Annotated in this window: 87 protein-coding genes and 1 pseudogene; 44 read left to right on the top strand and 44 right to left on the bottom strand. The window is 69.4% G+C overall.

The window, feature by feature from the left end:
• The 5 genes and pseudogenes from Q0Q47_RS15170 to Q0Q47_RS15150 all read left to right on the top strand — a co-directional run.
• Positions 1–4256 (top strand): Ig-like domain-containing protein (locus Q0Q47_RS15170; protein WP_293861373.1); only part of this gene is annotated, 4256 nt, incomplete at its 5' end.
• Between the two features lie 70 nt (positions 4257–4326).
• Positions 4327–5328, top strand: a complete 1002-nt coding sequence (locus Q0Q47_RS15165) for a glycosyltransferase family A protein (RefSeq protein ID WP_293861370.1) — start codon at positions 4327–4329, stop codon at positions 5326–5328.
• A gap of 119 nt (positions 5329–5447) precedes the next feature.
• A pseudogene (locus Q0Q47_RS15160) lies at positions 5448–5816 on the top strand (cysteine peptidase family C39 domain-containing protein); the annotation flags it as partial.
• A 273-nt stretch (positions 5817–6089) separates the two neighbouring features.
• Positions 6090–8261 (top strand): type I secretion system permease/ATPase, encoded by a 2172-nt coding sequence (locus Q0Q47_RS15155; protein WP_293861382.1) that lies wholly within the window; start codon positions 6090–6092, stop codon positions 8259–8261.
• Positions 8251–9669, top strand: coding sequence for an HlyD family type I secretion periplasmic adaptor subunit (locus tag Q0Q47_RS15150; protein WP_293861367.1), 1419 nt, complete (start codon positions 8251–8253; stop codon positions 9667–9669). Before Q0Q47_RS15155 ends, Q0Q47_RS15150 begins: the two co-directional genes overlap by 11 nt.
• 44 nt (positions 9670–9713) lie before the next feature.
• Here Q0Q47_RS15150 and Q0Q47_RS15145 read toward each other — a convergent pair whose 3' ends face one another.
• The 4 genes from Q0Q47_RS15145 to Q0Q47_RS15130 form a co-directional block, all read right to left on the bottom strand.
• Positions 9714–12065: a tetratricopeptide repeat protein gene (locus Q0Q47_RS15145; protein WP_293861364.1), complete on the bottom strand. Its 2352-nt coding sequence runs from the start codon at positions 12063–12065 to the stop codon at positions 9714–9716.
• A gap of 104 nt (positions 12066–12169) precedes the next feature.
• Positions 12170–13450: a winged helix-turn-helix domain-containing protein gene (locus Q0Q47_RS15140; RefSeq protein WP_293861361.1), complete on the bottom strand. Its 1281-nt coding sequence runs from the start codon at positions 13448–13450 to the stop codon at positions 12170–12172.
• Positions 13451–13577: 127 nt separating this feature from the next.
• Positions 13578–14966, bottom strand: a complete 1389-nt coding sequence (locus tag Q0Q47_RS15135) for an RtcB family protein (RefSeq protein ID WP_293861358.1) — start codon at positions 14964–14966, stop codon at positions 13578–13580.
• A gap of 545 nt (positions 14967–15511) precedes the next feature.
• Positions 15512–17068, bottom strand: a complete 1557-nt coding sequence (locus Q0Q47_RS15130) for an RNA-binding protein (protein ID WP_293861355.1) — start codon at positions 17066–17068, stop codon at positions 15512–15514.
• A 207-nt stretch (positions 17069–17275) separates the two neighbouring features.
• On the opposite strand from Q0Q47_RS15130, the gene rtcR reads away from it, so the two are divergent.
• The 3 genes from rtcR to Q0Q47_RS15115 all read left to right on the top strand — a co-directional run bounded on the left by rtcR (position 17276) and on the right by Q0Q47_RS15115 (position 20420).
• Positions 17276–18874 (top strand): RNA repair transcriptional activator RtcR, encoded by a 1599-nt coding sequence (rtcR, locus tag Q0Q47_RS15125; protein ID WP_293861352.1) that lies wholly within the window; start codon positions 17276–17278, stop codon positions 18872–18874.
• A gap of 93 nt (positions 18875–18967) precedes the next feature.
• Positions 18968–19249: a hypothetical protein gene (locus tag Q0Q47_RS15120; RefSeq protein ID WP_293861348.1), complete on the top strand. Its 282-nt coding sequence runs from the start codon at positions 18968–18970 to the stop codon at positions 19247–19249.
• 325 nt (positions 19250–19574) lie between these two features.
• Positions 19575–20420, top strand: a complete 846-nt coding sequence (locus Q0Q47_RS15115; protein WP_293861345.1) for a hypothetical protein — start codon at positions 19575–19577, stop codon at positions 20418–20420.
• Between the two features lie 34 nt (positions 20421–20454).
• On the opposite strand, the gene Q0Q47_RS15110 is transcribed toward Q0Q47_RS15115, so the two are convergent.
• From Q0Q47_RS15110 to Q0Q47_RS15085, 6 genes are all read right to left on the bottom strand, one after another.
• Positions 20455–21147, bottom strand: a complete 693-nt coding sequence (locus Q0Q47_RS15110; protein WP_293861342.1) for a response regulator transcription factor — start codon at positions 21145–21147, stop codon at positions 20455–20457.
• The gene (locus Q0Q47_RS15105) at positions 21144–23864 is read right to left on the bottom strand and encodes a sensor histidine kinase KdpD (protein ID WP_293861340.1); all 2721 of its coding nucleotides are present in this window, start codon (positions 23862–23864) and stop codon (positions 21144–21146) included. The genes Q0Q47_RS15110 and Q0Q47_RS15105 overlap by 4 nt, the downstream gene beginning before the upstream one ends.
• Before the next feature lie 5 nt (positions 23865–23869).
• On the bottom strand, positions 23870–24478 hold the full coding sequence (locus tag Q0Q47_RS15100) for a K(+)-transporting ATPase subunit C (protein WP_293861337.1): 609 nt from the start codon (positions 24476–24478) through the stop codon (positions 23870–23872).
• A 10-nt stretch (positions 24479–24488) separates the two neighbouring features.
• Positions 24489–26600, bottom strand: a complete 2112-nt coding sequence (kdpB, locus tag Q0Q47_RS15095) for a potassium-transporting ATPase subunit KdpB (RefSeq protein WP_293861334.1) — start codon at positions 26598–26600, stop codon at positions 24489–24491.
• Between the two features lie 75 nt (positions 26601–26675).
• Positions 26676–28391, bottom strand: a complete 1716-nt coding sequence (gene kdpA, locus Q0Q47_RS15090) for a potassium-transporting ATPase subunit KdpA (protein ID WP_293861331.1) — start codon at positions 28389–28391, stop codon at positions 26676–26678.
• 10 nt (positions 28392–28401) lie between these two features.
• Complete coding sequence (locus Q0Q47_RS15085) at positions 28402–28491, bottom strand: K(+)-transporting ATPase subunit F (RefSeq protein ID WP_293861328.1); 90 nt, start codon at positions 28489–28491, stop codon at positions 28402–28404.
• Positions 28492–28775: 284 nt separating this feature from the next.
• Between Q0Q47_RS15085 and Q0Q47_RS15080 the strand changes: the two genes are divergently transcribed.
• On the top strand, positions 28776–32510 hold the full coding sequence (locus Q0Q47_RS15080) for a hydantoinase B/oxoprolinase family protein (RefSeq protein ID WP_293861325.1): 3735 nt from the start codon (positions 28776–28778) through the stop codon (positions 32508–32510).
• An 8-nt stretch (positions 32511–32518) separates the two neighbouring features.
• On the opposite strand, the gene Q0Q47_RS15075 is transcribed toward Q0Q47_RS15080, so the two are convergent.
• Positions 32519–34429, bottom strand: coding sequence for a potassium transporter Kup (locus Q0Q47_RS15075; RefSeq protein ID WP_293861322.1), 1911 nt, complete (start codon positions 34427–34429; stop codon positions 32519–32521).
• 188 nt (positions 34430–34617) lie between these two features.
• Between Q0Q47_RS15075 and Q0Q47_RS15070 the strand changes: the two genes are divergently transcribed.
• Both Q0Q47_RS15070 and Q0Q47_RS15065 read left to right on the top strand, forming a co-directional pair.
• On the top strand, positions 34618–35103 hold the full coding sequence (locus Q0Q47_RS15070) for a GFA family protein (RefSeq protein ID WP_293861319.1): 486 nt from the start codon (positions 34618–34620) through the stop codon (positions 35101–35103).
• Positions 35104–35177: 74 nt separating this feature from the next.
• A complete protein-coding gene (locus Q0Q47_RS15065) occupies positions 35178–35705 on the top strand; it encodes a DUF1772 domain-containing protein (protein WP_293861316.1) in 528 nt (175 codons plus the stop codon).
• Here the strand turns inward: Q0Q47_RS15065 and Q0Q47_RS15060 are convergent.
• Together Q0Q47_RS15060 and Q0Q47_RS15055 are read right to left on the bottom strand one after the other, a co-directional pair.
• Entirely contained in the window at positions 35641–36567 is a 927-nt protein-coding gene (locus tag Q0Q47_RS15060; protein WP_293861313.1) for a lipid kinase, read from the bottom strand. The two genes, Q0Q47_RS15065 and Q0Q47_RS15060, sit on opposite strands and share 65 nt — an antisense overlap.
• 78 nt (positions 36568–36645) lie before the next feature.
• A complete protein-coding gene (locus tag Q0Q47_RS15055) occupies positions 36646–38871 on the bottom strand; it encodes a CHASE2 domain-containing protein (protein WP_293861310.1) in 2226 nt (741 codons plus the stop codon).
• 433 nt (positions 38872–39304) lie between these two features.
• On the opposite strand from Q0Q47_RS15055, the gene Q0Q47_RS15050 reads away from it, so the two are divergent.
• The gene (locus Q0Q47_RS15050; protein ID WP_293861307.1) at positions 39305–40036 is read left to right on the top strand and encodes a response regulator transcription factor; all 732 of its coding nucleotides are present in this window, start codon (positions 39305–39307) and stop codon (positions 40034–40036) included.
• A 361-nt stretch (positions 40037–40397) separates the two neighbouring features.
• On the opposite strand, the gene Q0Q47_RS15045 is transcribed toward Q0Q47_RS15050, so the two are convergent.
• The 8 genes from Q0Q47_RS15045 to Q0Q47_RS15010 form a co-directional block, all read right to left on the bottom strand.
• Positions 40398–43139 (bottom strand): M10 family metallopeptidase C-terminal domain-containing protein, encoded by a 2742-nt coding sequence (locus Q0Q47_RS15045; RefSeq protein ID WP_293861304.1) that lies wholly within the window; start codon positions 43137–43139, stop codon positions 40398–40400.
• Between the two features lie 125 nt (positions 43140–43264).
• Positions 43265–43825, bottom strand: coding sequence for a histidine phosphatase family protein (locus Q0Q47_RS15040; RefSeq protein WP_293861301.1), 561 nt, complete (start codon positions 43823–43825; stop codon positions 43265–43267).
• Positions 43826–43906: 81 nt separating this feature from the next.
• On the bottom strand, positions 43907–44353 hold the full coding sequence (locus Q0Q47_RS15035; protein ID WP_293861298.1) for a hypothetical protein: 447 nt from the start codon (positions 44351–44353) through the stop codon (positions 43907–43909).
• On the bottom strand, positions 44350–45066 hold the full coding sequence (locus Q0Q47_RS15030; RefSeq protein WP_293861295.1) for a hypothetical protein: 717 nt from the start codon (positions 45064–45066) through the stop codon (positions 44350–44352). The genes Q0Q47_RS15035 and Q0Q47_RS15030 overlap by 4 nt, the downstream gene beginning before the upstream one ends.
• A 333-nt stretch (positions 45067–45399) precedes the next feature.
• The gene (locus Q0Q47_RS15025) at positions 45400–45612 is read right to left on the bottom strand and encodes a hypothetical protein (protein WP_293861292.1); all 213 of its coding nucleotides are present in this window, start codon (positions 45610–45612) and stop codon (positions 45400–45402) included.
• Positions 45613–45738: 126 nt separating this feature from the next.
• Positions 45739–47040, bottom strand: a complete 1302-nt coding sequence (locus tag Q0Q47_RS15020) for a DUF3618 domain-containing protein (protein WP_293861289.1) — start codon at positions 47038–47040, stop codon at positions 45739–45741.
• On the bottom strand, positions 47037–47432 hold the full coding sequence (locus Q0Q47_RS15015) for a phage holin family protein (protein WP_293861286.1): 396 nt from the start codon (positions 47430–47432) through the stop codon (positions 47037–47039). Before Q0Q47_RS15015 ends, Q0Q47_RS15020 begins: the two co-directional genes overlap by 4 nt.
• Positions 47422–48357 (bottom strand): hypothetical protein, encoded by a 936-nt coding sequence (locus Q0Q47_RS15010; RefSeq protein ID WP_293861283.1) that lies wholly within the window; start codon positions 48355–48357, stop codon positions 47422–47424. The genes Q0Q47_RS15015 and Q0Q47_RS15010 overlap by 11 nt, the downstream gene beginning before the upstream one ends.
• 192 nt (positions 48358–48549) lie before the next feature.
• On the opposite strand from Q0Q47_RS15010, the gene Q0Q47_RS15005 reads away from it, so the two are divergent.
• Together Q0Q47_RS15005 and preA are read left to right on the top strand one after the other, a co-directional pair.
• A complete protein-coding gene (locus tag Q0Q47_RS15005; protein ID WP_293861280.1) occupies positions 48550–49896 on the top strand; it encodes an NAD(P)-dependent oxidoreductase in 1347 nt (448 codons plus the stop codon).
• 11 nt (positions 49897–49907) lie between these two features.
• A complete protein-coding gene (preA, locus tag Q0Q47_RS15000) occupies positions 49908–51221 on the top strand; it encodes an NAD-dependent dihydropyrimidine dehydrogenase subunit PreA (RefSeq protein WP_293861277.1) in 1314 nt (437 codons plus the stop codon).
• Between the two features lie 145 nt (positions 51222–51366).
• Here the strand turns inward: preA and rutR are convergent, their stop codons facing one another.
• Positions 51367–52020: an HTH-type transcriptional regulator RutR gene (gene rutR, locus Q0Q47_RS14995; protein WP_293861275.1), complete on the bottom strand. Its 654-nt coding sequence runs from the start codon at positions 52018–52020 to the stop codon at positions 51367–51369.
• 183 nt (positions 52021–52203) lie between these two features.
• Here rutR and Q0Q47_RS14990 point away from each other — a divergent pair, with 183 nt between their 5' ends.
• The 6 genes from Q0Q47_RS14990 (at position 52204) to Q0Q47_RS14965 (ending at position 58894) form a co-directional block, all read left to right on the top strand.
• Positions 52204–52992, top strand: a complete 789-nt coding sequence (locus Q0Q47_RS14990; protein ID WP_293861379.1) for an ABC transporter ATP-binding protein — start codon at positions 52204–52206, stop codon at positions 52990–52992.
• Positions 52982–53896 (top strand): ABC transporter permease, encoded by a 915-nt coding sequence (locus Q0Q47_RS14985; protein WP_293861272.1) that lies wholly within the window; start codon positions 52982–52984, stop codon positions 53894–53896. The genes Q0Q47_RS14990 and Q0Q47_RS14985 overlap by 11 nt, the downstream gene beginning before the upstream one ends.
• Positions 53897–53979: 83 nt before the next feature.
• Entirely contained in the window at positions 53980–54900 is a 921-nt protein-coding gene (locus Q0Q47_RS14980; protein WP_293861376.1) for an ABC transporter permease, read from the top strand.
• A gap of 35 nt (positions 54901–54935) precedes the next feature.
• Positions 54936–55922, top strand: a complete 987-nt coding sequence (locus Q0Q47_RS14975) for an ABC transporter substrate-binding protein (RefSeq protein WP_293861269.1) — start codon at positions 54936–54938, stop codon at positions 55920–55922.
• A 270-nt stretch (positions 55923–56192) separates the two neighbouring features.
• Complete coding sequence (hydA, locus tag Q0Q47_RS14970; protein WP_293861266.1) at positions 56193–57647, top strand: dihydropyrimidinase; 1455 nt, start codon at positions 56193–56195, stop codon at positions 57645–57647.
• The gene (locus tag Q0Q47_RS14965) at positions 57644–58894 is read left to right on the top strand and encodes a Zn-dependent hydrolase (protein WP_293861264.1); all 1251 of its coding nucleotides are present in this window, start codon (positions 57644–57646) and stop codon (positions 58892–58894) included. The genes hydA and Q0Q47_RS14965 overlap by 4 nt, the downstream gene beginning before the upstream one ends.
• Positions 58895–59023: 129 nt before the next feature.
• On the opposite strand, the gene minE is transcribed toward Q0Q47_RS14965, so the two are convergent.
• From minE to minC, 3 genes are all read right to left on the bottom strand, one after another.
• Positions 59024–59296, bottom strand: coding sequence for a cell division topological specificity factor MinE (gene minE / locus Q0Q47_RS14960; protein WP_293861261.1), 273 nt, complete (start codon positions 59294–59296; stop codon positions 59024–59026).
• Entirely contained in the window at positions 59293–60108 is an 816-nt protein-coding gene (gene minD / locus Q0Q47_RS14955; protein ID WP_293861258.1) for a septum site-determining protein MinD, read from the bottom strand. Before minD ends, minE begins: the two co-directional genes overlap by 4 nt.
• A gap of 122 nt (positions 60109–60230) precedes the next feature.
• Positions 60231–60950: a septum site-determining protein MinC gene (gene minC / locus Q0Q47_RS14950; protein WP_293861255.1), complete on the bottom strand. Its 720-nt coding sequence runs from the start codon at positions 60948–60950 to the stop codon at positions 60231–60233.
• Positions 60951–61302: 352 nt separating this feature from the next.
• Between minC and kynU the strand changes: the two genes are divergently transcribed.
• The 4 genes from kynU (at position 61303) to Q0Q47_RS14930 (ending at position 67310) form a co-directional block, all read left to right on the top strand.
• On the top strand, positions 61303–62538 hold the full coding sequence (kynU, locus tag Q0Q47_RS14945; RefSeq protein WP_293861252.1) for a kynureninase: 1236 nt from the start codon (positions 61303–61305) through the stop codon (positions 62536–62538).
• A gap of 658 nt (positions 62539–63196) precedes the next feature.
• Positions 63197–64183: a hypothetical protein gene (locus Q0Q47_RS14940; RefSeq protein WP_293861249.1), complete on the top strand. Its 987-nt coding sequence runs from the start codon at positions 63197–63199 to the stop codon at positions 64181–64183.
• A 12-nt stretch (positions 64184–64195) separates the two neighbouring features.
• On the top strand, positions 64196–65125 hold the full coding sequence (locus Q0Q47_RS14935) for a DMT family transporter (RefSeq protein ID WP_293861246.1): 930 nt from the start codon (positions 64196–64198) through the stop codon (positions 65123–65125).
• Between the two features lie 283 nt (positions 65126–65408).
• Positions 65409–67310 carry an EAL domain-containing protein gene (locus tag Q0Q47_RS14930; RefSeq protein WP_293861243.1) on the top strand — a complete coding sequence of 634 codons (1902 nt, stop codon included), beginning with the start codon at positions 65409–65411 and terminating at the stop codon, positions 67308–67310.
• Between the two features lie 10 nt (positions 67311–67320).
• Here the strand turns inward: Q0Q47_RS14930 and Q0Q47_RS14925 are convergent, their stop codons facing one another.
• Positions 67321–68466 (bottom strand): citrate/2-methylcitrate synthase, encoded by a 1146-nt coding sequence (locus Q0Q47_RS14925; RefSeq protein ID WP_293861240.1) that lies wholly within the window; start codon positions 68464–68466, stop codon positions 67321–67323.
• A 96-nt stretch (positions 68467–68562) separates the two neighbouring features.
• Between Q0Q47_RS14925 and Q0Q47_RS14920 the strand changes: the two genes are divergently transcribed.
• The 4 genes from Q0Q47_RS14920 (at position 68563) to Q0Q47_RS14905 (ending at position 74094) form a co-directional block, all read left to right on the top strand.
• A complete protein-coding gene (locus tag Q0Q47_RS14920; RefSeq protein WP_293861237.1) occupies positions 68563–69603 on the top strand; it encodes a DUF2332 family protein in 1041 nt (346 codons plus the stop codon).
• A gap of 67 nt (positions 69604–69670) precedes the next feature.
• The gene (locus Q0Q47_RS14915) at positions 69671–71956 is read left to right on the top strand and encodes a sensor histidine kinase (RefSeq protein ID WP_293861235.1); all 2286 of its coding nucleotides are present in this window, start codon (positions 69671–69673) and stop codon (positions 71954–71956) included.
• A 22-nt stretch (positions 71957–71978) separates the two neighbouring features.
• Positions 71979–73571 (top strand): ABC transporter substrate-binding protein, encoded by a 1593-nt coding sequence (locus Q0Q47_RS14910; RefSeq protein ID WP_293861232.1) that lies wholly within the window; start codon positions 71979–71981, stop codon positions 73569–73571.
• Between the two features lie 64 nt (positions 73572–73635).
• Positions 73636–74094, top strand: a complete 459-nt coding sequence (locus Q0Q47_RS14905) for a DUF2147 domain-containing protein (protein WP_293861229.1) — start codon at positions 73636–73638, stop codon at positions 74092–74094.
• 10 nt (positions 74095–74104) lie between these two features.
• Here the strand turns inward: Q0Q47_RS14905 and Q0Q47_RS14900 are convergent, their stop codons facing one another.
• Positions 74105–74914: a MipA/OmpV family protein gene (locus Q0Q47_RS14900; protein WP_293861226.1), complete on the bottom strand. Its 810-nt coding sequence runs from the start codon at positions 74912–74914 to the stop codon at positions 74105–74107.
• A 296-nt stretch (positions 74915–75210) separates the two neighbouring features.
• Here Q0Q47_RS14900 and Q0Q47_RS14895 point away from each other — a divergent pair, with 296 nt between their 5' ends.
• From Q0Q47_RS14895 to Q0Q47_RS14850, 10 genes are read left to right on the top strand one after another with little or no spacing between them, the layout of a single operon-like run.
• Positions 75211–75921 (top strand): MtnX-like HAD-IB family phosphatase, encoded by a 711-nt coding sequence (locus Q0Q47_RS14895; RefSeq protein ID WP_293861223.1) that lies wholly within the window; start codon positions 75211–75213, stop codon positions 75919–75921.
• Positions 75914–77317, top strand: coding sequence for an aminotransferase class III-fold pyridoxal phosphate-dependent enzyme (locus tag Q0Q47_RS14890; RefSeq protein WP_293861221.1), 1404 nt, complete (start codon positions 75914–75916; stop codon positions 77315–77317). Before Q0Q47_RS14895 ends, Q0Q47_RS14890 begins: the two co-directional genes overlap by 8 nt.
• 8 nt (positions 77318–77325) lie before the next feature.
• On the top strand, positions 77326–78231 hold the full coding sequence (locus Q0Q47_RS14885) for an arginase (protein ID WP_293861219.1): 906 nt from the start codon (positions 77326–77328) through the stop codon (positions 78229–78231).
• Positions 78228–78578 (top strand): hypothetical protein, encoded by a 351-nt coding sequence (locus Q0Q47_RS14880; RefSeq protein ID WP_293861217.1) that lies wholly within the window; start codon positions 78228–78230, stop codon positions 78576–78578. The genes Q0Q47_RS14885 and Q0Q47_RS14880 overlap by 4 nt, the downstream gene beginning before the upstream one ends.
• Before the next feature lie 14 nt (positions 78579–78592).
• The gene (locus tag Q0Q47_RS14875) at positions 78593–79447 is read left to right on the top strand and encodes an alpha/beta fold hydrolase (RefSeq protein ID WP_293861214.1); all 855 of its coding nucleotides are present in this window, start codon (positions 78593–78595) and stop codon (positions 79445–79447) included.
• The gene (locus Q0Q47_RS14870) at positions 79447–80595 is read left to right on the top strand and encodes a GNAT family N-acetyltransferase (RefSeq protein ID WP_293861211.1); all 1149 of its coding nucleotides are present in this window, start codon (positions 79447–79449) and stop codon (positions 80593–80595) included. Before Q0Q47_RS14875 ends, Q0Q47_RS14870 begins: the two co-directional genes overlap by 1 nt.
• The gene (locus tag Q0Q47_RS14865; protein ID WP_293861209.1) at positions 80592–80990 is read left to right on the top strand and encodes an EamA family transporter; all 399 of its coding nucleotides are present in this window, start codon (positions 80592–80594) and stop codon (positions 80988–80990) included. The genes Q0Q47_RS14870 and Q0Q47_RS14865 overlap by 4 nt, the downstream gene beginning before the upstream one ends.
• Positions 80991–80992: 2 nt before the next feature.
• Positions 80993–82714, top strand: a complete 1722-nt coding sequence (locus Q0Q47_RS14860) for an ATP-binding protein (protein ID WP_293861206.1) — start codon at positions 80993–80995, stop codon at positions 82712–82714.
• 9 nt (positions 82715–82723) lie between these two features.
• The gene (locus Q0Q47_RS14855) at positions 82724–84115 is read left to right on the top strand and encodes a sigma-54 dependent transcriptional regulator (protein WP_293861203.1); all 1392 of its coding nucleotides are present in this window, start codon (positions 82724–82726) and stop codon (positions 84113–84115) included.
• On the top strand, positions 84112–85326 hold the full coding sequence (locus tag Q0Q47_RS14850; RefSeq protein ID WP_293861200.1) for a cyclopropane-fatty-acyl-phospholipid synthase family protein: 1215 nt from the start codon (positions 84112–84114) through the stop codon (positions 85324–85326). Before Q0Q47_RS14855 ends, Q0Q47_RS14850 begins: the two co-directional genes overlap by 4 nt.
• On the opposite strand, the gene Q0Q47_RS14845 is transcribed toward Q0Q47_RS14850, so the two are convergent.
• The 3 genes from Q0Q47_RS14845 to Q0Q47_RS14835 form a co-directional block, all read right to left on the bottom strand.
• Positions 85299–86192 (bottom strand): fatty acid desaturase, encoded by an 894-nt coding sequence (locus tag Q0Q47_RS14845; protein ID WP_293861197.1) that lies wholly within the window; start codon positions 86190–86192, stop codon positions 85299–85301. The two genes, Q0Q47_RS14850 and Q0Q47_RS14845, sit on opposite strands and share 28 nt — an antisense overlap.
• A 90-nt stretch (positions 86193–86282) precedes the next feature.
• Positions 86283–87182, bottom strand: coding sequence for a response regulator (locus tag Q0Q47_RS14840; RefSeq protein ID WP_293861194.1), 900 nt, complete (start codon positions 87180–87182; stop codon positions 86283–86285).
• Positions 87182–88954, bottom strand: coding sequence for an ATP-binding protein (locus tag Q0Q47_RS14835; protein ID WP_293861191.1), 1773 nt, complete (start codon positions 88952–88954; stop codon positions 87182–87184). The genes Q0Q47_RS14840 and Q0Q47_RS14835 overlap by 1 nt, the downstream gene beginning before the upstream one ends.
• A gap of 136 nt (positions 88955–89090) precedes the next feature.
• Between Q0Q47_RS14835 and Q0Q47_RS14830 the strand changes: the two genes are divergently transcribed.
• Positions 89091–89645, top strand: a complete 555-nt coding sequence (locus Q0Q47_RS14830; protein WP_293861188.1) for a DNA-3-methyladenine glycosylase — start codon at positions 89091–89093, stop codon at positions 89643–89645.
• Positions 89646–89855: 210 nt separating this feature from the next.
• Here the strand turns inward: Q0Q47_RS14830 and tgt are convergent, their stop codons facing one another.
• The 5 genes from tgt to coaD all read right to left on the bottom strand — a co-directional run bounded on the left by tgt (position 89856) and on the right by coaD (position 94179).
• On the bottom strand, positions 89856–91007 hold the full coding sequence (tgt, locus tag Q0Q47_RS14825; RefSeq protein WP_293861185.1) for a tRNA guanosine(34) transglycosylase Tgt: 1152 nt from the start codon (positions 91005–91007) through the stop codon (positions 89856–89858).
• The gene (gene queA, locus Q0Q47_RS14820) at positions 91004–92113 is read right to left on the bottom strand and encodes a tRNA preQ1(34) S-adenosylmethionine ribosyltransferase-isomerase QueA (RefSeq protein WP_293861182.1); all 1110 of its coding nucleotides are present in this window, start codon (positions 92111–92113) and stop codon (positions 91004–91006) included. The genes tgt and queA overlap by 4 nt, the downstream gene beginning before the upstream one ends.
• Positions 92114–92558: 445 nt before the next feature.
• Positions 92559–93032 (bottom strand): peptidylprolyl isomerase, encoded by a 474-nt coding sequence (locus tag Q0Q47_RS14815; protein WP_293861179.1) that lies wholly within the window; start codon positions 93030–93032, stop codon positions 92559–92561.
• A gap of 35 nt (positions 93033–93067) precedes the next feature.
• On the bottom strand, positions 93068–93625 hold the full coding sequence (locus Q0Q47_RS14810) for a peptidylprolyl isomerase (RefSeq protein ID WP_293861176.1): 558 nt from the start codon (positions 93623–93625) through the stop codon (positions 93068–93070).
• A 41-nt stretch (positions 93626–93666) separates the two neighbouring features.
• The gene (gene coaD / locus Q0Q47_RS14805) at positions 93667–94179 is read right to left on the bottom strand and encodes a pantetheine-phosphate adenylyltransferase (protein WP_293861173.1); all 513 of its coding nucleotides are present in this window, start codon (positions 94177–94179) and stop codon (positions 93667–93669) included.
• A gap of 97 nt (positions 94180–94276) precedes the next feature.
• Between coaD and Q0Q47_RS14800 the strand changes: the two genes are divergently transcribed.
• Positions 94277–96061: a potassium/proton antiporter gene (locus Q0Q47_RS14800; RefSeq protein WP_293861170.1), complete on the top strand. Its 1785-nt coding sequence runs from the start codon at positions 94277–94279 to the stop codon at positions 96059–96061.
• Positions 96062–96354: 293 nt separating this feature from the next.
• Here the strand turns inward: Q0Q47_RS14800 and gyrA are convergent, their stop codons facing one another.
• Both gyrA and Q0Q47_RS14790 read right to left on the bottom strand, forming a co-directional pair.
• Positions 96355–99111, bottom strand: a complete 2757-nt coding sequence (gene gyrA, locus Q0Q47_RS14795) for a DNA gyrase subunit A (protein WP_293861167.1) — start codon at positions 99109–99111, stop codon at positions 96355–96357.
• Positions 99112–99250: 139 nt separating this feature from the next.
• Positions 99251–99646, bottom strand: coding sequence for a DUF2306 domain-containing protein (locus Q0Q47_RS14790; protein ID WP_293861164.1), 396 nt, complete (start codon positions 99644–99646; stop codon positions 99251–99253).
• Positions 99647–99768: 122 nt separating this feature from the next.
• Between Q0Q47_RS14790 and Q0Q47_RS14785 the strand changes: the two genes are divergently transcribed.
• Positions 99769–100395: a MarC family protein gene (locus Q0Q47_RS14785; protein ID WP_293861162.1), complete on the top strand. Its 627-nt coding sequence runs from the start codon at positions 99769–99771 to the stop codon at positions 100393–100395.
• Positions 100396–100405: 10 nt separating this feature from the next.
• Here Q0Q47_RS14785 and Q0Q47_RS14780 read toward each other — a convergent pair whose 3' ends face one another.
• The 3 genes from Q0Q47_RS14780 to ssb form a co-directional block, all read right to left on the bottom strand.
• The gene (locus tag Q0Q47_RS14780; RefSeq protein WP_293861160.1) at positions 100406–101545 is read right to left on the bottom strand and encodes a M20 family metallopeptidase; all 1140 of its coding nucleotides are present in this window, start codon (positions 101543–101545) and stop codon (positions 100406–100408) included.
• 53 nt (positions 101546–101598) lie between these two features.
• Positions 101599–102405, bottom strand: coding sequence for a DUF2189 domain-containing protein (locus Q0Q47_RS14775; protein ID WP_293861157.1), 807 nt, complete (start codon positions 102403–102405; stop codon positions 101599–101601).
• Positions 102406–103061: 656 nt separating this feature from the next.
• Entirely contained in the window at positions 103062–103595 is a 534-nt protein-coding gene (gene ssb / locus Q0Q47_RS14770; RefSeq protein WP_293861154.1) for a single-stranded DNA-binding protein, read from the bottom strand.
• Between the two features lie 264 nt (positions 103596–103859).
• Between ssb and uvrA the strand changes: the two genes are divergently transcribed.
• The 3 genes from uvrA to trmFO all read left to right on the top strand — a co-directional run bounded on the left by uvrA (position 103860) and on the right by trmFO (position 108948).
• Positions 103860–106790: an excinuclease ABC subunit UvrA gene (gene uvrA / locus Q0Q47_RS14765; protein ID WP_293861152.1), complete on the top strand. Its 2931-nt coding sequence runs from the start codon at positions 103860–103862 to the stop codon at positions 106788–106790.
• 361 nt (positions 106791–107151) lie between these two features.
• Positions 107152–107310: a DUF1127 domain-containing protein gene (locus Q0Q47_RS14760; protein ID WP_293861150.1), complete on the top strand. Its 159-nt coding sequence runs from the start codon at positions 107152–107154 to the stop codon at positions 107308–107310.
• Between the two features lie 225 nt (positions 107311–107535).
• Positions 107536–108948, top strand: coding sequence for a methylenetetrahydrofolate--tRNA-(uracil(54)-C(5))-methyltransferase (FADH(2)-oxidizing) TrmFO (gene trmFO / locus Q0Q47_RS14755; RefSeq protein WP_293861148.1), 1413 nt, complete (start codon positions 107536–107538; stop codon positions 108946–108948).
• Positions 108949–108975: 27 nt separating this feature from the next.
• Here the strand turns inward: trmFO and Q0Q47_RS14750 are convergent, their stop codons facing one another.
• The 4 genes from Q0Q47_RS14750 to secD form a co-directional block, all read right to left on the bottom strand.
• The gene (locus Q0Q47_RS14750; protein ID WP_293861145.1) at positions 108976–109863 is read right to left on the bottom strand and encodes a phytoene/squalene synthase family protein; all 888 of its coding nucleotides are present in this window, start codon (positions 109861–109863) and stop codon (positions 108976–108978) included.
• A gap of 18 nt (positions 109864–109881) precedes the next feature.
• Positions 109882–110268, bottom strand: a complete 387-nt coding sequence (locus Q0Q47_RS14745; RefSeq protein WP_293861142.1) for an MTH938/NDUFAF3 family protein — start codon at positions 110266–110268, stop codon at positions 109882–109884.
• Positions 110265–111260 carry a protein translocase subunit SecF gene (gene secF, locus Q0Q47_RS14740; protein ID WP_293861139.1) on the bottom strand — a complete coding sequence of 332 codons (996 nt, stop codon included), beginning with the start codon at positions 111258–111260 and terminating at the stop codon, positions 110265–110267. Before secF ends, Q0Q47_RS14745 begins: the two co-directional genes overlap by 4 nt.
• 13 nt (positions 111261–111273) lie before the next feature.
• On the bottom strand, positions 111274–112348 hold a 1075-nt coding region (gene secD, locus Q0Q47_RS14735; RefSeq protein WP_293861136.1), incomplete at its 5' end, for a protein translocase subunit SecD.

Below are 112348 nucleotides of genomic sequence, written 5' to 3'. Positions count from 1 at the left end.
CCCAGTCGGGCCTCGTGGACGGTGCCTACCAGTTCCGCGCCAAGGTCACCGACACGGCCGGCAACACGACAACCTCCAACGTCGTGAGCGTCACGGTCGACACGGCGGCTCCGGCGGCCGGCACGCTCTCGCTGACGGGCTTCAGCGACAGCGGCACGTCGTCCACCGACTTCATCTCGACGGACAACGCGTTCAACCTCAGCCTCGGCGGAGCCGAGAGCGGCGCCGGCATCACCTACCAGCGCTCGACCGACGGCGGCACCACGTGGCTCACCACCTCGGCGGCGCAGAGCACGCTCGTCGACGGCAACTACAGCTACCGTGCCCTGGTGACCGACACGGCCGGCAACACGGCAACCTCCAACGAGATCGCCGTGAAGGTCGACAACGCCGGCGCGACCGTCAGCAGCGTCGCCATCGCCAGCGCCACCGGCATTCAGAACGGCCGGCTCAACCAGGGCGATGTGGTCAGCGTGGCCGTGACCTTCAACGAGGCCGTGGTCGTGACCGGTACCCCCGTGTTGGCCCTGAACGTCGGCGGCACGTCGGTCAACGCCAGCTACGCGTCGGGCAGCGGCACGAGCCAGCTGGTGTTCAACTACACCATCCTGGCCGGCCAGACCGACGCCAACGGCATCAGCCTCGGAGCCAACGCCTTGTCCCTCGGGACGGGCACGATCCGGGATCTCGCCGGAAACAACGCGACGCTGGCCACGGCGGCGGTCACGGACAACGCAAACTACGTCGTCGACACGACCCCCGCGACCGTCAGCAGCGTGGCCATCGCCAGCGCGACCGGCATCCAGAACAGCACGCTGAACGCGGGTGACGTCGTCACCGTCAGGGCGACCTTCAGCGAGGCGGTCTCCGTGACCGGCTCCCCGCTGCTGGCCCTCAACATCAACGGCACGACCGTCAACGCGACCTACGCCTCGGGCAGCGGCTCGACCCAGCTCCTCTTCAACTACACGATCCAGGCCGGCCAGAACGACGCCACCGGCATCAGCATCGGCGCCAATGCCATCGCCCTGAACTCCGGGACGATCACGGATCTCGCCGGCAACACGGCCACCATCACGTCGACCGCCGTCACCGACAACGCGAGCTACCTGGTCGACACGACGGCCCCCGCCGTCACCGCCGTCGCCATCACCGGCGCCAGCGGCAGCCAGAACACCACGCTCAACGCCGGCGACGTGGTCACCGTCCGCGCCACCTTCGGCGAAGCCGTCACGGTGACCGGCACCCCCCAGCTCGCCCTGAACATCGGCGGCACCACCGTCCTGGCGAACTACACATCGGGCACTGGAACGACCCAGCTGAACTTCACCTACACGATCCAGGCGGGCCAGACCGACGCCAACGGCATCAGCATCGATGCCAATGCGCTGAGCCTCAACTCCGGGACGATCACGGACGCGGCTGGCAACGCGGCGACGCTCACCTCGAGCACCGTCGCTGACAACGTCACCTACAGGGTGGATACCACCGCGCCGACCGTCTCGGGCGTCGCCATCACCAGCGCGACGGGCCTGCAGAGCAGCACCCTGAACGCCGGTGACGTGGTGACCGTCCGCGCCACGTTTAGCGAGGCGGTGACCGTGACCGGCACGCCGCAGCTCGCGCTCAACATAGGCGGCACCACGGTCCTGGCGAACTACACATCGGGCACTGGAACGACCCAGCTGAACTTCACCTACACGATCCTGGCGGGCCAGACCGACGCCAACGGCATCAGCATCGATGCCAATGCGCTGACCCTGAACGCCGGCACCATCACGGACGCCGCCGGCAACGCGGCGACGCTCACGACGGTGGCGGTGGCAGACAATGCCGGCTACCTCGTCGACACCACGGCTCCGGCCGCGGGCACGCTGTCGCTGAGCAACTTCAGCGACTCCGGATCCTCCTCCACGGACTTCATCTCCACTGATACCGCCTTCGACCTGAGCGTCTCGGGCGCGGAAGCCGGCGCGACCGTCGTGTACCAGCGGTCCACCGACGGAACGACCTGGACCACGACCACCGCCGCGCAGAGCGGGCTCACCGACAACACCTACCAGTACCGGACGCAGGTCACGGACGCCGCCGGCAACACCGCGAATTCGGCTATCCTCAGCGTCACCGTGGACAACACGGCGCCGACGGCCAGTGGCGCCGGAAACCTCGCCATCGTCAGCGCGACGGGCATCCAGAACAGCACTCTGAACGCGGGCGACGTCGTGAGTGTCAGGGCCACGTTCAGCGAAGCCGTGCTGGTCACGGGTACGCCCCAGCTGGCCTTGAACATCGGCGGCACGACGGTGCAGGCCAGCTACGCGTCCGGCAGCGGCAGCACCCAGCTGGTGTTCACCTACACCATCCTGGCCGGCCAGACCGACACCGACGGCATCAGCATCGGATCGAACGCACTGTCGCTGAACGGCGGCACGATCAGGGACGCCGCAGGCAACAACGCAACCCTGACCACGACCTCGGTCGGCGCGAACGCCGGCTACCTGGTCGACACGACGGCTCCCACGCTGCCGGGCAACACGACGCTCTCCTACAACTCCAACAGCGATGCTTTGAGTTGGACGGCGGCGACGGGCGCGACGTCGTACGCCTGGTCAGCAAGTGGGACGACGTCCGGCGGAACCGCCGCAACGGCATCGGGTACGGTGACCACGAACTCAGCCGATCTGACCACACAGCTCAACGCCCAAAGCCTCAATGGTCGGGCCGTTACGATCACCGTGACCGCGCTCGACAACGCCGGCAACAGCGCGTCCTATACGTCCCTCAGCACGACTGCCCCGGTCGGCGTCTCCGGCTCCCCGACGAACCTCGGCCTCGGGAACCCCGCCGACGGTGCCCTGGTGACCCTCACGGTCGCGTCGCTGCCCGCAGGCTGGACGCTCGACGGCTGGACCCGCCAGGCGGACGGAACGTGGTCGATCACCACGGCCGATCCGGGCTCCCTCACCTACACCACGCCGGTCGACTATGTCGGCGCCGAGGTGATCGAGATCGCCATGAACTGGACCGACGCCAATGGCGTCCCGGTCACGCGCATCGTGCTCGACAACGCCGAGGCCTTCGCCCCGGGCAACCCGATCTTCGCCTGGGCGGGTGACGACAACCTCACCGGCAGCGCCGGGGCGGACACCTTCGTGATGGCCGATCCGATCGGCAACAACGTGGTCTACGCCTTCGACGTGGCGCGGGACCGGCTGGACCTGTTGGCCTTCACCGGCTTCACCAGCTTCGCCGATGTCGTCGCGAACCTCGCGGAAACGGCTGCCGGCGACGCCCTGCTGACGCTGGCGGACGGGCAGACGGTGACGTTCCAGGGGGTCAGTGCCGCGGCCCTCACGGCGGCGAATTTCGTGTTCGACGAGACGCCGGTCACGCAGAACGCCGGCACCATCGCGGTGGGCAGCGGCGCCATGCTTCCGCTGGCGGGCGAGTTGCACAACACCGGCACCGTCGCCCTGGACGCGGCCGGCCGCGAGACGCTGCTGCAGATCCTGCAGCGCGGCCTCACGCTCACCGGCGGCGGCGAGGTGGTGCTGTCCGACGACGCCGGCAACGTCATCGCCGGCACCGCACCGGGCGTGACGCTGACCAACGTCGACAACGTCATCTCCGGCGCCGGTCAGATCGGCCAGGGCCAACTCGCGCTCGTCAACCACGGCACGATCGTGGCCGACGGCACCCAGGCGCTGGTCATCGACACCGGGGCCAACGCGGTCGTCAACACCGGGACCATCGAGGCCACCGGCACCGGCGGCCTCACCATCGCCAGCAACCTCGTCAACGACGGGATGCTGCGGGCCAACGGTGGCGACATCACCGTGGCCGGCCAGTCCTCGGGCACGGGCGTGGCGGTGGTCACCGGCGCCGCGACCCTCGACCTCGAGCAGGCCTCCTCGCTCACGGTCGATCTCGGCCAGGGCGACGGCATCCTGGAGATCGACGACAGCCAGGACTTCACCGGCCAGATCGCAGCATTCGGCAGCGGCGACCAGCTGCGGCTCACCGACATCGCCTTCGGCAGCCAGACGTCTCTGGCCTTCACCGCCGATGCGAGCGGTGCCGGCGGCACCCTGACGGTGACCGACGGCACGCATGTCGCCAGCCTGGCCCTCCTCGGCCAGTACGCCGCGGCCGGCTTCTCGCTCGGAACGGACCAGGAGGGCGGCGCCATCGTCACCTATGCCTCGCAGGGCACGGCGACGAGCGACCCGCTGACCCTCACCAAGCCCGTGGCCTGAGGCGGATGAGAGATGATGCGAGGCTCCCCGCCGGAGCCTCGCATGCAACGGCCAGCATGGGGGCCATCCCGTGGATCGCGCGTCAGCCACGCCCCTCGTCAGCGTGCTCGTCCCCGCGTTCAACGCCGCGCCGTTCCTGGCGGAGGCGATCGGCTCCCTGCTCGCCCAGACACTGACCGACTTCGAACTGATCGTCGTCAATGACGGGTCCACCGACGAGACCGGCGCGATCGCCAGGTCCTTCGCCGACCCCCGCATCCGTGTCCATGACCTGCCCGTGAACATGGGAGAGGCCCAGGCCGCCAATCTCGGGCTCGCGCTCGCGAGGGGCCGCTATCTCGCGCGCCTCGACGCCGACGACATCGCACTGCCCCACCGGCTCGCCATGCAGGTCGCCGAACTGGACCGCCGGCCGGACATCGAGGTGCTGGGCTCCAACATGCTGGTGTTTCCCAAGCCCCGCTCCACCACGACGGTCCCGGGGACGGACGCGGCGATCAAGGCCACCTTCATGCTGGCGGCCGGAAACCTGATGAACCCCACCACCTGCCTGCGCATGGACTTCGTCCGGCGGCACGGGCTGCGCTACGACCCCATGCTGCGCAAGGGCGTCGACCTGGCGTTCTGGATCGCGTGCATGCGCAAAGGTGCCCGCTTCGCCAATCTGGCCGAGCCGCTCGTGCGCTACCGGATCCACGGCGGCAACCTCAGCAGGCAGGCGGGTTCGGTCAACGGGATCGTCCAGGACCTCGCGATCGCGTTCTTCCCCGACCTTCCGTCGAGCCGGGCCCGGCGCCTGGCGGACCTCTTCGTCCCGCGCCGCCTCGGCTGGACCGACGCCATCGCGACGGTCGAGGCCGCGGCCCTCGCGAAAGACCATGACCGGAGCGTCTTCGGAGAGGATCGCCCCCTTCTGCTGCGCTGGATCGAGCAGCGCGCCAACGGGCTGCGCAACGCCGTTCCGGCAGCACCCTCGCCCGCCGGCGGGAACACCCGGCGCGGCACGAGCTTGGCCGCGTCGCAGCGCGACACGACATCGTCCGAGAATGGGACAGATCAAGCCCCACAGTGAGGAAATCCAAGCACTTTAAGGTTGATTGTACGCTAAAGGTGTAGCTTCATCGGTGCGATGTTAATAGTGAGGTAACTCAAGGCGCCAAGCCCGCCGACCTCGAACCCAGACCGCCCCTGATGACCACCGACGCGACCACCGATTGGGCTAAGGACTCGGGGCTCTTCGCCCTGGCCCTCGTGCTTCGCGTCCGCGGCGTGCGGCTCGAGCCGGCCGAGCTCCTGCGCCGGGCCGGCGGGGACGTGCCCGACGTGGCCATGATGACCCGCCTCGCCCGCGACGTCGGCCTCGCCGCGGCGGTCATCGACGTGGGCTGGGACGATCTCGCCCGCCTCCCCCTCCCCGCCATCGCGATTCTCGCCGACCGCCGCTTCCTGATCCTCGCGGCGGCCGACATCCACGGAGGCCGCGTCGCCGGCGTCGGACCGGACGGCGGCTGCCAGCTCGATCGCGACGCCTTCGAGGCGGATTGGACGGGCCAGGTCATCGTGGTGGGCCAGGCCCAGCGCGCGAGCGAGTTGCCCGCGGCCATCCCTAAGCAGGACGCGCAGGAGCCCCAAGCGCAGGAGCCCCACACGCGGGACACCCAGGCGCATGCCGCCCGCCCGACCGCCGGCACGCCTGACACCGCGCCGGACGCACGCAGCCACGGCACCGCCGTCTCCCGCCGGCTCGGCGCCATCCGGGATCGGCTCGCCGACACCTGGGCCGACCTCAAGGCCCGCTTCTGGGAGGATGCCGAGGCGGAAGCCGCGCAGGCCATGGCGCAGGCGGCCGTCCCGGGCGAGGACGGCCCGCAGCGTCCCGCCGGCCCTTCGCCGGACGACCTCGGCCTCGTCGCCCTGGTGATGCTGCTGCGCTATCACGGCGTCGGCGCCAGCCCCGAACAGATCCGGCACGGCCTGGGCAGCCCCACGGTCACCATCACCGACATGGTGCGCAGCGCCAAGCAGCTCGGCCTGAAGGCGCAGGCCAAGCCCTCCAGCTTCGAGCGCCTCGCCCAGACGCCGCTTCCCGGCATCGTCGCCTGCCGCGACGGGCGCTTCGCCATCCTGGGCAAGGCCGATGCGGACCGGGTGCTGCTGCAGTGGCCGGGCAATCCGGCGCCGGAGGTGATGGAGCGCGACGCCTTCGAGGCGCTCTGGGACGGCCAGATCGTGCTGATGGCCCGGCGCGCGTCGCTGCTCGACCTCGGGCGTCGCTTCGACATCACCTGGTTCCTGGGCGCGGTCCACAAATACCGCCGCCTGCTCGTCGAGGTCCTGGCGGCCTCCTTCTTCCTGCAGCTTTTCGCGCTCATCTCGCCCCTGTTCTTCCAGGTCGTCATCGACAAGGTTCTCGTGCATCGCAGCCTCAGCACGCTCGACGTGCTGATCATCGGGCTCGTCGCGATCTCCGTGTTCGAGACGGTGCTGGGCGTGCTGCGCACCTATGTCTTCGCCCACACGACGAACCGCATCGACGTCGAGCTCGGCGCGCGGCTGTTCCGGCACCTGATGGCGCTGCCCATCGCCTACTTCCAGGCCAGGCGCGTGGGCGACTCGGTGGCCCGCGTCCGCGAGCTGGAGAACATCCGCCAGTTCCTGACGGGCTCCGCCCTGACGCTGGTGATCGACCTGCTCTTCACCTTCGTGTTCCTGGGGGTGATGGCCTACTACTCGCCGTTCCTCACCGGCGTGGTGGTCGCCTCCTTCCCGCTCTACGTGGCCATCTCGGCCGGTGCGACGCCGCTGTTCCGCCAACGGCTCGACGAGAAGTTCCGGCGTGGCTCGGAGAACCAGGCCTTCCTGGTGGAGAGCGTCACCGGCGTCGAGACGCTGAAGGCCATGGCGGTCGAGCCGCAGATGCAGCGCCGCTGGGAGGAGCAGCTGGCGGGCTATGTCGCCGCGAGCTTCCGCGTCATCAGCCTCAACAACACGGCGAGCCAGGCGGTCCAGCTCATCAACAAGCTCGTCGTCGCCGCCGTGCTCTATTTCGGCGCCAAGCTCGTCATCGACGGCGACCTCACGGTGGGCGAGCTCGTGGCCTTCAACATGCTGTCGGGCCGCGTCAGCGCCCCCGTGCTGAGGCTGGCCCAGATGTGGCAGGACTTCCACCAGGCGCGCCTGTCGGTCGATCGCCTGGGCGACATCCTCAACACCCAGCCCGAGCCCAGCACCAGCCCCACGCGCTCGCCCCTGCCCGCCATCCGCGGCAAGGTGGATTTCGAGCACGTCACGTTCCGCTACCGCGCCGACGCGCCCGCGGTGCTCAACGACGTCAGCTTCAGCGTCGAGCCCGGCCAGGTCATCGGCATCGTCGGCTCCTCCGGCTCCGGCAAGAGCACGCTCACCAAGCTCGTGCAGCGCCTCTACATCCCCGAGAGCGGCCGCGTGCTCGTCGACGGCGTGGACCTCTCCATGGTCGACGTGTCCTGGCTGCGCCGGCAGGTCGGCGTGGTGCTGCAGGAGAACGTCCTGTTCAGCCGCTCGGTGCGCGAGAACATCGCGCTCGCCGACCCCACCATGTCCATGGAGCGCGTCATCGCGGCGGCCAAGCTCGCCGGCGCCCACGATTTCATCCTGGAGCTGCCGGAGGGCTACGACACGGTGGTGGGCGAGCGCGGCGGGTCGCTCTCGGGCGGCCAGCGCCAGCGCATCGCCATCGCCCGGGCGCTCGTCATGAACCCGCGCATCCTGATCTTCGACGAGGCCACCTCGGCGCTCGACTACGAGAGCGAGCGCGCGGTGCAGCAGAACATGAAGAGCATCGCGTCCGGCCGCACCGTGTTCATCATCGCCCATCGCCTGTCGACCGTGCGCACGGCCGACCGCATCATCACCATCGAGAAGGGCCGGATCGTCGAGGACGGGACGCACGACGACCTGATCCGCGGCAACGGCCGCTACGCCAAGCTCCACATGCTGCAGGCGGGGATCCAGGATGTCCGCTAGCGCCCGCAAGGTCATTCGCTTTCCCAAGGCCTCCGCGCCGAGGACGGACTACGAGCTCGCCTTCCTCCCGGCGGCGCTCGAGATCACGGAGACGCCGCCCTCGCCCGTGGGCCGCGCCGTGGCCGGCACGATCATGGCGGTCTTCGCGCTCTCCGTGCTGTGGGCGATCCTGGGCACCGTCGACATCGTCGCGACGGCGACGGGGCGCATCGTGCCGAGCGGCCGCACCAAGGTCATCCAGCCCTTCGAGACCGGCGTCGTGCGGGCCATCCACGTCCGCAACGGCCAGCGTGTCGCCGCCGGCGACGTGCTGATCGAGCTCGACCCCACCATGACGGAAGCCGACGAGGCGCACCTGCGCAGCGACCTCGTGTCCGCGAGGCTCGACGCCGCGCGCCTGCGCGCCGCCATCGACGGGGCCGAGGCCCTCGAGATCCCCTCCGACGCGACGCCGACGCAGATCGCCATGCACCGCCACTACCTGCTCACGCAGAAGGCCGAGCTGCGCGGCAAGCTGGCCGAGATCGACCGGCAGGTGGCCCAGAAGCAGGCGGAGCGCGGCAGCGTGCAGGCCTCCGTCGACAAGCTCAACGCCGTGATCCCGGTCGCGGAGGAGCGGCTCGGGCTGCGCAAGCAACTCCTCGGCAAGGAGCTCACCTCCAGGCTCACCTATCTCAGCGAGTACCAGGAGATGGTGGGCATGCGGCAGGACCTGGTCGTGCAGCAGAACCGCCTGCGCGAGACCGAGGCCGCCATGGCGACGCTCCAGGAGACCCGCTCCCGGGTCGAGTCCGAGGTTCGCCGCGCCTGGCTCGACGACCTGGTCAAGGCCGAGCAGAAGGTCGCGAGCCTCACCCAGGACGTGATCAAGGCCGACCGCCGGACGCAGCTCCAGGTCCTGACCGCCCCGGTCGACGGCGTGGTCCAGCAGCTCGACGTGCACACCATCGGCGGCGTGGTGACCCCCGCCCAGCCGCTCGCCATCGTCGTGCCCGCCGACAGCCGGCTGGAGATCGAGGCGATGGTCTCCAACCAGGACATCGGCTTCGTGCGCGCCGGACAGCCGGCGGAGATCAAGGTCGACACCTTCTCCTTCACCCGCTACGGCCTGCTCCACGGCACCGTGCTCGACGTGTCACCGGACGCCGTCACGGCGGACCGGCCGCAGGGGCGCGACCAGGACAAGTCGACGGCGGGCGCCGGCGCCTCCCGGCAGAAGGACCAGGGCTTGAACTACGCCGCCCGCGTCTCGCTGGACCGCACGCAGATGCAGGTGGAGAACGGACTCGTGAACCTCGGCCCGGGCATGTCGGTGACGGTGGAGATCAAGACAGGCTCCCGCCGCATCATCTCCTACCTGCTGTCCCCGCTGGTCCGCTACAAGCAGGAATCCCTGCGCGAGCGGTGAGCGGTCGTGGCCGCCTGCCGGGGCAGGACGGCCGTGGGAGCCCCTCAATCCCGCAAGCTGGGGATCTCGCGCAGCCACGGCGCGAGGAGACGCCGCTGCAGGTCGGGTTCGGCCGCGTGCTCGTCCTGTCCGACATGGCCGCCCGGCAGCCGGAGCGCCGGTCCCGGGAAGGGACGGGCCCGGGGGCTGGCGAACCATCGGTCGTGCACGAGCGCCCTGTCGGCGATGCGCGGCCAGATCTCCTCGCCCAGGAACAGCTGGTCGATGTTGCTGGTCAGCACCCTCGGCGCATAGGCGCGAAACAGGGTCTGCATGTCCGGCAGCAGGCCGGCAATGCCGCCCCACATGCCGGCGAGGATGAGGTCGGTGTGGGTCCACCAGTCCCGCATCACGTGGAAGGGCAAGTCCGAGGCCAGCCATTCGGCCACCGCGGCCGCCTCGCGCACGTTGATCACGGAGTCGCAGTCGCGGACCATGAACCGCCCGACGGTCGGATCGCTCGCCACGAGGAAGCGCCAGACGAGCTTCGTCCCGTTCGGGACGTCGGCCGGCATGAGCACCCACTCCACGCCGAGCCCGGTGGTCGCCTCGACGAAGTCCCGGGGCACGCTGCCGTCGTGGTACACGCGGGCGCGCCAGCCCGGATAGATGTCGGGCAGGAGCAGCGCGTTGCGCAGCAGACCCCGCAGATAGCGCTGGCCGCTGCCCCACAGGCTGAACGCGATCACGGCCGGCTTGCCGGCGATGTCCGGGACCCGCGCCGGAAGGGGCTTGCGCCCCACCTTCGCGTCCTTGAGGACCAGCGACCGCGTCCCGTGGACACGCGCCTTGTCGAGGTCGCCCAGCAGCCAGCAGGCATGCGAAAGCCCGTCGTGGATCTCCTCGGCGTCCGGCTGCACGGCGAGTGCCCGCTCGTAGTCCTCGCACGCGCCGCGGACGTCCCGCAGCCTGTGCCGCACCACGGCGCGGTTCTTCAGAGCGCCGACGTCGGCCGGATCGAGCGCCACCACCCTGTCTATGGCACGCAGCGCGTTCTGCATGTCGCCGATGCCGTAGAGGTAGAAGCAATACTGCATCAGCAGGTCCTTGGGCTCCCGCCCGCGGACCGCATTGAGCCGCGCCACGATCCGGTCGAGCGCGGCCTCCCGCTCGCCCCGCGTCCACAGCGCGTGGAGCGCCTTGTCCCAGCTCGCGGGAACGAACTCCCGCAGCGCCGGCCCCGCAGCCTCGACGCTCTCCGCCGGGGCGGCCGGCGCCCCCAGTCGCTCCCGCTCGAGGGCCACCGCCTGCGGATCCTGGAAACCGGCGCCGATGGCCGAGCCCTCGGGCAAGGGCCGGGAGACGATCCCCGGTGTCGCGTAGAACCGGTCGTGGACGCAGACGTCGCCCCGCACGAGCGGCCAGATCCGCTCGGCGAGGAACCGCTGGTCGTGGCCGTATTTGTTGGTCGGCCGGCCGCCGAAATAGGCCGCGAGCTCCGCCCGCAGATCGATCGAGGGGGTCGCGTGCCCGCCCCACATCCCGGCGAGGATCGGGTCGTTGTGCAGCAGATGATCCCGGATCACGTGAAAGGCGGCGCCGCTGCCGAGCCATTCCGCGACGACGGCCGCATCGACGGCATCCAGGCGCGAATCCACGTCGCGGCACAGGAAGCGGTTCACGCCGGGGTCGTTCAGGACGAGGAACCGCCAGAAGTAGGGCGGCACGGCCGGATCCTCGACCACGGCCACGTCGGCGCCCTCGGCTCTCAGCGCGGCCGTCGTCTCCGGCGCGAGATCGGCCGGCACGTGGAAGCGGCAGCGCCAACCCGGCAGGACTGTGCGGGCCAGCCGTGCATTCACGACCGCCCCGTCGAGATAGACGGGGTCGCTGCCCCACAGGGAGAAGCTGATGACGTCCGCGCCTCCCCCATGCCGCGCGACCGTTCGCGGCGGGCGCGCGCCGCGCAGCTCCGCGTCCCGCGCCGTCAGCACCAGCTGGCCATAGTGGCGGGCGAGATCCATCTCGCCTTCGGCGTGGTGGGCGATCTTCAGCACGTTGAAGAGGTCGAGATCGGGACCGGCTTCCTGCAGGCGCGCGTTGGTGAGCGCGATCGCCTCGCGGTGGCGCCCGAGATTGCACAGGAGCTTGATCCGGAGCGTCGCGTTGTAGGCCACCCGGCAGCCTTCCGACAGCAGGGCCTCCGTCAGCGCGAGGGACTCGGACCAGCGCCGGGCCTGGAAGAATGCGTCGGCGAGGACGAACCGGGCCTCCGGATCGCCGTTTCGCACCTGGCGCCCGGCCTCGAGCAGGGCGATGGCCTCGTCGGCACGGCCCTGGCGCAGCAAGACGGTGGCGGCCGCGACACCGCCGGCGTCATCCTCGCCGCCCTTCGCCCGCCCCGCACCATCGACCATGCCGCCCCTCACGCCTCCTCGACGCCGAACCCGCCGCCGCACCGCCCGGCCGCGCGAGGAGACCACAATTTTCCTGATGCAAGGTGACCGGCCGGCCGTCGCCCTCAGCCGAGCCGCCGCCGCAGCGGGTCGGCGAGGTCGCCCTTGGCGTGCACCTCGACGTCGCCGAGGCCCAGCCAGGTGGAGAGCAGAGCGAGTTCCTCGGCCAGGGCGGTCGTCACCTCGGCCTCGTCCGCGCCCGGCTCCAGATGGGCGGACGCCACCACGAGCCGGCCACGCTGGCGGTCCGCCTTGAGGTCGAGCCGGGCGACGAGGCGGTCGCGCAGCAGGAACGGCAGCACGTAGTAGCCGTGCACCCGCTTGTGGGCGGGCGTGTAGATCTCGATGCGATAGCGCAGGCCGAAAAGCCGCTCAACCCGGTCGCGCTCCCACACGACGGGGTCGAACGGCGACAGCAGCGCCTGGCCCTCCGGCCGAGGCCGCACCGCACCCGCGTGCAGGAAGGCGGGCTGCTTCCAGCCCTTCACCGCCACCGGGCGCAGGGTGCCCTCCTCGACGAGTTCGGCGATATGGGGAGCCGCGTCGGCCGGTCCGAGCCGGAAGTAGTCGCGCAGGTCCTTCACGGTGCCGATGCCCAGCGCCCGCGCCGCGACGCGCAGCAGGCCACGCCGCGCCTCGGCCGGATCGGGCGTGGGCGTGTCGACCACGGCCCGCGGCAGGACGCGTTCGGGCAGGTCGTAGACCCGGTCGAACCCGTCGCGGCGCGTGGCCGTGGTCAGGAGACCGGCCCAGAACAGCCATTCGAGCGCGCGCTTGGCATCGCTCCATCCCCACCAGCTTCCGGTGCCGCGCGCCTCGTGCCCGAAGTCGCGGGCGCTCAGCGCGCCGCGCCGGCGCACCTCCTCCAGCACGGTGTCGATGTAGGCGGCGCGCTCCCGGCCGAAGCGCGCGAGCCCGGTATAGGTCCCCTGCCCCGCCCGGGCGCGCTCCATCCGCCAGCGCAACAGGGGCTGGTGCTCCACCCGGATCAGCGAGGCCTCGTGGCCCCAGTACTCGAAGAGCTTGCGCCGCCGCCCGCCATAGGCCGCCGTGTCGAGCAGCGTGCGGTCGTAGGCGCCGAGCCGCGAGAAGGCAGGCATGTAGTGCGCCCGGGCCAGGACATTGACGGAATCGATCTGAAGCAATCCGAGCCGCTGCGTCAGGCGCAGGAAGTCGGGAGCCTCCGCCGCGCCGCGCCGCGGCCGGGCGAGCCCCTGCGCCGCCAGCGCGATCCTGCGCGCCTGCAGCGGCGTCAAAGTCTGCGTGGCCGCGAAGACGGGACCCGGTGCATCGGTTCCGTCGGCATCGGTAGCGCTGGCATCGGTGTCGGACAGGGCGGCCCCCATGGCTGGACCTACGGATTCGCACCCGAGCCTAGCGGAAACCACGGCCCGGACCCCACCCGATTTCGACGCGAAGGCAGGAGCGCGGGACACCCGTGTGGGGTGCCCGCGCTCCGTCCTGCGATCGGCCTCAGGTCCGCTGCCGCTTGCGCCGCCAGGGCGCGTTCGCCTGCCAGTCGCCCGCCATGATCGAGCCGTAGGGAACGACCTCGTCGACGACGTCGGCCAGGCCGAAGCGCTCGATCTGGGCCCGCACCGCGGCGGCGTTCTTGTAGGCGCTCGGCAACTCGGAGATGTCGGCGACGCCGCAGTAGAAGCGCGCATCGATCCCCGCCGTCTCCTGCGCGAAGATCTCCGCGTCCGGACGCCCGGCGTTCTGCCGCCGGTGCTGGCCGCGGGAGAAGTTGCGACCGGCCCCGTGGGGCGAGAACCCCAACGCGTGCGGCGCATCGCGACCGCGCACGATGAGCACCGGCTCCGCCATGTTGAGCGGGATCAGCGTCAGGTCCGTCGCGTCGGGCGCGAAACCGGCGAAGGCGGGCGTGGCTCCCTTGCCATGGTAGAAGAGCCCATCCGACTTGCGGAAGACGAAGTTGTGCTCGTTCCAGAACCGGTCCGACACCTTCGCGCCGACCCGCTCCGCAGCCATGTCGTGAAGCACGAAATGGCTCGCTTTCGTCCATGACCGGATCGCCTGCAGCGCCGCGAAGTAGCTTTCGCCGTCCGCACTGTCGGCCGGGATCCAGGCGTTCTGCGCCAGCGTCTCCGGCGAGAGGTCCCGCCGGGTCCGCTCGGCCAGCCGCATCCCCTTGTCGAAGAGCCGGGCCCCGGGCCCGCGCGACCCGTGATGGGTCACGAGCGCGGTTTCCCCCGTCGAGCGCAGCGTGCCGACGAAGGCGAAGTGGTTGCCGTCGCCCTGCGTACCGAAATGCTCGATCGCGCCGCTGACGCCGTCGGCCAGCAGCGGATGGGCCGCAAACGCCGCCAGCACGTCGTCCGGCGGACGGATCTGCTGTCCGCGCGGCCGGCCGCCGGGCCCGAAATGCGTCACCGCCTGGACCGCGTCGAGCAGCGCCCCGGGAGCCGCACCGGGCAGCACCGAGATCGCCATCGAGCAACAGATGTCGGCCGAGTGCATGCCGGGATGAATGGCGTCCGAGGCCACGACACCGCCCACCGGCACGGTGCCGGGCGGCCCCGCCGGACACGCATCCGGCAGAATGGCGCCCGCGCGCACGACCGGGGTGCGCATCAGCTCCGCCATGCTGGCCTTCACGGCCTCGACATTGGCCTGCTCGTCGGCGTTCTCCGCCGCGATGTTGACGTGGAAGGGCAATTCGCCGGGCGCCCGCAACGGACTGGCCGCGGAGGGGGCGAACGCCAGCGCCGCAGCCATCGCCTCCTCCTGGGTGCCGCCGGCGTCGAGAACGCCGTTGGCGGCCGCCAGCGCCTGCGCGAACCAGCGGCCCTGGCGCAGCCCCGCATCGATCAGATCCTGACCGCTCATGACCCTGGTCATGACACATCCTTTCCGGACCATGCGTCCATTGCAATGGCCAGCCTCCGAGGGCCGGCAAGGTCGAAGTCCCCGGCGACGAGGGGCGGCGTGACAAGACTGAGCTACGGCCGGCGGTGACGCCGGCGGAGGGATGCGAGCCCTCGACCTCCCGGCCTTGCGGCCGGGCGCTCTACCATGGAGTCACGCCTGCATTCGCCGGGCACCGGCGTGGCGACGAAGGGGAACGAAACCGGGACCGCCCGACCATGCCAGAGAGCGTCGGCACAGCGGGGAGTCGAACCCCGCGACGGCCCCGAGTGGAGCCTGTAGTTCCGTCCGGCATTCGCCACGCCGGCTGCTCGTGTCCAGCTTCGGCCGGACGGGTCATGGCGACGAGGAACGGCGAAACGTCCCGCTCTACCGCTGAGCTACGGGCCCCATGGGGCGGGCCCGACGGGATTCGAACCCGCGACCTGGAGGGTGACAGCCTGTAGTTCCGCCTGCATTCGCCATGGCCGGTCCGGCCCGCCGACCGGCCCCGGCGGCGAACCGCCGGGGCCATCCTTTCAAAGGTCCACCGCCTCGATGGACCGCACGAACTGTCCGGGGCCTTCCCCGGCCACGAAGCTCCCGATCACGTCGAACACCCGGTCGGAGAAGCCCCCGACATTGAGGATGTCCGCACGGTCGGGCGCCTGCGTCGTGCCGTAGGGCTGGATGTCGATCGCCACCAGCTTCGCGCCCGGGTTGAGGGCCTTCAGCCGCTGGAAGTTCGCCATCACCGCCGTCGCGCCGGGGGACCGGCCCGCCGCGTCCACCCAGGACTGGTTGTCCGAGATGAACACCACGAGGTCGACCCTGGCGCGTTCGGACACCAGCCGCGCCAGCGGCGCCGAGCAGTTCGTCCCGCCACCGCCGATCGCCGCGAGCTTGCCCGCGTTGGTCAGCACGCTGTCGCGCGGGTTGAGCCGCACGTCGACCACGTCGTTCTCGAACGGTAGCACCCGCGCCTTCGGGTTCCGCCGGACGATCGCCGCGGTCACCAGCGCCGCCACGTCGATGCACCGCACCGCCGAGGTCGCCCCCTTGCGGTGACCGGTCACCGGCGACGCCATGGAGCCCGACACGTCGGGCGCCACGACCACGCGGCCCGCGAAGGCCGGCACGTTGCCGATCGCGATCTCCATCGCGGTCTGCAGCGCGTCACGCACCACCTCCGGCACGCCGTCCGCACAGGCGGACCACGTCGCCATCAACTGGTACGGGAAGACCCGGGCACGCCGGATCTCCGAAGGGTCCGCGAGACGGGACGCGAGCTGCTCCGCGAACCCTTCCACCTCGAACACGCCGTGGCGCGCGAAGGTGTTGAGGTTCTGGCGCAGCATCTGCCAGCCCGCCGCCTGCGCGATCTCCACCCAGTGACGCGGCTCGAGAGGCAGAGCCGTCAGCATCTGGAAGGGCACCGCCGGCACCGGGCGCGACAGGTCGCGCTTGAACGCCTCGAAGTCCGCCGCGATCGCGGGCAGCGCCGATACGTCGTACGGCTTGCCGATGAGGTAGCCGTAGAGCGCGCGGCGCGCCGCCGTCGCCGGCCGGGGATGGACCATCCGCACGACATCCGCCAGCGACGGGTCGTTACCGACCGCCGCGCGCATGATCTCGATGTCGGACGCCGTCTCCAGCCACGCCTGGACCAGCTTCTTCGGCCGCGTCCCGAGGGACTTTCGCCCCACGGTCCCGGACCGCATCACCTGAACGAACCCACGCAGCATCTTGCCGTTGCGCACGACGCGCGGGAACGCCTTCGAGAAGCCGTCCCCGGGCAGGGTCGACAGCAGCGCGAGCAGCACCACCGGCATGTCCTTCATGTGGCCCTGCTCCGCCGCGTAGACCGCCGTCTTCGCGAGGAAGAGCGGATCGACCTGCGCCGCCAGCGCCATCACCTCGGCGAGCTGGTCCCGGGGCTCCGCGTAGAACGTCCCGTTGAACGTTCCGGTCACCGCCAGTTGCGCCAGCGCGTGCTCCGGCGGAAGCCGGTACGCCGGCGCGCGTTCGCGGTTCAGCGCCTCGGTGCGCGGCAGCATCCTGCCCACGATCGACGCGAAGAGCGACTTGTTCGCCATGATCCACCTCCGTGCTTCTCACGGGAGGTTGGTTTCAAGCGACGTGCCAGACGCCAGCCGAACCATGGGACGAGATGGTCCGGAACGACCAAGTGACGGGAAACGCGAGACAAAAAAACTTTCGTACAGCGTGACACCGCATGCCAAGCCATCGACAGGCCGCACGGCATTCGATAAGATAGGATAAGAAGATAGAGGACCAGATAAATGCGTCGACGTGTCGTTCTAGGCTTTCTCGGCACGACCCTCGATACGGGACGGTCGCAGGAGCGCTGGCAGAAGTGGCGGCCCACGGTGGCCCTGTGCCAGCAGCCGGGCCTCTTCGTCGACCGCCTGGAACTCCTCACCGACAGACACTCCGACGCTCTCTTCGCCCGCGTCCGGGCCGACATCGCGGAGGTGTCCCCCGCGACCGACGTCCGCCGCCACGTGCTGGAGCTCAAGGACCCCTGGGACTTTTCCGAGGTCTATTCGGCGTTGCGGCAATTCTCGAACGCCTATGCCTTCGAGCCCGAGCGCGAGGATTACCTCGTCAACATCACCACGGGCACGCACGTGGCCCAGATCTGCTGGTTCCTCCTGACGGAGGCCCGCTACGTGCCCGGCCGGCTGCTGCAGCTGTCGCCCCCCAAGCGCGGCGACGGCGAGAAGGACTGGGCCGGGACGCACGTCGTCATCGACCTGGACCTCTCGCGCTACGACGCGATCGCCACCCGCTTCGCGGCGGAGAAGCAGGAGGCGACGTCCTACCTGAAGTCGGGCATCGCCACGCTCAATCCGGCCTTCAACCGGATGATCGACGAGATCGAGAAGGTCGCGCTTCGCTCCCGGGCACCCGTGCTGCTCACCGGGCCCACGGGCGCGGGAAAGTCCCAGCTCGCCCGGCGCATCTACGATCTCAAGAAGGCCCAGCGGCAGGTGTCGGGGGCTTTCGTGGAGGTGAACTGCGCCACCTTGCGCGGCGACCAGGCCATGTCGACGCTCTTCGGCCACGTGCGCGGCGCCTTCACCGGCGCCCAGGCGGAGCGGGCCGGCTTGATGAAGGGCGCCGACGGGGGCGTGCTGTTCCTCGACGAGATCGGCGAACTGGGCCTTGACGAGCAGGCCATGTGCCTGCGCGCGATCGAGGAGAAACGGTTCCTGCCGGTGGGCGCCGACCGCGACACGACCTCCGACTTCCAGCTCATCGCCGGCACGAACCGCGACCTCGGCCAGGAGGTCTCGCGCGGGCGCTTCCGCGAAGACCTCTATGCCCGGCTCAACCTGTGGACCTTCGAGTTGCCGCCGCTGCGCGACCGGCGGGAGGACATCGCGCCCAACCTCGACTACGAACTGCTCCGCTTCAGCGAGCGCGAGAAGCGCAAGGCCAGCTTCAATGCCGAGGCGCGCACCCTCTATCTGGCCTTCGCCACGGCGCCGGACGCCGCCTGGCGCGGCAATTTCCGCGATCTCTCGGCCTCCGTCACCCGGATGGCGACCCTCGCGCCGTTGGGGCGCATCGACGAGATCACGGTCCGCGATGAAATCGCGCGCCTCCGGCGCCAGTGGGGAGCCGCCTCCGACGCCGGGCATGGGCTGGTCGCGCAGGTGTTGGGTCCGCAGGCCCCGCCGCTCGACCTCTTCGACATGGCGCAACTCGAAACCGTCATCGCCGTCTGCCGGCGCAGCCGAAGCCTCAGCGCCGCCGGGCGCGAACTCTTCGCCGTGTCCCGCGCCCGCAAGGCGAGCGGCAACGATGCGGACCGCCTGCGCAAGTATCTTGCCCGCTTCGACCTGCGTTTCGAGGACCTCTCAACCTTGGGCTAGGCCCCACCGCGGGTGTGCGCAACGTCCAGCTCCGGGAACCACACGGCCCGCCCGGCGGTTTGTCTGGCCTGTCACGACAAACCGGAGATCATCATGCGTCAGCTTGCCCTCGCCCTCGCCGCCACCCTCGCCTTCTCGGCTCCGGTCTTCGCGCAGAGCGTCACGATCCGTGGGGACGGCGGTCCGCGCGTCGTCGTGCGCGACGACGTTCGCCACGGCCGGATGCACAACTGGCGCCACAACGACGACCGCGTCGTGGTGCGCAAGCGCTACCGTTCGATCGATCGCACCGGCTCGGTGTGCAAGGTCACGACCGTCCGCCGCACCACGCCGAGCGGCGACACGGTGGTCCGGCGCATCCGCCGCTGCTCGTAAGCCGATCGAGCCCGGCGGCACTCAAGAAAAAAGGCCGCACAAGCGGCGGCCCAAGTCTTGAGGGAGGAAACGCCCATGATGGGCGGGCGGCCTCGGCCGCCGGGACCGTGTGTACCCCGGTGGCGGCATCGCCGCCATTCGGGGAATGCCGGTCCGTGTTTCTCCGAGCCCGGCTCCATGAGGGAGCGCCGGCGGCTCCAGACCTTGCGGTGCCTGCCTGACAAAGCGAGCCGCGCCGATGCCGCGGCAGCACCTGGCCGGCAACTCTGAAATTGATCAAATCCGGGTCTTCATGACAGTCTACCCCCCCGGGGGGAAGACGGTCATGAAGATCCGTATTGTCAGTGCGTCGTGCTGCCTTGCCGTCGCAGGCTGTTCCAGCGTTCCGACGCTGCCAAGCGGTCCGGGCGTTTCACCCAAGGCCATAGCCCAGCGTATCGAGTGCGAATTGGCTGGCATCGCACAAAAGACGCCGGCCGAAAGAGCATGGTTCAAGACCTGGGGCGCCGGATACACGTTGACGCTGCGCGTCGACGAAAGCGGCACGGTGGCCCCGACGGCGGCAGCACTCGTGGGATTGGCAGGCGGCGCCGGAGGCGACCTTTTCGGCACGGGGCTGTCGCTCTCCGCGTCGTCAGCGTCCAAACGCCTCGCGACACTCACTTATCGGCTGACGATGAAGGACGCCGCGAAGCGCGAGTCCTGCAAGTCGAACGACGGCACCGGACTGGAGGGCGACCTCAAGATTGCGGAGTGGCTCGACAGCGCGATCGGCGCGTTCGAAAACGGCAAGCAGGGCCGGCATCCTGCCACCATCGGTTATACGGTCGAGTTCGTCGTCACGAAATCGGCGCGGGCGTCTGCCGATTTCACGCTCCTGCCGGTGCGCGCGCCCGGAAGCTTCGGCCTGGGATTGGGCGCCTCCGCGCAGAGGACCGACACCCAGATCCTCGACATCGCCTTCGCCGACGTAGCGCAGCCCCAGCCGCAGGAGGTTTACGTCGTCAACATGCCCGCCCCGGGCAAAGCCATTTCAGGCGGCCCCCCCTCGGACGGATCCGCGCCTCTCCCCGCCCGTCGCCCTGCGGGACTGACCATCCCGCAGCCGGTTCCCTGGCCGGACGCGATCGATCGGCAGCTCGAACAACTCCTGCGGAGAAACGACCGATAGCGCCCCACGCACCGCGCCCAGCTCACGGCGGCGGTCACGCGTCCGGTGCCCGGAGCCGATAGCCGACGCCCGTTTCGGTGAGGATGTAGACGGGCTGGTCGGGGTTCGGCTCGAGCTTGGTGCGCAGCTGGCGCACGTAGACGCGCAGATATTGCGGATCGGTGGCCGCGCCCCAGACCTCGCGCAGGATGTGGGCGTGGGTGAGAACCTTGCCCGCGTGGTGCACCAGCAGCCGCAGCACGTCGTACTCCTTCGGCGAGAGCTTCACCTCGCGCTCCCCCATCGTCACGACGCGCCGCACCAGGTCGACGCCGAGGTCGCCGACGCGGAACACCGGTCGCTCACCCTCGACCGCGAGCTGGTGCCGCAGGGCATTGCGGATGCGGGCTGTGAGTTCGTCCATCCCGAAGGGCTTGGTCACGTAATCGTCCGCGCCGAGGTCGAGAGCCTGGACCTTCCCGGCCTCGTCGCCGCGGCTCGACAGCACGAGGATCGGCAGCTTCGGGTTGCGCTCGCGGATCATGCGCAGGAGCTCGAAGCCGCCGATGTCGGGCAGCCCGAGATCGAGGATCACCACGTGCGGACCCTCCTGCTCGATCATCCGCAGGGCGCTGGCGCCGTTCGGGGCCTCGAACACCTGGTAGTCGTAGGCGCCGAGACCGACGCGCAGGAGACGGCGGATCGCCGGCTCGTCGTCGACCACCAGCACGCGGACGGATGTGTTCATGCGAGCCGTTCCATGTCGTCTGCCGCGGCCTGGGCCCCGGCGAGCCGCAGCGTGAAGATGGCTCCGGGCCGGTCGGTGCGGCTGGCCGCGGAAATGCCGCCCCCGATCGCCTCGATCAGCCCCCGGGCGATGGGCAACCCGAGGCCCGTTCCGGGCCGAACGTGGTCGCCTTTCTGCGCGCGATAGAACTTCTCGAAGATCGTCTCCTCGGCCCCGGCCGGAATGCCCGGTCCCTCGTCGACGACGTCGATGCGGGCGCCGTCGCCGTCGCGCAGGGCCTCGACGCGGATCGCGGTGCCCGCCTCGGCATATTTGGCCGCGTTGTCGAGCACGTTGAACAGCACCTGCTCGAAGAGCACCGCATCGGCGCGCACCGGCGGCAGGTCCTGGGCGATCCGCAGGTCCAGCCGATGCTCCTGCATCACCTTGGCGGCCCGGCGCAGCGTCACTCCGACGAGGTCGCGCAGGTCGTGGTTCTGGATGTTGGGCACGACCGCACCGGACTCCAGCTTCGTCATGTCCAGGAGGTTGGCGATGAAGCGGTTGAGGCGCTCGGCCTCCTCGATGACCGTGCCCAGGAGCTCGGCCCGGCCCGGCGCGTCGAGCCGGTCGCCGAGGTCGCGCATCACCTGCGCCGAGCCCAGCACCGAGGCCAGCGGCGTCTTCAGGTCGTGGGAAATCGAGGTGAGGAGCGCCTGGCGCAGCCGGTCCGTCTCCTCGTTCAGCCGGGCTCCCTCCAGGTCCTCCACCAGGTGCACGCGCTCGATCGCCAGGGCGCCCTGGTCGATCAGGCTGTCCAGCAGCCTCTGCTGCTCGGGCGTGAGGATCGGCCCCGGCCTGTCGTTGTCGAGCCCCACGACGCCCACGAGCCCCCTGCCCGTCGGCATCGGCAGGAAGAGACGCCGCGCGCCCGGCAGGGTATCGGCGCCTCGGCCCGCGGCCCGCGCATTGTCGAAGGCCCACTTCGCGGCCCCGTAGTCCGCCTGGTCGAGTTCGTCCTCGGGCGGATAGCCGGTGCGCACCGTCAGACCGTCGGGACCGGGCAGCAGGATCACGACCCGCACCCTCAGCATGGACGCGATCTGGTAGGCGGTCGCCCACAGCACGTCGTCCAGCGTCCCGCAGCTCGCGAGCTTCCGGCTGAAGCCGTAGAGGGCTTCCGTCGCCCGCGCCCGGCTGCGCGCCATCACCGCATCCTGGCGCGACCGCGCGGCGACGTTGGACACGAGCACGGCCACGAGCGCGAAGAAGAACAGCGCCGCCACGTGCCGCGGGTCGGCGACGGAGAAGGTGAAGGTCGGCGGAATGAAGAAGAAGTTGTAGGCCAGAGACGACAGCGCCACCGCCAGCAGGGACGGGTAGAGACCGTAACCGATGGCCGTGGTGACCACGGAGCACAGGAGCACGAGGTCGACGTTCTCGACGCCGACGAAGGGCTCCGCCATGAGCGCGATCCCGAGCGCCGCCGCGACCGACAGCGCGGCCACGACGAAGGGGCGCGCGTCGCGCCGCTCGGCCGCCGGCGTGGTCTCGGGCCGGCGCGGCTCGGCCTCGGCCGCCGGCTCGTCCCCGGCGATCACGTGGACGCTGATGTTGCCCGAGCGGCGGACCAGGTCATGAACCACCGAGCCGTTCACCAGCTCGAACCAGCGCGAGCGGTTGGACTTGCCGACGACGATGTGGGTGACGTTGGTGTCGCGGGCGTGCGCCACGATGTCGTCGGCGACCTCGCCCGAACCGGGCAGGGTCTCCGTCTCCGCCCCCAGCCTGTGGGCGAGCCGCAGGGCATCGGCGATGCGGTCGCGCTGGCTTTCCGTGAGACGCGCACTCCTGCGGTTCTCGACGACGAGCGCCGTCCAGGGTGCCTTCAGCCGGTCGGCGAGGCGCTTGGCGTAGCGGACCAGCCCCGCCGAGCGGGCGTCCTCGTTGATGCACACCAGCACGTGCTCCCCGGCCGCCCAAGGGCCCGGGATGGCGTGGGCCTGCATGTGGCTGACGAGCTGCTCGTCGACCCGCTGCGCGGTGCGACGCAGGGCGAGCTCGCGCAGCGCGGTGAGATTGCCGCGGGAGAAGAAATGGGCGAGCGCCCGTTCCGCCTGGCGCGGCACGTAGACCTTGCCCTCGCGCAGCCGCTGCAGCAGGTCGTCCGGCGACAGGTCGACGATCTCGATGTCGTCCGCCCGGTCCAGCACCGAATCCGGCACCGTCTCGCGGACGCGGACCCGCGTGATCTGCGCCACGACGTCGTTCAGGCTCTCGACATGCTGGATGTTCAGGGTGGTGTAGACGTCGATGCCAGCGTCCAGCACCTCCTCGACGTCCTGGTAGCGCTTGGGATGGCGGCTGCCGGGCGCGTTGCTGTGGGCGAGCTCGTCGATGAGGGCCAGCGCCGGGCGCCGCGCCAGGAGAGCATCGAGGTCGAGCTCGTCGAGCTTGCCCGTGCGATGCTCGATCTGTCGGCGCGGCAGGACAGGGAGCCCGTCCAGCAGCGCCTGCGTCTCGACGCGGCCATGCGTCTCGACGACGGCGGCGACGACGTCCAGCCCCTCGCGCTGCTTGGCGCGGGCGGCCGTGAGCATCTCGTAGGTCTTGCCGACGCCCGGAGCGGCGCCCAGGAAGATCTTGAGACGTCCGCGCGCACCGCCCTCCCGCCGGGCCTCGTCGAGCAGGGCCTCCGGCGACGGTCTCTTGTCGGGTGCGCGCGGGTCGTCGAGCATGCCAATCAGCGTGTGGAGAGCGAATCCAGCTTCAGGTTGAGCTCAAGCACGTTAACACGGGGCTCGCCGAAGAGCCCCAGGACCCTGCCCTCGGTGGCCTGCGCCACGAGGTCCCCCAGACGCTCCTCGGGCACCCCGCGGCTCCTGGCCACGCGCGGCACCTGGAAGAGAGCGGCCTGCGGTGAGATGTGGGGATCGAGGCCGGAGGCGGACGTCGTCACGAGATCGACCGGGACCGCCGCGCCGGGGTTCTCGGCCTTAAGGATCGCCATGTCGCCCTTCACCCGGTCGGCGAGGGCCTGGTTCGTCGGGCCGAGGTTCGAGCCACCGGAGTTCGCCGCGTTGTAGGGCGCGGCGACGGTCTTGCTCGCGTCGCTCGGATCCGGCGCCACGGTGGCCGACGGGCGGCCGTGGAAGTAGCGATCGCTGGTGAAGGACTGACCGATCAGCGAGGACCCCAGCGGCGTACCGTCGGGCCCCCGGACGATGCTGCCCTCGGCCTCCCGGGGGAACACGGCGGCCGACAGGCCCGTCATGGCGAGCGGGTAGGCAAGGCCGGTGATCGCGGTGAGCGCGACGAGAAGGACGAGCGCGGGACGAAGATGGGCGAACATGGTCATGTCCTCAGGCGAGGTGAAGGGCGGCGACGACGACGTCGATGGCCTTGATCCCGACAAAGGGGATCAGGATGCCGCCGAGGCCGTAGACGAGGAGGTTGCGGCGCAGCAGCGAGGCGGCGCCCACGGGGCGGTAGCGCACGCCGCGCAGCGCCAGCGGGATCAGCGCGATGATGATCAGCGCGTTGAAGATGATGGCCGACAGGATGGCGCTCTGCGGCGTGGCGAGGTTCATCACGTTCAGGGCCTGCAGCTGCGGATAGAAGGCGACGAACATCGCCGGGATGATGGCGAAGTACTTGGCCACGTCGTTGGCGATCGAGAACGTCGTCAGCGCCCCACGGGTCATCAGCAGCTGCTTGCCGATCTCGACGATCTCGATGAGCTTGGTGGGGTCGCTGTCGAGGTCGACCATGTTGCCGGCCTCGCGCGCCGCCACCGTGCCGGTGTTCATGGCCACGCCGACGTCGGCCTGGGCCAGTGCCGGGGCGTCGTTGGTGCCGTCGCCGCACATGGCCACGAGCTTGCCCTGGGCCTGTTCCTCGCGGATCAGGCGCAGCTTGTCCTCGGGCGTCGCCTCTGCCAGGAAGTCGTCGACACCGGCTTCGGCGGCGATCGCGGCGGCCGTCAGCGGATTGTCGCCGGTGATCATCACCGTGCGGATGCCCATGCGGCGCAGCTCGGCGAAGCGCTCGCGGATGCCGCCCTTCACGATGTCCTTCAGGTGGACGATGCCGAGCAGCCTGCCGTCGCGGGCCACGGCGAGCGGGGTGCCGCCTGCCTTCGACACGCCCTCGGCAAGCGTCAGGATCTCGCGGGCGTCGTCCGTCAGCGTCCCGGCGCGGGCCAGGAGCGTCGCGCCCTGGCGGATGGTCGACGCCTGGCCGTGTCCGAGGCTCGCCAGGATCGCCTCGACCGCGCCCTTGCGCACGCTCGAGCCGTCCACGTCCACGCCGCTCATGCGCGATTGGGCCGTGAACGGCACGAACTGGGCGTTGAGCGCCGTCATGTCGCGCGCCCGGATGTCGTGCTTGTCCTTGGCCAGCACCACGATCGAGCGGCCCTCCGGGGTCTCGTCGGCCAGCGAGGCGAGCTGGGCCGCGTCGGCAAGGTCGCGCTCGCTGACGCCGCGCACCGGCAGGAAAGCGGTCGCCTGGCGGTTGCCGAGCGTGATCGTCCCGGTCTTGTCGAGCAGCAGCGTATCCACGTCGCCGGCCGCCTCGACGGCGCGGCCCGACATGGCCAGCACGTTGAAGCGCACGAGGCGGTCCATTCCGGCGATGCCGATGGCCGACAGCAACGCGCCGATCGTGGTCGGGATCAGCGTGACGAAGAGCGCCACGAGCACGACCATCGAGATGGTGCCGCCGGCATAGGCGGCAAAGCTCGGGATCGAGGCGACGGCGAAGACGAAGACGATGGTCAGCCCGGCCAGCAGGATGTTGAGGGCGATCTCGTTCGGCGTCTTCTGGCGCGAGGCGCCCTCGACGAGGCCGATCATGCGGTCGAGGAAGGTGGATCCGGACGCCGCCGTGATGCGCACGCGGATCCAGTCGGACAGGACGAGCGTCCCGCCCGTCACGGCTGACCGGTCGCCGCCGCTCTCGCGGATGACGGGAGCCGATTCACCCGTGATCGCCGCCTCGTTGACCGAGGCCACGCCTTCGATGACCTCGCCGTCGGAGGGAATGATGTCGCCGGCCTCCACCAGGACGACGTCGCCGACCTTCAGGCTGGTGCCCGCCACGAGCTCGGCGCCGCTGCGCGGGCCGCCGACGGCGGCGGACGCCCCGTTGAGGAGCTTCGCCTGCGTCTCCGTGCGGGTGCGTCGCAGCGCATCGGCCTGGGCCTTGCCACGGCCCTCCGCGACGGCCTCGGCAAAATTGGCGAACAGCACCGTGAACCAGAGCCACAGCACGATCTGAAGGGAGAAGCCGAGGTCGCTCGCCCCGGACACGACGTCGCGCACGAGCAGCACGGTGGTGAGCGTCGCCACGACCTCGAGGACGAACATGACCGGATTGCGGATCATCAGCCGCGGGTCGAGTTTTCTGAAGGCGTCGATGGACGCGGTGGAGAGTATGCGAGCGTCGAAGACGCTGGACTGGGCCTTCGCCATGGCTGGCTCCGGAAAGAGGTGAAACGGGGGAGGATGGGAGGGACCGGGCGCCGCGCGCCCGGCCCTGCCGCGGCGTCAGCTGCCAGAGGAGAAGGTCTGGCCCGCGGCACCGGCGAGGTGCTCGACGATCGGGCCCACGGCCAGCGACGGGAAGAAGGTGAGCCCGCCGACGATCAGGATCACGCCGACCAGCAGGCCCACGAAGAGCGCCCCGTGGGTCGGGAAGGTTCCGGTCGAGGCCGGGACCGTCTTCTTGGCGGCGAGCGAACCGGCGATCGCCATGGCCGGGATGATGACGAAGAAGCGTCCGACGAGCATGCCGGCGGCAAGGGTCAGGTTGTAGTAGACCGTGTTGCCCGAGAGGCCGCCGAAGGCCGAGCCGTTGTTGGAGGCCGCCGAGGTATAGGCGTAGAGGATCTCCGAGAAGCCGTGCGGCCCGGGATTGGCGATCGACGCGACGGCCGAGGGCAGCACCACGGCGACGGCGGTGCCGCCGAGCATCATCAGCGGCAGGCACAGGATGGCGAGCATGGCCATCTTCACCTCCCGCGCCTCGATCTTCTTGCCGAGATACTCCGGCGTCCGCCCGACCATGAGCCCGGCGACGAAGATGGTCACCACGACGAAGACCAGCATGCCGTAGAGACCCGCGCCGACGCCGCCGACGATGATCTCGCCGAGCTGCATGTTGATCATGGGGATCATGCCGCCCAGCGCGGTGAAGCTGTCGTGCATGGCGTTCACCGCGCCGCACGAGGCCGCCGTGGTGATGACCGCGAACAGGGCCGAGCCGACGATGCCGAAGCGAAGCTCCTTGCCTTCCATGTTGCCGCCCTGGAGCCCCAGCGCGTTCAGCACGGGGCTTCCGGCTGCCTCGGACCAGACGGTCACCGCGACGCCGGCGAGGAACATCACGCCCATGGCGGCCAGGATGGCCCAGCCCTGGCGCTGGTCGCCGACCATCCGCCCGAAGACGTTGGTGAGCGCCGCCCCTAGCGCGAAGATCGTCACCATCTGCACGAAATTGGACAGCGCGGTCGGGTTCTCGAACGGGTGGGCCGAATTGGCGTTGAAGAACCCGCCGCCATTGGTGCCGAGCATCTTGATGGCGAGCTGGCTGGCCACCGGACCGACCGCGATGGTCTGCTGCGCGCCTTCGAGCGTCGTCGCATGAAGGGAGGCGGCCAGCGTCTGCGGCACGCCCTGCCACACGTAGAAGAGCGTCAGCGGGATGCAAAGCGGCAGCAGCACGTAGAGGGTGCAGCGGGTGAGATCCACCCAGAACGAACCCACCGTCCGGGCGGACCGCCGGGCAAAGCCCCGGATCAGCGCGATGGCGAGGACGATGCCGGTGGCCGCCGACAGGAAGTTCTGGTGCGTGAGGCCCAGCATCTGCGACAGGTAGGAGAGCGTGCTCTCGCCCCCGTAGTTCTGCCAGTTGGTGTTGGTGACGAAGCTCGCGCTCGTGTTGAAGGCGAGATCCTCGGCCATCGGCCCCTGCGCCTCCGGATTGAACGGAAGCATGTGCTGCAGGCGCAGCACCGCGTAGAGGAGCAGGAAGCCGCCGACGTGGAACACGAGCATGGCGACGGTGTAGGCGAGCCAGTGCTGCTCGTGCTTCTCGTCGATGCCGCAGAGGCGGTAGAGGACCCGCTCGACGGGACGGAGCACGGGGCTGAGCCAGGTGCGTTCCCCCGTGAACACATGGGTCATGTACAGGCCGAGCGGCTTCACGAGCGCCAGCACGACGAGGCAGTAGACGGCGATCTGCATCCAGCCGTTGAGTGTCATGGCCGGGTCCTCAGAAGCGCTCGGGACGCACGAGGGCGTAGGTGAGATAGACGAGGAGGCCGAGCGTCACGACGCCTCCCAGGAGAAAATCGAAGCTCATGGCGCGCCTCACAGCCGCTCGCACAGGACGGCATAGCCGACCGCGAACAGGAAGAAGGCGAGGCCGGCTCCGACGAGCACGATGTCGAACATGGAAGTCCTCGCAGTCTGGCTCCGTCCCACGAGGACGGGGCATCATCGACTGCCGGATACCTCGCGCCGCGGGCATAAGGATTCGAGCGGCCCGGCGGGGTCGGGGCATAAAGAAACCATAAGGGCCGGCGCTGGCCGAAGCGCTCTCGCCTGTGGCAGGGTCGCGGGCGAGACAGCAGCCGGACCACGCCCATGCCCCAGCGATCCAACGACATCCGCCTCGGCGCCGACATCGGCGGCACCTTCACGGACATCGTCCTGGACGTTCGCGGCACCCTGTTCTCGACCAAGGTGCTCACCACCTACGCGGCCCCGGAACAGGCCATCCTCGACGGGGTGGCCATCGTGGCCCGCGATGCCGGCATCGCGCCGGGCGAAATCGGCATGGTCATCCACGGCACGACGCTGGCGACCAACGCGCTCATCGAGCGGCGTGGCGCCAAGACGGCGCTGGTCACCACGCAGGGCTTCCGCGACGTCATCGAGATGCGCACCGAGAGCCGGTTCGAACAGTACGACCTCGACATCAGCCTGCCCCCTCCCCTCGTCCCGCGCGATCACCGCTTCACGGTGGCCGGGCGCATCGCCGCCGACGGACGCGAGCTCCAGCCCCTCGACGAGGCCGGCCTGCACGCACTGGCCGAGCGGATCGCGGCCGAGGAGTTCGGCGCGGTCGCGGTGGGGTTCATCCACGCCTACATGAACGCCGACCACGAACGTCGGGCCCGCGACATCCTCGCCCGGAGGCTTTCGGTCCCGATCTCGATCAGCGCCGAGGTCTCCCCGCAGATGCGGGAGTACGAGCGGTTCAACACAGTCTGCGCCAACGCCTACGTGCAGCCGCTCATGGCGAGCTACCTCGCGCGGCTCCAGACCAGGCTGAAGGACATGGGGGTCGGCTGCCCCGTGTTCATGATCCACTCGGGCGGCGGCCTGATCTCCGTGGAAACGGCAGCGGCCTTCCCGGTGCGCCTCGTGGAATCTGGGCCGGCGGGTGGCGCCATCTTCGCCGCCGACATCGCGCGGCGCTTCGACCTCGACAGCGTGGTCTCCTACGACATGGGAGGCACCACGGCGAAGATCTGCCTGATCGACGATTTCGCGCCGCAGACCGCGCGCACCTTCGAGGTCGCCCGGACCTGGCGATTCAGCAAGGGCTCCGGCATGCCCATCTCGATCCCGGTGATCGAGATGATCGAGATCGGCGCGGGTGGCGGATCCATCGCCTGGGTCGACGCCTTGGGCCGCATCCAGACCGGACCGGAAAGCGCCGGCTCGGAGCCCGGGCCGGCCTGCTACGGCCGCGGCGGCGAGCGGCCCGCCATCACCGACGCGGACCTCGTCCTGGGCAAGATCGACCCGCTGAATTTCGCCGGCGGGGCCATCGCCCTCGACGCGGCGGCGGCGCGGGCGGCGATCCTCCGCGACGTCGGCGGGCGGCTGGGACTGGACCCGCTGTCGGCCGCCTTCGGCATCGGCGAGGTGGTCGACGAGAACATGGCGAACGCGGCGCGCGTCCATGCGGTGGAGAACGGCAAGACCATCTCCGACAGCGTCATGATCGCCTTTGGCGGCGCCGCCCCGCTGCATGCCGCCCGTCTGTGCGAGAAGCTCGGCCTCGAGCGGTGCCTCGTGCCGCAGGGTGCGGGCGTCGGCTCGGCCATCGGCTTCCTGAAGGCGCCGTTCGGCTACGAGGCCGTGACGTCCCACCTGATGCGGCTGTCGCGCTTCGACCCGGCGGAGGCGAACGCCCTGCTCGCCGACCTGCGGGGGCTGGCGGGCCGCTTCGTCCGCGAAGGCACCGCCGGGCCGGTCTCCTTCGCGACCACGGCCTTCATGCGCTACGCCGGCCAAGGCTGGGAAATCCCCGTCCCCCTCGCCGAGGCCGCCTTCGGCGAGGACGCCGGCCAACGGCTGGCGACGGCGTTCCGCGAGGCCTATGCCCGCTTCTTCGGTCGTGCCATCGACGCCCTGAAAGACCTGGAGATCGAGGTCGTCACCTGGTCGGTCAAGGCGAGCGACGAACGCACCGTGCCGGCGCGCCATCGGCTGGTGGAGCAGGGCCGGGCCGTCGCCGCGCCCCTCGCGCGGGACGTCTTCGATCCGGTGGACGAGCGTATGGTCACCGCCGCCATCGTCGAGCGGTCTGGGCTCCAGGCGGGCGACCGCGTCACCGGCCCCGCCGTGATCGTCGAGCGGGAGACCTCGACCGTCGTGACCGCCCGGTTCGACGCCGTCATCCAGACTGACGGCAGCATCCTGCTCGTGCGCAAGGAGACCCGCCCGGACCTTTCGTCACGGTCGCAGCAGACCGCCGTCAGCGACGTCCGCATGCAGGTGATGTGGAACCGGCTCATCGCGGTCGTCGAGGAGCAGGCGAAGACGCTCCTGCGCACGGCGTTCTCCACCTCGGTGCGCGAGGCCGGCGACCTGTCGGCCGGCGTGTTCGACCCGCAGGGCCGCATGCTCGCCCAGGCCGTGACGGGCACGCCCGGTCACGTGAACACGATGGCGGCCGCGGTGCGCAACTTCATGGACGAGATCCCCCGGGCGGAGATGTTCGAGGGCGACACCTACGTCACCAACGACCCCTGGCTCGGCACCGGCCACCTGCACGACATCACCATGGTATCGCCGTCGTTCTTCGATGGCGAGCTCGTCGGCTTCTTCGCCTGCACGGCCCACGTGGTGGACGTCGGGGGCCGCGGCTTCGGCGCCGACGCCAAGTCCGTCTACGAGGAGGGCATCCAGATCCCGATCATGAAGTTCGCCGAGCGCGGCGTCGTGAACCGGGACCTCGTGCGCATGATCCACCGCAACGTGCGCGAGCCCAACCAGGTCGTTGGCGATTTCTATTCGCTGGCGGCCTGCAACGACGTCGGCCATCGCCGGCTCGTCGACATGATGCGCGAGAGCGGCATCCAGACGCTGGACGCCTTGGCCGACTTCATCTTTTCGCGCACGCAGGCGGCGATGCGCGAGCGCATTGCCGCCCTCCCCCGCGGATCCTGGTCCAACGCGCTCGCCACGGACGGCTACGACGAGCCCGTGCACCTGCGCGCGGCGGTCACGATCGGGCCCGAGAGCATCCACGTCGACTTCGCGGGCTCCGCCCCGGTCAGCCGCTACGGCATCAACGTGCCCGTGATCTACACCAAGGCCTATGCGAGCTACGCGCTGAAATGCGTCGTGGCGCCTGACATTCCCAACAACGCCGCGTCGCTCGCCTTCTTCACCGTCTCGGCGCCTCCCTGCATCCTGGCGGCGGAGCGGCCGGCCCCCGTGGCGCTGCGCCACGTCATCGGCCACATGGTGCCGGACCTCGTGCTGGGCGCGCTGGCGCAGGCCCTGCCCGGCCGCGTCCTGGCCGAGGGCGCCGGCGCCTTGTGGAACATCCACATCTCGGTGCGCCCGGTACCCGGCGGCGCCGGACGCCGCGCCGAGGTGCTCATGTTCAACTCGGGCGGCATGGGCGCGCGGCCGGGTCTCGACGGCCTGTCGGCCACCGCCTTCCCGTCCGGCGTCCAGACCATGCCGATCGAGGCGACGGAGCATACCGGCCCGATCGTCATCTGGCGCAAGGAGCTGCGGCCGGGCTCGGGCGGCGACGGCCGGTATCGCGGCGGCCTCGGCCAGGTCATGGAGATCGCGCCCGACGAGGGCCACGAGTTCGACTTCTCCGCCATGTTCGACCGGGTCCGCCACGCGCCGCGCGGTCGCGACGGCGGGCGGGACGGGGTGGCGGGCGCCGTGCGGCTCGACGACGGAACGCCCATGCGACCCAAGGGCTGGCAGCACGTTCCAGCCGGCCGCCGGCTGGTCCTGGAGCTTCCGGGCGGGGGCGGCTACGGCGATCCCGACACGCGAACGACCGAGGCCCGCGCGCTCGACCGGCGGCGCGGCTACGTCGACGACGGGCAGGACTGAGGACCGTCCTACACGCTGACCTGCGTGCCGACCTCGATCGTCCGGCCGCTGGGGATGCGGAAGTGGTCGCTCGCATCGCTGGCGTTGCGGGCGAGCCGGATGAAGAGCTTGCCCTGCCAGCGCGGCAGGCGGGACTGCGGCGCCGGCCGCAGGACCCGCCGCGAGATGTAGAACGACGTGCTCATGATGTTGAAGCTCCAGCCCAGCCCCTTGAAGGCCTGCAGGGCCTTGGGCACGTCGGGCGCCTCCATGAAGCCGAAGTGCAGCCGCACGATCGAGAAGCCCTCGCTGACGGTCTCGCAGGAGGCCCGGCGCGCCGGATCGAAGCGCGGCACGTCCTCCACCACCACCGTCAGGATCACGTTCTTCTCGTGCAGGACCTTGTTGTGCTTGAGGTTGTGCAGGAGCGCCTTGGGCACGTGGTCCGGATCGCCGGTGGGAAACACCGCGACGCCCCTCACCCGTTCGGGCGGCCGGCGCTCCAGCGACGCGATGAAGGGCCGAAGCGGGACATCCTCGCGCCGCGCGCGGTCCGCCAGGAGCCCGGCGCCGCGCCGCCACGTCAGCATCAGCACCATCAGGGCGAGGCCGATCGACAGCGGCAGCCATCCACCGTCGAAGAGCTTCAGCATGTTGGCCCCGAGGAAGACGAGGTCGATCAGCAGGAACGGAAGAACGAGCGCCGCCGCCTTGACGGGTCCCCACCCCCAGACCCGCGATAGCACGAGAAAGGCGAGAACCGCGGTGACGACCATGGTCCCGGTGACCGCGATGCCGTAGGCGGAGGCGAGTGCGCTGGACGACTTGAACGCATAGACCAGGACCAGGACGGCCATGAGCACGAGCGCGTTCACCTGCGGCACGTAAATCTGGCCCTTCTCGGTCTCCGACGTCCGCCGGATCTCGGTCCGCGGCAGGAGGCCGAGCTGGATGGCCTGCTGGGTGATCGAGAAGGCGCCGGTGATCACGGCCTGGCTGGCGATGATGGTCGCCGCCGTGGCCAGGACGACCATGGGCAGCAGGGCCCAGCCCGGAAACAGCAGGTAGAACGGGTTCTCGATCGCCTCGGGGTGCTGCAGCAGCAGGGCGCCCTGCCCGAGATAGCACAGGGCCAGCGCCGGCAGGACGAAGGCGAGCCAGGCCAGCCGGATGGGCTTGCTGCCGAAGTGCCCCATGTCGGCGTAGAGGGCCTCGGCGCCGGTGACGGCCAGGAACACCGCGCCCAGCGCGACGAGCCCGGCCACCCCGTGCGTCGCCAGGAAGTGCACGCCGTAGGACGGGCTGATCGCCAGCAGGACCCGTGGGGCGGCCGCGACGTGAACCGCCCCGCCGAGCGCGATGGCCGCGAACCAGACCACCATGATGGGCCCGAATACGACGGCGACCGTCGCGGTGCCGCGGCTCTGCGCCGCGAACAGCAGCACCAGGATCACGCTGCTGATCGGCACGATCCACGGATCCAGATCCGGCGCGAAGAGCTTGAGACCCTCGACGGCCGACAGCACGGAAATGGCCGGGGTGATGACGGCATCGCCGTAGAACAGCGCGGCGCCCGCCATGCCGAGCAGAACGACGGCCGGGACCCGGTGACCCATCACCCGCTGGACGAGGGCCATGAGGGTGAGCGTTCCCCCCTCCCCGTCATTGTCCATGCTCATGATCAGCAGCACGTATTTCAGCGTGACGACCACGATCAGCGTCCACAGCACGAGCGAGATCACGCCCAGCACCATCGGCTCCGTCACGGTGCCGCCTCCCGCCGCCGCGCCGAGACTTTCCTTGAGCGCGTAGAGCGGGCTGGTGCCGATGTCGCCGTAGACGACGCCGATGCACCCCAGCGTCAGGGTCGAGAGGCCGGCGCCGGCGGACGCGTGGGCGTGGGGGATCTGGGTGGAAGTGGCAGTCTGCGTCGCGGCCATCGCCGGGAGCTCCGAACGCCCGGGGGCGGGAGGCGCCGGGTTAGCCCGAACATGGCCGTGATGCACGGCCAGAACAGCCCCAAACCGCTGGCCACTATGAGATTTTAATGCGATTCATGGGCCCCCGCGCCCTCGGGGATGGGCCCGCACGCCCAGGCCAGGCAGCACAGGATCGACGGACGACACCCATGAGCACCGACGGATTCGAAGGACGTTGCACCTGCGGCCACGTCCGCTTCCGCATGACCAGCCGCCCCCTCTTCGTCCATTGCTGCCACTGCCGGTGGTGCCAGCGCGAGACGGGCACGGCCTTCGCCCTGAACGCCATGATCGAACACGACAGGGTCGAGTTGATCGCCGGCGAGCCCGAGGTGGTGGACACTCCCTCCAACAGCGGCAAGGGACAGCGCGTCAGCCGCTGCCCCCGGTGCAAGATCGCGGTGTGGAGCAGCTATGCCGGCGGCGGCGAGATCATCCGGTTCGTCCGCGTCGGCACACTCGAGACGCCCGATGCTTTGCCGCCCGACATCCACATCTTCACCCAGTCGAAGCAGCCCTGGGTCACGCTCGGCGACGGCAAGCCGGTGATGGAGGAGTATTACCGCTCGGCCGAGCAATGGCCGGCCGAGTCCATCGAACGGCGGAAACTCCATCTGGAGCGGCACAAGCGCTGAGCGCGGGAACCCCGGTGGGCTCTCCGGCGTCACGGCATCGACCCGTGCGCGGAGTTGCACGACCGGAGGTCCCGATGGCGCCGCTCCCGACCGTTCTCCTGCTGACCGTCGCGGCGCTCGACCTCTCCCTGTCGTTCGCCCACCTCGTGGAAGGCCCTCCCCGGCTGTGGCAGTGGTCGCCGGCGTTGTGGCGGGACGCCACCGTGTTCAATGGACAGTTCGCGCTCTTCGCTCCCGTGGGCGGCGTGCTCGAGATCGCCACCATCCTGGGGTCGGCCGGCTACGCCGCCGCGTCCCGGCACGATCGCCGGCGCCTGCGCGCCGCGCTCGTCGCCTGCACGCTCTTTGCGCTCGGGCTGGTCGTCTGGCTCGCCGTGGTGGCGCCCGCCAATGCCGTGCTGGCGACCTGGACGCCGGGACCTCTGCCCGCCGACTTCGAGGTCCTGCGCACGCGGTGGGAAGGCGGGCACGCCGCCATCGCCATCGTCAAGCTCGCAGCCTTCGCGGCGCTGGCCTTCGCCACGCAGAGCGGGAGGCTCACTGCGCCGGCGGCGCGAACACCTCGATCGCCTCGGGGATCACCCGGACATGGGCCGGGGTGAACGTCACCAGTTCGCCGTCGGTGTTGACCGGGCGGGGCCGGCGGGTCTCGATGTCGAAGCCGGTGCACCGCTCCGTCCGGACCTCCTTCCACGCCCCGTGGCGACCGTTGCGGAACGACGGCAGCATGAGCGCCAGCTTCCACACGCTGCCGACCTCGAGGCTGTAGAGATCGAGGTGCCCGTCGTCGATGGCCGCGGCCGCGTCCACCACGTTGCCGCCGCCGTAGTGCACACCGTTGCCGATCGCGATCTGCATGGTCTTGACGGTGGCCTCGGTGCCGGTGGCGCTGCGGATGGTCGCGGTGAAGGGCCGGGCCGCGGCGAGCGCCCTGAAGGCCGCCACCGCATAGCCGAACCGGCCCCAGCGACGCTTCGTCTCCGCGGTGAGCGAGCGCGCGAGTTCCGCGCTGAGCCCGATGCTGGCGACGTTGAAGAACGGATGGCCGTTGACCTCGCCGACGTCGATGCGCCGGGTGAGCCCCGCCGCGATCACCTCGGCGGCGCCGAGCGGATCGGCCGGGATCCCCAGGGTCCGCGCGAGATCGTTGGCGGTGCCCATCGGGAAGATGCCCATCGGTTTCTTGACCGCCATCACGCCACGGGCGGCGGCATTGATCGTCCCGTCGCCGCCGCACACGACGACGATGTCCACGTCGGCGCCGCGCTTGACGATGTCGTCGGACACCTCGCCAGGCGACCGGAAACTCTCCTGGACGATGTCCAGGCCGGCGGCCTCGAGCCGGTTCAGGGCCGGGCCGATGTCGGCCTGTCCCTGTCGCGCCTTCGGATTGATGACCAGAAGGGCGCGCCGCGCCACGGCATGAGGTGCGGTCGATGCCTCCGCAACGGCCGTTTGCGACATGTCAGCACTCCCAACGCCCCCGTCCCGCAGGTGGCGACGGCTGTGCAATGCGTCAAGACCGCGATCGTTTCACGCCGTTTACTCTGCGGCCGAGCGTGACCCCGTCCGCAGGGCCGCCGCGCGCTCCGCAAACACCTCGTAGAGCGAGGCGAAGTGCGGATCGGCGAGGTCGCGGCAGCGCGAGGCGAGATCGGACGCCGCCGCGGCGTCGGCGGACCTCAACGCCGCCATCATCTGGCGGTGCAGGCCTGCCAGCACCACGAAATCCTGCGAGGACCGCACGCTCTCGTCGCCATAGAGAGCGAGCAGCGGCAGCGGGCGCGATTTGCCCTTGAGCGCCACCTCGTCGACCTCCAGGAAGGCGAAATCCGGGCAGGCCCTGGCCGTGTCCTCGGAGACGAGGATGTCGGTGCCGAAGGACTTCGAGGCGGACTCGATCCGCGCGGCGATGTTCACCGCGTCGCCGACGGCCGAATAGTTGAAGCGCCTCTGGGACCCCATGTTGCCGACGCAGGCGTCGCCCGTGTTGAGGCCGATGCCGATCTTCACCTTCAGGTCCGACCGCCCCAGCGCCTCGAAGCCGAAGGAATCCCTGCCGTTCATCTCCCGGACGAGACCGCGCATCGCGAGCGCTGCGCGGCAGGCTGCGCGCGGATGATCGGCCACGTCGAGCGGCGCGTTCCAGAACGCCATGATGCTGTCGCCGATGTACTTGTCGATGGTCCCGCCCTCGGCCTGGATCGCATCGGAAAGCGGCGACAGGAGCGCGTTGAGGAAGTGCACGAGGTCCGTCGCCGAGATCGCCTCGGAAATCGGCGTGAAGTCGCGCACGTCCATGAACATGATGGTGAGCGGGCGGATCTCGCCGCCCAGCACCATCCGGTCCGGCGCCTTTTCAAGTTCCGACAGGAGCTGCGGCGCGAGGTACTGGCCGAAGGCGCGCCGCACGAAGCGGCGTTCGCGGTCGGTGGAGATGAACAGCATGCCGGTGACGGCCAGGTGCACCGTGAACGCGCCGAGCGACGGATAAACCGGATCGAACAGGAGCTGCGCCCGGCTGAAGGCCAGCCATGACGCCCCGACCGCCAGGCCCACCATCAGCGCGCCGGCGAACAGCGACCAGCGCGGCCCGGCCACGAGCGCCAGCACGAGGACGAGGACGCCAAGCACCACCGTCGCGACGCGCTCGAGGCCTTTGGCGTAGTCCGGGCGCGTCAGGAAGCTGCCCGACAGGATCTGCTCGGTCGCCTGCGCCTGGACGATCACGCCCTGCACCGTCTCGCCGAGCGACGTCGTCCAGAGGTCGGCGAGGCCCGTGGCGGTGACCCCGACGAAGACGATCTGGCCCTCGATCTGGCTCCGCACCGCCTCGCGCCGCGCCGGATCCAGGATGTCGCGCGCCGAGACGCGCCGCTCGGGCCGCTCGTGGTCATAGTACATCCAGAATTCGCCGTCCGACGTCATGGGGATCTTCACGTCGCCGACGCGGGTGTCGATCAGCGCGTCGCCGGCGCCGCCCAGTTCCCCGCTCGCGCCGGTGCCGCGCAGCACGACGGTCCGAGCCCCCTGGGCGACGCGCAGCGCCTCGACCACGAGGCCCGGATAGACCTTCTTCTCGTCCGCCACGTAGAGCGACAGCCGCCGCAGCAGGCCCGAACTCGCCGACGCTGGCATGTTGAGCGCGCCGATGCCCTTGGCCGCCTCCTCGAGGACCGGCAGGTTGGGCGTGGCGCCGTAGAAGTGCTGCAGCAGCGTCAGGGGGTCGGCGCTGGCATGGGCGAAGCTCGTCTTGATCAGCGGGCGACGGTCGTTCGGCGCCGTCGAGAAGCCGAACCCCAGCACCGAGGGGCTGGTCCGCAGCGCCTGCGCGAAAATCGCGTCGTTGTCGGGCAGGCCGGCGAGAGCCTCCCGCAGGGACGATTGCCGCGCCTTGTCACCGGGAAGTCCGTCGATGACCTGTGCGGCCGAGAGCCGGTCGGGTTCGGCGAAGATCACGGCGAAGGCGACCGTCGCGGCGCCCAGGCCCGTCAGCTGCTCCGTCAGTTCGGCGAGCCGGGTGCGGGGCCATGGCCACTGCCCGTAGGCCGCGAGCGACTCGTCGTCGATCGCCACGACCCGCACGGGCGGATCGCCGTACGGGCGCGGCGAGATCCGCTGGTAGGAATCGAAGGTCACGTCGCGCAGGTTCGCGACGAAGCCCGGGTCGAAGGCATGCAGCACGGTGACGAGCGCCAAGGTCGCGAACGCCACCACGGCGGCGCTGCCCTTGCGCTTGAGGACCGGCAGTCGCCACCACCCCGCCATCGGCTCCCGCACCCCGTCCCGTTCGGCCGTCGCCAGTCTGCGGCGGCATGATAAACCGTTCGACCCGCAGGTGCATCAACGCCCGCCATCCCTTTGGCAGGCCACGCGAATCGGGCGGCCAAGGGCGCGCAACGTGGAACGCCGGTCCCTGCGGCCATCCGAATCGGCGCCGTGCATTCGAGCATGGGTGAAATATCAGCCCGGCCGACAGCTTAGGACTTGAAGACCGAAATCTTGACGTTTTCAGACACCACCTTCCGGTGGTACTGAATGTTAACCCTCGCATGCACGAATAGGGCGATTCGCATTCATGGTATTGCGTGGCGATTTTAGAAAAGGTTTCAGCATCTTTGGCGCCTTCGGTTGTTTAAGCTAAGCAGCTGGGCTTATTGTCCCGGCCAAGATGACTCAGTCCATGCTCTCGGATGCCCGTGTGACCCTCGCCCAGCCAGTGCCCGCCCCTGTCCGCGTGCTCGTGATCGAGGACACCGCCTCGTTGCGAATGCTCGTGACCACGTTCCTGCAAGGGCACGGGTTCGAGACGGCCGAGGCCTGGAGCATCGCCGGGGCGCGCGAGCTGATCGAAAGCTTCCGCCCCGACATCGCCCTCCTCGACCTCATGCTCGATGACGGAGAGGGCTACGACCTGATCTCGCGCATGTCCGAGCGCGGCATCCCGGTGATGGTGATCTCGTCCAAGGACGCGCCGCTCGACAGGATCCTGTGCCTCGAGATGGGGGCCGACGACTTCCTGACCAAGCCCTTCGAGATGCGCGAGATGCTGCTGCGCACGCGCCGTCTCGTGAAGCTGATCCCGGCCGAGGACGAGCAGAAGAAGACCGTCAACACGCTGGACTTCGGCACCTTCCGGCTCGACCTGGTCGAGCGGGTCGCCACCAAGATGAGCGGATTGGGCTCCAAGCTGACCGATGCCGAGTTCAGGCTCCTGCGCCTGTTCCTCGAGAACCAGGGGCAGGTCCTCGACCGCAAGCACATCGGCCAGGAAATCTTCAAGCGCACCTTCATGGACAACAGCCGCTCCATCGACGTGCTGGTCAGCAAGCTGCGCAAGAAGATCGACACCGAGACCGGCACCTCGGTCATCACCAACGTCCGCAGCACCGGCTACGTGTTCAACGCGGACATGAGCGTTCGCCGCGACTGACCGACCGGGCTTTCGAGCCTGGGCGCTCAGCGGCATCACAGGCCGACGTCCTCGTGCGGCCTCTCCTGCCCGCATGGCGAACATCCGGGACGGGCAGTCCAGTTCAGCGACACATCTCAGCCGTCATCCCCGGGCTCGGCCCGGGGACCCACGACTTTGCCTGCGCCATTTTTGAAGTCGTGGGTGGCCGGGCCAAGCCCGGCCATGACGCGGAGAGCGTCAGGCAGGCTGGACTGGCAAAAGCTTCACGAGCCCTTCGCAACAGGCCATCGCGCATTGGACGGCGACAGACAAAAAAACCCCCGGGCGGTTTCCCGCCCGGGGGCTCTTCGGAGGCCTTGGCTGTGTCGCCCGGCCCGCGTCAGAGGACGAAGTCGCCGGCCTGCAGCTGGGACACGCCGTTCACCTGGAGCTCGAAGTCGGCGATCTTGTCGCCGTTGATGTCGCCCTGGACGAAACCGCCCACGGCGCGCAGCTGGCCCTGGGCGCCGGTGAAGGCGCCGGTTCCGATGAAGGCGAAGGCATCGTTGACGAAGGCCGTGCCGCTGCGGGCGTCGATCGCGGAGAGGTCGATGCGGTCCTGGCCCTGGACGAAGTCCAGGATGACGTCGCGGGCCAGCGAGGTGCTGTCGGACACCGCTCCGAAGACGAACACGTCGTTGCCGACCCCGCCGAAGAGCTGGTCCGCGCCCGCACCGCCGCGCAGGACGTCGTTGCCGGCCATGCCGTAGAGGGTGTCGTTTCCGGCGCCGCCGTCCAGGACGTTGGCGCCCCCGTTGCCGGTCATCTGGTTGGCCAGGGCGTTGCCGGTCCCGTTCACCGACGAGGCGCCGGTGAAGATCAGGTTCTCGACATTGGCCCACAGGGTCAGGCCGATGCCGGAATAGACCGTGTCGGTGCCCTCGCCGGAATACTCGACCACGGAGTCCGCGGCGTTGTCGACGTAGTAGGTGTCGTTGCCCTGGCCGCCGGCCATGGTGTCGGCGCCCGCACCGCCATTGAGCACGTTGGCGGCCGCGTTGCCGGTCAGGACGTTGGCGAGGTCGTTGCCCGTGCCGTTGATCGCGCCGGTCCCCGTCAGGACGAGGTTCTCGACATTGGCCGACAGGCCATAGGTCACCGACGAGCGCACCGTATCGAGGCCGCCGCCGGCCAGCTCGGTGACCACGTCGCCGGTGGCATCGACCACGTAGGTGTCGTTGCCCGCGCCACCGATCATCGTGTCGGCACCCAGGCCGCCGTCCAGGACGTTGTTGCCCGCATTGCCGGTGAGGCTGTTCGCCAGGGCGTTGCCGGTCCCGTTGATCGAGGCCGAGCCCGTCAGCACGAGGTTCTCGACCTCGCTGCCCAGCGTGTAGGCGATCGACGACTGCACCGTGTCGATGCCCCCGCCGGCCACTTCGGTGACGACGTCGCCGACGTGGTCGACCACATAGGTGTCGTTGCCGCCGCCGCCGACCATCGTGTCGGCCCCTGCCCCGCCGTCCAGGACGTTGTTGCCGGCGTTGCCGGTCAGGACGTTGCCGAGCGCGTTGCCGGTGCCGTTGATGGCGGCCGCGCCGAGCAGGACGAGGTTTTCGACATTCGCCGCCAGCGTCAGCGTCACGGTGGAGTGAACCGTGTCGATGCCCTCGTTGGCGTTCTCGACGATCTGATCCAGGATGCTGTCGACCCAGTACTTGTCGTTGCCGAGGCCGCCGACGAGCGTGTCGTTGCCGAGCCCGCCATCGAGCGAGTCATCGCCGGCAAGGCCGTCGATACGGTCGTTGCCGCCCAGGCCCGCGATGCTGTCACCCGCCGTCGTGCCGGCGAGCGTGTCGGCGCCCTCGGTGGGTCCGGTCACCCGCAGCGTGGTGGTGATCAGGGTGGAGAGATCGAACAGGATGTCGGTGAACCGGGCGAATTCGATGCCCTGGAGCCAGTCGGTGCCGTCCGGGCTGGCGGAGCGCAGGTCGATGATCGTGAAGGCCGAAGCCACGGCATCGTAGACGATGGAGTAGTTCGCCCGCAGGCCGCTGTAGAAGGCCGTGTCCGAGCCCGCGCCGCCCAGCAGGCGATCGTTGCCCGCGCCGCCGTTCAGGCTGTCGTTGCCGTCGCCGCCGTCCAGCGTGTCGTTGCCGGCGAGGCCGGAGATCGTGTCGTTGCCGGCGAGCCCCGAGAGCAGGTTGGCCACGGCGTTGCCGGAAATCGTGTCCGCGCCACCGCCGCCCCGGGCGTTCTCGATGGTGGCCGAGAACGCGATCGACACGTTCGAGGTCATCATGTCGCAATCGGAGAAGCTGCCGGGCGCGAGATCGATCCGCGACGCGGTGTTCCAGCCCGACAGGTCCAGCGTGTCGATCCCAGCCGAGTCGTAGATGCACAGAACCGGGTGCTTGTTGATGGCGAAGTTGAAGACGGACGGCACGTCCGACGTCGCGTTGAAGCCGTAGGTCGTGTTGCCCGTGCGGGTGGTCGTCTCGGCGCCGTACATCGCCTGCATCGCCAGCACGTCGTAGAGCATCGGCGTCTGCGGGTAGTACCAGCGGCCGTCGCTGGCGAACCAGTCGGCGCCGGTGTTGTCGGCGGTGAAGTAGGACATCACCGTGTACTGCTGGCTGTCCTGGAAATAGGTGGCGTTCAGGGCGTAGGTGGGCGAACCGCCATTGTACTCGCCGGCATGGTCCAGCCCGAGCGCGTGACCCGTCTCGTGCAGGAAGGTCTGGAAACCCCAGTCGCCGACGACGGGGGTCATCAGGTTGTTGGTGCCGCTGCCCACCCCGTAGTTGCTGTTCATCCAGACCGAACCGGCGCCGGTGTAGGTGCCGGGGTAGTAGGCGTGGGCATAGCCGATATTGGTGGTGGTGTTCTCGTACTTGATATTGGCGTTCGACCCGGTGACCTCGCGGAAGTCGGGCGCGATCAGGTCGTCCCACAGGGAGAGCGCGGCGCGGGCGGCTGCCTTCTGGGCTTCGGTAAAGGCGCTGAAGCCCGCCGCCTCGGCGTAGGGGAACCAGGAGGCCGTCGTCGGAAACGAATACGTCAGGTCAAGGCCGGACCAGTGATAGCCGCTGTCGAGCTGAGCAACAACCTGGTCGAGGGTATAGAGGGGCTTCGTGGCCATGACGTATCCAGCAAATCGAACCGCGCTGAAGCCACGTCTAGACCGTACCGCGCTGTGCGGAAGTTATGCGATTGTCTCAAATTTGAGGGATTGTGCTTCGTATTGTTAGGTTTCGATTACTGCGATCACAGACTCCAGCCATCCCATACGAAGTCCTCCGCATTCGCGAAGGCCCGACCGGTCAGGGCGCGGAAAAACGTCCCGTGCCCGATCACGGCGACCCGGGGCTCCGGACGCTCGGCCACCCAGGCGCGAAACCGCGCCACGCGGTCGAGGAAGACATCCTCGGGCTCCTGGGCGAAGGGTCCCTCGTGGCCCTCCGGCGCATGCCACCACGGATCGGTCAGGTGATCGAAGGCGAGTTGCGGGAAATCCGTGGCCAGGTGCAGCGGCGAGCGGCCGACGTCGCAGCTGCTCTCCAGCCGCTCGCGGTGCAGGCAGGTGACGTGCATGGGGATGGCCCGATCCCCGAAGATGCCGTGCGCGGTCTGCAAGGCCCGGGTCAGCGGCGACACCACCACGAGATCGACCGGCGTGGAGGCCAGCCGCTCGCGGGCCTCCGAGACCTGGGTCAGGCCGAGATCCGAAAGCCGCGCATCGATATGCCCGGGGTCGAGCCCGGTCGCCGCGTAGTGGGCGTTGAAGGTCGACTGGGCGTGGCGGATCAGGATGACGGTGTCGGGCATCGGGGACCTCGGGAGACGCAACGGCGCGCGGGGCGCCGGCCGGCGCCCCTGATAGGACGTTTTCCGCAGCGTGAAAACCGTTCAGCGCTCGCCGTCGCGTCCGGCGGCACCGGCGGTGGCCTCCGCCAGCATGGCGCGGGCGGCCGCGATTTCCCTGCGCGCCCGCCGCTCGTAGCGGTCGATCGCCTGCAGGCGGGCGGCCACGTCGGCCAGGACGGCGGCGTCGGCGGTCTGCGGGCCGGCCGCCCCCGAGGCGATGGTGGCGCGCGCCAGGCGGCAGCGATCGAGCAGAACCTCGCCCTGCGCGAGCCTCCAGGCCGCGGCCTTGTGGGGCTCGGGAGCGTCCTGCGGGGCCAGCAGATCGGCGATGCGGGCGATCTCCTCGGCCCCGATCACCGCCGAAAGCTGGGCCGCGAGGCCGTGGCTGACGGCGTTCAGCCTCGACCGGGCCTTCCCCTCGTCCGAGCGCGGCCCGGTGCTCCGGCGCGCATTGCGCCGGTTGGCCTCGAGCTTCTTCTGCGAAATCACGCAGCGACCCCGCCGGCCATGCCGAACAGATCGGGCTGCGGCTCAGGCGCGGGCGCCTCGGCGCGGGGCGCCTTCGCGCGCTTGGCCTTGGCGGGCTCGTCCGCCGCTGTCGCGTCGACGGCCTCCGCCACGGCCTCGATCGACGCCGGCGGGGAAGCCTGGCGACGCGGCAGGCGGCGCGGCGGCGGCACCACCTCCGCCTCGATGACGAGATCGGCTCCGGCCGGCTGGGGCTGGCTCCCGGCGGCCGGCAGCCCCGCGTCGCGGGCCGCCTCCGCACGCCGGCGCATGCGGTCCAGGCGCTCGTGGACGTCCATCTGCCCCAGGAACGCGGCCGCCTCGACCGCCTCGGCGCGCAGGCCGGCCCGGTCCAGCAGGCGTTCCCCCTCGCGCCGCTCCGTCACCTTGCCCGCGATCCAGCCGCGCGCCAGCAACTGGGCCGCGGCCCGCCGCGCGTCGGGATCCTTGATCTCGGACCGCAGCAGGCCTTCGAAAAGGTCCGCCGCCGCCTGGTCGCGCTGGAGGGCAATGAGGGTGTCGCGGAAGCGTTCGAGGCGCAGGGCCTCCCAGATCCCGTTGACGACGTCGCGCAGCCGGAGCCAATCGACGACCGTCGCGGGCTGGAGGCTGTCGGCAAGGCCCGTCAGCAGGCCGCGCCACTCGCGTTCGGATTCGCCGGGAATGAGGGGCGGGCGTTCGAACAGGAAGGCCACCGAGGCGGGTGGATGCGCCTGCGTCTGCCGTCTGGCAACGCTGCGCGAAGGCCGCGCGTGGCTTCGTTCCGTCAGATCGGTCGCAGCCGCGGAGGCTGCCTCATCGTGTCGCGCCATCGGTCCGTCCCGGTTGCACCCGGCTCCGGGCTTAGCGCGTGGGTCGCGGGGCGATCAAGGCGCGGTCGCCCCGCGAGCCCGATTGGCTGGGGACAGCGCCGTCAGCGCAGACCGAAGAAAGCCAAAACGGCCATGACCACGACGACGAGTCCGACGAGATAGATGATGTTGTTCACTGCAGCTCCCTTTCCTTGTCAGAGTTCCGGCGCGGGCGTCTTAGCGCCGGCGCGACGTTCCGATTTCGCGAGACACGGACGGTCCCGCGACGGCTCCCGCCACACCGCCCACGCCCGCGCCGATCGGGCCCGCGACGGCAGCGCCGGCGACCGCGCCCGTGCCGGCTCCCGCGAGCCGCGATTCCGTGGTGGTGCAGGCGCCGAGCCCGGCCGCGAGAGCCAGGCCGCCCAGTGCGAAAGCGATTCGCTTCATGTCAGATCTCCGATTTGCCACTGTCCGAACGCAAACGCGGCAGGGTCCCGGTAAGTTCAACGGCTACGAAAAAGGGCGGCCGGATCGTGAGATCCGGCCGCCCCGATGATGATGTCGGCCAAGGCCTCAGAGTAGCGAGCCGCTGCCCTTCGGCTTGCCGGCGGCAGTGGCGCCGCCCGACGGCGACGATGCGCCCGCCGGCGGCGGCACGACACCGGGCCTGGTCGGGGCGGGCGACGGGCTGGGGGACGCCGCGCCGGCCTCCCCGCCGAGGGCGGAGCCGCCCGCGGTCCGTGTCACCACGGGATCGGTCGGCGAACGCGCGCCGGCCTCGCCCTGGCGGCCGGCACCGGCCTGTCCGCCCTGCCCGCTCATGCCCTGCTGCCCGCTGGCGCCCTGACCACCCGTGCCCTGGCGACCGGCGCCGTCGGTGGCAGCGCCACCCGCGGCTTCGGCGGCCTTGCCGGCCACGGCCTGGACCTTCTCGCCGATGTCGCTGGCGGCGGCCTTGGCCTTCTCCTTGGCGGCGTCGAGCGTCAGGCCCTGGCTCGCGGCTTCGTCCTTGACCCGGTCGAGGACCTCGCCGGCCACCTCCTGGGCATGCTCGAACTGTTCGGCGGCGAGCCCGGTGGCCGTGTCCTTGACCCGGTCGGCGGTGTCGCCCATCAGGCGGTTCTCGACCCGCGTCGACGGCAGGAGCGCGCCGAGAGCCGCGCCGACGAAGAGGCCGATCGCGCCCATTAAGAGCGGCTGCTCCTCCATCATGCGCCCCATGCGGTCCTGCGCCTGGCGACCCATGTCCATGGTGCGCCCGGTGGCGGTGCGCATCGTGTCGGACACCTGGTCGCCCATGTCGCTGGCCATGTGGCGCGCATTGTCGGTCCAGCGGCCAGCGTTCTCACCGAGATGGCTCGCGCTGTCGGTCGTCGACCGGAAGGCACCGGTGACGCTGTCGGCCATGCTGCTGGCGGTGTCGCGCACCGACTCGGCGGCGTCCCGCAGCCCGGACATCGCACTCGATGCGGCCGAACTGACGCTGTCGCCGGCCCGTGCGGCCATGTCGCCGACCTTGTCCGTGATGCCTTCGCCTTCCTCGCTGTCCCAGACGTCGCCGCCGCGCCAGCGGCTCTCGTCCCGGCCGTCATCCGCGTAGGACCGCATGCGCGACGAGGAGCCGCCGAGGCCCAGGGTCGGCGAACCCGTCATCATCATGAGGATGCCGGCCCCGATGAGCAGCGACGGCAGCGGATTGTCGCGCACCGTGGTTCCCAGGTTGCCGACAAAGGCGCGGGCGCCGGCGCCCGACCCCGTCAGCATGTCGTCGACGATCTGGCCCGGCGTGAGCCGGTCACGCAGTTGCTCCAGGGTGGAGGACAGCTGGGCGCGCGACTCCTCGGCCTCGCGTTCGATGTCTCGTGAAGAGGTCATTGCACTTGCTCCTTGGCGACGGCGGCATCCCGGTTCAGCGACTGCAGCGTGCGTTCCGGAGCGAGGTTGGAAGCGGACAGGTCGCCCAGCCCCTTGCGCACGATGAGGTAGCCGATGAGGCCCACGACGATGGCGACCGCGAAGGTCGCCCACTGCGAGGGCACGCCGAAGGACACCAGCAGCAGGACGATCCCCTGCAGGAAGAGATAGAGGGCCCCGATCCCCAGCACCGCGCCGGCGACGATCATGCCGGCGGCGGCGGTGGCCGTGGTCACCTTTTCCGACAGCTCCGTCTTGAACAGACGCAGCTCGGTCCGGAACAGGTGGGTCAGCTGGGAGAGGACCTCGGTGAAGAGCCCGGGTATGGAGGCTGCACCGCGCTCATCGGCCATGGGTGCCTCCGGCATTCTGGTCCGGCCGGACGCTCGGGCCGGTCGCACCCGCCTGGCCCGCCGACTGTGACCCCGACGCGAGGCCCGAGCCCATGCCGGCGCCTGAGCCAGAGCCCATGCCCGCGCCCGCACTCGTCCCGGCACCCTGGCGCCCGGTCATCCCGCCCTGGCCCGCCAGGCCGGACGAGCCGGTCATGCCCGAGCCCGAGACGCCGGCTGCACCCGAACGACCGCCGACCGGCGCGTCCCGCTCGTCATAGCGCCGGTAGGGATCATAGGACCGCCCCGAGCCGGCCTGGCCGGGCATGGAGCCGGGCCCGGTCGAGGCGTTGCGGCCCCTGTCGCCCGAGAACCCGCTGCGGTCGCGATAGCGATCGCCGGACGAACCCATCCCGCGGTTCTGCCACTGCTCGCGCTCCGCGCGTTCGGCGCTGCTCTTGAGGAACCGGGCCATGACGAAGCCGGCGAACACCGTGCCCGCCACGAACACCGCCGGTTCGCGACGCGCATACTCGGAGGCCTGCCGCATGAGGTCGGCGACGCTGCGCTCGCGCACCACGCCCGCGAAGCGATCGATGCCGCCGGCGAGATCGTGGGCATAGCGGGCCATCGTCGGCGAGGCCTCGTTCAGATGATCCGCCGCGGCATGCGCGGCTTCCGACAGCTTGCCGATCTGGTCGGCCGCCGCGCCCTTCTGCTGCTCGGCGTAGTCGGTGACCTTGTGCTTCGTCCGGTCCGCGGCCTCCGACGCCGCCGCCCGCGCCTGGCCGGCAAGGTCGGATGCCGCGTCCTTCACGTCGGAAGCAACCTGGTCGGCGCTCCGCTTCGCCTCGTCCATCGCGCTGCGCAGTTTGTCGCTGCCTGCCGACGGACCCGACGAGCCGGGCATCGCGCCGGTCGCGCCGGTGGTGTGTCGGTTGTCCATGGTCCTCTCCGTTCCTTCCCTGAATCCCTTTCGGGCGCAGTGCGCCCGTGGTTCGGAAACGGATGCGGGGCTGGGTTGTTCCCGCACCGGTGACGATGGGCCGAAGCAGGCGTTTGACACCCTCGAAGTTTTTTGATCGGATGGTCAAATCATAGGTCGAAAGACCGCAAGTCGGAACGAGCGGAGGGGCTCATGAGCGACACGGGGATCACGGCTGGCCGCCTGCCGCCGGACGACTACGCGCGCAACTTCGCGGACCTCCATCCCCCGCTCGACCGCTACGAGGCCAAGGTCGCCGCCGACCGCTGCTTCTTCTGCTACGACGCGCCCTGCATGACGGCGTGCCCGACAACCATCGACATCCCGCTGTTCATTCGCCAGATCGCCACCGGCAACGCCACCGGGGCGGCGAAGACGATCCTCGACAGCAACATCATGGGCGCCATGTGCGCCCGCGTGTGCCCCACCGAGCAGCTCTGCGAGGAGGCCTGCGTCCGCGAGGCGCTGGAGGGCAAGCCCGTCGAGATCGGACGGCTGCAGCGCCACGCCACGGACGCTCTCTTCGCCACCGGCAAGCAGCTCTACCAGGCCGGTCCGTCCACGGGGTTCCGCGTGGCCGTCGTCGGCGGCGGGCCCGCGGGCCTGTCCTGCGCGCACCGGCTCGCCACCCTGGGCCACACCGTCACCGTCTTCGAGGCGCAGAAAAAGCTCGGCGGCCTCAACGAGTACGGGATCGCCGCCTACAAGGCGACGAACGAGATCGCACAGTGCGAGGTCGGCTACATCCTCGGCGTCGGCGGCATCGAGGTGAAAACCGGCCAGGCTCTCGGTCGCGACATCCATCTCGGCGACCTCGCCCGCGACTACGATGCCGTGTTCCTCGGCATCGGGCTCGCCGCGACCAACGCGCTGGGCATTGCCGACGGCGGGTTCGCCGGCGTGGACGATGCCGTCGACTACATCGCCGGCCTGCGCCAGGCGAGCGACCTGTCCGCCCTGCCCGTCGGGCGCCGCGTCGTCGTCATCGGCGGCGGCATGACGGCGATCGACATCGCCACCCAGGTCAAGCGCCTGGGCGCCGAGGAGGTGACGATCGTCTACCGCCGTGGTCCCGCCGAGATGGGCGCCTCGCCCTACGAGCAGGAGGTCGCGCAGACGAGCGGCGTCACCATCCGCCACTGGGCCATGCCGAAGGCGCTCGTGGGCGCCAACGGCCGCGTCACCGGCATCGCCTTCGAGCGCACCGCGCTGGCGGACGGCAAGCTCACCGGCACGGGAGAGACCTACGAGCTCGCCTGCGACCAGCTGTTCCGGGCCATCGGCCAGGCCTTCGTGGCCTCCGACCTGGAGGACAGCCTGATCGAACTCGAGCGCGGACGCATCCGCGTCGACGGGGCGCAGCGCACGTCGCACCCGAAGATCTGGGCGGGCGGCGACTGCGTGGGCTCCGGCAGCGACCTCACGGTGGTCGCCGTCGAGCACGGCAAGCAGGCCGCCCTGTCGATCGACAGCATGCTGCGTGCGGCCACGGCCGCCTGAGGGAGGGAACGATGGCTGATCTTCGCGTCGACTTCTGCGGCATCAAGGCCCCGAACCCGTTCTGGCTCGCCTCCGCTCCCCCCACCGACAAGGCCTACAACGTCGTGCGCGCCTTCCGCGCCGGCTGGGGCGGCGTGGTGTGGAAGACGCTGGGCGAAGCCGGCCCGCCCATCGTCAACGTCTCCGGCCCGCGCTACGGCGCGATCCACGCCGGCGACCGCCGCGTCATCGGCTTCAACAACATCGAGCTCATCACCGACCGGCCGCTGGAGGTGAACCTCCAGGAGATCAAGCAGGTGAAGCGCGACTGGCCGGACCGGGCGCTCGTCGTGTCGCTGATGGTGCCGTGCACCGAGGACAGCTGGAAGGCCATCCTCCGGCAGGTGGAGGACACCGAGGCCGACGGGGTCGAGCTCAATTTCGGCTGCCCGCACGGCATGTCCGAGCGCGGCATGGGCGCGGCGGTCGGCCAGGTGCCGGAATACGTCGAGATGGTCACGCGCTGGTGCAAGCAGCACTCGCGCATGCCGGTGATCGTGAAGCTCACGCCCAACGTCGCCGACATCAAGGGCCCCGCCGCGGCGGCCAAGAAGGGCGGCGCGGACGCGGTGTCGCTCATCAACACCGTCAACTCCATGATGGGCGTCGACCTCGACGCCATGACGCCCTCGCCGGCCACGGGCGGCTACGGCACCCATGGCGGCATGTGCGGCCCCGCGGTGAAGCCGATGGCGCTCAACATGGTGGCCGACATCGCACGCACCCCGCATCTGCAGGGCATCCCGATCTCGGCCATCGGCGGCATCGAGACCTGGAAGGACGCGGCCGAGTTCATGGCCATGGGCGCCGGCACCGTGCAGGTCTGCACCGCCGCCATGGTCTACGGCTTCAAGATCGTCGAGGAGATGAAGACCGGGCTCGCCGCCTTCATGGACGAGAAGGGCTATGCCCGCCTCGACGACTTCGTCGGCCGCGCGGTGCCCAAGGTCACCGACTGGCAGTATCTCGACCTCGACTACGCCGTGAAGGCGCACATCGACCAGGACCTCTGCATCAAGTGCGGCCGCTGCCACATCTCCTGCGAGGACACATCCCACCAGGCCATCTCGGCGCTGAAGGACGGCGTGCGCCACTTCGAGGTGATCGAGGAGGAATGCGTGGGCTGCAACCTATGCGCCGTCGTCTGCCCGGTCGAAGGCTGCATCACCATGGTGCCGCTGCAGCCCGGCGAGGTCGACAAGCGCACGGGCCGGGTCGTGGGCACGCCGATCAACTGGACCCAGCACCCCAACAACCCGATGCGGGCCGCCGAGCCGGCGGAGTAGGAGCAGGTTCAGCCTCCCTCTCTCCGTCATCCCCGGGCTCGGCCCGGGGACCCACGACTTGCCCTCGCGATGGTGGTCCAGTCGTGGATGGCCGGGCCAGGCCCGGCCGGGACGTGGAGAGAGCGAGGCTCGACGCCCGTGGATCCTACCGCGGCAGGATCCCCCTGAGCACCAGCTGGGTCACCGTCCGGCAGGTGTCCTCGAAGAAGACGGGATCCGAGAGGTCCCTCCCCTCGATGGCGCGGATCTGCGCGGCGAAGTCAGCATAGTGCTGGGTGACGGACCAGATCGTGTAGATGAGATGACGCGGCGACACGGCGACGATCTTTCCCGCATCGATCCACGACTGGATGGTGGTCGCCTTGCGGTCCACGAGGTCGGCGAGCTGGGTCTCCAGTACCGGACCGAGGATCGGCGCGCCCTGGATCACCTCCAGCGCGAACAGCCGCGAGGCGGCGGGCGCATCGCGGGAGGCCGAAAGCTTCTGGCGAATATAGGCCTCGATGGCCCGTTCCGGATCGCCGCCGGCATCGAGCGACTGCAGCGGCTCCAGCCACATGTCGAGCGTGCGCTGCAGGACGGCGAGATAGAGGTCTTCCTTGCGGCGGAAGTAATAGAGCAGGTTCGTCTTGGAGAGCCCGGCGGCCGACGCGATCTGGTCGATGCGCGTGCCGCGGAAGCCGAAGGTGGCGAAAATCTCCAGCGCACGGTCGAGAATGCGTTCGACATTCTCCTGTCCCGCGCGCGAGCGCGAGGTCTCGGCCCCGCGCATGTCCATCGTTCCGGCGGCCTCGTCCATGGGATCCGTCCGCATCCTCCCTGCCGCGGCGCATCGAACCTGTGCGCAGCGGGTCCTTCGAGGCGATACCGCCCCTTGACCGTTCGATCAAGACTGGCGACCGTGCTGGCTCGGGTCAATGGCCGGGGAGCGTAGGGCGTGACGGTGACGACTGTGGCTCAAGCACCGGGACAAGACGCGGGGTTGGCGTCGCGCCGGCCCGTGATCGCGGTCGAAGGACTGTCTCTCACCTTCGACACCGCCGATGGCCCGGTCTACGCGCTGTCCAACGTCGACCTCACCGTCGAGGAGGGCGAGTTCGTCTCGTTCATCGGCCCGTCCGGGTGCGGCAAGACCACGCTCCTGCGCGTGCTGGCCGATCTGGAAAGCGCCACCTCCGGCAGTGCCCGCGTCAATGGCGTCAGCCCGGAGGAGGCCCGGCTCGGCCGCCAGTACGGCTACGTCTTCCAGGCCCCGGCGCTCTATCCGTGGCGCACGGTGGAGAAGAACGTCACGCTGCCCCTGGAGATCATGGGCTACCCCGCGTCCGAACGGCGGGAGCGGGCCAAGCGCAACCTCGAACTCGTCAACCTGACCGGCTTCGAGGGCAAGTATCCATGGCAGCTCTCGGGCGGCATGCAGCAGCGTGCCTCCATCGCGCGCGCCTTGTCCTTCGACCCCAAGCTCCTCTTCATGGACGAGCCTTTCGGGGCGCTGGACGAGATCGTCCGCGACAAGCTCAACGACCAGCTCCTCGCCCTGTGGCGCAAGACCGGAAAGACCGTGCTCTTCGTCACGCATTCGATCCCGGAGGCCGTGTACCTGTCCACCCGCATCGTCGTGATGTCTCCCCGGCCGGGCCGGATCATCGACACCATCGATTGCAACCTGCCGGCGCACCGCACGCTCGACATGCGCGAGACGCCGGAATTCCTGGCCATCGCGCAGCGCGTGCGCGACGGCCTGCGCGCGGGCCATTCCTATGACGACTGAGGCGCTCGCCCTGCCCCGGTCCCGGGCGGGCGGCCGGATCGCCGCCGGCATCGCGCAGTCCAAGGCCGTCGCCGTGCTGGCGATCGTCGCGCTCATCGTGCTCGCCTGGTACGCGGCCGTGTATCCGATGAACGCCGACCTGCCGTCCATGCCCAAGGAAGTGCCCTTCGCGGAGCGCTTCGCCGCGGCCTACGCGCTCGATCGGCCCGTGCTGCCGGCGCCGCACCAGGTGATCGCCGAGTTGTGGAAGACCACGGTGGAGACCCGCGCCACCTCGCCGCGCAGCCTCCTGTTCCACGGCTGGGTCACGCTGTCCTCGACGCTGGTCGGCTTCGCGCTCGGCTCGCTGCTGGGCATCGTGCTGGCGATCGGCATCGTGTCGGTGAAGCCGCTGGAGAAGAGCCTCCTGCCCTGGATCATCGCCTCCCAGACGATCCCGATCCTGGCCGTCGCCCCCATCGTCATCGTGGTGCTCGGGTCGATCGGCCTGACCGGCCTCGTGCCGAAGGCGATCATCTCGATGTACCTGTGCTTCTTCCCGGTCACCATCGGCATGGTGAAGGGCTTCACCTCGCCCGACACCATGCAACTCGACCTCATGCGGACCTATTCGGCGTCCGGGCTCCAGACCTTCGCGAAGCTGCGCTGGCCGGCCTCGGTGCCGTTTCTCTTCGCCTCGCTGAAGGTCGCCGTCGCCATCAGCCTCGTCGGCGCCATCGTGGGCGAACTGCCGACGGGGGCGCAGGCAGGCCTCGGCGCTCGCCTGCTCTCCGGCTCCTATTACGGCCAGACCGTCCAGATCTGGTCGGCCCTCTTCGCCTCGTCCATCCTGGCCTCGGGCCTCGTCCTCGCCGTCGCCCTCATCGAGCGCGTCACCATGCGGCTGATGGGAGCGCGCCCATGAGCGCCGTGGCCGCTCCCCTGGCGCCCCCCGCCGCCTCGATTACGGCCCGCACGCTCGTCGCGACCGCCGCGACCGTGGCGGGCATGGCCGCGGTGGCGACGCTCGCGCACCGTCCCGGTGTCGCCGGCAACGCGCCCGTCTGGTTCTGGGCGCTGGTGGTGGCGCTCTGGATCGCGGCCTGGGGCGTCAACGATCGCCTGACGCGCCTGCCCCTGGCGTCCGGCCCCTCGGCGCGGGCACGCGACGTCGCGGTGCCCGTGCTGTTCGGCCTGACCTGCTTCTTCCTGTGGGAGGTGGTGTGCCTGGGCTTCGGCGTGCCGACCGTCCTGATGCCGCCCCCCTCGGCGATCCTGGCCAAGCTCGCCGTCTCGCAGGCGACGCTGGTCGCGGACTTCCGGCAGACCTTCGTGCGCAGCGTCGTTCCCGGCTGGCTGCTCGGCTCGGCGCTGGGCTTCGCCGTGGCGCTGCTCGCCGACCGGGTGCCGTTCCTGCGGCGCGGCCTGCTGCCGCTCGGCAACTTCGTCTCGGCCCTCCCCGTCATCGGCATCGCGCCGATCATGGTCATGTGGTTCGGGTTCGACTGGCACTCCAAGGTCGCCGTCGTCGTGGTGATGACCTTCTTCCCCATGCTCGTGAACACGGTCGCGGGGCTGGAGGCGGCCGGCCGCCTGGAGCGCGACCTGATGCGCTCCTACGCCGCCTCCTGGGGCACCACGCTCCTGAAACTGCGGCTGCCTGCGGCATTGCCGTTCGTGTTCAATGGCCTGAAGATCAATTCGACGCTCGCGCTCATCGGCGCCATCGTGGCCGAGTTCTTCGGCACGCCGATCGTGGGCATGGGCTTCCGCATCTCGACCGAAGTCGGGCGCATGCAGCTCGACATGGTGTGGGCCGAGATCGTGGTGGCCGCGGTCGCCGGCACGCTGTTCTATGGCCTCATCGCCATGGCGGAGCGGGCGGCCACGTTCTGGCATCCGTCGTACCGCCGGAGGCGGGCGGCATGAAGGCCGGGCAAACCGGCAAGGGAGAGGAGTGGACGATGAAGCGATCGATGATTGCGGCTGCGGCCCTGTTCGGCGCCATGGGCGTCGCGCAGGCCCAGGACAAGCTGACGCTGCAGCTGAAATGGGTCACGCAGGCCCAGTTCGCGGGCTACTACGTGGCCAAGGACAAGGGCTTCTACAAGGAAGCCGGCCTCGACGTGACGATCAAGCCGGGCGGCCCCGACATCGCCCCGCCGCAGGTCATCGCCGGCGGCGGCGCCGACGTGATCGTCGAGTGGATGCCGGCCGCGCTCGCCGCACGCGAGAAGGGCGTGCCGCTGGTCAACATCGCCCAGCCCTTCAAGCGCTCGGGCATGATGCTGACCTGCCGCAAGGACACCGGCATCAAGTCGCCGGACGACTTCAAGAACCGCACGCTCGGCGTCTGGTTCTTCGGCAACGAGTATCCGTTCATGGCCTGGATGGCCAAGCTCGGCCTCAAGACCGACGGTTCGGCCGGCGGCGTGAAGGTGGTGAAGCAGGGCTTCAACGTCGATCCGCTCCTGCAGAAGCAGGCCGACTGCGTCTCGACCATGACCTACAACGAGTACTGGCAGGTCATCGACGCCGGCATCAAGGCCGAGGACCTCGTGGTCTTCAAGTACGAGGACCAGGGCGTCTCCACCCTCGAGGACGGGCTCTACACCACCGAAGCCAAGCTCAACGACCCCAAGCAGGTCGATGCGCTCGCCCGCTTCGTGAAGGCCTCGATGAAGGGCTGGGACTGGGCGCGCGCCAACCAGCAGGCGGCCGCCAAGATCGTCCTCGACAACGACGCCACCGGCGCCCAGACCGAGAAGCACCAGGTCCGCATGATGGGCGAGATCAACAAGCTGACCGAGGGCTCGAACGGCAAGCTCGAGACCGCCGACTACGAGCGCACCGTGAAGACGCTGCTCTCGGCCGGCGGCGACGCCCCGGTCATCACCAAGGCCCCCACGGGCGCCACGAGCTCCAAGGTCACCGACGCCGCGCTGAAGTGACATGAACGGCGGGCGGGGCCCCTGCCCCGCCCGCTTGCTCCTGCTTGAATGCCTCCCCGGGAGGCCGCGCTCTCTGGGCCGTCATGGCCGGGCTTGGCCCGGCCACCCACGACTTCGGTGGGGACCAGCCACCCTGCCCAAGCAAAGTCGTGGATGCCCGGGCCAAGCCCGGGCAGGACGCGGAGAGGGATCGCGCTTCACGGCCAAGACCCTGCAGGCTTTGCCGAACCGCCCAGCAAGAACCCACTACGAAAACTCCAGGAGACTCCGATGGCCCTTCTCATCCGCGGTGGAACGGTGGTGAACCACGACACGTCGCGCCAGGCGGACGTACTCGTCGACAACGGCACGATCGTCGCGATCGGCGCCAACCTCGACGCGCCAGCCGGCGCGGACGTCATCGACGCCGGGGGCTGCTACGTGATGCCGGGCGGCATCGACCCGCACACCCACTGCGAACTGCCCTTCATGGGCACCGTCGCCGCAGACGACTTCGAGTGGGCGACGAAGGCCGCGATCTCCGGCGGGACGACGATGATCGTCGACTTCTGCATCCCCAATCCCGGCCAGTCGATGCTCGCCGCCTACCAGGACTGGCGCCGCAAGGCCGAGAAGGCCGCGACCGACTACAGCTTCCACATGGCGGTCACCTCCTGGACCAAGGAGGTCCACGACGAGATGGAAACCGTCGTGAAGACCTACGGCATCAACACGTTCAAGCACTTCATGGCGTACAAGGGCGCCCTGATGGTGAACGACGACGAGATGTACGCCTCGTTCTCCCGCTGCGCGGCGCTGGGCGCCATGCCGCTCGTCCATGCCGAGAACGGCGACGTCGTCGCCCGCATGCAGGAACACTACATGTCGACCGGCGTGACCGGTCCGGAGGGCCACGCCTATTCGCGTCCCCCCGAGGTCGAGGGCGAGGCGACGAACCGCGCCATCATGATCGCCGACATGGCCGGCGTGCCGCTCTACGTGGTGCACACGTCCTGCCGGCAGTCGCACGAGGCGATCGCCCGGGCGCGTGCCGAGGGCAAGCGCGTCTTCGGCGAGCCGCTGATCCAGCACCTCGTGCTGGATGCCAGCGAGTACCAGAACAAGGACTGGCTCTACGCGGCCCGTCGCGTCATGTCGCCGCCCTTCCGGCCGAAGGAGCACCAGCAGAGCCTGTGGGCGGGCCTGCAGTCGGGCTCGCTGCAGGTGGTGGCCACCGATCACTGCTCCTTCACCGACGAACAGAAGCGGCTCGGCAAGGCCGATTTCCGCATGATCCCCAACGGCACCGGCGGGCTCGAGGACCGCATGCCGGTGCTGTGGACGGCGGGCGTCAACACGGGCCGCCTCACCAAGGAGGAGTTCGTCGCGGTAACCTCCTCCAACATCGCGCGCATCCTCAACGTCTACCCGCGCAAGGGCGCCGTCGCCGTGGGCTCTGACGCCGACCTCGTCATCTGGGATCCCGGCAAGACGAAGGTGATCTCGGCGAAGAACCAGGTCTCGCGCATCGAATCCAACGTCTTCGAGGGCTATGTCTGCACCGGCGCGCCGGTCATGACGCTGTCGCGCGGGCGCGTCGCCTGGAAGGACGGCGACATGCGGGCCAAGCCCGGCGACGGCGACTACGTGGCGCGTCCCCCCTACCCGGCCGTGCACGTCGCCAACAGCACCTGGCGGGAAATCACCAAGCCGCGCGCCGTGCAGCGCCTCGAGGTGACGCCGTGACGAGCCTCGCCAACCTCAAGATCAACCCTCAGCGCCTGTGGGACGCGCTGATGGACACGGCGAAGATCGGCGGCACGGCCAAGGGCGGCATCCGCCGCCTGACGCTGTCGGACGAGGACAAGCGCGTCCGCGACTGGTTCAAGGCCGAGTGCGAAAAGCTCGGCTGCACCGTGACCGTCGACGAAGTCGGCAACATGTTCGCAAGGCGGCCGGGCAAGGACAATGCGCGCCTTCCGATCTGCATGGGCTCGCACCTCGACACCCAGCCGACCGGCGGCAAGTTCGACGGAGTGCTGGGCGTGCTCGGGGGGCTGGAGGTGCTGCGCACCCTGCACGAGACCGGCTACGAGACGACCTCCCCCATCGAGCTCGTGAACTGGACCAACGAGGAGGGCTCGCGCTTCGCCCCGGCGATGCTCGCCTCCGGCGTCTTCGCCGGCGTGTTCACCACCGACTACGCCTACACGCGCGAGGACCGCGACGGGAAGGCCTACAAGGACGAACTCGAGCGCATCGGCTACCGCGGCGAGGAGAAGGCCGGCGGTCACACGCTCGGCGCCATGTTCGAGCTCCACATCGAGCAGGGTCCGATTCTGGAGGACGAGAGCCGCATGATCGGCGTCGTCACCGGCGTCCAGGGCATGCGCTGGTACGAGGTGACGGTGACCGGGCAGGACGCGCACACCGGCGCGACCCCGATGCACCTGCGCAAGAACGCCCTGCTCGGCGCCGCGCGCATGATCGAGGCCGTCCACCAGATCGCCATCGACCACGCGCCGCTCGCCGTGGGTACGGTGGGCCTCATCGAGAACCGGCCGAACTCGCGCAACGTGGTGCCGGGCGAGGTCTTCTTCACCGTGGACTTCCGTCACCCCGACGAAGCCGTTCTGGACACGATGGAAAGCGCCTTCCGGGCCGCGCTGCCGAAGGTGATGGAGCCCCTGAAGCTCACCTTCGAGGAAAAGCGGATCTGGATGTCGCCCGCCGTGAAGTTCCACCCCGACCTCATCGACTGCGTGAGGAACGGCGCGGACAAGGCCGGCTTCGCCCACCGCGACATGGTCTCGGGCGCGGGCCACGACGCCGCCTACATTGCCCGCGTCGCCCCCACCACGATGATCTTCGTCCCCTGCCTGGGGGGCATCAGCCACAACGAGGCGGAGTCGACCACTTTCGACGAATGCGCGGCGGGCGCCCAGGTGCTGCTGGAAGCCGTGCTGGAGTACGACAAGCGGACGGCGGGCTGAGAGCAAGCAAGCGGACCGCGGGACGGGTTAACCCGACCCGATCGGCCCGGCGTTGGACGCCGTCACCCCACCAAAGAACGAAGGCCCCGCTCGCGCGGGGCCTTCCTGTTTCAGGCGTGTCTGGCGGGCTCAGCCCGTCAGGGCCAGCCTCACGCGCGCGGCCTTGGGAATGTCGACCTCGACTTCCAGGGTGCTCATCTGGTCGCCGCGCTCCATGCGGATGCGCAGGTTGTCGGGCTCCACCGAGACGTGCTTGGCGATGACCGCGAGGATTTCCTCGCGCAGCACGGCGACGAGATCCGTCTGGCCGATGCTCGCCCGCTCATGGGCCAGCAGGACCTGCAGCCTCTCGCGCGCCACCGGCGCCGAGGCCCGGCGGTTGAAGATCGAGAAGATGTTCATGCGGCCCTCCGGCCGAAAAGCTTGCCGAAGAAGCCGGCCCTTTCGCCCGGCACGGAGACCGGGAGTGCCTCGCCCTTCAGCCGGCGCGCCGCTTCGGCATAGGCGCGGCCCGCCGGACTGTCGGGTCCGCTCACCGTCACCGGCTGCCCGATGTTGGAGGCGCGCAGCACGTCCTGGCTCTCCGGCACGATCCCGAGAAGCGGGATCGAGAGGATCTCGAGGACGTCGTCGGTCTTGAGCATGTCGCCGCGCTCGGCCCGGATCCGGTCGTAGCGCGTGATGAGGAGGTGCTTCTCCATCCGCTCGCCCCGTTCGGCGCGCAGCGTCTTGGAGTCGAGCAGGCCGATGATGCGGTCGCTGTCCCGGACCGAGGAGACTTCCGGGTTGGTGACCACGACGGCCACATCGGCATGACGCATGGCCAGCGTCGCGCCGCGCTCGATACCGGCGGGGCTGTCGCAGATGATCCAGTCGAACTTCTGCCGGAGCTCGTCGATGACCCGGGCGACGCCGTCTTCCGTCAGCGCGTCCTTGTCGCGCGTCTGGGAGGCGGGCAGCAGCGCCAGGTTGTCCAGGCGCTTGTCACGGATGAGCGCCTGGGCGAGCTTCGCCTCGCCCTGGATCACGTTGACCACGTCGTAGACGACGCGCCGTTCAGCGCCCATCACGAGGTCGAGATTGCGCAGGCCGACGTCGAAATCGACGACGGCGACGTTCTGCCCCATCTGGGCGAGAGCCGCACCCAGGGCCGCAGTCGACGTGGTCTTGCCGACGCCTCCCTTGCCCGAGGTGACCACCAGAACCTTGGCCATGCTCATTCTCCTCCTCAGTCCCCGTAGAGCATTTTCCGACGAAGTGGATTCCGGTTCGTCGAAAGAAAATGCGACAACATTCACCTCAGAGCGGCCGACCTGATGAAATCAGGCCGGTCGCTCTAGTCCAGCGCCGACACGACGAGCGCGTCGTCGACGATTCGAGCCGAAACGGCCCTTCCATGGAGAGCCGGATCCATGTCGTCGGCGGCCTTGTAAAGGCCATCAATGGCAAGGAGTTCGGCTTCAAACTTGCGGCAGATGATGCGGGCGCCGGGCTGGTTGGCGACGCCGGCAATGGCCCGCCCGCGCAGCGCTCCGTAGACATGGATCGATCCGCCCGCGACGATCTCCGAGCCCGACGACACGGAGCCCATGACGATCACGTCGCCGCGCGGATGGAAGACGGTCTGGCCCGAGCGGACGGGCTCGTCGATGATCAGCGACACCGGCTCGGGCGCCGACTTCGGCTGCTTCGAACCCTCGTCAGCCGCGGGCTTGGCCTCCGGCAACGTCGCGTCGCGACCGCGGCCGATGGCCGGCGGCAACCCGAGACCGAGGCTGCCCTCCTCGATCCCTTCCACCGCCATGATGCGGATGCTGCGGCCGGCGAGGTCGGCGATGAAGGAGCCGAGGTCCGCCACCGGAATCTTGGCGGCGGACAGGTCGAGGATCACGGGGCGGCCCGTGAAGAAACCGGGCGAGCGCTCCAGCCACGCGTCGAGATCGGCGAGCCAGGCCTCGAGCGGCTGGGCGGGTGCCAGGGCGAGCGCCAGGAACGAGCGACCGCGGAAGCGGAGCATGGGACGGGAGGGCTGATCGGGCTTGGGGCTGGCGGACACGGTTAAGATTCTCCTACCGCATCGATTTCGGGCCGAGTTGGTTAATGAGGCGTAAAGAAATGGGCAACTTCTGCCGATCGCCCCATGGAATTTGTTAACGACCCGCCTACCCCAGGCTTCAATCCGTCACGACCACAACCTCTCTGGCCGTTTCCACCCTCATGAAGTGAGCGGGTCGCCGCCGTCGGCCTTTGCCGCCGTCGCGGGATTCGCCGGAAAGGTATCGGCGGAGGTGCTCGACCGCCCCCTCGCGACCGCCTGGACGGACACCGAAAGAAGACGGCGAGCCGCATCGCACAGAGCCGGGAATCCGCATTACACTGCACGTCCCGCACGTTCGAGCAGCGCTGTCATGATCACCCAGACCACCCTCGCCGCCCTCGATGCCGCAGATCCCCTCGCCCATTGCCGCGAGCGGTTCCATCTGCCCGATGGCGTGCTCTATTTCGACGGCAACTCGCTGGGCCCGCTGCCGCGCGGCGTCCCGGCCCGCATGAAGACCGTCGTCGAAGAGCAATGGGGCGAAGGACTGATCCGCAGCTGGAACACGGCAGGCTGGATGGACCTGCCGGCCCGCGTCGGCGGGCGCATCGCCAGCCTGGTCGGCGCCGAGCCGGGCAGCATCATCTCCGCCGACAGCACCTCGGTGAACCTGTTCAAGCTGGTCTGCGCGGCCCTGGCCCTCAACCCCGGACGTCCCGAGATCCTCTCCGACAGCGGCAACTTCCCGACCGATCTCTACGTCGCGTCCGGCGCCGCGCAGATCATCGGGCGCGATCACCGGCTCAAGGTGGTGGAGCCGCAGGACGTGGCAGAGGCCATCGGGCCGTCGACCGCCGTCGTGATGCTCACGCACGTCGACTATCGCACCGGTCAGATGCACGACATGGAAGCCATCACGGCGCGCGCCCATGCCGCCGGCGCGATCGTCATCTGGGACCTCGCCCACAGCACCGGGGCCATGCCGGTCGACCTTGCCGGCTGCAAGGTGGATCTCGCCGTCGGCTGTTCCTACAAGTACCTGAACGGCGGGCCCGGCGCCCCGGCCTGGCTCTACGTGGCGCCGCGCCATCAGGCGGCGGTGCACTCTCCCCTCACCGGCTGGCTCGGCCACGCGGCTCCCTTCGCCTTCGACCTGGGCTACCGGCCGGCCGACGGAATCGCCCGGTTCATCTGCGGCACGCCCAACATCCTGTCGCTCGCGGCACTCGACGCCTCGCTGGACGCTTTCGACGGCGTCGACATGCGGCTCGTCCGGGCCAAGAGCATCCGCCTGGGCGACCTGTTCATCGGGCTCGTCGAGCAGGAGCTCGGCGCGGCCGGATTCGGGCTCGGCTCTCCCCGGGACGGAACCGCGCGCGGCTCGCAGGTGTCGCTGACCCATCCCCAGGGTTACGCCATCATGCAGGCGCTGATCTCGCGCGGCGTCATCGGCGACTTCCGCGCGCCGGACGTCCTGCGCTTCGGCTTCTGCCCGCTCTACGCGCGGTTCTCCGACCTGTGGGGCCTCGTCGGCCACCTGCGCGAGATCATGGCCACCGAGGAATGGAACCAGGAGATGTTCCTGCGCCGCGCCAGGGTGACCTGAACCTGCCCGGCGTCCGCGGCCCCGGCGCACACGCACCATGCGGCCGAGCCTGGTCGGCCACGGGCTTCGGCAGCGAGTCGGGCGCCGTTTGCGGCCACGGCACCGTCGCGACGCTCCTGGCCAGCGGACGTGAGCCGATTTGCCCGCCGAAGTTGCTACCTCATAAGCCCGATCGACCCGTCCAACCGACACGTGTGCGCACTGCGCCCGTCCGACGGGCGATTATGGCAGCTTTGTGTCAGCAAACACGAATCCGAGCTGTGGCTGGGCCGGACCGGCCCGCGCCGGCGGACACTAATCGAATTGCCGAGCTTTGACCCGTCACCGGGCAAGTCTCATCAGCAGCGAATTCGCCGTGACACTCCAAAGTGTATTCCATGTCTTACACACAAGAGCGTGAGGACAAAGTCTCGGAAATCGTTCTCCGGTGGTCTTGAGAGACAGTCTATGCGCGTTTTCTACCATAACGCGTAGCCGCAGCTGCAGCACACAACATCGCTTGTTCTTGAACCTTTTTTCAGCCAAACTTGTGGCAATGGTTCAAATTTGAATGTTTCCGTTAACCATTTCTCAAGGTTCTCCTTCCCGGCCACCGGCCTGTCATGGAGAATGATTAACGGATCGTTAGCGACGGAACGATCGGAACTGAGGCGTACACATGATTTATATCGACAGTGCCCTGCAACGTGGGCTCGCGGCCGGCCAGTCAGTGCCGGGAGTGGGCCACGTGCTCTCGGCCCGCGACCTGACACCAGACGACGTGGACTCCCTGTGCACCATGGCCGCGGACTTCGCGACCGGCCGTGCCGACAACCAGCGGTCAGCCGGCAAGACCGTTGCCTTGCTGTTCTTCCAATCCAGCACGCGCACGCGCCTCGGCTTCGAGGTCGCGACCTATTCGCTCGGATGCCATGCGATCGGCATGGAGGACATGTCCGCGTCCCGATCGAACACCCGGACGGGCGAGTCGCTCGAGGACGCCGGCGCGGTCATCTCGCGCCTGTGCGACGCGATCGTCATCCGTCATCACGAGACGGGCGCCGCCGCCCGCATCGCGTCGAAGTCGCGCAAGCCCGTCATCAATGCGGGCGACGGCTGGAACGAGCATCCGACGCAGGCGCTGATCGACATCTTCGCCATGCGCCGCGGCCTGCGCGGCCTGCGCGGCAAGGTCCTCGGCTTCGGAGGGGATCCCAGGGGACGCACGGTCCGCTCGCTCGTGCAGCTCCTGCGCCACGAGGCGCCCGCCGAGGTGGTCTTCTGCCCGCCGCCGCACGTGGACGTGCCGCCGGACGTCATCGCCGCGCTGTCGGAGCACCAGATCCGGACGCGCCTGATCACGGACATCGAGACCGCGCTGACCGGCTGCGACGCCATCATGATGGCGCCCTACGACATGTCCGACATCGGCCAGGCGCCGGGCACCGACTACGTGTCACCGCGCCACACCCCGGACAGCCATCAGATTACGGCTGAGAAGATCCAGCGAACGAAATCGAAAGCATTGCTGTACCATCCTCTGCCGCGTCAGGATGAGATCACTCCGGACTGCGACGACCTGCCGAACGCCATGTATTTCGAACAGGTGCGCCTGTCGAAGTTCATGCGGATGGCCGTTCTCGACCGCGCTCTTGCAACTGAATGACGGAACGGCAGCATGTCGCGTGATCCCATGAAATCGAGCACTGCGGTGCCCGTTTTCATGTGGATGACGGGTGCACTGGTCGCCTTCGTGTTCGCGGCCATCTCCATCCGGACCCTGACGAGCAGCCTCAACGTCTTCGAGATCGGCATCGTCAGGACGGCTGGCGGCCTTCTGCTCATCCTGGGCTACGCGGCCTTGCGGCCCTCGGCCCGGCCCCGACTGCTGGGCTCCAGCGCGGCGATGCATGCGCCGCGCAACATCATCCACGCCATCGGCGGCATTCTCTGGACCCTGGCCATCGCCTATTTACCGTTGGCCACGGTTTTCTCGCTCGAGTTCACTTCGCCGGCCTGGGTCGCGCTGCTGTCCTTTCCGCTGCTCGGCGAGCGGATCAACAAGCGCGCCGCCATCGGCATCCTGGCCGGCCTGCTCGGCGTCCTCATCATTCTCCGGCCGTCGCCCGGCTCCTTCAACACGGCCGCCCTGTTTCCGCTGGCGGCCGCGTTCTGCTTCGGGCTCAACGTGCTCCTGACCCGGCGCCTCGCCTTGAGCGAGCCGCTGCTGGCCATCCTGTTCTGGATGATGACCCTGCAGCTCGCCTTCTTCGCCGCCGGCGCGCTCGCCTATGGCGGCCTGAGGGTCTTCGCCCTGCCCTTCAGCTGGACGACCACGGCGGCCATGATTGGCCTCGCGGTGGCCGGCATGTGCTCGCAGCTCTGTCTGTCGCGGGCGCTCCAGATCGGCGAGGCCGGCATGGTGGTGCCCCTCGATTTCCTGCGCGTCCCGCTCATTGCGATCGTGGGCTGGCTTTTGTACGACGAGCAGCTGAACGTCTGGCTGTTCCTCGGCGCGGCCATGATCCTCAGCGGCATCGCATACGGTTTGATCCCGTCACGGCCGGTCGCAGTCGTCCGCCGGCACCAGTCGGCCCCGGCCGAATAAACCCCGCAAATACAACGCTTGCGTGTATCAGATCGGGGCGGCGCGCGGCGCTTCCCGGGGAGCACCCCCGACATTCTGAAATCAGTGCAACCGACCGTTCACCTTGGCCCGAAGAATTCGTCCCTGCGGCCTGACAAATCTCCCGAAAACACGTGTTCCTTAGGAACCGCACGCGAAGATCGGAGCGGAATGGCAGAAACGTCGGGTCGTCATGGCTGACACAACTTCTACGAGCATTTCCGGAATGAACGCGCTGCGCCCTAGCGCAACCGTCGACGGGAAGTTGTACGTCGAACTCGTCCGGCAACTGTATTCGACTCCGAAGTCGATCCAGACGGCGTCCGTCGTCGCGGTCAGCATCACGCTCGTCGCGGCCGCGCTGAGCGGCGACCGCAATTACTACAGCTATGCGGCCGCCTTCATCGTCATCGGGCTGATGCGCACCATCGCGTCCATCCTGTTCCGGCGCGCCGACGCCGACGCGATGGACCTGCGCACGCTCCAGGCGTGGGAAAAGACCGCGCTCGCCGGCGCCTGGTCGTTCGCCGCGCTCACCGGCACCATCGGCGCCTACTCGATGCTGGCGCATCCGGGCGACGAAGTCGAAATCCTCACCAGCTGCTGCGCCATCGGCTACATCGCCGGCATCTCGTCGCGCAACGCCAGCCGTCCCACCATCACGATCGGCCAAATCAGCGCGATCTGCCTGCCGTTCCTGTTCGGCCTGATCTGGCGGGCGGACGTCCTGCACGGCACGCTGGCCGTGTTCATCCTGTCGCTCTATGCCAGCACCATCTACATGTCGCGCTCGATCCACGAGAACATCGTGCTTCGTCACCGCGCCCATGCCGAGCTGGAGCGCGCCGCGCACTACGACGCCCTGACCGGGCTGAAGAACCGCTCGGCCTTCATCAAGCTGGTCAACCAGTGGCTGATGCGCGAGGCCGACAGCGGCGCCATGGTGGCGCTCATGGCGGTCGACCTGGACCGGTTCAAGGACGTCAACGACCGCCTCGGTCACCCGGCCGGCGACGCGGTGCTGAAGGAGACGGCCCGCCGGCTGGCGGCGCTCCTGCAGGGTCCGCACGAACTCGCCCGCATCGGCGGCGACGAGTTCCTGGTGGCCCTCTACAACGCCACGCCCGAGACGGCGGAAGCCACCGCGCAGCGCATCATCGACGCGCTGGACGAGTGCTTCATGATCGGCCCGACCGAGATCTTCTGCGGCGGCAGCATCGGCTACGCCATCGGGCCCGACCAGGGCCGCAACTTCGACGAGCTGATGCGCAACGCCGACCTCGCCCTCTACTCGGCCAAGAGCAGCGGCCGCGGGCAGGCCGTGGCCTACAATCTCGTGCTGTCCGAGCTCTATCACGACCGGATGGAGCTCGAGTACGACATGCGCTCGGCCATCCAGAACGACGAGTTCGAGCTCGTCTACCAGCCGATTGTCGACCAGCGCACCGGCCGCACGATCTGCTGCGAGGCGCTGCTGCGCTGGAACCACCCCAGCCGTGGACGCATCCCGCCGGGCGAATTCATCCCGATCGCGGAGGCGACCGGCCTGATCGTGAACATCGGTGCCTGGGCCCTCAAGTCCGCCTGCGCCGAGGCCGCCACCTGGCCGAGCGACATCCGCGTTGCCGTCAACCTTTCGCCGCTGCAGTTCCGCAAGGGCCGCGAGATCGTCGAGACGGTGCGCGACGCCCTCGCCAGCACGGGCCTCGCGCCGCACCGGCTCGACCTCGAGGTCACCGAGTCGGTGCTCATCGAGGACACCGAGCAGACGCTCGGCATCATCGAGGAGTTTCGCGCGGCCGGCATCGGCGTCTCGCTCGACGACTTCGGCACGGGCTTCTCGTCGCTGGGCTATCTCAACGACTTCCCGTTCTCGAAGCTCAAGATCGACCGCAAGTTCTGCCAGCGCGTCGTGGGATCGCCGCGCACCCAGAGCATCATCCGCGGCATCTCGCAGCTGACGCGCGACCTGGGCATCGAACTCGTGGCCGAGGGCATCGAGGATCGCGACCAGCTCGCCGCCATGCGCACCCTGGGCATCAATGCCATCCAGGGCTTCCTGTTCTGCCGGCCGCTGCCGGTGGCCCAGCTGCGCACGGTGATCCGCAGCCCGATCTTCGCTCCGACCGACCAGCCGAAGAAGTCGCGCAACAAGTCGGCGGCCTGATCGGGACCGCTCAGGCCGGCGGGCGCCCCACATAGCGCGCCCGCGGCCGGATCAGGGCGCTGCTGGCCCCCTGCTCGATCACGTGACCGACCCAGCCCACGGTCCTGGCCACCGCGAACAGCGCCATCGGCGCCTCGTGGGGGAGGTCCGCCGCCCGGCAGGCGACGGCGAGGCCGAAATCCACGTTCGGTGACCGGCCCAGCAGCGTCACGCCGGTGCGTGCGACCGCCGCGGCGAGCGCGGCGCCTTCGGCCGAGGGCATGTCCCGGCGCACCGCCTCCAGCAGCAGCCGGCAGCGCGGGTCCCCATCCGGATAGAGCGGATGGCCGAAGCCCGGCACCGACTGCCCTGCCCTGAGGCGCCGGACGAAGGCCGCCTCGGTGCGGCCGGGGTCGCCGATCTCCTCCAGGAAAGCCGAAACCTGCTCGCCCATGCCGCCGTGGCGGGGCCCGTCCAGGCAGGCCAGTCCAGCCGAGACGGCGCGCCACGCCGTCGCGCCCGTCGACGTGGCGACCCGCACCGCATAGGTGGAGGCCGCCAGCTCGTGGTCGGCCAGGACCACGAGGGCCGTGCGGATGAGGTTCTCGGCGGCCGGACGGTCCCAGCCCCGCGCCAGCGCGGCATGGATGGGCTCGGCGCGCGGTCGAGGCCCCGCGAGCGTGACCGTCATCTGCGAGAGGATGCGCGCGCCGGTCCGGGCGACACCGTCCGGCGTGCGCACATAGGCGGCCGGATCGGCCTCGGCGGCGACGGCGAGGTCGACCAGCAGCCGCGACACGACGCCGGCCTGCACGGGCGCGGCCTGGACCGTCGGGAAGTCCCGCGCCTGCGCGAACACGTCCTCGTCGGTCTGCCACAGGAGGCTTGCGATGGTCTCGAGCCGGCTGCCCCCGGCCAGCGTCTCGACGTCGATTCCGCGATAGAACAGACGCCCGCCCTGGATGGCGGTCATCGCCGTCTCGATCACCTGCGCCGTTTCGCCGAAGGCCGGAGCGTGGGCACCCGCCCGCCCCCTGAGCGCCCGGACGTCGTCCGCCGCATACAGCTTCTGCCGCGACCCGACCTGGGGAACGGACCGGATCATTCCGCGGCTCACATAGGCGTAGAGGGTCGCGGGGCTCACGCCGAGCTCGGCGGCGGCCTCGCGGGCGGTCATCAGCGTTTCCATATTGACGATATCAATCAACATTGACCGCCAATGCAAGGGGACGCGAACTGAGGGCGTCGCGCCAACGTTCCAGGGAGCCGCGCCGTGTCCGACGCGCAAGTCCTCGCCTCCTTCGCCACCCAGGTCACCGCCTGCGAAAGCCTGGGCTCGCCCTTCACGGCCCGGGTCGTGGCCGCCTGCCAGGCCAACCTCAACCGCACGACCGACGTGGGGCGCAAGATCCTCGACTGGCCGGGCGATCCGACGCCCCGCGGGGACGCGGTGGCGCTGCGGCTGGCGGGCGCCCTGCATGCCTTGGTGATGAGCGGGCGGGCCCCCGCCCTCGCCGCCTGCTACCCGCCCGAAGCAGGGGCGGACCCGGATGCGCTGGAGGCCGCCGTGGCGGCGGCGCTCGTGGACCACGCCGGCTTCATCGCCGGCATCCTGGAGCGCGCGCCGCAGACGAACGAGGTCGGCCGCTCGGCGGCGCTCTACGCCGGCCTGCTGGTCGTGGCGGACCGCGCCACGCCCGCTGTCGAGCTGCTGGAGATCGGCAGCAGCGCGGGCCTCAACCTGATGCTCGACCGGTTCTCCTACGACCTCGGGGGCCGCCAGGCGGGCGCGGCGGCCTCCGCCGTCCGCCTGAGGCCGCGCTGGACCGGTTCGCCCCCGCAGGGGCCCGAGCCGCGCATCGTGGGGCGGCGGGGCTGCGACCTTGCACCCATCGACGTCCGCGATCCCGCCGAACGGCTTCGCCTGCGCTCCTATATCTGGGCCGACCAGGCCGAGCGCCTCGCCCGGCAGGATGCCGCGGTGGCCATCGCGTTGGCGGACCCGCCGGTGCTGGACCGGATGGATGCCGCCGAATGGGTGGAGCGGCAGGTCGAGACGGAGCCCACGCCCGGCGTGACCCGCGTCCTCATGCACTCTATTGCCTTCCAGTACCTGCCGGAGAACGGCAGGGCACGGGTGCGGGCGGCCATGCGGCGGGCCGGCGAACGGGCAACGCGTGCGGCCCCGCTGGCCTGGCTCTCCTTCGAGCAGGCAGACGAGGGACCCGCCCTGTCGCTGCAGGTCTGGCCCGGTGGCAAGACGGTGCGCCTCGCGCGCGCCGACCCGCACGTCTCCCGGATGAGCTGGGACTGAAGGGTGGGACCCGTCGCAGCCGCTCCCCACAAGGAGCGGGTCGCGACGGGTGGTCCACCCTTCCTGATTGAAGTCTCAGGCTGATACACTGCGGCGAAGCTCGCCGGAGATCGCGCTCCTGAGAATTGCATCGAAGATCGTCCTCGTCGGCGCGATCCCCATCGCCATCGGTGCCTTCATCGCCGCGACGGCCTGGATTCTCCTGCGGGAGGCCGAGCAGGCGCGCTCCGGCGCGCTGCTGGCCGGAAGCATCTATCGCGACCTGCTGCTGGCGACGGCCGAGCGGGATCGCTTCGTCATCGCGCCTCCCGTGGAGCGTACGCCCGCCGCGTCGCGCTTCTTCGCGCTGGCGGCGCGCGCCCGCAGCCAGATGGCGGCGCTGTCCGAGCAGGCGCGCACGCCCCTGCAGTCCGAGGGGATCGAGCGGGCCACGGTCGACCTCCGCAACCTGACGGACCAGATGGGCCGGCTGGTCGATGCCGCGGACCAGAACGAGCGCCGCGTTCGCGAGATGGCCGAACGGGCGGCCTCCCTGATCGCGCTGACCGATCAGGCCAGGACCCGCCAGCACGCCTCCAACGCCGACATCGTGGCCACGCTCACCGAGAAGGACCGGCGCCTGCGCCTCGTCGGCGAGATCGTGGACCGCGCCCAGGACCTCCGCGCGCTCGTCACGGGCAGCGCGGCGGGCAGCACCGATGCCCTTGCCCGGGCCCAGGTCCGCAATGCCGCCCTAGACCTCGCCGGCGCGCTGCGCCAGGCCGACCGCGCCGCTGATGCCGACGCCCTGATGGACCTGGTGGCGCGGGCCCCCGCGGGCTCGGACACCGGCGGCGAGGAGGGCGACGCGCAGCTCCTGTCCTGGATCGAGCGCCTCCTGAAGGTCGACGAGACCGACCGGCGGGCCCTGCACGAAGAGGTGGCCCAGTTGCTCACCTACTCCGTCCAGGCCAACGAGACCGAGCAGGCGACGCAGAACATCGCCATCGCCGCGCTCAAGCTCGGTCAGCGCACGGCCGAGGCGCTGGCCGTGCGGGACATCGCGGCCGCCACCGTCCTGGCCCGGGAGGGCGAGAGCCTGGCGGGCACCGTCGGCGGACTGCCGATCTCGCCCCTCATCCAGACCGAGATGATCGACGCCATCCGTGCCTGGAACGACCGGCTGCTCACCACCACGGCCGGCCTGCGCCAGCAGAACACGCTGCTCGAGGCCATGGACAAGGCCGTGATCGCCGCGACCGAGGGCGCCCGGTCGCTCAACGACACCTTCATCGGCGACGCCGAGCGCCTGGGCAGCCGGATCCGCACGACGCTGCTGCTCGGCGCCACGACCGGCCTGTTGCTGGGCGCCCTGGCCGCCCTGCTGGTGGCCCAGTCCATCACCGGCCCCCTGCGCAGGCTGCAGCGCGGCATGCTGCACCTCGCCGCGGAGCCGGGCGCCGGCGCCCTGGATGTCGGCAACCGCACCGACGAGCTGGGTGACATGGCCCGTGCCGCCAACACCTTCGTCACGGAGATCGGCGTGCGGGAGGCCGCCCTGCGGGAGGCCATGGCGGACCTCAGCCGCACCCAGGCCGACCTGATCCAGTCCGAGAAGATGGCTTCGCTCGGCCAGCTGGTCGCCGGCGTCGCCCACGAGATCAACACGCCCGTCGGCGTAGCCCTCACCACGGCCACCCAGATGGGCGAGGAGGCGCGGGAGTTCGTGCGGGAGGCGGAGGGCAACCAGCTGCGGCGCTCGCGGCTGATCGCCTTTGTCGGGCGCATGAGCGAGGGATCGCGCCTGCTGTCCAGCAATCTCACGCGCGCCGCCGACCTCGTGCAGAGCTTCAAGCAGGTGGCGGCCGACCAGGTCAGTGGCGAGCATCGCACCTTCGAGCTGAAGCACTGGCTCACAGAACTCGTCACCAGCCTCGGGCCCGTGCTGCGCAAGCGCGGGCTGTCCGTGCGCATCGAGTGCCCTGACGGCCTGGCGCTCGCCACGTTCCCGGGCGCGCTGGGCCAGGTGGTCACCAACCTCGTCGTCAACGCCGCCGTGCACGGCTACGACCAGGGCGCCGCCGGCAGGCTGGACGTCTCGGTGCACCAGGCCGGGCCGGGCCGCATCGCGCTGGTGGTCGCCGACGACGGCAAGGGCATGACCCCCGACGTCCAGGCGCGGATCTTCGACCCGTTCTTCACCACCGCCCGGCAGCACGGCAGCACTGGATTGGGTCTGCACATAGTCTACAACTTGGTGGTGCAGACCCTCAAAGGCCGGATCGCCGTCGACAGCGGGCCGGGCCGTGGGACCCGCTTCACAGTGACGCTGCCCGTGTCGGTACCGGCCTCCGAGGCCCCATCCGGCGCCTGACCGACGAACCCGGAGACGCCCGATGCGCCACCTCGCCGTCGCCCTCGCCCTGACGATCGTCCCGGCCATCGCCCCGGTCTCGGCGAAGACCCTCGTCTTCTGCTCGGAAGGCAATCCCGAGGCGCTCAACCCGCAGATCGTGACGACGACCACGGGGATGAACGCCGGCCGGCCGATGTTCAACAACCTCGTCGAGTTCGCCAAGGGATCGACGCGAATCGAGCCGGGCCTCGCCGAGAGCTGGAAGGTCTCGCCCGACGGCACGGAATACGTGTTCACGCTGCGCACCGGTGTCCGCTTCCACGGCAACGCGCTGTTCACGCCGACCCGCGACATGAATGCCGACGACGTCGTATTCTCGCTGATGCGGCAGTGGAAGGAGGATCATCCCTTCCACAAGACCTCCGGCGCCACCTTCGATTTCTTCCGCGACCTCGGCATGCCCGAACTCCTGAAGTCGATCGAGAAGGTCGACGACCGGACGGTGCGGATCACGCTCACGCAGCCCGAGGCGCCATTCCTGGCCAACCTGGCCATGCCCTTCAACGTCGTCCTCTCGGCCGAGTACGCGGACCGCCTGCTGGCGCTCGGCAAGCCGGAACTTCTCGACACGCAGCCGATCGGCACCGGCCCCTTCGTGTTCGAGTCCTTCCAGAAGGACGTCACGGTGCGCTACCGCGCCTTCGACGGCTATTGGGGCGGGCGCCAGCCCATCGACACGCTGGTGTTCTCCATCACCCCGAACCCGGCGGTGCGGCTCACCAAGCTGAAGGCCGGCGAGTGCCACGTCATGGCCTTCCCGAGCCCCGGCGACGTCGGGCGCATCCGCCAGGACCCGTCGTTGCGGCTGCTCGAGCAGGAGGGCCTCAACGTCGGCTACATGGCGATGAACACGGCGCGCAAGCCCTTCGACGACGTCCGGGTGCGCCGTGCCATGGCGATGGCCATCGACAAGCAGGCCATCATCGCCGCCGTATACCAGGGCGCCGGCGCGGCGGCCCGCAATCCGGTGCCGCCCACGCTGTGGTCCTACAACGACGACATCAAGGACTACCCCTTCGACCGCGCGGCGGCACAGAAGCTCCTCGTCGAGGCGGGCTATCCGTCGGGGTTCGAGACCGACCTCTGGTACATGCCCGTGAGCCGGCCCTACAACCCCAACGCCAAGCGCATCGCGGAGATGATCCAGGCCGACCTCTCCAGGGTGGGCATCCGGCTCACCCTCGTCACCCGCGAATGGGCGGAGTACCGCAACGCCCTTCAGGCCGGCGAGCACCGCATGGCGCTCTACGGCTGGACGGGCGACAACGGTGACCCGGACAATTTCCTCTACGTGCTTCTCGGCTGCACGGCGGCGCGTATCGGCGGCAACAACGTCGCCCGCTGGTGCGACAAGGACTACGACGAGCGCGTGGTGCGGGCCAAGCGCACGCCGGACGTCCCCGTGCGGGAGAAGCTCTACCGCGAGGCCCAGCAGATCTTCCACGACCAGGAGCCCTGGGTGCCGATCGCCCACTCGGTGGTGTTCATGGCCACGCGGGCCGAAGTGACCGGCTTCGTCATCGACCCGCTCGGCCGCCATCCCTTCGACGGCGTGGACCTCAAGGAACGGTAGGTAGCTAGCGCAGGCCGGCCCCGGATGACTTGCCCTTCCCCCTCGGTCCAGCTAGCCCAGGGCCATGGCCAAGACTCCGATCCCTCGCATCCTCGTTCCCCTTCTCATGCTGCTCGCCGCGCTGCAGCCGGCGCTCGCCGGCCCGCCCGACCCGATCGTCGGCACCTGGGCCGCCGCCGACGAGGACGGCGACGTGGGCGCCCTCGTCAGCATCGTGGACAAGGGTGGGACGTTCGAGGGCCGCATCACCAAGCTCTTCCCCGCCCCGGGCGATCCCGCCAACCCCACCTGCGACAAGTGCACGGGCGCCCGCATGGGCGCGCCGCTCATGGGCCTCACGGTGGTCGAGGGCCTCCGCCGGCAGGGCGCCGGCTATGAAGGCGGGCGGATCCTCGATCCCGACACCGGCACGCAGTACCAGCTCAAGGCCCAGCTGGGAGACGACGGCCGGACGCTGACCATCCGGGCCTTCGCCGGCGTCGCCCTGCTCGGCCGCACGCAGACCTGGCGGCGGCAACCGTGAGTGAAGCCGGTCAATCGCCGACGGCGAAGGAGTAGGAGAGGCCCGTCCCGACCGTGATCTGGTCGCGCGTGCCGAAGTGCCGAACGATCGGGCTCTTCGCCGCGTCCGCGACGAGGCGGTCGTAGCGGACGAAGGCGGTCGTGGTCCACGTCGCCGACCAGTCGTAGGAGACGGCGGCGGCGAGCCCCACGGACTTCGGGCCCGCCGAAGCGTCGAAGGCCGTGACGCGTCGGTTGGCGGCGGCCTCGGCCGGCAGCACCCCGAAATTGGCGTCCATGTAGTCGGCATCCGCGACGCTGAACCGGGGCCCGCCCGACACGGTGAAGGCGCCGAGCTTCTCGACCCAGTCGACCGACAGATCGCCGACGAACCCGTCCGAGCGGCCACGGAATCCGTGGCGGACCTCCAGGCGCGTCCTGAGCCGATCCTTCAGCGGCCAGAACTCGACGAAAATCCCGCTCTCTATGGTCCAGGGAACGTCGCGGAGCCCGTACAGCGAACGATCCGCCGAGAGGTAGCGCCCGCCCCTGGCGTTGAACACGGGCCCGATCCCGAAGACGTCGTTGCCGAACAGCGAAATGTCGAAGCCGTCATCCGGTGCCGAGAAGCCCTTGGGCTGATCGGCCCGGCGGATGTCGAAGATCGGGGAGCCGCCGAGCCCGTAGAGCTTGGCACCGTCGTAGCGGGGTCCGACCGCGGGCATGACGCCGAGCGTAACGACCCAGCCGCCGGCCGACGGCTGCCCCTGGGGATCCGCAGCCAGGGCCGGCAGGGCGGCGCAGGACAGGGCCATGCAAGCGAGGAATGGAACGACACGCAACGCGAAACCCTCGTTTCGACCGCCATCGTTACCCCCGCGGACAGGTCCTGTCATCCCGGAGAAAGACCGGCCCGACGCGCGCGAGGACCCTGCGGCGGGCCGACCTCCACGTTCTGGAGGGCGCGCGACTCCACGACCCGTAGCGTCCAACATTTTTTGGAGGTCGCCCGAGACCTCACAGTCCTTACTCGCCGAAATTAAGCGCGCGATTTGAGGGACTTGGCGTTTTCCAGGGGTTTGGCACGGGGGTTGCGAACTCCGATCCCGTTGTCCCGCTGGAACCCCGGTCGATACGCGTGCCTTCTTCTTTTCAGATCCTGTGTGACTTCGACGGCACGATCGCTCTCGAGGACGTCACCGACGCCATCCTGACCGGGATGGCAGCCCCCGAATGGCACGAGATCGAACGGGAGTGGGCGCAGGGCCGCATCGGCTCGCGGGCCTGCATGACCCGGCAGATCGCGCTCCTGTCGGGCCAGTGGGCGGACCTGCACCGGATCGTCGACGCGATCCCGATCGACCCGGACTTCTCGCGCTTCGTCGCGTTCTGCGCGGTCCGGGACCTCCTGCTCACCGTCGTCAGCGACGGTCTCGACGCCGCGATCCATCGCATCCTGTCGCGCGAAGGGCTCAGCCTGCCCGTCCGCGCCAACCGCCTGCAGCGCTGGGCGGACGGGAGCTGGTCCCTCGACACTCCCTTCGCATCGCCGTCGTGCAGCGCGGACGCCGCGCACTGCAAGTGCCTGAGCCTGTCACGGCGGTCGGACACCGTCACCGTGGTGATCGGTGACGGACGCTCCGACATCTGCGTCGCCGAGCGCGCCGATTTCGTCTTCGCCAGGTCGCTGGCAGGGGAGCCATCGACCCTCCTGAAGCACTGCCGCGCCAGCGGCCTCCCTCACCTGCCCTACGCAACCTTCGCCGACGTGATCGGGGGCCTCGACGCCCTCGCTCGCCAAGCCAGTCCCGGCACGGCACGCATCAAGGACTTCGAGCTCCATGGATAAGATCGCCCCCAGCCACGACGCCGACGTCTTCGCCGAACGCGACCTGCTGCGCGACGAAGCCGAATACTGCTCCTTCGGCGACACGGTTCACTACCTGGACGATCCGAAGATCTTCTCGCGCTGCGAAGGCTCGTTCGTCTACGACCGTGAGGACACCCCGTATCTCGATCTCCAGATGTGGTACTCGGCGGTCAACTTCGGCTATGCCAATCCCCGCCTGAACGAGGCCCTGAAGAGGCAGATCGACACGCTGCCCCAGCTCGCGTCGCAGTACCTGCACGTCGAGAAGATCGAGCTGGCCAAGGCCATCGCCCAGAACGTCGAGAAGACCTTCGGCAGCAAGGGGCGCGTCCACTTCAACGTCGGTGGCGCCCAGGCCGTGGAGGACTCCCTCAAGCTCGTCCGCAACGCCTCCAACGGCAAGTCGCTGATGTTCGCCTTCGAGGGCGGCTACCACGGCCGTACGCTGGGAGCGTCCGCGATCACCTCGTCCTACCGCTACCGCCGCCGCTACGGTCACTTCGGCGACCGTGCCCAGTTCGTGCCCTTCCCCTATTGCTTCCGCTGCCCCTACGGCAAGAAGCGGGAGGACTGCGGCCTCTACTGCGTCGACCAGTTCGCCCGTCTGTTCGACACCGAGTACTACGGCGTCTGGGACGCCAAGGTGGGCGTGAGCGAATACGCCGCCTTCTACGTGGAGGCGATCCAGGGCACGGGCGGCTACGTGGTCCCGCCGCCGGGCTATTTCGAGAAGCTCAAGGCGGTGCTCGACGAGCGCAAGATCCTGCTGGTCGACGACGAGATCCAGATGGGGTTCTACCGGGCCGGCAAGTTCTGGGCGCTGGAGAACTTCAACGTGAAGCCGGACGTCATCGTGTTCGGCAAGGCCATCACCAACGGCCTCAACCCGCTCTCCGGCCTGTGGGCACGCGAGGAGCTCATCAACCCCGGCGTCTTCCCGCCCGGCTCCACGCACTCGACCTTCTCCTCCAATCCGCTCGGCACGGCGGCGGCGCTCGAAACCGTTCGCCTGATGCAGGAGGTCGATTTCGAGGCCATGACGCGCGAGAAGGGCGCCTATTTCCTCGCGGGCCTCAGGGACCTGCAGAAGCGCTTCCCGCAGATCGGCGACGTCGACGGCATCGGCCTGGCGCTGCGCGCCGAGATCTGCGAGGCGGACGGCTTCACGCCCAGCAAGGCCATCGTCGACCAGCTCACGCAGGAGTGCATGAAGGGCGACCTCGACGTCGGCGGCAAGCGCTACGGGCTCGTCCTCGACATCGGCGGCTACTACAAGAACGTCATCACCTTCGCGCCCTCGCTGATGATCTCCTACCCCGAGATCGACCTGGGCCTCGCCCTGCTCGAGCAGGCGCTGCGCCGCGTGGTCGGCTGAGGGCGGCGATGCGGCTCAGCGTTCTCGACCTCGACGGCAGCCTGACCTGGCAGGCGCCCGTCCGGCGCAGGGTCGCCGAGGGCCGGGCGGAGATTCTCGACTTCCGCGACCTTGGCCGCGCACTGCGGCTTTGGGCGTGGGAGCGCGACTTCGACCGGTTCGCGCGACGGCTGCCGGCGGCGTCGGGCGAAGGGCCGCGCGTGTTCATGGTCGGGTCGGGCGACTATCACCACCTGACCGCGGCGATCCTGGAGACGGTGCGCGTCCCCGTCACCGTCGTCCACTTCGACAACCATCCCGACTGGGCCTGGACGTTCCCGCGTCGCCATTGCGGCTCCTGGGTCAACGAGGCCCTGGGCATGCCGCGGGTGGCCCGCGTGGTGACGCTGGGCTGCTGCAGCGAGGATCTGACACGTCCCGACCGGGCGGGCATCAACCTGCTGGCGCTGCGGACGAAACGGCTCGTGATGCTGCCCTGGCAGACGCCGCCGACGCCCCTCGGCAAGCGGGCCGGGCCCGTGCCCGGCCACGCGGTGGCCGACGACCGCCTGCATTGGACCACGCTTGCCGGCGCCACAGCGCCCGAGATCATGGCGCGCCTCGCGCCGGAGATCGAGACCGACGCCGTCTGGATCACGCTCGACAAGGACGTGCTGGGACAGGGCGAAGCGGCCACCAACTGGGACCAGGGCGGCATGCCGCTCGACACGGTCGAGGCCGTGATCGGAGATCTGGCCAGCCGGCACCGCATCCACGGGGTCGACATCTGCGGAGACTTCTCCGCGGCCAGGCACCGCAACCCGATGAAGTGGACCGAGGCCTTGCTGGACCAGCCGCGGCAACCGCCCGCGTCCCTCGCCGTCAACGAGAGCACCAACGAACGCCTTCTGTCGCTGCTGGAGCGCGTGCTGTGACGCCTTTCCTGGTCCTTCTCTTCGCCCTCACGGTGGCTCTCGACGTGGCCGGCCAGACGGCGTTCAAGCTCGGCCTCTCCCGGGCCTCCGAGGCCCCCCTGTGGAAGCGCGTCGCGACGAGCCCGATGGCCATGGCCGGCTTCGCGGCCTACGGCGTCGAACTCGTCCTGTGGCTCGCGGTCCTCGCCCGCGCGCCGCTCAGCGTCGCCTTCCCGCTGGCGGCGCTCTCCTATTGCGGCGTGCTCGTCACGAGCCGTTTCGTCCTGCATGAGCGCGTCTCCGGCCGGCGCTGGCTCGGCGCCTCGGTCGTCACGCTCGGCGTGGCGCTCGTCTGCCTCAGCGCCTGACGGAGACACCTGCCATGGCCAACGACAACAGCTTCACCTTCGAGGGCGGCCCCGTCGCCGTCCTGCTGGTCCATGGGCTCACCGGAACGCCCTCCGAGGTGAAGGCCGTGGGCAAGGCCATCGCCCGGCGCGGCTACACCGTCCACGGCGTCCAGTTGGCCGGGCACTGCGGCGACGAGGCGGATCTCCTGGCCACCGGATGGCGTGACTGGCAGCGCAGCGTCGAGGATGCCTTCGACGCCCTGAAGCGTCGCCACCGCACGGTCTTCGTCGGCGGCCTGTCGATGGGAGCTCTCCTCTCGCTGAAGCTCGCCGCGGACCGGCCGGGCGACGTCGCCGGGCTGCTGCTCTACTCGACCACCCTGTTCTACGACGGCTGGGCCATTCCCTGGACCCGCGTGCTGGTGAAACCCGCGCTGGCGCTCGGCTTCGCCCGCTGGGTTCGTTTCGTCGAGGCGCCGCCTTACGGCATCAAGGACGACAGGCTGCGGGCGCGCATCGTGAAGTCCATGCTGTCCGGCGACAGTGCCGGGGCCGGAAACGCCGCCACGCCCGGCCGCAGCTTGCAGGAATTGCACCGTCTGATCGCGGTTGTGAACAAGACGCTGCCGACGATCCGAACGCCGGCCCTCGTCGTCCATGCGCGCGACGATGACATGACGAGCCTTCGCAATGCAGGTCATCTCGCCGCCAGGCTCGGCGGCGACGTCGAGAAGGTCGTGCTCGACGACAGCTACCACATGGTCACGCTGGACAAGGACCGGGACCGACTGATCGAAGCGAGCGTCGCCTTCATCGGCCGCCGCGGAGCCCAGCCGACGGCCGAAGCCGCGCGGGGCGTCCCGCTGCTCAAGGTGCGGGCCCGCTGATGTCCGTGACCGTCGCGAGCTATGCGTCGATCGAGGCCATCGGCCGGGAGCGCTGGGACCGCTGCTTCCCCGGCGAGGCCGAAGGCTATGCTTTCTATGTCGCCGCCGAGGAAGCCGGCCCGCCGGGCTTTCACGCCCGCTACATCGTCGCGCTCGACGGTGAGGCCGTCCTGGCCGCCGCGCCGGCGTTCTTGACCCGCTATCGCCTCGACACGACGGTCCAGGGCCCCCTGAAACCGATCGCGGAGGCGTTGACCCGGACCTTCCCCCGCCTGCTGACCCTCGACCTCGCCGCGATAGGCTCGCCCGTCGCCGAGATCTGCCACCTTGGCTTCGCGCCGGAGGTCGGCGTCGCCGATCGACCATCCCTCGTCGTCGCCCTGCTGGAGGGCCTGGAGCGGCTGGCGGAGGCCGAGGGATGCGGCCTGGTCGCGGTCAAGGACGCCGCCGAAAAGGATATCGCGCTCTGGCGAACGGCGCTCGAGCCGCGCGGCTTCCAGGCCATGCCCGGTCTCCCCACGGGCCTCCTGAGCGTTCCGCCGGGCGGCCTCGACGGCTATTTCGCGACCCTGAGCCGGGCCACCCGCAAGGACCTCAAGCGCAAGTGGAAGCAGCGCGAGCGCCTGCGCGTCGAGCACAGGACGAACGTCGACGACGTCCTCGACCGGATCGCGAGCCTCTACGCGGAAACGGTGGCGCACAGCGACCTGCAGTTCGAGCACCTGCCCCCAGCCTACTTCGCGGCCGTCCTCCGCCGGCTCGCTCCCTCGGCCCGCGTCGTCCTCTATTGGGCCGGCGACGACCTCGTGGCCTTCAACCTGCTGATCGAGACCGGCGACCGCCTCGTCGACAAGTACATCGGCATGCACTACCCGGTGGTGGGCGAATACAGCCTCTACTACACGAGCTGGCTCGAGAACGTCGCCTGGTGCTCCCGGCAGGGGATCCCCCTGTATCAGGCGGGCCAGGGCTTCTATGGACCGAAGGTCCGGCTGGGATGCCGCCTGTCGCCGAACTGGCTCTACTTCCGCCACCGGAACCGCTGGATCAACGCCGTGCTGAAGACGGTTTCGCGGATCGTCAGCCTCGACCGCTTCGATCCCGAGATCGCCCGCCTGATGGACCAGCACGCGAGGAAAGCGGCATGAGCGCCGGCCACGGAGCGCTGCGCTCGTCCCTCACCCCGACGGCCCTCGCCGCCTGGACCTTCCTGATCCTGTTCGAGACCCTCGCCCAGATCGCCTTGAAGGCGGGCGGCGACCGGCTCGGCGACGGGGCGATCGACCCCGCGTGGTTCATGGCGGCCGCGACCGACCCTTGGGTCGTGGCCGGGGTGCTCGGCTACGTGGGCTCCTTCGTGGCCTGGATGGTGATCCTCGACCGCATACCGCTGAGCCTGGGTTTCCCACTCACCTCGATATGCTACGTCACGGTTTCGGCGGCTTCGGTGGCGATCTTCCACGAGGAGATCGGCGCGCTCCGGGGCCTGGGAATCGTCCTGATCATGGTCGGCGTCATCGTGATCGGCTCCGAAGGAGAGTAGCGGTGGAGGCGGTCAGCCGGCGTGGCTCGATCAGGCTGAAGCTCATCGCAGCCTTCATGCTCGTCAGTGTCCTTCCGATGCTGGTGGCGACCGAACTCGCGACACGGCTCGTCGTCAGCACCTTCGAGTCCAACCTCCAGGTCTGGCTCTACGAGACGTCCCGCTTCTTCTTCGGCAGCGTGCTCGACGAACGCCGGGAGGTGGTGGGCATCGCAGACAGCCTGATCCAGCAGGGGCTCGTGGTCCCACTCGCCGAAGGACGCCAGAAGACCGTGCCGGCGAGTCTGCAGCGGCTCATGGACGCTCTGGGCTACGATCTCATCGCGATCTACGACGAGGCGATGAACCCGGTCTTCTCGAACCGCGAAGTCACCCGGCCGTCGGAGGCCCCCGTGTCCAGCGACGCCTCGCTCTACACGGTCCAGGTCAATGGCCGCGTGATGCTGATGGCCGGTGCCGTCGTCCCCTTCGACGCGGGCGGCAAGAGCTACAACCTGATGCTCGGCATCTTCGTCGACGAGAACTACATCAGCAACATCAACGCCCTGAAATCGTTCGACATCCGGCTCTATTACCGGCAGGGCGACCAGCTGGCCGAGTACTACTCGTCGTCGGAAGGCGCGTTGACCCCGCGCCCCTTGCCTCCGGCCGTTATCTCGGCCCTCCAGGCCAATGCGCCCTACGTGTTCCGGACCGCGGCCGAGGGCGGCGACACGGTGGGCGTCTACACGCCGCTGATGAGCGGCTCGGGGACGCTGCTGGGCGTGATCTTCTGCGGCCTGAGGACGGACGAAGGCCTGGCAGCCTGGGTGAACCGGACCAACATCTTCATCGCCATCATGCTGCTCGGTTCTATGCTGGCGATCATGGCGGCCTTCGTCATCGCGCAGCAGGTGACGCGCCCCCTCACCCGGCTGGCCGCCGGCGTTCGGGCGGTCGCAGCCGGCGATTTCCAGCACCAGGTCGCCATTCGCGGACAGGACGAGGTCGCGGAGGTGTCGGAGGCCTTCAACCGCATGACGCGGGAACTCGCCCGCCTCAAGGAGGTCGAGGAGAAGCTGCGCCGGCGCGAGCGCCTTTCCACGCTGGGCGAGGTGGCGGCGGGCCTCGCCCACGAGGTCCGCAACCCTCTCGGCATCATCAAGACCACCGCCGAGCTGCTGCAGCTCTCGGCCGCCCTGGACGACACGGAGAAGCGCCGCCTGGGCTACGTCGTCGAGGAGGTGCGCAGGATCGAGGCCCTGATCCGCGACTTCCTCTCCTTCGCGAAGGCCCCGCAGGTCACCACGCCCATCCGGCCCCGCGACATCGTCGAGCGCGCCCTGGCCTTCACCCAGCAGGAAGCCGAGAAGCGCCGGGTCTCCCTCACGTTCGAGGACGGCGCCCCCGACGCCACCATTCTCGGCGATCCGGGCCAGATCTACGATGCCGTCCTGAACCTGGTGCTCAACGCCCTGGACGCACTGCCGGCCGGTGGGCACCTGCGCATCTCGCAAGCGGTGCGCGGCAGGAGCCTGATGATGACCTTCGCCGACGACGGGCCCGGCGTGCCGGAGGACATCGTCCCGCGGGTGTTCGATCCCTTCGTGACCGGCCGCCCCGCCGGCACCGGCCTCGGCCTGGCCAAGGTCTTCGCCGTGATGGAGAGCCATGGCGGGCGTGTCGTCTACCGGGGGTCCGGCGCCGGCGCGGTCTTCGAACTGTCCTTTCCCCTGGCCGAGTGAGGTGGGCCGATGTCGCACACGATCCTGATCGTCGACGACGAGGTGAAGCTGCTGGACGTGCTGGGCGGCATGCTCGAGCAGCTCGGCTATCGCACCCTGGCCGCGACGAACGGCAACGAGGCGCTGGAGATCCTGGCGCGCGACGCCGTCGACCTCGTCCTGTGCGACCTGCGCATGCCCGTGATGGGCGGCAAGGACCTGCTGGCGGAGATGAACCGGCGCGGCCATGCCGTGCCGCTCGTCATCATGACCGCCTACAGCAGCGTCCGCGACGCGGTGGGCATGATCAAGGACGGCGCCTTCGACTACATCGACAAGCCGATCGAGCTCGACGATCTGGCGGCGACCCTGTCCAACGCCCTGCGCCTGCAGGACGCCTTGCGCGACAACCAGCGACTGCGCGAGGAGCTGGAAGGACGCTACAGCTTCGACACGCTGATCGGCGCGTCACCGGCCTTCCAGCGGGTGCTGAAGGGCATCGCCGAGGTCTGCGAGGCCAAGACCACCGTCCTGCTGACCGGCGAGAGCGGCACGGGCAAGGAGGTGGTCGCCCGCTCGATCCACTTCAACAGCCCCCGCAAGTCCGGGCCCTTCGTGGCGGTGAACTGCGCCGCGGTGCCGGAAGCCCTGCTGGAGAGCGAATTCTTCGGCCACGTGAAAGGCAGCTTCACCGGTGCACTGACCAACCGGGTCGGGCGCTTCGGCCAGGCCGACAAGGGCACCCTCTTCCTCGACGAGATCGGCGACATGCCGCTCGCCCTGCAGGCCAAGATCCTGCGCGTCCTCCAGGACCGCACCTACGAGCCCGTCGGCTCGACCCATAGCCGCACCACCGACGTCCGCATCATCGCCGCGACCAACCGCGACCTGGAGAGCATGGTGGCGCAGGGCGAGTTCCGGGGCGATCTCTACTACCGGCTCAACGTCTTCCCCATCGCTCTGCCCCCGCTGCGGGATCGGCGCGAGGACATCCCGCGCTTCCTGGACCGGTTCCTGGCAGAGTTCGGTGTGGCGCTGGGCAAACGCGGGGCCCGCTTCACACCGGACGCCGTGAGGGCGCTCAGCGCCTATGGCTGGCCCGGGAACATCCGCGAACTGCAGAACTGCGTGGAGCGCTCGGTCCTGTCGGCGCGCGGGCCCGTGATCGACGTGGCGGATCTCCCGCCCTACCTCAGCCACCCGGCTCCGCGCGACGGCGGCGGCGAGGACGCCGATTTCCCCATCGACCTGGACCAGGACCTCGAGCGCTACGAACGGGGGCGGATCGTCGCGGCGCTCAACCGCACCCAGGGCGTTCAGGTCCGCGCCGCGGCCCTGCTCGGCATCTCCGAGAGAAGCCTGTGGCACCGCGTCAAGAAGCTCGGCATCAGCGTCACGCGCACCGTGGGGACGCCCGAGTGATCGCCGAACGCCTTCTCGACGGCACGCTGGCGAAGGCCATCTCCCGCGGCACCCTGTCCGTCACCTTCGCATCGGGCCGTAGCGGGCGTTACGGCGACGAGACGGGCCGGCCGGTCTCGATCCGCTTCCGTGATGCGGGGGCGCAGCGTCCCCTCCTGCTGGACGCAGACCTGCGGTTCGGCGAGCTCTACATGGACGGGAGGCTCGTCGTCGAGGAAGGCACCATCTTCGATGTGCTCAAGCTCTTCTACGGCAATGCCGAGGGGAAGCCGCAGCCCCTGCCGGCGCGGATCATCGACGCCGTGCGCTTCCGGATCCGGCGCTTTGCACGCACCAACCTGCCAGGTCGGTCCCGCGCGAACGTCGCCCATCACTACGACCTCGATTCACGGCTCTTCCGCCTCTTCCTCGACGAGGACATGCAGTACAGCTGCGCCTTTTTCCCGTCGGATGACGCGACGTTGGAGGAGGCCCAGGAGGCGAAGAAGCGCAGGATCGCCGCGAAACTGGCACTGAAGCCCGGCCAGAGCGTTCTCGATATCGGGAGCGGATGGGGCGGGCTCGGCCTCCACCTCGCGCGCCGACAGGAGGCTCCGACCGTCACGGGCGTGACGCTCTCCACCGAGCAGCTGGCCGTCGCCTCCGCGCGAGCCCGTGATGCCGGGTTGTCAGACCGCCTCCGCTTCGAAATGCTCGACTACAGGGCCGTTGCGGGATCCTTCGACCGCATCGTGTCGGTCGGGATGTTCGAACACGTCGGGGTGGGCTTCTATCCGACCTTTTTCCGGCACGTGGCCCGCCTGCTCGCGCCGGATGGTGCCATGCTGCTGCACACGATCGGCTCGTCCGACGCGCCCGGTTTCGTCACCCCCTGGCTCGACAAGTACATCTTCCCCGGCGGCGATATCCCCTCACTGTCGGAGATCATCCCGGCCATCGAGGCGGCGGGCCTCGTGGTCACGGACGTCGAGGTGCTGCGCTTCCACTACGCCCTGACGCTGCGCGAGTGGTCCCGTCGCTTCCAGGAGCGACGGGAGGATGCGGCGCGGCTCTACGACGAGCGCCTCTGCCGCATGTGGGAGTTCTACCTGGCGGCGGCCGAATGCGCCTTCTGGCACGAAAATCTCGTGGTGTTCCAGATCCAGATCGCACGGCGCGCGGACGCCCTCCCGATCCGTCGTGGCTACATGGAGGCCGCCGGCGCGTCCTGAGCACGCTCGCCCTGGCGCGGTCCGGGCTCGTCCTCGAGGAAACCGAGGGGATGGGGCGGCCTGATCACGCGGGTGCCCGCGGCCGCCTGCTCCGCCTGGATCTGCCGGTGAAGGTCGGGCATCCGCGTCCAGTGCATCTTGGGACGGTAGTGGTGCTCGGCGTGGTAGCCGTTGTTCATCCACGTCCAATTGTAGAGCCGGTGATAGGTGCTCACGCCCCAGGCCAGCGGCGTGGAGGGATCGCCGCCGAAGTGCTCGTAGTAGCCATTGAGCGACGACAGGCTCTGGCCGAGATAGTTGAACGGCACGATGAACAGCACGAAGCGCCAGTCGACGACGGCGAGCAGCCCCACGAAGAAAAGGAGGCAGGCGAGTTCGACCTTGGCCTGCCGCGCCTGCCCCGCATGACGGGCCTCCATCCGGGCGAGGATCTCCTTCGGATCGTCGCGGAAAAAGCTCAGGAACGTGTAGCGCCAGACGTTCTCGGGCTGGCCATCCTTGCCGTGCCGGTAGATCGACAGGTAGTCGACCGTGTCCCCGTCCGCGTCGGGCAGGTCGCTGTTGCCGCTGTGGTGGCGCATGTGCACGAAGTGGTACATGGCCTGCGAGAAGCCGATCGTGAGCGACAGCATCATGCTGAACGCGGCGTTCAGCGCATCGCCCTTGAAATAGGCGTTGTGGATGAAGTTGTGCGAGATGCTGTTGATCGACCACGACACGCTGACCGCGTAGACGAGACCGCACAGCAGCACTGCCGGCCATGTCATCGTCGCGAAATGGAAAGCGAAGCCAAGCAACAGCACGAAGTGAAGCGTGGCAAGCAGGACCGGAATCCAGTCCCAGCGAGAATGGCGCAGCACGAACATCCCGGTCTCCTTGCGGCAAGTGTTGCCACGACCGATGCAGCGGGATGAAGTGACTTTTTGCCAACCTGCGACGGGCTGGAGGCTCGACCGTCAACGCTCCCCGGTGGCCTCGGTGCTCCAGTGCCAGACGCGCATGGGCTCGGCGATGTTCTTGAGAGGGTGAAGACCGCCGTCGTCGAAATGGGCCTCGGTCTTTCCGCGCACGAACTGGTGCGTGTAGTCGGACAGCGCGATGCCGCCCGGCGTCGCCAGTTCCTGCACGCGCACGGCGAGCGCCACGCCTTCGCCGAGCCGGTCGCTGTTGCTGATGACGATGTCGCCCACGGCGATGCCGACCCGGAACCTCAGGGCCGCGGCGGCTTCGCCCATGGTGCGCTGGAACGCGACCGCCCACTCCACGGCGTCGACCGCGCTCTGGAACTCCACCAGCGCGCCGTCGCCCAGCATCTTGAACAGCACGCCGTTCCACCGGGCGATGCTGGGCGTCACCGCCTCGGCCAGCACCCGGTCGATGGCGGCCAGCGTGCCCGGCTCGTCGTCCTGGATCATGCGGCTGAAGCCCACGATGTCGAAGGACACGATGGCGGCGAGACGCCGCTCCGCCTGGCTGGGGCGGACCCAGCGGAGCCGGCGCAGCACGGACCGCACCCGGGCGAGCAGCTCGCGCAGCTCGCAGGGTTTGGCCAGGTAGTCGTCGGCGCCCAGTTCCAGCCCCACCACGCGATCGATGGCGCTGGCGGTCGCCGTGAGCATGATCACCGGCACGCCGCTGACCTGCTTGAGGTAGCGGATGAGCGAGAGCCCATCCTCCTCCGGCATGTTGAGGTCGAGGATCACGAGATCGGGCGGATCGCGTCCCATGAGCTGGCGCAGGCTGCCGCCGCCGTCGCACAGGCTCACCCGGAAGCCGTGGATGCTGAGGTAGTCGGCGATCATCTCACGGGCTTCCTGCTCGTCGTCGACCACCACGACGTGCTGCTGCTGGGCCATCAGGCGGCGGCCTCCCTGCCGGCCGGAAGTCCGATCGCGATGATGAAGGCGCAGCCGCCTCCCGGTGCGGGAGAGACCACGTCCAGCCGGCCGCCGTGCAGGTCGACGATGCGCTTGGCGATGAACAGCCCCAGCCCGGTCGAGTTTTCCCCGCCCGTCGGGCGCGCCGACAGCCTCTGGAAACGCCCGAACAGCCGCGGGAAGTCCTCCGGCAGCAGGCCGGGGCCGCTGTCGGTCACCGTGATCAGGACCTCGTTGCCCTGCACGCGCACGTCGACCGCAATGCCGCCGCCCTGGCGGCTGTACTTCACGGCGTTGCTGACGAGGTTGTCGACGGCCTCGCGCATGCGCTCGTGATCGCAGGGCACCGCGATCCCGGCCGGCGCACTGAAGGCGATCGTCTGCCCCTTGCGATCGGCGAGCGGCTTGTTGGCCTCGATCGCCTCGCGCACGAGCGCCACGAGGTCGGTGTCCTCGCGGCGGATCGGCAGCTCCAGCGTATCGCCCATCGCGTCCTTGATGAGGCCGTCCACCATGCCGGTGAGGCGGCGGGCCGACTCGCGGATCCGGTCGATCTGGTTGCGGGCGCTCTCGGCCACGGGCGCCTGCGCGACGATCTCCTGCAGGATCTCGGTGCGCCCCATGATCACCGCGAGCGGGTTCTTGAGGTCGTGCGCGACGATGCCGAGAAGCTCGTTCTGGAAGGCGGCCGTGCTGCGGGCCCGCGCCCACTGGGTCTCGAGCCGGCGGTTGGCCGCCATCAGCTCGGCCGTGCGCTGGGCCACGCGCTGCTCCAGCCGCTCGTTTGCCTGGCGCAGGTCGTCCTGCAGCAGCAGGGTGTCGAAGGCGGCGGCCACGCGGTCGCAGAACAGCTTGAGCAGCATGTCGTCGAGCACGCCGCCATCGTCGGGAACGGTGGCGACCACGGCGATGCGCCGTCCGCCTTCCGTGCGAAGACCCACGGCGAAGGGCCGGCGCGAAACCACGCCGGGACCCTCGAGAGCCGTGGTCACCAGCGTGGCCACCGGCTCGCCGACATCCGCCCTCACCAGGGCGCGCGGCGCGCCGGAATAGCTGCCCCGGCCGGCCAAGACGCGTTCCTCCCCGCCCGGCCCGGCGATGACGACCAGCCCGTCGCCGCCGGCGCCCGTGAGCATGGCGACGCCGTCCAGCACCTCCTCGGCGAGCCTGTGCAGCGAGCGCTGGCCGAACAGGCTTCCGGTGAAGGCGAGCATGGCCTCCAGCTTGCGACGCGCCTCCGAGATGCGCATGAGCTGGTCGTGGCTGCGGATGGCCGCCGTGAGCGCCGTGAACAGCTTGTCGGCCGTGAGCTCGGTCTTGGCCTTGTAGTCGTTGATGTCGTAGCGGACCACGACGTCGCGCTCGGGGGCCTGCCCGGGCTGCCCCGTGCGCAGGATAATCCGGACCGTCTCGTTGCCGAACTCCTCGCGGATCGTCCCGACCAGATCGAGCCCGGCCCGGTCCGTCTCCATCACCACGTCGAGGAGGATGACGGCGATGTCGGGATGCCGGCGCAGCAACACCTTCGCCTCGGCGGCCGAAAAGGCCGACAGGATTTCCAGCGACCGTCCGTTCAGCGTGTAGCTGCCCAGCGCGAAGCGGGTCCCCTCGTGCACGAAGGTGTCGTCGTCCACCACCGCGATCTTGATGCGGTCGCGGCGAGGCGCGCCCTCGACGAGGGTCCGGGCCTCGTCATCGACGAGCGTCAGGAGATCGGCGTTGCCGTCCTGATTGTCTACGTCCTGTTGCACTTCCCTGTCCCGACGCGCGCTGCCATGTTTCCCGGCACTGGATGGACCTTAACGCCACTTCGGCCCATGTACACGCGTTGGTTACATTCACGCGTGTGAAAAGACACCGCAATACGAGCGCAAGCAGCTTCGCCACATGCAACTCGACTTCACCATCGACGCTCCTTCGCTCGCCCGTTCGCTGATCGGTGCCCTGCTGCTCGTCGACGGCGTGGGCGGCGAGATCGTCGAGACGGAAGCCTATCGGCGCGACGACCCCGCGTCGCACAGCTTCCGGGGGCCGACCCGGCGCAACGCCGCGATGTTCGGCCCTCCGGGGCGGCTCTACGTCTATCGCAGCTACGGCATCCACTGGTGCCTGAACGTGGTCTGCGGCGCCCCGGGCGCGGGCGAAGCCGTGCTCCTGCGCGCGCTGCGTCCGACCCACGGGCTCGCCGCGATGGCCGGACGGCGCGGCCTGGACCGCGAGACGCAGCTGTGCGCCGGCCCCGGCCGGCTCTGCCAGGCGCTCGGCATCGACGGCACCTGGGACGGCCAGCCGATCGGCACCGACCGGGTCGCGCTCACCGCGGTGACGCCGCCCGGCCCGGTCGCGGCCGGGCCGCGAATCGGCATCTCTCAGGCCCGCGACCTCCCCTGGCGGTTCGGCCTTTCCGGATCACCCTATCTGAGCCGGCCCCTGCGCGCCTGAGACGGCGCGGTCCTGCCACGGGCGCAGCGCAGCAATGGCAGGGCCGCGTCCAGTTGGCCGCACTCCCTCAACCGTCATGGCCGGGCCTGGCCCGGCCACCCACGACTTGCGCACGGCCCCGGCAAAGTCGTGGATGCCCGGGCCGGGCCCGGGCAGGACGTTCGGAGAGTTTGCGCTGGTCGCAAGGACAGTGAGACGGCGCTCCGGGCCTCACCCCTCCTCCGCGGCTCCGTCGCCCTCGGCCCAGCCACGCTTCAGGTCGGCCACGTGGTCGTCGAAGCGTCCTTCGGCGATCGCCTTGCGAAGACCCGCCATGAGGTCCTGATAGTAGGCCAGGTTGACCCAGGTGAGCAGCATCATGCCGAGGATCTCGCCCGCCTTCACGAGGTGGTGCAGGTAGGCCCGGCTGTAGTCGCGCGCCGCCGGGCAGTTCGATTGCGGGTCGAGCGGCCGGGGGTCTTCGGCGTGGCGCGCGTTGCGCAGGTTGATCTTGCCGAAGCGCGTGTAGGCGAGGCCGTGTCGGCCGGCGCGCGTGGGCATGACGCAGTCGAACATGTCGACGCCCCGCCGCACGGATTCCACGATGTCGTCCGGCGTGCCCACGCCCATGAGGTAGCGCGGCTTGTCGACCGGCATCAGCGGCTCGACCACGTCGATCATCGCCAGCATGACGTCCTGGGGTTCGCCGACGGCGAGGCCGCCGATCGCGTAGCCCTTCAGGTCCATCGCCGCCAGGGCCTTGGCGCTGCGTTCGCGCAGCGGCGGCGAGGCGCCACCCTGCACGATGCCGAACATGGCGCGGCCCGGCTGCTCGCCGAAGGCCACCTTGCACCGCTCCGCCCAGCGCAGCGACAGCTCCATCGCCCGCTCCGCCTCGGCGTCGCTGCACGGCAGCTTCACGCATTCGTCGAGCTGCATCTGGATGTCGGATCCGAGCAGGCCCTGGATCTCGATGGAGCGCTCGGGCGAGAGCATGTGCGCCGAGCCGTCGATGTGCGACTGGAACGTGACGCCGCTCTCGTCGATCTTGCGCAGCTGGGCGAGCGACATCACCTGGAAGCCGCCGGAATCCGTGAGGATCGGATAGGGCCAGTTCATGAACTGGTGCAGGCCGCCGAGCCTGGCGACGCGCTCGGCCCCCGGGCGCAGCATGAGATGATAGGTGTTGCCCAGCACCACGTCGGCGCCCAGCGCCTTCACCTGGTCGGCATACATGGCCTTCACCGTGCCCGCGGTGCCCACCGGCATGAAGGCGGGCGTGCGGATGACGCCGCGGGGCATCCGGACCTCGCCCGTGCGGGCCCGCTTGTCGGTCGCCGCGAGCGTGAAACCGAAGGACTCGACCTTGGCGGTGCCGGTCATGGGATGAACTCCTGGTCGATCGTTTCCGGCGGCGCGCGGTGCAGCAGGCTCGCATCGCCGTACGAGTAGAAGCGGTAGCCCGTCGCTATGGCATGCGCGTAGGCGGCCCGCATGGTCGCCAGGCCGCTGAAGGCGCTGACGAGCATGAACAACGTCGAGCGCGGCAGATGGAAGTTGGTCATCAGCAGGTCGGCCGAGCGAAAGCGGTGGCCCGGCGTGATGAAGATCGCCGTCGAGCCCGACCACGGCTGGACCACGCCCTGCTCGTCCGTGGCCGATTCCAGGAGCCGCAGGGAGGTCGTGCCGACGCACACGATGCGCCCGCCCGCGGCCCGGGCGGCGTTGAGCCGCGCCGCCGTCGCGCCGTCCACCTCGCCCCACTCGGCGTGCATCCTGTGGTCGCGCGTGTCGTCCGCTTTCACCGGCAGGAACGTCCCCGCGCCCACGTGCAGCGTGACCCTGGCGATCCCGATGCCGGCGGCCCCGAGGCGGCTCGTCAGGTCCGGCGTGAAGTGCAGGCCGGCGGTCGGCGCCGCCACGGCGCCGGACTTCGTGGCGAACAGCGTCTGGTAGTCCTGCCGGTCGCGCTCGTCCTCAGGACGCTTGCCGGCGATGTAGGGCGGCAGCGGCATGTGCCCGAGGGTCAGGATCGCATCGTCGAGCGCCGGGCCGGAGAGATCGAACCGCAGGACGATCTCGCCGCCCTCCCCCTTCTCCACGATCGTCGCCTCGAGCGCCGAGAACAGGCAGGCGTCGTTCTCGACGGCCCCGCCGAAGCGGAGGCGGTCGCCTTCGGACAGCTTCTTGCCGGGGCGCGCGAAGGCGCGCCAGGTCGCATCCCCCTCGCGCTGGTGCAGGAGGGCCTGCACCTTCACGCGTGATCCCTCGCGCTCCCGGTAGCCGTCGAGGCGGGCGGGGATGACGCGGGTGTCGTTGACGACCAGCACGTCGCCGCGCCGCAGGAGCGAGGGCAGGTCGCGCACCACGTGGTCGCGCGGCGCCCGACCAGGCTCCACCTCGAGCAGCCGGGCACTGTCGCGCGGATCCGCCGGACGAAGGGCGATGCACGCCTCCGGCAGATCGAAATCGAAAAGATCGACGCGCATGGGCCATCCCGACACGCGGCCCGCAGGCCGGAAGGCGCAGTCTCTAGCGACGGAGGTGGCCGGGTGGCAAGCCCGGGGCACGGGCCGCCCGGTTCGGTGGAGAAGCCCCGTCCGCCATGACAAGCGTGCCGGGGTCCCGGAATGGAGCAAGTCAGGCCACAACCTGAGATTACTTAATGGAACGCGCACACAGAAGAAAGTACAACTAGAAATAGAAATACACCAATTCCAATCAAATAAGTCTCGTCTTTATCGACAATGCGCTTGCGGTTCGTGTGGACACTATCCATCTTACAACCGTTCGATCGAACGTATTTAGAAAAATCGTTTTCGAGAAGCCATTTCGCCGGCCGTTCATTTCAGCAGGACGGCCGGCACTCCCCTGAAAACGAAAGGGCCGGCCCCTCGCGGTGCCGGCCCTTGTCGTATTGGTGACGCGCTGGGGTCAGCCGGCGCGGCCGAGGCGCGCCGTGACGATCTTGTCGGGTTCGCGCACGGGCTCGCCGCGCTTGAACTTGTCGACGTTCTCCATGCCCTCGATCACCTGGCCCCACACGGTGTACTGCCGGTCGAGGAAGCGGGCATCGTCGAAGCAGATGAAGAACTGGCTGTTGGCCGAGTTCGGGTTCTGCGAGCGGGCCATGGAGCAGATGCCGCGCACGTGCGGCTCGGCGTTGAACTCCGCCTTCAGGTCCGGGTACTTCGAGCCGCCCATGCCGGTGCCTGTCGGGTCGCCGCCCTGGGCCATGAAGCCGTCGATGACGCGGTGGAAGACCACGCCGTCGTAGAACTTCTCCTCGACGAGGCGCTTGATGTGCGCCACGTGGCCGGGGGCCAGGTCGGGACGCAACTTGATGACGACCGGACCCTTGGTCGTCTCCAGCGTGAGGATGTCGTTGTCTTCTGCGCTCAAGGTCATGTTCCTTCAGGTGAATGCCAAAAAGGCCGTGGGCCTCACTTCGCGTCGGCGAGCAGCCGCAGCGAGATGATCTTGTCGGGGCTGCGCACCGCGCCGTTGGCGTTGCTGTCGCCCTTCTTGATCTTGTCGACGACGTCCATGCCCTGCACGACCTGGCCGAAGACCGTGTACTTGCCGTTCAGGAAGCTCGCGTCGTCGAAGCAGATGAAGAACTGCGAATTGGCCGAGTTCGGGCTCTGCGCCCGCGCCATGCCGAGGGTCCCGCGCTGGAACGGCTGCGGATTGAATTCGGCCTGGATGTCGGGAAGGTCAGACCCGCCCGTGCCGTTGCCCTTCGGGTCGCCGGTCTGGGCCATGAAGCCCTCGATCACCCGATGGAACACCAGGTTGTCGTAGAAGCCGCGCTTCACGAGCGTCTTGATCTGCTCGACGTGCTTGGGCGCGAGGTCGGGACGAAGCTTGATGACGACCTTGCCGTCCTTCAGCGTCATCACGAGCGTGTTCTGCGGATCGAGCGGCTGGGATGCCGTCTGGGCGTGGGCGAGGGAAAGTCCCGCAAAGAGCGCGCCGACGAGCGCGAGAAGTCGCAGCATGATGCCTCCTGGATCACAAAGGTCCGGTCAGTCTGTCCAGCTCAGCCCTTGGCCGACTGCGCGAAACGGTCTTTCAACCGCCGCGCGACCTCGGGCGGAACGAAGGCGGAGACGTCTCCGCCCATGGCCGCGATCTGGCGTACCAGCGTGGCCGTAATCGGGCGCACCGGGATCGAGGCCGGCAGAAACACGGTCTGGACGTCGGGCGCCATGGTGGCGTTCATCCCGGCCATCTGCATCTCGTAGTCGAGGTCGGTCCCGTCGCGCAGGCCCCGGATCAGGGCTCCCGCCCCGATCGACCGCGCGGCGTCGACCGCGAGGCCGCCGAAGGTCGTGACCTCCACCGGCGCCGGGAAGTCCCGGCTCGCGGCCAGGATCATTGCGCTGCGGTCCTCCACCGGGAACAGGGGCGCCTTGCCGGGATGGATCCCGATCGCGACCACGATCCGGTCGAACAGGGCACAGGCCTGGCGAATGACGTCCAGATGCCCGTTGGTGACGGGATCGAACGAGCCTGCATAAAGGCCGGTGCGCGGGCGAGAGGGTGCCGACATGGGCAAGACGCTTACAGTCTGGGCCTGTTGCGGGCAAGCCGAGCCTTGAGACAAAGCAGGCGTTGAACTGCGCGATCCCGCCCCGGATAGTGTGCGGATGATCGAACTCGCCCACGCCCATCTCAGCCTGCTGTTCGGCTCCGCCCTGATGCTGATCGGCATCCTGTCGAGCCTGGCGGCGTCGCGCTTCGGCGTGCCCATCCTCCTGGTGTTCCTCGGCATCGGCATCCTGGCCGGCGAGGACGGCCCGGGCGGGTTCCCCTTCAGCGACTACGAGCTGACCTACCTGGCGGGCTCGGCCGCGCTGGCGATCATCCTGTTCGACGGCGGCCTGCGCACCCGCACCGCCACGGTGCGGACGGTGCTGGGCCCGGCCGGCATCCTGGCGTCGGTGGGCGTGGTCGTCACCACCGTGCTCACCGGCCTCGCGGCGATGTGGCTCCTCAAGCTGCCGCTCGTGCCGAGCCTGCTGATCGGTGCCATCGTGGCGTCGACCGACGCGGCCGTCGTGTTCTTCCTGCTGCGCACCGGCGGTCTGCAGCTGCGCCGCAAGGTCGGGGCCACGCTGGAGGTCGAATCGGGCACGAACGATCCCTTCGCCGTCATCCTCACGGTTGTGCTCGTGCAGATCGCGCTCGGGACGACGAGCGAATCCTGGTGGCACATCGGCCTCTCGGTCGTGGAAACCATCGCGATCGGCGTCACGGCCGGGATCCTGGGCGGCTTCGGCCTGGTCTGGGTGCTGAACCGCATCACCCTACCCACCGGCCTGCATCCCGCCTTCGTCGTGACCGCGGCGGTGGTCACCTTCGCCGTTGCCCAGACGCTCGACGGCAGCGGCTTCATGGCGGCCTATGTCGCGGGACTGATCGTCGGCAATCGCCCCGTGCGCGCCTACGGGTCGATCATCGCCTTCCACGACACGGCCACGTGGCTGTGCCAGATCATCCTGTTCACGCTGTTGGGCCTCCTCGTCACGCCGTCGAAGATCTGGCCGCTGCTCGCGCCCGCGATCGCGATCGCCCTGTTCCTGATGCTGATCGGCCGCCCCGTGGCGGTCTTCGCCTGCCTCTCCCCGTTCCGCTTCTCGCGCCGGGAGATGGCGTTCATCGCCTGGGTGGGCCTGCGCGGCGGCGTGTCGATCTTCCTGGCCACCATCCCGACGCTCGCGCGGCTCCCGCAGGCGGAGGTCTATTTCAACGTCGCCTTCGTGGTCGTGGTGGTCTCGCTGGTGGTGCAGGGCTGGACCATCGGCATGGCCGCCCGGCGGACCGGCGTGGCGCTGCGCGACCCCGCGCCCGAGGTCCAGCGCATCGACATCGACCTGCCCGGCCAGCTCGACGCCGAGCTCGTGGGCTATCCGCTGGTCGATCCGAGCCCCGCCACCCGCCACCGGGCGCTGCCGAGCTGGGTGAAGCCGGTCATGGTGATCCGGGGCGGCACCATCCTGAACCCGGCGGAGGCCGGCCTGCTGAAGCCCGGCGACTACGGCTACTTCCTCGCCCCCACCCAGCGCCTCGCCCGCCTGGACCGCTTCTTCGCCGTCGACGGCTCGCGCAGCGAGCAGGCGCCGCTGCCCGAGTTTCCCTTCGACGCGGGCCTGCCCGCCGGCGCCGTCGCCGACCTCTACGGCCTCTCCATCGACGCCGAGGAGCGCCCGCAGACCATCGCCGAGCTCTTCGCCGAACGCCTCGACGGCGCACCCCAGGAGGGCGACCGGATCGATTTCGGCCAGGCCATGCTCATCGCCCACGACGTCCGCGACGACCGGGTGAAGCTGGCCGGCCTCCTGCTCGAGGCGACACCGGAGGAGGAGGACGCCCCGCCGGCCAAAGGCTGGCGAGGGGCGCGCGACCGGATCAAGGCGCGACTGGGACGGTAGGACGCGGCGGGGCCATCCTGCGTCCTTCGACACGCCCGCTCCGCGGGCTGCTCAGAGCTTGTGAACCTTTCGGTTGTCCAGCGAGCACCCCCCCCCTCCGCGTCATGGCCGGGCTTGGCCCGGCCACCCACGACTGACGCCTGGCCCCGGCAAAGTCGTGGATGCCCGGGCCAAGCCCGGGCAAGACGGCGGAGAGGGAGATGCAAACGAGACTGCCGAGAGATTCACGAGCTCTGAGGAGTTAGCGAGAAGGAGTGTCAACGGAGGCACCACCTCGCCAGTGCTGACCACGCTCACTCGGTCGCGACCGGCTCCTCGCCCACTTCGCCTTCGTCCTCGCCGTCGTCGCTGATGCGCTCGACCGACACGACCTTCTCGTCCTTGTCGGTCTTGAACACGATCACGCCCTGCGTGCCGCGGCCGGCGACGCGAATGCCGGCGACAGGGCAGCGGATGAGCTGGCCGCCGTCCGTGACGAGCATGATCTGGTCACTGTCCTCCACCGGGAAGGAGGCGACGAGCGGGCCGTTGCGGTCGTTGACCGCCATGGCGACGATGCCCTTGCCGCCGCGGCCGGTGACGCGGATCTCGTAGGCCGAGGTGCGCTTGCCGAAGCCGTTCTGCGAGAGGGTGAGGACGACCTGTTCCCGCGCGCTGAGATCGGCATAGCGCTCCTGCGTGAGCGAAGCGTCGGCGGCGACCTCCTCGGCCCCCTCCTCCACCTCCGGCGCGGCGCCGTTCTCCTCCTGGCCCTCGCCCTGCACGGCCCGCCGCATGCGCAGATAGGCGGCGCGTTCCTCGGCCGTCGCATCGACGTGACGCAGGATGGCGAGCGAGATGACGGTGTCGGCCCTCGCCAGCGAGATGCCCCGCACGCCGGTCGAGTCGCGGCCCTTGAACACGCGCACGTCATCCACGCAGAAGCGGATGCACTGGCCCTGGGCCGTGGTGAGCAGGACGTCGTCGTCGGCCGTGCAGATCTGGACGTCGACGATGGAATCGCCCTCGTCCAGCTTCATCGCGATCTTGCCGGCCTTGTTGACGTTGACGAAGTCGCTGAGCTTGTTGCGCCGGACGCCGCCGCTCGCCGTCGCGAACATGACGTCGAGCGTCTCCCAGTCGGCCTCGTTCTCCGGCAGCGGCATGATGGTGGTGATGCGCTCGCCGCCTTCCAGCGGCAGCATATTGATGAGCGCCTTGCCGCGGGCCTGCGGCGCCGCGAGCGGCAGGCGCCACACCTTCTCCTTGTAGACCTGGCCGTGCGACGAGAAGAACAGCACCGGCGTGTGCGTGGAGGCCACGAACAGCCGCGCCACGAAATCCTCGTCGCGCGTCTGCATGCCCGAGCGCCCCTTCCCGCCGCGCCGCTGGGCGCGATAGGTGGAGAGCGGCACGCGCTTGATGTAGCCGGCGTGCGAGACCGTGACGACCATGTCCTCGCGCTGGATGAGATCCTCGTCGTCGACGTCGGAGTCCCATTCCGTGATGATCGTCTTGCGCGGCGTCGCGTAGGACGCCTTGATCTCGGAGAGCTCGGTCTGGACGATGCCCAGGATGCGCACGCGCGAGCGCAGGATGTCGAGGTAGTCGGCGATCTCGACGGCGAGCTTGTTGAGTTCGTCGGCGATTTCGTCACGGCCAAGCGCGGTGAGGCGCTGCAGACGCAGGTCGAGGATGGCGCGGGCCTGCGCCTCGGAGAGGCGGTAGGTGTCGTCGTCGCTCACCCGGTGCAGCGGATCGTCGATCAGCGCGATCAGCGGCGCCACGTCCTTGGCCGGCCAGTCGCGCGCCATCAGCAGTTCACGGGCGGTGTTGGGGTCCGGCGCGGTGCGGATGGTGTGGATGACCTCGTCGATGTTGGCCACCGCGATCGCCAGACCCACCAGGGTATGAGCCCGGTCGCGGGCCTTGCCGAGCAGGAAGCGCGTGCGCCGGCTCACCACCTCCTCGCGGAACTCCACGAAGGCGCGGACGAAGTCCTTGAGGTTGAGCGTCTCGGGGCGGCCGCCGTTCAGCGCCACCATGTTGGCGCCGAAGCTCGTCTGCAGCGCGGTGTAGCGCCACAGCTGGTTCAGCACCACGTCCGCCATCGCATCGCGCTTGATCTCGATGACGATGCGCATGCCGTCGCGGTCGGACTCGTCGCGCAGGTCCGAGATGCCCTCGAGCTTCTTCTCGCGGACCAGCTCGGCGATCTTCTCGATCAGCGTCGACTTGTTGATCTGGTACGGGATCTCCGTGACGATGATCGCCTCGCGATCCTTGCGGATCGTCTCGACGCTCGTCTTGGCCCGCATGATGATCGAGCCGCGCCCCGTGTTGTAGGCGTTGCGGATCCCGCCCTTGCCCAGGATCGAGCCGCCGGTCGGGAAGTCCGGGCCCGGAACATGGGCCATGAGGTCTTCGATCGTGACCGCCGGATCGGCGATGTAGGCGATGCAGGCGTCGATGACCTCGCCGAGATTGTGCGGCGGCACGTTGGTCGCCATGCCGACGGCGATGCCGCCTGCCCCATTGACGAGCAGGTTCGGATAGCGCGCCGGCAGGACCGTCGGCTCCTTCTCCGAGCCGTCGTAGTTCGGCTGGAAGTCGACCGTGTCCTTGTCGAGGTCCTCGAGCAGCGCCATCGCCGGCTTGGCGAGGCGCACCTCGGTGTAACGCATGGCCGCCGCGGGATCGCCGTCGACCGAGCCGAAATTGCCCTGGCCGTCGACCAGCGGCAGGCGCATGGAGAAGTCCTGCGCCATGCGCACCAGCGCGTCGTAGATCGATTGGTCGCCGTGCGGATGGTACTTACCGATCACGTCGCCGACGACGCGGGCGGACTTGCGGTAGGGCCGGTCCGGGAAATAGCCGTTCTCGTTCATCGAGAACATGATGCGGCGGTGCACGGGCTTGAGGCCGTCGCGCACGTCGGGCAGCGCTCGGCTCACGATCACGCTCATCGCGTAATCGAGATAGCTCCGCTTCATCTCGTCGGTGATCGAGACAGGGCGGATGTCCTGGCCCTCGCCGCCGCCGGCGGGGGCCTTGTCGTCTTCATTGGCCAAGTGTCTTGTCCATGCAGCGTTTTGCTGGCGTCTTCCTATACGATTCCGCCTGCGAAAGCCACCCTTACGACGCCCTGTGGACGGCTTTTTTCCCTATCGAAATCAGTGAGTTAGCGCATCGTAGGGGAACGGCGCCGCCTCAGCCGAACACGACGGCGTGCATGATCCGTCCCGGCAGCAGCGTGAACAGCCCCGCCACGAGCAGCCCGAAAAGCGCCAGGCCTCTCATGGTCTTGCGGTGCCGTGTGATCTGCCCGGCCCGCGCCGCGAGGACGGCGCGGGTCAGATTGACGAGGACGAAGATCGACAGGAGGTGGATCGCGCTGAACGGACCCACCGACCGGATGCTGTGGATGAAGAACGAGCTTGCGGCGGCCGTCGCCATCGCGGCCACCCACACATAGCCGAGCGCCTTGTGCGTGAGCGTCCCCGGCCTGGCGAAGAACTGGTGCAGCGACAGGCCGGCGGCGAGCAGGGCCGCGTAGGCGTGGGCCTGGATCACCGGGGTGGCGGCGAGCAGCGGGGCGAGCGTCATGAGGGTCCGTCCGGTCCAATGTTTATTGGATTCACATTCGCGTTTTCTATAGGAGGATCCAACCGGGATCAAGGCGAGCGGCCGCCGTCCCGTCGGTCCCCCGCCCGCGCCGGCACACGATCATGCTCGACTACCTGACCTCGGCCCTGGTCACGCTGCTCGTCACGGTCGACCCGCCCGGCCTTGCGCCGATCTTTCTGGGCATCACGCCCGGCATGGACGCCGTGCACCGGCGCCAGGTGGCGATCCGCGCCACGATCATCGCCGCCTGCATCATGGGCGCCTCGGGCCTGATCGGAGCCCAGCTCCTCACGGCGCTCGGGATCACCCTGCCCGCCTTCCGCATCGCCGGCGGGCTGCTGCTGTTCTGGATCGCCTTCGAGATGGTCTTCGCGCGGCGCAACGACCGCAAGACCGAGCACGCCGAGCAGGCCATCACCCTCGACCACATCCGCAACGTCGCGGCCTTCCCGCTCGCCATCCCGCTGATGGCCGGCCCGGGCGCCATCACGGCCACCATCCTGCTCGCCGGCCGTGCCCAGGGCGACGTCCTGAAGCTCGGCGTGCTGCTCGCCGTGATTGCCTTCGTGTCCCTGAGCTGCCTGTTGACCTTCCTGGCCGCCGGCCGCATCTCGAAATGGCTGGGGGTGACGGGCAATGTGGTCCTCACCCGCCTTCTCGGCGTCATCCTCGCGGCGCTGGCCGTGCAGTTCGTGGCCGACGGCGTGAAGGCCATCATCGCAGGGTGAAGCGCCCCTCTCAGCCCAGGGTCGTCAGCAGCCCTTCCATCAGCCGCGCCCGCGGCACGATGGAGGAGACGAAGCCGCATTCCTGCAGCGTGTGGGCGCCCTCCCCGTCGATGCCCAGGCCGTCGAGCGTCGGCACGCCCAGCGGCGCCGTGAAGTTGGCGTCGCTGCCGCCGCCCGTGAGCGGCACTTCGCCCAGCTCGAAGCCGATCGCGGCGGCCAGGCCCCGTGCCGTCTGGTACAGCGCCTCGCCGTCGGCCGACTTCTCGTAGGGCGGCCGGTTCATGCCGCCGGTCACCGTCACGTGCACGTCGGGATCGTGCGGCGCCAGCCCGAGGATGCGGGCGGCATACTCCTCCCCGTCGCCGGCCGTCGCCACCCGCAGGTCGACCGAAAAGCGCGCATGCTGGGGAATGACGTTGGCGGCCGTGCCGCCGCTGACGAGCCCCACGGTGGTCGTCACGCCCCGCCCGTAGTCCGTCAGGCCCTCCACCGCCAGGATCTGGCGCGCCGCCTCCTTGATGGCGCTGCGGCCGTCCTGGTGGCGGGCTCCCGAGTGGGCGGGCCGGCCCTCGACATGCACGTCGAAGCGGCCGACGCCCTTGCGGCCGGTGACGCACTTGTTGCCGTCGCGCCCCGGCTCCGTCACCAGCACGTGGGTCGCCTCGCGGGCGAGATCCTCGATCAGCGCCCGCGTCGTGGGAGAGCCGATCTCCTCGTCCGACGTGAAGAGGAAGGTCATCGGACCGCGCGCGGTCCCCGCCGCGGCCACCGCCCGGAAGGCCGCGAAGGCGAGGTAGGCGCCGCCCTTCATGTCGCAGACGCCCGGCCCGAAGAGCCGGTCGCCTTCGCGCCGAACCGGCAGGTGCTGCGACAGCGTCCCGACCGGATGCACCGTGTCGAGATGGGAGAGCAGCAGGATGCCCGCCCCCGTCCCGGCACGGGGTCCTTGCCCCTTCCCGGCCCGCAGCAGCACGCAATCGCCCAGCCCGTCGCGGCCCGGGATGCGCTCGACCCCGATCGAGGCCGCGGCCGCCTCGCGGGCGACGGCGTCCATCATGCGGTTCACGGCGTCTCGATCGTGCGTCGGGCTCTCGATTTCCGCCCAGCGGCCGATCGCGGCCACCATCTCGTCTTCGTCGAACAGCGCCATCGGCCCACCCTCGCGATTCCAGGCGGCAAGGGTAGGCCGGCGCGCCGGCGCGGTCACGCCTGAGGGGCGACGAGGCGGCGATAAAGATGCCAGGTGGTGTGGCCCAGCACCGGCAGCACCACGAAGAGGCCCAGGAAGGCGGGCGCGATCGCCAGGATCAGCAGGACCACCACGACGACGGCCCAGCCGATCATGGGCACGGGGTTCCTCGCCACGGAGCGGACGCTCGTGATCATGGCCGTGATGAAGTCCACGTCCCGCTCCATCAGGAGCGGGAAGGACACGACCGTCAACGAGAACAGGACCAGCGAGAGGATGGCGCCGTCGGCATGGCCGATGGCCAGGAACAGCCAGCCCTCGGGCGTGCCGAAGAGCTGATCGAGGAAGCTCGCCGAGGTGATCGGCTGGAAGCCGAAGAACAGGGCGAGCAGCAGGCGCACCTGGTACATCCACAGGATGAACAGGAAGACCGTGACGAAGGCCATCCAGCCGAGTTCGCGCTTGCCCTGCGCGGTGACGGCGCCGAGCACGGCGCCCCAGCTGAGCGGCTCGCCGGCCTCCCTGCGCCGCGAGACCTCGTAGAGCCCAACGGCCACGAACGGGCCGACCAGGGCGAAGCCCGCCGCCAGCGGATAGGCCAGGTAGGCCATCCCCCAGGACGCGGCCGACAGGACGACGACGATGCCGCCCAGCGCGTAGATGCCGCCGAAGAAGAGCCCGTAGAGCGGCGCGGCCTGGAAATCGCGCAGGCCGGCGGCCAGGGCCTCGACCACGTCGTGACGGGAGATGGTGCGGATGACGGGCTCGGGACGCCGAACGGCATCCTCTCCCGCAGGCACGGCGCCGCTGCTGTCGCTCATCGGGATCCCCTGGCGTTTCCAAGTCGAGGCTCTGGCTGGCCTCGGGGGAAGGCCGGCGCGCCATGTTGCGCGCCCGAAAAGGATGCCATAGGTGCCGCCCGAAGCAAGGGCGGCGCGAACGACGGAACGGTTCGGCGTCCCAACGCTGTCGGGGGGATCCACCCGTCAGCATGTCGCGACGGTCCTGCGGGCCATCAGGCCGTCGGCTTGCCACCCTCTCTCCGCGTCTTGGCCGGGCTTGGCCCGGCCATCCACGACTTCAGGACGGCCCCGGCAAGCCGTGGATGCCCGGGCCAAGCCCTTCGGGATTCACACATCTCACTCGAACCCGAAGGAAGGGCGCTCTCCCTCCCCTGCAGGGGAGGGTGGCAGCCGCAAAGCGGCTGACGGGTGGGGACAGCTGCAAAGAATGAGGCGGATATGCCGGGGCCGGCCCTGTCGCCGCGCCAGGTCCTGCCGCACCGCCCCCGCCCGTCTCGCGCTTCGCGCGATCCACCCTCCCCTACAGGGGAGGGAAAGAGCGCTCAGCCGTCCACAATCACTTGTGTGCATCCCCAAGGGCCAAGCCCGGGCAGGACGGCTGGAAGGTGGGCGCGCGGTCGAAAACGAGCTGAGGCCCATCTTCGAGGAGTCGTCAAAACCTCTCGGTCCGTCGCTCAGAACGGGATGTCGTCGTCGAGGTCCGGCGCAGGGCGTCCGCCGCCACCACCGGCGGGAGCGGGACGGCGCTCCATGGGCGAGGAGCGTCCGAAGTCGCCTCCGCGGCCACCGCCGCCGCCGCCGCCGAAGGACTGCCCGCCGCCGTAGCCGCCGTCGTCACCCATGTCGCCGCCCTGGCCGCGACCGTCGAGCAGCGTGAGCTCGCCGCGGAAGCGCTGCAGCACCACTTCCGTGGCGGTGCGCTCGGCGCCTGTCTTGTCGGTGTACTTGCGCGACTGGAGCTGGCCCTCCAGATACACCTTGGAGCCCTTCTTCAGGTACTGCTCGGCGATCCGGGCGAGATTCTCGTTGAAGATCACGACGTTGTGCCACTCGGTGCGCTCCTTGCGCTCGCCGCTGGCCTTGTCGCGCCACGTCTCGGAGGTCGCGACGCTGAAGTTCACGACCGGCTCGCCGTTGTTGAGGCGGCGCACCTCGGGGTCACGCCCCAGATTGCCCACCAGAATGACCTTGTTGACGCTGCCCGCCATGGCACTCTCCTCGCTCAGATGTGGCGGCGACCTTACCCCATCGACGTCCTGTCAGGGGCGCGAAGGGCCGGTTATCCACACGGCCCGCACTGAATGTTCCTGTTGTGTTCTTATCAGGCGCACGATACACCGGCAAGTGACGCTTTGCCCTGTTGCACCGTTCCCTGGTGCACTAGGTAATGGCGGGAGATCGGGACAACACGCCATCCGCCACTCCCGCCGGTCCTCCGGCGGCAGCGGCGCCAGCTACGCCGGGGGCCGCCAATGGCAGGCATCGACGACATTTTCGACCGCGCCCGCGGGGCCGGTCCGCGCGACACGCGAGTCATCGCCATTCGTGGCGCGCGCGAGCACAACCTGAAGAACGTCGACCTGACGATCCCGCGCGACCAGCTCGTCGTGTTCACGGGGCTCTCGGGCTCGGGCAAGTCGTCGCTCGCCTTCGACACCATCTACGCCGAGGGCCAGCGCCGCTACGTCGAGAGCCTCTCGGCCTACGCCCGCCAGTTCCTCGAGATGATGCAGAAGCCGGACGTCGACCAGATCGACGGCCTGTCGCCGGCCATCTCCATCGAGCAGAAGACCACGTCGAAGAACCCGCGCTCCACCGTGGGCACGGTGACCGAGATCTACGACTACATGCGCCTGCTCTGGGCGCGTGTCGGCATTCCCTATTCCCCCGCCACGGGCCTGCCCATCGAGAGCCAGACCGTGTCGCAGATGGTGGACCGCGTCCTGGCCCTGCCGGAGAAGACGCGGCTCTATTTGCTGGCCCCGGTCGTGCGCGGGCGCAAGGGCGAGTACCGCAAGGAGCTCGCCGACTACCAGAAGCGCGGCTTCCAGCGCGTCAAGATCGACGGCGCCTTCCACGACATCGCCGAGGCCCCTACCCTCGACAAGAAGCTCAAGCACGACATCGACGTCGTGGTCGACCGCATCGTGGTCAAGGCCGACCTCGCCTCCCGCCTGGCGGAGAGCTTCGAGACGGCGCTGGAACTGGCCGACGGCATCGCCGTGGTCGAGTTCGCCGACGAGAAGGCCGAGAAGGGCGAGCCGCGCCGCATCATCTTCTCGCAGAAGTTCGCCTGCCCGGTTTCCGGCTTCACGATCCCGGAGGTCGAGCCCCGGCTCTTCTCGTTCAACAACCCTTTCGGAGCCTGTCCCACCTGCGACGGCCTGGGCCACGAGATGGCCATCGACCCGATGCTGGTGGTGCCGGACGAGACCGTCACGCTGCGCGGCGGCGCCGTGGCGCCGTGGGCCCGCTCCACCTCGCCCTACTACGGCCAGACGCTGGCGGCGCTCGGCCAGCACTTCGGCTTCAAGCTCACGGTGAAGTGGGCAGATCTGCCGCAGAAGGCCAAGGACGTCATCCTCTACGGCACCGGGGAGGAGAAGGTCCGCTTCGCCTATGATGACGGGCTGCGCGCCTACGAGGTCAACAAGCCGTTCGAGGGCGTGGTCCGCAACCTCGAGCGCCGCTGGAAGGAGACGGACAGCGACTGGGCCCGCGAGGAAATCGGCCGCTTCATGTCCGAGACGCCCTGCGCCGCCTGCCAGGGCTTCCGCCTGAAGCCCGAGGCGCTCGCCGTGAAGATCGGCAGCGAGCACGTCGGCACGGTCTCCCGCCTCTCCGTCCGCGATGCGCATCGCTGGTTCGGCGAACTGCCCGAGCGGCTCGACTCCAAGCAGAACGAGATCGCCGGCCGCATCCTGAAGGAGATCCGCGAGCGGCTGTCCTTCCTGCTCGACGTGGGCCTCGACTACCTGACCCTGTCGCGCTCGTCCGGCACCCTGTCGGGCGGCGAGAGCCAGCGCATACGTCTCGCCTCGCAGATCGGCTCGGGCCTCACGGGCGTGCTCTACGTGCTGGACGAGCCCTCCATCGGCCTCCACCAGCGCGACAACGAGCGCCTGCTGCAGACGCTGAAGCGCCTGCGCGACCTGGGCAACAGCGTCATCGTCGTCGAGCACGACGAGGACGCGATCCTGCAGGCCGACTACGTCGTCGACGTGGGCCCCGGCGCGGGCATCCACGGCGGCAAGATCGTGTCGCACGGAACGCCGCAGCAGGTCATCGCCGACAAGAAGTCGCTGACCGGCCGCTATCTCAAGGGCGAGCTCGCGGTGCCCGTGCCGGCCAAGCGCCGCAAGGCGCAGAAGGGGCGGATGCTGCGCATCAAGGGAGCGCGCGGCAACAACCTGAAGAACGTCACGGCGGAGATCCCGCTCGGAACCTTCACCTGCGTCACCGGCGTCTCGGGCGGCGGCAAGTCCACGCTCGTCATCGACACGCTGTACAAGGCGGTCGCCCGCCGGCTGAACGGCGCCCTCGAGCATCCGGCGCCCTTCGACTCGATCGAGGGCCTCGAGCACCTCGACAAGGTGATCGACATCGACCAGTCGCCGATCGGGCGCACGCCGCGCTCGAACCCGGCGACCTATACCGGCGCCTTCACGCCGATCCGCGAATGGTTCGCCGGCCTGCCCGAGGCGAAGGCGCGCGGCTACCAGCCCGGTCGCTTCTCGTTCAACGTCAAGGGCGGCCGCTGCGAGGCCTGCCAGGGCGACGGCGTCATCAAGATCGAGATGCACTTCCTGCCGGACGTCTACGTCACCTGCGACGTGTGCAAGGGCAAGCGCTACGACCGCGAGACGCTTGAGGTGAAGTACCGCGAGCGCTCCATCGCCGACGTCCTCGACATGACCGTCGAGGAGGCCGGCGAGCTGTTCAAGGCGGTGCCGGCCATCCGCGAGAAGATGGAGACCCTGGCCCGCGTCGGCCTCGACTACGTCAAGGTGGGCCAGCAGGCGACCACGCTGTCGGGCGGCGAGGCCCAGCGCGTGAAGCTCTCGAAGGAGCTGTCGCGCCGCTCGACCGGCCGCACCCTCTACATCCTCGACGAGCCCACCACCGGCCTGCACTTCCACGACGTCGCCAAGCTGCTCGAGGTGCTGCACGAGCTCGTCGAGCAGGGCAACACGGTCGTCGTCATCGAGCACAACCTGGAGGTCGTGAAGACGGCCGATTGGGTGCTGGACCTCGGTCCCGAGGGCGGCGACGGGGGAGGTACGATCGTGGCGCAGGGCAGGCCGGAGGACATCGTCAAGGTGGACGCCAGCCACACGGGCCGCTTCCTCAAGGAGGTTTTAGCCCGCAGACCCCTTAAACCGCGCTCCCAGGCGGCGGAGTGAGCATCCGCACAAGTGCGGATTTGCCAATGGTTTCAAGTGCAACGACCGCTTCGAGGGGCCCGCGAGGGCCCCTTTTTCGTGGCTCGCTAGCCGGTTCATGACGGGCATTTGTCACGAAAATCGCTGCAAATTCAGAGCTTAAAGCCACACGAGCGCCATGCGGGCCATGCAAGGCGATTAACGTTTTGGCAATCAGCCATGCAAAATCAAAAGGACAGAGCTGTTGTCCCGCTTCTGGCAGCCCCCGGACCCGGGGCGTATATGCAGTGCAACAAATCACTGAGGCCGGCGTTCTTCCGAACCGGAAAATCACTGACCTCCCTGACCCTTACCGCACTGCACACAAAGTTGGAGCACCACCATGCTGACCGTCGACAAGCTCGCCAAGCGCCTGCGCACCTGGAACCGTTACCGCACCACCGTCCGTGAGCTCTCCCAGCTCTCCGACCGTGACCTCAGCGATCTCGGCATCGCCCGCGGCGACATTCGCTTCATCGCGAAGAAGCACGCCCGCGGCTGATTGCCCCGTTTCGTCTGAAGGCCGTATCCCCTCCCTCGGCCTGACGACGCCTGCGCCCGCCGCACCCCTCGCGGCGGGCGTTTTTTTTGCTCTGCGAGCAGCGCATGGCGAATGGCGAGTAGGGCGATCCCGCGAGCCCCTGTTCGCCATTCGCTATTCGCCACCCGCTACTGACCCTTCGCCCCACTCGTGCCTCCCGGCCGAAAATGAATTAGGGTCCGCGCCATGACGCAGAACCCCATTCATATCGTCGGCGGTGGTCTCGCCGGTTCGGAGGCCGCCTGGCAGGTCGCCAAGGCCGGCGTGCCCGTGGTCCTCCACGAGATGCGGCCGGTGCGTGGCACCGACGCCCACAAGACGACCCTCCTCGCCGAGCTCGTCTGCTCCAACTCGTTCCGCTCCGACGACTCGGACACGAATGCCGTCGGGCTGCTCCACCACGAGCTCCGGCGCCTCGATTCGCTGATCATGTCGTGCGGCGACCGGCACCAGGTGCCGGCCGGTGGAGCGCTGGCCGTGGACCGTGACGGGTTCGCCGCCGCCGTGTCGGCCGCCCTCGAGGCCCATCCGCTCGTCACCATTCGTCGCGAGGAGGTCGCCGGCCTGCCGCCGCCCGAGTGGGACTGCGTGATCGTGGCCACCGGCCCCCTCACCTCTCCCGCCCTCGCCGACGCCATCCGCGAGCGCAGCGGCGAGACGTCGCTGGCCTTCTTCGACGCCATCGCCCCCATCGTCCATCGCGACTCGATCGACATGGGCGTGGCCTGGTTCCAGTCCCGGTACGACAAGACCGGCCCGGGCGGCACCGGCGCCGACTACATCAACTGCCCTCTCGACCGCGAGCAGTACGAGGCCTTCGTCGCGGGGCTGGTGGCCGGCGAGAAGACCTCGTTCAAGGAATGGGAAGCCAATACGCCCTACTTCAACGGCTGCCTGCCGATCGAGATCATGGCCGAGCGCGGACCCGAGACGCTGCGCCACGGCCCGATGAAGCCCGTGGGCCTCACCAATCCGCACAACCCGACCGTGAAGCCCTACGGCATCGTCCAGCTGCGCCAAGACAATGCGTTGGGCACGCTCTACAACATGGTGGGCTTCCAGACGAAGCTGAAGCACGGCGAGCAGGTGCGCCTGTTCCGCACCATACCCGGCCTGGAAAACGCCGAGTTCGCGCGCCTGGGCGGCCTGCACCGCAACACCTACCTCGACTCGCCGCGGGTCCTCGATCCGATGCTTCGGCTGAAGGCCGAGCCGCGGCTGCGGTTCGCTGGCCAGATCACCGGCTGCGAAGGCTATGTGGAGAGCGCCGCGATGGGGCTGCTCGCCGGCCTCTTCGCCGCGGCGGAGCGCACCGGGCGCGCCCTGCAGGCGCCGCCGGCGACCACGGCCATGGGCGCCCTGCTCAACCACATCACCGGCGGCCACATCCCGACCATCGACGAGGGGCCGCCGTCCTTCCAGCCGATGAACGTGAATTTCGGCCTGTTCCCGCCGCTCGACCACGCCCCGAAGTCTCCGGACGGCAAGCGCCTGCGCGGAACCGAGAAGGCGATCGCGCGCAAGAGGGCGCTCACCGCCCGCGCCAAGGTGGACATGGAGACCTGGATCTCCGGCGCGGCGCGCATCGCCGCCGAGTGATCCCGGCGGGCGCGGCGCGCGCCGGGATCACGGGATCCGCGCGCGCCAGCCGGCGAGCCACAGGCGCCCGACCTTGCGCCACCCGGGCAGGTCGACCGCCGTCTGGAACGGCGCGTAGTCGGGCCGCTCCATCCGGGCGAGATAGGGCTCGACCAGGGCGACCGGCAGGAACGCCGGCGCAATGGCGGGCGACACCTCGCCGATGCGGGCGCGGGTCTGTGCCAGGTGGCGCCGCACGATGCCGCGCATCTCCGCGAGCAGATCCCGCAGCCCCTGCGAATCGCGGCCTCTCAGCACGTCGTCCCGGCTCACCCCGTGCGCCGTCATGCGGTCGGACGGCAGCATCACCAGCCCCTGCGAGGCGTGCCAGGGCAGAGCCCGCAGCAGGCCCGTCATGGCATAGGCGACGCCGGCATGCCCGGCCGAATCGGCGCCGCCCGGATCGCGGCCGTCGGCGAGCACCAGGCTCGCGAGGCGGACCAGCGCCGACGACGTCTCCCCGCAATACCCCTCCAGGTCGCCGAGCGAAGGCATCGGATCGTCATAGAGATCGAAGGTCCGGGCCTCGATGAGATGCTCGAAGGCGCTGAGCGGGAGGCGATAGCGCGCGATCGTGTCCAGCAAGGCGGCGGCGACGGGGTGGGCCGACACCTCGCCCCTGCCGTGGCCGGCCAGGACATCCCGCCACCACTGGTAGCGCATCTCACCCGGAAGCGGATCGGAGACGATCTCGCGCACCCGCGCGATCTCGGCGTTGAACGCGTACAGCGCCTGCAGCGCGGGCCGGGCGGCCGCCGGCGCGAACAGAGTGCTCAACCAGCGATCGCGGTCCTGCTCGCGGAGAAAGGCAGAGACATGGTCTTCTGTCGACGGTCCGCCGGACGTCTTGTCCGCCGTCGTCAGGACTTCCGTCATTCCGGCTCTCCCGCTCCGTCAGGCGACGGCGATGAGCGCCGCCGCAACGGGCCTGTTTTCGGCAGCCATCACGTTGTAGGTCCGCGCCGCCGCGCCGGTCTGCATCGCGTCGACGCTGATCCCGGCCTCCCGGAGAAGAGCCCTCACGCCGTCTGGAACGAACGCGAACGTCTCGCCGGTGCCGAGCAGCAGGACGGATATCGTCCCGGCCTCCGCAACAACTGGAGCGAAGGCCTCCGGGGTCAAGTCCTCGGGGCCCTGCACGGCCCAGGCATGCACGCCGGAGGGCAGCGCGAGAATGGACCCGCGATGCGACATGTCGGCGAAGCGGAAGCCGCCGTTGCCGTAGGCGTCGATCAGGTGCCGCCCCGGGACGAAGCCCTGGTAGCGGGCCCCGCCGCTCATTGCGCCGGGCTTTCCGACGCTCCGGGCCGGCGCCGCGCGGGCTTGGCGTCCGCAGCCGCCGGCTCGGCCGCCTTCTCCTCCGCGCCCACCTTGAGGCCCAGGTAGATGAGCACCGGCGCCGCGATGAAGATCGAGGAGTAGGTACCGATCACCACGCCGAACATCATGGCGTAGGAGAAGCTGGCGATCACCTGGCCGCCATAGATCACCAGCGCCAGCAGGGCGAGCATGGTGGTCACGGAGGTCATCACGGTGCGCGACAGCGTCGTGTTGATGGCGAGGTCGAGAAGCTCGTCCGTCGGCATCTTCTTGTAGCGGCGGAGCAGTTCGCGGATGCGGTCGAACACCACCACGGTGTCGTTCAGCGAATAGCCGACGATGGTGAGGATGGCCGCGATCGAGGTCATGTTGAACTCGAGCTGCGTGATCGCGAAGAAGCCGATCGTCAGCACAAGGTCGTGGAGCGTGGCGATGACCGCGCCGACGGCGAGCTGCCATTCGAAACGGAACCACAGGTAGACGAGCACGCCGAGGACGGCGAGCACGACGCCGAGCGTGCCGGACTGCACCAGCTCACCGGAGACGCGCGGTCCCACCACCTCGACGCGGCGGAACTCGTAGTCCTTCTCGAAGGTCGACTTGAACCGCTCCTGCGCCCGCTGCTGGGCGCGCTCGCGCTCCTGCTGCGAGTTGCCGGGCTGCAGGCCGAAGCGAATGGACACCTCGCCCTTCTCGCCGAATTCCTGGACCTCGACCTCGCCCACGGCGAGATCGGTGGCCGCCTCGCGCACGGCCGCGATGTCGGCCTTGCCGGTCTTCGACTGCATCTCGATGAGCGTGCCACCGGTGAAGTCGATGCCGAAGTTCATCGACACGCCGAAGAAGCACACGACCGCCAGGACGGACAGCAGCGCCGAGAAGGGGAAGCTCACGCGCCGGAAGCGCATGAAGCCGAACTTGGTGTCGTCGGGAATGATCCGCAGGAGCTTCATGGTCGATCTCCCGTCAGAACGGCAACTTCACGGGCTTCGCCCACCGATACCAGAGCGCGATCATCATGCGCGTCATGGTCACCGCGGTGACGACGGTCGTGATGATGCCGAGGATCAGCGTGACGGCGAAGCCCTTGACCGGGCCGGAGCCCAGGAAAAACAGGATGGCGGCGGCGATGAACATCGTGACGTTGGAGTCGACGATGGTCGCGAAGGCCCGTTGGAAACCCGCCTCCAGCGACGAGATCATCGATCGTCCGAGGCGCGCCTCCTCGCGGATGCGCTCGTAGATCAGCACGTTGGAGTCCACGGCCGTGCCGATCGTCAGGACGATGCCGGCGATGCCCGGAAGCGTCAGCGTGGACCCGATCAGCGACATCAGCGCAAAGATCAGGATCACGTGCACGCCCAGCGCCACGTTGGCGAAGAAGCCGAACGTGCCGTAGCTCACGAACATGAAGCCGACGACGAGAATGGTCGCCACCCAGGACGCCTTCTTGCCGGCCTCGATGGAGTCGGCGCCGAGACCCGGGCCGACCGTGCGCTCCTCGACGATTGTCAGCGGCGCGGGCAAGGCGCCGGCGCGCAGCAGGACGGCGAGGTTGTTGGCCTGCTCCACCGTGAAGCGTCCGGAGATCTGGCCCGACCCGCCGGTGATCGGCGTCTGGATGCGCGGCGCCGAGATCACCTTCTTGTCGAGAACGATCGCCAGCGGGCGGCCCACGGCCTCCGTGGTGACCTGGCCGAAGCGCTGGGCGCCGCGGATGTTGAACTTGAAGTTGACGATCGGCTCGCCGCTCCGGCTGTCGAAGGCCGGCTGCGCGTCGATCAGGTCCTCGCCCTGCACGATCACGCGCCGCTCGATCTGCATCGAGCCGCCGCCTTCCTCGGAGGACGGCAGGACCTCGACGTCGCCGGGCGCCGCGCCGGGCTCGGCAACCAGCCGGAACTCGAGCTGCGCCGTAGTGCCGAGGATCTCTTTCAGCCGGCGCGGATCCTGCAGACCCGGGACCTGCACGAGAATGCGGTCGGCGCCCTGGCGCTGGATGTTCGGCTCGGTCGTGCCCAGCGCGTCGACGCGCCGGCGC

Source organism: uncultured Alsobacter sp., assembly GCF_945952055.1.
GTDB lineage: Bacteria > Pseudomonadota > Alphaproteobacteria > Rhizobiales > Beijerinckiaceae > Alsobacter.
The sequence above is the reverse complement of the archived record's forward strand: the minus strand, read 5'-3'. Positions and strand labels throughout refer to the sequence as shown.

Coding starts and splice junctions, on each gene's coding strand:
- Q0Q47_RS15155 (WP_293861382.1), top strand. CDS start 6,090: ATGGCGCAGGCGGCCGTCCCGGGCGAGGACGGCCCGCAGCGTCCCGCC.
- Q0Q47_RS15150 (WP_293861367.1), top strand. CDS start 8,251: ATGTCCGCTAGCGCCCGCAAGGTCATTCGCTTTCCCAAGGCCTCCGCG.
- Q0Q47_RS15145 (WP_293861364.1), bottom strand. CDS start 12,065: ATGGTCGATGGTGCGGGGCGGGCGAAGGGCGGCGAGGATGACGCCGGC.
- Q0Q47_RS15140 (WP_293861361.1), bottom strand. CDS start 13,450: ATGGGGGCCGCCCTGTCCGACACCGATGCCAGCGCTACCGATGCCGAC.
- Q0Q47_RS15135 (WP_293861358.1), bottom strand. CDS start 14,966: ATGACCAGGGTCATGAGCGGTCAGGATCTGATCGATGCGGGGCTGCGC.
- Q0Q47_RS15130 (WP_293861355.1), bottom strand. CDS start 17,068: ATGGCGAACAAGTCGCTCTTCGCGTCGATCGTGGGCAGGATGCTGCCG.
- rtcR (WP_293861352.1), top strand. CDS start 17,276: ATGCGTCGACGTGTCGTTCTAGGCTTTCTCGGCACGACCCTCGATACG.
- Q0Q47_RS15120 (WP_293861348.1), top strand. CDS start 18,968: ATGCGTCAGCTTGCCCTCGCCCTCGCCGCCACCCTCGCCTTCTCGGCT.
- Q0Q47_RS15115 (WP_293861345.1), top strand. CDS start 19,575: ATGAAGATCCGTATTGTCAGTGCGTCGTGCTGCCTTGCCGTCGCAGGC.
- Q0Q47_RS15110 (WP_293861342.1), bottom strand. CDS start 21,147: ATGAACACATCCGTCCGCGTGCTGGTGGTCGACGACGAGCCGGCGATC.
- Q0Q47_RS15105 (WP_293861340.1), bottom strand. CDS start 23,864: ATGCTCGACGACCCGCGCGCACCCGACAAGAGACCGTCGCCGGAGGCC.
- Q0Q47_RS15100 (WP_293861337.1), bottom strand. CDS start 24,478: ATGTTCGCCCATCTTCGTCCCGCGCTCGTCCTTCTCGTCGCGCTCACC.
- kdpB (WP_293861334.1), bottom strand. CDS start 26,600: ATGGCGAAGGCCCAGTCCAGCGTCTTCGACGCTCGCATACTCTCCACC.
- kdpA (WP_293861331.1), bottom strand. CDS start 28,391: ATGACACTCAACGGCTGGATGCAGATCGCCGTCTACTGCCTCGTCGTG.
- Q0Q47_RS15085 (WP_293861328.1), bottom strand. CDS start 28,491: ATGAGCTTCGATTTTCTCCTGGGAGGCGTCGTGACGCTCGGCCTCCTC.
- Q0Q47_RS15080 (WP_293861325.1), top strand. CDS start 28,776: ATGCCCCAGCGATCCAACGACATCCGCCTCGGCGCCGACATCGGCGGC.
- Q0Q47_RS15075 (WP_293861322.1), bottom strand. CDS start 34,429: ATGGCCGCGACGCAGACTGCCACTTCCACCCAGATCCCCCACGCCCAC.
- Q0Q47_RS15070 (WP_293861319.1), top strand. CDS start 34,618: ATGAGCACCGACGGATTCGAAGGACGTTGCACCTGCGGCCACGTCCGC.
- Q0Q47_RS15065 (WP_293861316.1), top strand. CDS start 35,178: ATGGCGCCGCTCCCGACCGTTCTCCTGCTGACCGTCGCGGCGCTCGAC.
- Q0Q47_RS15060 (WP_293861313.1), bottom strand. CDS start 36,567: ATGTCGCAAACGGCCGTTGCGGAGGCATCGACCGCACCTCATGCCGTG.
- Q0Q47_RS15055 (WP_293861310.1), bottom strand. CDS start 38,871: ATGGCGGGGTGGTGGCGACTGCCGGTCCTCAAGCGCAAGGGCAGCGCC.
- Q0Q47_RS15045 (WP_293861304.1), bottom strand. CDS start 43,139: ATGGCCACGAAGCCCCTCTATACCCTCGACCAGGTTGTTGCTCAGCTC.
- Q0Q47_RS15040 (WP_293861301.1), bottom strand. CDS start 43,825: ATGCCCGACACCGTCATCCTGATCCGCCACGCCCAGTCGACCTTCAAC.
- Q0Q47_RS15025 (WP_293861292.1), bottom strand. CDS start 45,612: ATGAAGCGAATCGCTTTCGCACTGGGCGGCCTGGCTCTCGCGGCCGGG.
- Q0Q47_RS15020 (WP_293861289.1), bottom strand. CDS start 47,040: ATGACCTCTTCACGAGACATCGAACGCGAGGCCGAGGAGTCGCGCGCC.
- Q0Q47_RS15015 (WP_293861286.1), bottom strand. CDS start 47,432: ATGGCCGATGAGCGCGGTGCAGCCTCCATACCCGGGCTCTTCACCGAG.
- Q0Q47_RS15010 (WP_293861283.1), bottom strand. CDS start 48,357: ATGGACAACCGACACACCACCGGCGCGACCGGCGCGATGCCCGGCTCG.
- Q0Q47_RS15005 (WP_293861280.1), top strand. CDS start 48,550: ATGAGCGACACGGGGATCACGGCTGGCCGCCTGCCGCCGGACGACTAC.
- preA (WP_293861277.1), top strand. CDS start 49,908: ATGGCTGATCTTCGCGTCGACTTCTGCGGCATCAAGGCCCCGAACCCG.
- rutR (WP_293861275.1), bottom strand. CDS start 52,020: ATGGACGAGGCCGCCGGAACGATGGACATGCGCGGGGCCGAGACCTCG.
- Q0Q47_RS14985 (WP_293861272.1), top strand. CDS start 52,982: ATGACGACTGAGGCGCTCGCCCTGCCCCGGTCCCGGGCGGGCGGCCGG.
- Q0Q47_RS14980 (WP_293861376.1), top strand. CDS start 53,980: ATGGCCGCGGTGGCGACGCTCGCGCACCGTCCCGGTGTCGCCGGCAAC.
- Q0Q47_RS14975 (WP_293861269.1), top strand. CDS start 54,936: ATGAAGCGATCGATGATTGCGGCTGCGGCCCTGTTCGGCGCCATGGGC.
- hydA (WP_293861266.1), top strand. CDS start 56,193: ATGGCCCTTCTCATCCGCGGTGGAACGGTGGTGAACCACGACACGTCG.
- minE (WP_293861261.1), bottom strand. CDS start 59,296: ATGAACATCTTCTCGATCTTCAACCGCCGGGCCTCGGCGCCGGTGGCG.
- minD (WP_293861258.1), bottom strand. CDS start 60,108: ATGGCCAAGGTTCTGGTGGTCACCTCGGGCAAGGGAGGCGTCGGCAAG.
- kynU (WP_293861252.1), top strand. CDS start 61,303: ATGATCACCCAGACCACCCTCGCCGCCCTCGATGCCGCAGATCCCCTC.
- Q0Q47_RS14940 (WP_293861249.1), top strand. CDS start 63,197: ATGATTTATATCGACAGTGCCCTGCAACGTGGGCTCGCGGCCGGCCAG.
- Q0Q47_RS14935 (WP_293861246.1), top strand. CDS start 64,196: ATGTCGCGTGATCCCATGAAATCGAGCACTGCGGTGCCCGTTTTCATG.
- Q0Q47_RS14925 (WP_293861240.1), bottom strand. CDS start 68,466: ATGACCGCCCGCGAGGCCGCCGCCGAGCTCGGCGTGAGCCCCGCGACC.
- Q0Q47_RS14910 (WP_293861232.1), top strand. CDS start 71,979: ATGCGCCACCTCGCCGTCGCCCTCGCCCTGACGATCGTCCCGGCCATC.
- Q0Q47_RS14905 (WP_293861229.1), top strand. CDS start 73,636: ATGGCCAAGACTCCGATCCCTCGCATCCTCGTTCCCCTTCTCATGCTG.
- Q0Q47_RS14890 (WP_293861221.1), top strand. CDS start 75,914: ATGGATAAGATCGCCCCCAGCCACGACGCCGACGTCTTCGCCGAACGC.
- Q0Q47_RS14885 (WP_293861219.1), top strand. CDS start 77,326: ATGCGGCTCAGCGTTCTCGACCTCGACGGCAGCCTGACCTGGCAGGCG.
- Q0Q47_RS14875 (WP_293861214.1), top strand. CDS start 78,593: ATGGCCAACGACAACAGCTTCACCTTCGAGGGCGGCCCCGTCGCCGTC.
- Q0Q47_RS14870 (WP_293861211.1), top strand. CDS start 79,447: ATGTCCGTGACCGTCGCGAGCTATGCGTCGATCGAGGCCATCGGCCGG.
- Q0Q47_RS14865 (WP_293861209.1), top strand. CDS start 80,592: ATGAGCGCCGGCCACGGAGCGCTGCGCTCGTCCCTCACCCCGACGGCC.
- Q0Q47_RS14855 (WP_293861203.1), top strand. CDS start 82,724: ATGTCGCACACGATCCTGATCGTCGACGACGAGGTGAAGCTGCTGGAC.
- Q0Q47_RS14845 (WP_293861197.1), bottom strand. CDS start 86,192: ATGTTCGTGCTGCGCCATTCTCGCTGGGACTGGATTCCGGTCCTGCTT.
- Q0Q47_RS14840 (WP_293861194.1), bottom strand. CDS start 87,182: ATGGCCCAGCAGCAGCACGTCGTGGTGGTCGACGACGAGCAGGAAGCC.
- Q0Q47_RS14830 (WP_293861188.1), top strand. CDS start 89,091: ATGCAACTCGACTTCACCATCGACGCTCCTTCGCTCGCCCGTTCGCTG.
- tgt (WP_293861185.1), bottom strand. CDS start 91,007: ATGACCGGCACCGCCAAGGTCGAGTCCTTCGGTTTCACGCTCGCGGCG.
- queA (WP_293861182.1), bottom strand. CDS start 92,113: ATGCGCGTCGATCTTTTCGATTTCGATCTGCCGGAGGCGTGCATCGCC.
- Q0Q47_RS14815 (WP_293861179.1), bottom strand. CDS start 93,032: ATGACCTTGAGCGCAGAAGACAACGACATCCTCACGCTGGAGACGACC.
- Q0Q47_RS14810 (WP_293861176.1), bottom strand. CDS start 93,625: ATGCTGCGACTTCTCGCGCTCGTCGGCGCGCTCTTTGCGGGACTTTCC.
- coaD (WP_293861173.1), bottom strand. CDS start 94,179: ATGTCGGCACCCTCTCGCCCGCGCACCGGCCTTTATGCAGGCTCGTTC.
- Q0Q47_RS14800 (WP_293861170.1), top strand. CDS start 94,277: ATGATCGAACTCGCCCACGCCCATCTCAGCCTGCTGTTCGGCTCCGCC.
- Q0Q47_RS14790 (WP_293861164.1), bottom strand. CDS start 99,646: ATGACGCTCGCCCCGCTGCTCGCCGCCACCCCGGTGATCCAGGCCCAC.
- Q0Q47_RS14785 (WP_293861162.1), top strand. CDS start 99,769: ATGCTCGACTACCTGACCTCGGCCCTGGTCACGCTGCTCGTCACGGTC.
- Q0Q47_RS14780 (WP_293861160.1), bottom strand. CDS start 101,545: ATGGCGCTGTTCGACGAAGACGAGATGGTGGCCGCGATCGGCCGCTGG.
- Q0Q47_RS14775 (WP_293861157.1), bottom strand. CDS start 102,405: ATGAGCGACAGCAGCGGCGCCGTGCCTGCGGGAGAGGATGCCGTTCGG.
- ssb (WP_293861154.1), bottom strand. CDS start 103,595: ATGGCGGGCAGCGTCAACAAGGTCATTCTGGTGGGCAATCTGGGGCGT.
- uvrA (WP_293861152.1), top strand. CDS start 103,860: ATGGCAGGCATCGACGACATTTTCGACCGCGCCCGCGGGGCCGGTCCG.
- Q0Q47_RS14760 (WP_293861150.1), top strand. CDS start 107,152: ATGCTGACCGTCGACAAGCTCGCCAAGCGCCTGCGCACCTGGAACCGT.
- trmFO (WP_293861148.1), top strand. CDS start 107,536: ATGACGCAGAACCCCATTCATATCGTCGGCGGTGGTCTCGCCGGTTCG.
- Q0Q47_RS14750 (WP_293861145.1), bottom strand. CDS start 109,863: ATGACGGAAGTCCTGACGACGGCGGACAAGACGTCCGGCGGACCGTCG.
- Q0Q47_RS14745 (WP_293861142.1), bottom strand. CDS start 110,268: ATGAGCGGCGGGGCCCGCTACCAGGGCTTCGTCCCGGGGCGGCACCTG.
- secF (WP_293861139.1), bottom strand. CDS start 111,260: ATGAAGCTCCTGCGGATCATTCCCGACGACACCAAGTTCGGCTTCATG.